Source organism: Geodermatophilus sp. SYSU D00742 (assembly GCF_054049935.1).
Map to the genome: position 1 here is coordinate 1 of NZ_JBJGYJ010000003.1, position 114593 is coordinate 114593.

General features: G+C 75.0%; 102 protein-coding genes, 5 tRNA genes, 1 other RNA gene and 1 pseudogene (1 of these 109 running past the window's edge). 67 read left to right on the top strand and 42 right to left on the bottom strand.

What is annotated here, in order from left to right; all coding sequences use genetic code 11:
* Positions 1 to 539: hypothetical protein (locus tag ACI78V_RS02600; RefSeq protein WP_456848633.1), on the bottom strand; the 539-nt coding region annotated here is incomplete at its 3' end.
* Positions 540 to 996: 457 nt separating this feature from the next.
* Here ACI78V_RS02600 and ACI78V_RS02605 point away from each other — a divergent pair.
* The 13 genes from ACI78V_RS02605 (at position 997) to ACI78V_RS02665 (ending at position 20383) form a co-directional block, all read left to right on the top strand.
* Positions 997 to 1815 (top strand): hypothetical protein, encoded by an 819-nt coding sequence (locus ACI78V_RS02605; RefSeq protein WP_456848635.1) that lies wholly within the window; start codon positions 997 to 999, stop codon positions 1813 to 1815.
* Positions 1816 to 2868: 1053 nt separating this feature from the next.
* A complete protein-coding gene (locus ACI78V_RS02610; protein ID WP_456848637.1) occupies positions 2869 to 3600 on the top strand; it encodes a hypothetical protein in 732 nt (243 codons plus the stop codon).
* A 170-nt stretch (positions 3601 to 3770) separates the two neighbouring features.
* Positions 3771 to 6083: a bifunctional polysaccharide deacetylase/glycosyltransferase family 2 protein gene (locus tag ACI78V_RS02615; RefSeq protein WP_456848639.1), complete on the top strand. Its 2313-nt coding sequence runs from the start codon at positions 3771 to 3773 to the stop codon at positions 6081 to 6083.
* Positions 6080 to 7150 (top strand): glycosyl hydrolase family 18 protein, encoded by a 1071-nt coding sequence (locus ACI78V_RS02620; RefSeq protein WP_456848641.1) that lies wholly within the window; start codon positions 6080 to 6082, stop codon positions 7148 to 7150. Before ACI78V_RS02615 ends, ACI78V_RS02620 begins: the two co-directional genes overlap by 4 nt.
* Positions 7147 to 8490 (top strand): acyltransferase family protein, encoded by a 1344-nt coding sequence (locus ACI78V_RS02625; RefSeq protein WP_456848643.1) that lies wholly within the window; start codon positions 7147 to 7149, stop codon positions 8488 to 8490. Before ACI78V_RS02620 ends, ACI78V_RS02625 begins: the two co-directional genes overlap by 4 nt.
* 225 nt (positions 8491 to 8715) lie before the next feature.
* Positions 8716 to 9702, top strand: a complete 987-nt coding sequence (gene galE, locus ACI78V_RS02630) for a UDP-glucose 4-epimerase GalE (protein ID WP_456848645.1) — start codon at positions 8716 to 8718, stop codon at positions 9700 to 9702.
* Between the two features lie 1804 nt (positions 9703 to 11506).
* A complete protein-coding gene (locus tag ACI78V_RS02635) occupies positions 11507 to 12421 on the top strand; it encodes a glycosyltransferase family 2 protein (protein WP_456848647.1) in 915 nt (304 codons plus the stop codon).
* A gap of 26 nt (positions 12422 to 12447) precedes the next feature.
* Entirely contained in the window at positions 12448 to 12861 is a 414-nt protein-coding gene (locus tag ACI78V_RS02640; RefSeq protein ID WP_456848648.1) for a hypothetical protein, read from the top strand.
* On the top strand, positions 12858 to 13961 hold the full coding sequence (locus ACI78V_RS02645; RefSeq protein ID WP_456848650.1) for a GNAT family N-acetyltransferase: 1104 nt from the start codon (positions 12858 to 12860) through the stop codon (positions 13959 to 13961). Before ACI78V_RS02640 ends, ACI78V_RS02645 begins: the two co-directional genes overlap by 4 nt.
* A gap of 21 nt (positions 13962 to 13982) precedes the next feature.
* A complete protein-coding gene (locus ACI78V_RS02650; protein ID WP_456848652.1) occupies positions 13983 to 15107 on the top strand; it encodes a GNAT family N-acetyltransferase in 1125 nt (374 codons plus the stop codon).
* Positions 15104 to 16060 carry a glycosyltransferase family 2 protein gene (locus ACI78V_RS02655; protein ID WP_456848654.1) on the top strand — a complete coding sequence of 319 codons (957 nt, stop codon included), beginning with the start codon at positions 15104 to 15106 and terminating at the stop codon, positions 16058 to 16060. The genes ACI78V_RS02650 and ACI78V_RS02655 overlap by 4 nt, the downstream gene beginning before the upstream one ends.
* Positions 16057 to 16857, top strand: coding sequence for a polysaccharide deacetylase family protein (locus tag ACI78V_RS02660; RefSeq protein ID WP_456848656.1), 801 nt, complete (start codon positions 16057 to 16059; stop codon positions 16855 to 16857). Before ACI78V_RS02655 ends, ACI78V_RS02660 begins: the two co-directional genes overlap by 4 nt.
* Positions 16850 to 20383 (top strand): lipopolysaccharide biosynthesis protein, encoded by a 3534-nt coding sequence (locus ACI78V_RS02665; protein WP_456848658.1) that lies wholly within the window; start codon positions 16850 to 16852, stop codon positions 20381 to 20383. Before ACI78V_RS02660 ends, ACI78V_RS02665 begins: the two co-directional genes overlap by 8 nt.
* Before the next feature lie 16 nt (positions 20384 to 20399).
* Here ACI78V_RS02665 and ACI78V_RS02670 read toward each other — a convergent pair whose 3' ends face one another.
* From ACI78V_RS02670 to ACI78V_RS02690, 5 genes are all read right to left on the bottom strand, one after another.
* Positions 20400 to 21701: a hypothetical protein gene (locus ACI78V_RS02670; RefSeq protein WP_456848660.1), complete on the bottom strand. Its 1302-nt coding sequence runs from the start codon at positions 21699 to 21701 to the stop codon at positions 20400 to 20402.
* Positions 21702 to 21794: 93 nt separating this feature from the next.
* Positions 21795 to 22850 (bottom strand): PHP domain-containing protein, encoded by a 1056-nt coding sequence (locus ACI78V_RS02675; RefSeq protein ID WP_456849059.1) that lies wholly within the window; start codon positions 22848 to 22850, stop codon positions 21795 to 21797.
* Positions 22847 to 23413 carry a DoxX family protein gene (locus tag ACI78V_RS02680; protein ID WP_456848662.1) on the bottom strand — a complete coding sequence of 189 codons (567 nt, stop codon included), beginning with the start codon at positions 23411 to 23413 and terminating at the stop codon, positions 22847 to 22849. The genes ACI78V_RS02675 and ACI78V_RS02680 overlap by 4 nt, the downstream gene beginning before the upstream one ends.
* 150 nt (positions 23414 to 23563) lie before the next feature.
* Positions 23564 to 25000 carry a phosphatase PAP2 family protein gene (locus ACI78V_RS02685; protein WP_456848664.1) on the bottom strand — a complete coding sequence of 479 codons (1437 nt, stop codon included), beginning with the start codon at positions 24998 to 25000 and terminating at the stop codon, positions 23564 to 23566.
* A gap of 81 nt (positions 25001 to 25081) precedes the next feature.
* Positions 25082 to 25609: a CGNR zinc finger domain-containing protein gene (locus ACI78V_RS02690; protein ID WP_456848666.1), complete on the bottom strand. Its 528-nt coding sequence runs from the start codon at positions 25607 to 25609 to the stop codon at positions 25082 to 25084.
* A gap of 144 nt (positions 25610 to 25753) precedes the next feature.
* Between ACI78V_RS02690 and ACI78V_RS02695 the strand changes: the two genes are divergently transcribed.
* From ACI78V_RS02695 to ACI78V_RS02710, 4 genes are all read left to right on the top strand, one after another.
* Complete coding sequence (locus ACI78V_RS02695) at positions 25754 to 26950, top strand: MFS transporter (RefSeq protein WP_456848668.1); 1197 nt, start codon at positions 25754 to 25756, stop codon at positions 26948 to 26950.
* Positions 26951 to 27096: 146 nt separating this feature from the next.
* Positions 27097 to 27185 (top strand) — tRNA-Ser (locus ACI78V_RS02700).
* A gap of 21 nt (positions 27186 to 27206) precedes the next feature.
* Positions 27207 to 27279: transfer RNA gene (locus ACI78V_RS02705), tRNA-Arg, on the top strand.
* 169 nt (positions 27280 to 27448) lie between these two features.
* Complete coding sequence (locus ACI78V_RS02710; protein ID WP_456848669.1) at positions 27449 to 28687, top strand: benzoate/H(+) symporter BenE family transporter; 1239 nt, start codon at positions 27449 to 27451, stop codon at positions 28685 to 28687.
* Between the two features lie 209 nt (positions 28688 to 28896).
* On the opposite strand, the pseudogene ACI78V_RS02715 reads toward ACI78V_RS02710, so the two are convergent.
* A pseudogene (locus ACI78V_RS02715) lies at positions 28897 to 29079 on the bottom strand (alpha-hydroxy-acid oxidizing protein); the annotation flags it as partial.
* A gap of 185 nt (positions 29080 to 29264) precedes the next feature.
* On the opposite strand from ACI78V_RS02715, the gene ACI78V_RS02720 reads away from it, so the two are divergent.
* The 9 genes from ACI78V_RS02720 to ACI78V_RS02760 all read left to right on the top strand — a co-directional run bounded on the left by ACI78V_RS02720 (position 29265) and on the right by ACI78V_RS02760 (position 38825).
* The gene (locus tag ACI78V_RS02720; protein ID WP_456848670.1) at positions 29265 to 30236 is read left to right on the top strand and encodes a hypothetical protein; all 972 of its coding nucleotides are present in this window, start codon (positions 29265 to 29267) and stop codon (positions 30234 to 30236) included.
* Positions 30237 to 30261: 25 nt separating this feature from the next.
* Positions 30262 to 30765, top strand: coding sequence for a MarR family winged helix-turn-helix transcriptional regulator (locus ACI78V_RS02725; RefSeq protein ID WP_456848672.1), 504 nt, complete (start codon positions 30262 to 30264; stop codon positions 30763 to 30765).
* Between the two features lie 126 nt (positions 30766 to 30891).
* On the top strand, positions 30892 to 32391 hold the full coding sequence (locus ACI78V_RS02730) for an HAD-IIIA family hydrolase (RefSeq protein ID WP_456848674.1): 1500 nt from the start codon (positions 30892 to 30894) through the stop codon (positions 32389 to 32391).
* Positions 32388 to 33461 (top strand): glycosyltransferase family 9 protein, encoded by a 1074-nt coding sequence (locus ACI78V_RS02735; protein WP_456848676.1) that lies wholly within the window; start codon positions 32388 to 32390, stop codon positions 33459 to 33461. The genes ACI78V_RS02730 and ACI78V_RS02735 overlap by 4 nt, the downstream gene beginning before the upstream one ends.
* On the top strand, positions 33458 to 34438 hold the full coding sequence (locus ACI78V_RS02740) for a glycosyltransferase (protein WP_456848678.1): 981 nt from the start codon (positions 33458 to 33460) through the stop codon (positions 34436 to 34438). The genes ACI78V_RS02735 and ACI78V_RS02740 overlap by 4 nt, the downstream gene beginning before the upstream one ends.
* Positions 34439 to 34496: 58 nt before the next feature.
* Entirely contained in the window at positions 34497 to 35750 is a 1254-nt protein-coding gene (locus ACI78V_RS02745; protein ID WP_456848680.1) for a glycosyltransferase, read from the top strand.
* Positions 35747 to 36427, top strand: coding sequence for a D-sedoheptulose-7-phosphate isomerase (locus ACI78V_RS02750; protein ID WP_456848681.1), 681 nt, complete (start codon positions 35747 to 35749; stop codon positions 36425 to 36427). Before ACI78V_RS02745 ends, ACI78V_RS02750 begins: the two co-directional genes overlap by 4 nt.
* Positions 36424 to 37815, top strand: a complete 1392-nt coding sequence (rfaE2, locus tag ACI78V_RS02755) for a D-glycero-beta-D-manno-heptose 1-phosphate adenylyltransferase (RefSeq protein ID WP_456848683.1) — start codon at positions 36424 to 36426, stop codon at positions 37813 to 37815. The genes ACI78V_RS02750 and rfaE2 overlap by 4 nt, the downstream gene beginning before the upstream one ends.
* 77 nt (positions 37816 to 37892) lie before the next feature.
* Complete coding sequence (locus tag ACI78V_RS02760) at positions 37893 to 38825, top strand: glycosyltransferase family 9 protein (protein WP_456848685.1); 933 nt, start codon at positions 37893 to 37895, stop codon at positions 38823 to 38825.
* A 10-nt stretch (positions 38826 to 38835) separates the two neighbouring features.
* Here the strand turns inward: ACI78V_RS02760 and ACI78V_RS02765 are convergent, their stop codons facing one another.
* The 4 genes from ACI78V_RS02765 to ACI78V_RS02780 all read right to left on the bottom strand — a co-directional run bounded on the left by ACI78V_RS02765 (position 38836) and on the right by ACI78V_RS02780 (position 42235).
* Positions 38836 to 40410, bottom strand: coding sequence for a VWA domain-containing protein (locus ACI78V_RS02765; RefSeq protein ID WP_456848687.1), 1575 nt, complete (start codon positions 40408 to 40410; stop codon positions 38836 to 38838).
* Positions 40411 to 40609: 199 nt separating this feature from the next.
* Positions 40610 to 40843, bottom strand: coding sequence for a DUF2630 family protein (locus ACI78V_RS02770; RefSeq protein ID WP_456848689.1), 234 nt, complete (start codon positions 40841 to 40843; stop codon positions 40610 to 40612).
* A 37-nt stretch (positions 40844 to 40880) separates the two neighbouring features.
* Positions 40881 to 41798: a prephenate dehydrogenase/arogenate dehydrogenase family protein gene (locus ACI78V_RS02775; RefSeq protein WP_456848691.1), complete on the bottom strand. Its 918-nt coding sequence runs from the start codon at positions 41796 to 41798 to the stop codon at positions 40881 to 40883.
* The gene (locus ACI78V_RS02780) at positions 41795 to 42235 is read right to left on the bottom strand and encodes a PaaI family thioesterase (protein ID WP_456848693.1); all 441 of its coding nucleotides are present in this window, start codon (positions 42233 to 42235) and stop codon (positions 41795 to 41797) included. Before ACI78V_RS02780 ends, ACI78V_RS02775 begins: the two co-directional genes overlap by 4 nt.
* Positions 42236 to 42278: 43 nt before the next feature.
* Here ACI78V_RS02780 and ACI78V_RS02785 point away from each other — a divergent pair, with 43 nt between their 5' ends.
* The 5 genes from ACI78V_RS02785 to ACI78V_RS02805 all read left to right on the top strand — a co-directional run bounded on the left by ACI78V_RS02785 (position 42279) and on the right by ACI78V_RS02805 (position 44757).
* Positions 42279 to 42941: an O-methyltransferase gene (locus ACI78V_RS02785; RefSeq protein ID WP_456848695.1), complete on the top strand. Its 663-nt coding sequence runs from the start codon at positions 42279 to 42281 to the stop codon at positions 42939 to 42941.
* Positions 42938 to 43435 (top strand): tRNA adenosine deaminase-associated protein, encoded by a 498-nt coding sequence (locus ACI78V_RS02790; RefSeq protein ID WP_456848697.1) that lies wholly within the window; start codon positions 42938 to 42940, stop codon positions 43433 to 43435. The genes ACI78V_RS02785 and ACI78V_RS02790 overlap by 4 nt, the downstream gene beginning before the upstream one ends.
* The gene (locus ACI78V_RS02795) at positions 43432 to 44091 is read left to right on the top strand and encodes an HAD-IA family hydrolase (RefSeq protein ID WP_456848699.1); all 660 of its coding nucleotides are present in this window, start codon (positions 43432 to 43434) and stop codon (positions 44089 to 44091) included. Before ACI78V_RS02790 ends, ACI78V_RS02795 begins: the two co-directional genes overlap by 4 nt.
* A gap of 103 nt (positions 44092 to 44194) precedes the next feature.
* A complete protein-coding gene (locus tag ACI78V_RS02800; RefSeq protein ID WP_456848700.1) occupies positions 44195 to 44659 on the top strand; it encodes a nucleoside deaminase in 465 nt (154 codons plus the stop codon).
* A gap of 10 nt (positions 44660 to 44669) precedes the next feature.
* Positions 44670 to 44757, top strand: a tRNA-Ser gene (locus tag ACI78V_RS02805).
* A gap of 309 nt (positions 44758 to 45066) precedes the next feature.
* Here the strand turns inward: ACI78V_RS02805 and ACI78V_RS02810 are convergent.
* On the bottom strand, positions 45067 to 46875 hold the full coding sequence (locus ACI78V_RS02810) for a flavin-containing monooxygenase (protein ID WP_456848702.1): 1809 nt from the start codon (positions 46873 to 46875) through the stop codon (positions 45067 to 45069).
* Positions 46872 to 47678, bottom strand: a complete 807-nt coding sequence (locus tag ACI78V_RS02815; RefSeq protein ID WP_456848704.1) for an SDR family NAD(P)-dependent oxidoreductase — start codon at positions 47676 to 47678, stop codon at positions 46872 to 46874. Before ACI78V_RS02815 ends, ACI78V_RS02810 begins: the two co-directional genes overlap by 4 nt.
* Positions 47679 to 47907: 229 nt before the next feature.
* Between ACI78V_RS02815 and ACI78V_RS02820 the strand changes: the two genes are divergently transcribed.
* On the top strand, positions 47908 to 48525 hold the full coding sequence (locus ACI78V_RS02820) for a hypothetical protein (protein WP_456848706.1): 618 nt from the start codon (positions 47908 to 47910) through the stop codon (positions 48523 to 48525).
* A gap of 149 nt (positions 48526 to 48674) precedes the next feature.
* On the opposite strand, the gene ACI78V_RS02825 is transcribed toward ACI78V_RS02820, so the two are convergent.
* Complete coding sequence (locus tag ACI78V_RS02825; RefSeq protein ID WP_456848708.1) at positions 48675 to 50348, bottom strand: protein kinase domain-containing protein; 1674 nt, start codon at positions 50346 to 50348, stop codon at positions 48675 to 48677.
* Between the two features lie 41 nt (positions 50349 to 50389).
* The gene (locus ACI78V_RS02830; RefSeq protein WP_456848710.1) at positions 50390 to 50737 is read right to left on the bottom strand and encodes a hypothetical protein; all 348 of its coding nucleotides are present in this window, start codon (positions 50735 to 50737) and stop codon (positions 50390 to 50392) included.
* A gap of 162 nt (positions 50738 to 50899) precedes the next feature.
* Here ACI78V_RS02830 and ACI78V_RS02835 point away from each other — a divergent pair.
* Positions 50900 to 50984: transfer RNA gene (locus ACI78V_RS02835), tRNA-Ser, on the top strand.
* A 48-nt stretch (positions 50985 to 51032) separates the two neighbouring features.
* Here the strand turns inward: ACI78V_RS02835 and ACI78V_RS02840 are convergent.
* Positions 51033 to 51995: a DMT family transporter gene (locus ACI78V_RS02840; RefSeq protein ID WP_456848711.1), complete on the bottom strand. Its 963-nt coding sequence runs from the start codon at positions 51993 to 51995 to the stop codon at positions 51033 to 51035.
* Between the two features lie 206 nt (positions 51996 to 52201).
* Here ACI78V_RS02840 and ffs point away from each other — a divergent pair.
* Positions 52202 to 52297: signal recognition particle sRNA small type (gene ffs, locus ACI78V_RS02845), an RNA gene on the top strand.
* 159 nt (positions 52298 to 52456) lie between these two features.
* Positions 52457 to 54820 carry a DNA polymerase III subunit gamma and tau gene (locus ACI78V_RS02850; RefSeq protein ID WP_456848713.1) on the top strand — a complete coding sequence of 788 codons (2364 nt, stop codon included), beginning with the start codon at positions 52457 to 52459 and terminating at the stop codon, positions 54818 to 54820.
* A gap of 85 nt (positions 54821 to 54905) precedes the next feature.
* Here the strand turns inward: ACI78V_RS02850 and ACI78V_RS02855 are convergent, their stop codons facing one another.
* A complete protein-coding gene (locus ACI78V_RS02855) occupies positions 54906 to 55391 on the bottom strand; it encodes an SRPBCC family protein (RefSeq protein WP_456848715.1) in 486 nt (161 codons plus the stop codon).
* Entirely contained in the window at positions 55388 to 55750 is a 363-nt protein-coding gene (locus tag ACI78V_RS02860) for an ArsR/SmtB family transcription factor (RefSeq protein ID WP_456848717.1), read from the bottom strand. Before ACI78V_RS02860 ends, ACI78V_RS02855 begins: the two co-directional genes overlap by 4 nt.
* A 141-nt stretch (positions 55751 to 55891) precedes the next feature.
* On the opposite strand from ACI78V_RS02860, the gene ACI78V_RS02865 reads away from it, so the two are divergent.
* From ACI78V_RS02865 to ACI78V_RS02890, 6 genes are all read left to right on the top strand, one after another.
* Entirely contained in the window at positions 55892 to 56227 is a 336-nt protein-coding gene (locus tag ACI78V_RS02865; protein WP_456848719.1) for a YbaB/EbfC family nucleoid-associated protein, read from the top strand.
* A gap of 34 nt (positions 56228 to 56261) precedes the next feature.
* Complete coding sequence (gene recR / locus ACI78V_RS02870; RefSeq protein WP_456848721.1) at positions 56262 to 56861, top strand: recombination mediator RecR; 600 nt, start codon at positions 56262 to 56264, stop codon at positions 56859 to 56861.
* 174 nt (positions 56862 to 57035) lie between these two features.
* Entirely contained in the window at positions 57036 to 58679 is a 1644-nt protein-coding gene (locus ACI78V_RS02875; RefSeq protein ID WP_456848723.1) for an ABC transporter substrate-binding protein, read from the top strand.
* A 104-nt stretch (positions 58680 to 58783) separates the two neighbouring features.
* The gene (locus ACI78V_RS02880) at positions 58784 to 59881 is read left to right on the top strand and encodes an ABC transporter permease (protein ID WP_456848725.1); all 1098 of its coding nucleotides are present in this window, start codon (positions 58784 to 58786) and stop codon (positions 59879 to 59881) included.
* The gene (locus ACI78V_RS02885) at positions 59881 to 60933 is read left to right on the top strand and encodes an ABC transporter permease (RefSeq protein WP_456848727.1); all 1053 of its coding nucleotides are present in this window, start codon (positions 59881 to 59883) and stop codon (positions 60931 to 60933) included. Before ACI78V_RS02880 ends, ACI78V_RS02885 begins: the two co-directional genes overlap by 1 nt.
* A complete protein-coding gene (locus ACI78V_RS02890; RefSeq protein WP_456848729.1) occupies positions 60933 to 62630 on the top strand; it encodes a dipeptide ABC transporter ATP-binding protein in 1698 nt (565 codons plus the stop codon). The genes ACI78V_RS02885 and ACI78V_RS02890 overlap by 1 nt, the downstream gene beginning before the upstream one ends.
* A gap of 41 nt (positions 62631 to 62671) precedes the next feature.
* Here ACI78V_RS02890 and ACI78V_RS02895 read toward each other — a convergent pair whose 3' ends face one another.
* Positions 62672 to 63028 (bottom strand): Rieske (2Fe-2S) protein, encoded by a 357-nt coding sequence (locus tag ACI78V_RS02895; protein WP_456848731.1) that lies wholly within the window; start codon positions 63026 to 63028, stop codon positions 62672 to 62674.
* Positions 63029 to 63141: 113 nt separating this feature from the next.
* Between ACI78V_RS02895 and ACI78V_RS02900 the strand changes: the two genes are divergently transcribed.
* The 3 genes from ACI78V_RS02900 to ACI78V_RS02910 all read left to right on the top strand — a co-directional run bounded on the left by ACI78V_RS02900 (position 63142) and on the right by ACI78V_RS02910 (position 68152).
* Complete coding sequence (locus ACI78V_RS02900) at positions 63142 to 65139, top strand: TPM domain-containing protein (protein ID WP_456848733.1); 1998 nt, start codon at positions 63142 to 63144, stop codon at positions 65137 to 65139.
* Between the two features lie 106 nt (positions 65140 to 65245).
* Entirely contained in the window at positions 65246 to 67297 is a 2052-nt protein-coding gene (locus ACI78V_RS02905; protein ID WP_456848735.1) for a TPM domain-containing protein, read from the top strand.
* A gap of 87 nt (positions 67298 to 67384) precedes the next feature.
* On the top strand, positions 67385 to 68152 hold the full coding sequence (locus ACI78V_RS02910; RefSeq protein WP_456848737.1) for a VOC family protein: 768 nt from the start codon (positions 67385 to 67387) through the stop codon (positions 68150 to 68152).
* Positions 68153 to 68204: 52 nt separating this feature from the next.
* Here ACI78V_RS02910 and ACI78V_RS02915 read toward each other — a convergent pair whose 3' ends face one another.
* The 3 genes from ACI78V_RS02915 to ACI78V_RS02925 all read right to left on the bottom strand — a co-directional run bounded on the left by ACI78V_RS02915 (position 68205) and on the right by ACI78V_RS02925 (position 70708).
* A complete protein-coding gene (locus ACI78V_RS02915) occupies positions 68205 to 68639 on the bottom strand; it encodes a PPOX class F420-dependent oxidoreductase (protein ID WP_456848739.1) in 435 nt (144 codons plus the stop codon).
* 67 nt (positions 68640 to 68706) lie between these two features.
* Positions 68707 to 69675, bottom strand: a complete 969-nt coding sequence (locus tag ACI78V_RS02920; RefSeq protein WP_456848741.1) for a pirin family protein — start codon at positions 69673 to 69675, stop codon at positions 68707 to 68709.
* Positions 69676 to 69712: 37 nt separating this feature from the next.
* Complete coding sequence (locus tag ACI78V_RS02925) at positions 69713 to 70708, bottom strand: pirin family protein (protein WP_456848743.1); 996 nt, start codon at positions 70706 to 70708, stop codon at positions 69713 to 69715.
* Between the two features lie 209 nt (positions 70709 to 70917).
* On the opposite strand from ACI78V_RS02925, the gene ACI78V_RS02930 reads away from it, so the two are divergent.
* The gene (locus tag ACI78V_RS02930; RefSeq protein WP_456848745.1) at positions 70918 to 71940 is read left to right on the top strand and encodes a methylenetetrahydrofolate reductase C-terminal domain-containing protein; all 1023 of its coding nucleotides are present in this window, start codon (positions 70918 to 70920) and stop codon (positions 71938 to 71940) included.
* Positions 71937 to 72713 (top strand): class I SAM-dependent methyltransferase, encoded by a 777-nt coding sequence (locus ACI78V_RS02935; RefSeq protein WP_456848747.1) that lies wholly within the window; start codon positions 71937 to 71939, stop codon positions 72711 to 72713. The genes ACI78V_RS02930 and ACI78V_RS02935 overlap by 4 nt, the downstream gene beginning before the upstream one ends.
* Here the strand turns inward: ACI78V_RS02935 and ACI78V_RS02940 are convergent.
* Positions 72697 to 73530 (bottom strand): hypothetical protein, encoded by an 834-nt coding sequence (locus tag ACI78V_RS02940; RefSeq protein WP_456848749.1) that lies wholly within the window; start codon positions 73528 to 73530, stop codon positions 72697 to 72699. The two genes, ACI78V_RS02935 and ACI78V_RS02940, sit on opposite strands and share 17 nt — an antisense overlap.
* On the opposite strand from ACI78V_RS02940, the gene ACI78V_RS02945 reads away from it, so the two are divergent.
* The gene (locus tag ACI78V_RS02945; protein WP_456848751.1) at positions 73521 to 75353 is read left to right on the top strand and encodes an ABC-F family ATP-binding cassette domain-containing protein; all 1833 of its coding nucleotides are present in this window, start codon (positions 73521 to 73523) and stop codon (positions 75351 to 75353) included. The genes ACI78V_RS02940 and ACI78V_RS02945 overlap by 10 nt on opposite strands.
* Positions 75354 to 75470: 117 nt before the next feature.
* Here the strand turns inward: ACI78V_RS02945 and ACI78V_RS02950 are convergent, their stop codons facing one another.
* Positions 75471 to 76172 carry a hypothetical protein gene (locus tag ACI78V_RS02950; protein WP_456848752.1) on the bottom strand — a complete coding sequence of 234 codons (702 nt, stop codon included), beginning with the start codon at positions 76170 to 76172 and terminating at the stop codon, positions 75471 to 75473.
* 185 nt (positions 76173 to 76357) lie between these two features.
* Here ACI78V_RS02950 and ACI78V_RS02955 point away from each other — a divergent pair, with 185 nt between their 5' ends.
* The 8 genes from ACI78V_RS02955 to mnhG all read left to right on the top strand — a co-directional run bounded on the left by ACI78V_RS02955 (position 76358) and on the right by mnhG (position 84667).
* Positions 76358 to 77524 carry a sensor histidine kinase gene (locus ACI78V_RS02955; RefSeq protein WP_456848754.1) on the top strand — a complete coding sequence of 389 codons (1167 nt, stop codon included), beginning with the start codon at positions 76358 to 76360 and terminating at the stop codon, positions 77522 to 77524.
* A complete protein-coding gene (locus ACI78V_RS02960) occupies positions 77521 to 78180 on the top strand; it encodes a response regulator (RefSeq protein ID WP_456848756.1) in 660 nt (219 codons plus the stop codon). Before ACI78V_RS02955 ends, ACI78V_RS02960 begins: the two co-directional genes overlap by 4 nt.
* Positions 78181 to 78336: 156 nt before the next feature.
* On the top strand, positions 78337 to 81213 hold the full coding sequence (locus tag ACI78V_RS02965) for a Na+/H+ antiporter subunit A (RefSeq protein ID WP_456848758.1): 2877 nt from the start codon (positions 78337 to 78339) through the stop codon (positions 81211 to 81213).
* Complete coding sequence (locus ACI78V_RS02970) at positions 81210 to 81707, top strand: Na(+)/H(+) antiporter subunit C (protein WP_456848759.1); 498 nt, start codon at positions 81210 to 81212, stop codon at positions 81705 to 81707. Before ACI78V_RS02965 ends, ACI78V_RS02970 begins: the two co-directional genes overlap by 4 nt.
* On the top strand, positions 81704 to 83392 hold the full coding sequence (locus tag ACI78V_RS02975) for a Na+/H+ antiporter subunit D (RefSeq protein WP_456848761.1): 1689 nt from the start codon (positions 81704 to 81706) through the stop codon (positions 83390 to 83392). Before ACI78V_RS02970 ends, ACI78V_RS02975 begins: the two co-directional genes overlap by 4 nt.
* Complete coding sequence (locus tag ACI78V_RS02980) at positions 83389 to 83934, top strand: Na+/H+ antiporter subunit E (protein WP_456848763.1); 546 nt, start codon at positions 83389 to 83391, stop codon at positions 83932 to 83934. Before ACI78V_RS02975 ends, ACI78V_RS02980 begins: the two co-directional genes overlap by 4 nt.
* Positions 83931 to 84260, top strand: a complete 330-nt coding sequence (locus ACI78V_RS02985; protein ID WP_456848765.1) for a monovalent cation/H+ antiporter complex subunit F — start codon at positions 83931 to 83933, stop codon at positions 84258 to 84260. Before ACI78V_RS02980 ends, ACI78V_RS02985 begins: the two co-directional genes overlap by 4 nt.
* Entirely contained in the window at positions 84257 to 84667 is a 411-nt protein-coding gene (mnhG, locus tag ACI78V_RS02990) for a monovalent cation/H(+) antiporter subunit G (RefSeq protein ID WP_456848767.1), read from the top strand. The genes ACI78V_RS02985 and mnhG overlap by 4 nt, the downstream gene beginning before the upstream one ends.
* Before the next feature lies 1 nt (position 84668).
* On the opposite strand, the gene ACI78V_RS02995 is transcribed toward mnhG, so the two are convergent.
* The 4 genes from ACI78V_RS02995 to ACI78V_RS03010 form a co-directional block, all read right to left on the bottom strand.
* A complete protein-coding gene (locus tag ACI78V_RS02995) occupies positions 84669 to 85409 on the bottom strand; it encodes a VOC family protein (RefSeq protein ID WP_456848769.1) in 741 nt (246 codons plus the stop codon).
* Positions 85410 to 85456: 47 nt separating this feature from the next.
* Positions 85457 to 87202, bottom strand: coding sequence for a 2-isopropylmalate synthase (gene leuA, locus ACI78V_RS03000; protein ID WP_456848771.1), 1746 nt, complete (start codon positions 87200 to 87202; stop codon positions 85457 to 85459).
* Between the two features lie 162 nt (positions 87203 to 87364).
* Positions 87365 to 88000 carry a helix-turn-helix domain-containing protein gene (locus ACI78V_RS03005; RefSeq protein WP_456848773.1) on the bottom strand — a complete coding sequence of 212 codons (636 nt, stop codon included), beginning with the start codon at positions 87998 to 88000 and terminating at the stop codon, positions 87365 to 87367.
* Between the two features lie 258 nt (positions 88001 to 88258).
* Positions 88259 to 89851 (bottom strand): phospholipase D family protein, encoded by a 1593-nt coding sequence (locus ACI78V_RS03010; protein WP_456848775.1) that lies wholly within the window; start codon positions 89849 to 89851, stop codon positions 88259 to 88261.
* Between the two features lie 71 nt (positions 89852 to 89922).
* On the opposite strand from ACI78V_RS03010, the gene ACI78V_RS03015 reads away from it, so the two are divergent.
* Both ACI78V_RS03015 and ACI78V_RS03020 read left to right on the top strand, forming a co-directional pair.
* Positions 89923 to 91191: an aspartate kinase gene (locus tag ACI78V_RS03015; protein WP_456848777.1), complete on the top strand. Its 1269-nt coding sequence runs from the start codon at positions 89923 to 89925 to the stop codon at positions 91189 to 91191.
* A complete protein-coding gene (locus ACI78V_RS03020) occupies positions 91188 to 92240 on the top strand; it encodes an aspartate-semialdehyde dehydrogenase (RefSeq protein WP_456848779.1) in 1053 nt (350 codons plus the stop codon). Before ACI78V_RS03015 ends, ACI78V_RS03020 begins: the two co-directional genes overlap by 4 nt.
* Before the next feature lie 67 nt (positions 92241 to 92307).
* On the opposite strand, the gene ACI78V_RS03025 is transcribed toward ACI78V_RS03020, so the two are convergent.
* The 5 genes from ACI78V_RS03025 to ACI78V_RS03045 all read right to left on the bottom strand — a co-directional run bounded on the left by ACI78V_RS03025 (position 92308) and on the right by ACI78V_RS03045 (position 97658).
* Positions 92308 to 94143, bottom strand: coding sequence for a prolyl oligopeptidase family serine peptidase (locus ACI78V_RS03025; RefSeq protein ID WP_456848781.1), 1836 nt, complete (start codon positions 94141 to 94143; stop codon positions 92308 to 92310).
* A gap of 4 nt (positions 94144 to 94147) precedes the next feature.
* The gene (locus ACI78V_RS03030; RefSeq protein WP_456848783.1) at positions 94148 to 95227 is read right to left on the bottom strand and encodes a hemolysin family protein; all 1080 of its coding nucleotides are present in this window, start codon (positions 95225 to 95227) and stop codon (positions 94148 to 94150) included.
* Complete coding sequence (locus ACI78V_RS03035) at positions 95224 to 96540, bottom strand: hemolysin family protein (protein ID WP_456848785.1); 1317 nt, start codon at positions 96538 to 96540, stop codon at positions 95224 to 95226. The genes ACI78V_RS03030 and ACI78V_RS03035 overlap by 4 nt, the downstream gene beginning before the upstream one ends.
* Before the next feature lie 98 nt (positions 96541 to 96638).
* Positions 96639 to 96715: transfer RNA gene (locus ACI78V_RS03040), tRNA-Pro, on the bottom strand.
* Positions 96716 to 96746: 31 nt separating this feature from the next.
* On the bottom strand, positions 96747 to 97658 hold the full coding sequence (locus ACI78V_RS03045) for a metallophosphoesterase (RefSeq protein ID WP_456848787.1): 912 nt from the start codon (positions 97656 to 97658) through the stop codon (positions 96747 to 96749).
* A 53-nt stretch (positions 97659 to 97711) separates the two neighbouring features.
* Here ACI78V_RS03045 and ACI78V_RS03050 point away from each other — a divergent pair, with 53 nt between their 5' ends.
* Entirely contained in the window at positions 97712 to 98164 is a 453-nt protein-coding gene (locus ACI78V_RS03050; protein ID WP_456848789.1) for a GatB/YqeY domain-containing protein, read from the top strand.
* Positions 98165 to 98170: 6 nt separating this feature from the next.
* Here ACI78V_RS03050 and ACI78V_RS03055 read toward each other — a convergent pair whose 3' ends face one another.
* From ACI78V_RS03055 to ACI78V_RS03065, 3 genes are read right to left on the bottom strand one after another with little or no spacing between them, the layout of a single operon-like run.
* Entirely contained in the window at positions 98171 to 100507 is a 2337-nt protein-coding gene (locus ACI78V_RS03055) for a penicillin-binding protein (protein WP_456848791.1), read from the bottom strand.
* A 41-nt stretch (positions 100508 to 100548) separates the two neighbouring features.
* Positions 100549 to 101838, bottom strand: a complete 1290-nt coding sequence (locus tag ACI78V_RS03060; RefSeq protein WP_456848792.1) for an ArsA family ATPase — start codon at positions 101836 to 101838, stop codon at positions 100549 to 100551.
* Positions 101835 to 102827 (bottom strand): ArsA-related P-loop ATPase, encoded by a 993-nt coding sequence (locus ACI78V_RS03065; protein WP_456848794.1) that lies wholly within the window; start codon positions 102825 to 102827, stop codon positions 101835 to 101837. Before ACI78V_RS03065 ends, ACI78V_RS03060 begins: the two co-directional genes overlap by 4 nt.
* Positions 102828 to 103085: 258 nt before the next feature.
* Between ACI78V_RS03065 and ACI78V_RS03070 the strand changes: the two genes are divergently transcribed.
* Genes ACI78V_RS03070 through ACI78V_RS03080 form a run of 3 tightly spaced genes read left to right on the top strand, consistent with a single transcriptional unit; the run spans position 103086 to position 104540 of the window.
* Positions 103086 to 103259 (top strand): hypothetical protein, encoded by a 174-nt coding sequence (locus ACI78V_RS03070; RefSeq protein ID WP_456848796.1) that lies wholly within the window; start codon positions 103086 to 103088, stop codon positions 103257 to 103259.
* Between the two features lie 7 nt (positions 103260 to 103266).
* The gene (locus tag ACI78V_RS03075) at positions 103267 to 103740 is read left to right on the top strand and encodes a RidA family protein (protein WP_456848797.1); all 474 of its coding nucleotides are present in this window, start codon (positions 103267 to 103269) and stop codon (positions 103738 to 103740) included.
* Positions 103737 to 104540 carry an NUDIX hydrolase gene (locus ACI78V_RS03080; RefSeq protein ID WP_456848799.1) on the top strand — a complete coding sequence of 268 codons (804 nt, stop codon included), beginning with the start codon at positions 103737 to 103739 and terminating at the stop codon, positions 104538 to 104540. Before ACI78V_RS03075 ends, ACI78V_RS03080 begins: the two co-directional genes overlap by 4 nt.
* 214 nt (positions 104541 to 104754) lie before the next feature.
* On the opposite strand, the gene ACI78V_RS03085 is transcribed toward ACI78V_RS03080, so the two are convergent.
* Positions 104755 to 105429 (bottom strand): Crp/Fnr family transcriptional regulator, encoded by a 675-nt coding sequence (locus tag ACI78V_RS03085; RefSeq protein WP_456848801.1) that lies wholly within the window; start codon positions 105427 to 105429, stop codon positions 104755 to 104757.
* A 182-nt stretch (positions 105430 to 105611) separates the two neighbouring features.
* Positions 105612 to 105854, bottom strand: coding sequence for a hypothetical protein (locus ACI78V_RS03090; protein WP_456848803.1), 243 nt, complete (start codon positions 105852 to 105854; stop codon positions 105612 to 105614).
* A 161-nt stretch (positions 105855 to 106015) separates the two neighbouring features.
* On the opposite strand from ACI78V_RS03090, the gene nth reads away from it, so the two are divergent.
* The 5 genes from nth to ACI78V_RS03115 all read left to right on the top strand — a co-directional run bounded on the left by nth (position 106016) and on the right by ACI78V_RS03115 (position 109866).
* A complete protein-coding gene (nth, locus tag ACI78V_RS03095; protein WP_456848805.1) occupies positions 106016 to 106801 on the top strand; it encodes an endonuclease III in 786 nt (261 codons plus the stop codon).
* Positions 106798 to 107376, top strand: coding sequence for a TlpA family protein disulfide reductase (locus ACI78V_RS03100; protein WP_456848807.1), 579 nt, complete (start codon positions 106798 to 106800; stop codon positions 107374 to 107376). The genes nth and ACI78V_RS03100 overlap by 4 nt, the downstream gene beginning before the upstream one ends.
* Positions 107373 to 108146 (top strand): NUDIX hydrolase, encoded by a 774-nt coding sequence (locus tag ACI78V_RS03105; protein WP_456848809.1) that lies wholly within the window; start codon positions 107373 to 107375, stop codon positions 108144 to 108146. The genes ACI78V_RS03100 and ACI78V_RS03105 overlap by 4 nt, the downstream gene beginning before the upstream one ends.
* A 125-nt stretch (positions 108147 to 108271) precedes the next feature.
* On the top strand, positions 108272 to 108679 hold the full coding sequence (locus tag ACI78V_RS03110) for a cupredoxin domain-containing protein (RefSeq protein ID WP_456848811.1): 408 nt from the start codon (positions 108272 to 108274) through the stop codon (positions 108677 to 108679).
* Positions 108680 to 108684: 5 nt separating this feature from the next.
* Positions 108685 to 109866, top strand: a complete 1182-nt coding sequence (locus ACI78V_RS03115) for a MarP family serine protease (protein WP_456848813.1) — start codon at positions 108685 to 108687, stop codon at positions 109864 to 109866.
* A 106-nt stretch (positions 109867 to 109972) separates the two neighbouring features.
* Here ACI78V_RS03115 and ACI78V_RS03120 read toward each other — a convergent pair whose 3' ends face one another.
* The 3 genes from ACI78V_RS03120 to acs all read right to left on the bottom strand — a co-directional run bounded on the left by ACI78V_RS03120 (position 109973) and on the right by acs (position 113569).
* Positions 109973 to 110902, bottom strand: a complete 930-nt coding sequence (locus ACI78V_RS03120; protein WP_456848815.1) for an alpha/beta fold hydrolase — start codon at positions 110900 to 110902, stop codon at positions 109973 to 109975.
* 28 nt (positions 110903 to 110930) lie between these two features.
* Positions 110931 to 111434 carry a phage holin family protein gene (locus ACI78V_RS03125; RefSeq protein ID WP_456848817.1) on the bottom strand — a complete coding sequence of 168 codons (504 nt, stop codon included), beginning with the start codon at positions 111432 to 111434 and terminating at the stop codon, positions 110931 to 110933.
* A gap of 182 nt (positions 111435 to 111616) precedes the next feature.
* Positions 111617 to 113569 (bottom strand): acetate--CoA ligase, encoded by a 1953-nt coding sequence (gene acs, locus ACI78V_RS03130; protein WP_456848819.1) that lies wholly within the window; start codon positions 113567 to 113569, stop codon positions 111617 to 111619.
* 123 nt (positions 113570 to 113692) lie between these two features.
* On the opposite strand from acs, the gene ACI78V_RS03135 reads away from it, so the two are divergent.
* Positions 113693 to 114409, top strand: coding sequence for a (2Fe-2S)-binding protein (locus ACI78V_RS03135; RefSeq protein WP_456848821.1), 717 nt, complete (start codon positions 113693 to 113695; stop codon positions 114407 to 114409).
* 3 nt (positions 114410 to 114412) lie between these two features.
* Here ACI78V_RS03135 and hflX read toward each other — a convergent pair whose 3' ends face one another.
* On the bottom strand, positions 114413 to 114593 hold the final stretch of the coding sequence (gene hflX / locus ACI78V_RS03140; RefSeq protein WP_456848823.1) for a GTPase HflX. The gene runs 968 nt beyond the window's last position; 181 of the gene's 1149 nt are visible here — the last part of the coding sequence; its start codon lies beyond the right edge, outside the window; its stop codon occupies positions 114413 to 114415.

A 114593-nucleotide genomic window follows, 5' to 3' on the forward strand; every position in this document is an offset into this window, starting at 1 on the left:
GGGGCGGGGTCTGTGTTGCGCGACTGCCCGCGGTCGCCGCTGTCGCCGCGGTCGCGGGTGTCGTCCTCGGCGGGGGCGGGGTCTGTGTTGCGCGACTGCCCGCGGTCGCCGCTGTCGCCGCGGTCGCCGCTGTCGCCGCGGTCGCCGCCGTCACCGCGGTCGCGGGTGTCGTCCTCGGCGGGGGCGGGGTCTGTGTTGCGCGACTGCCCGCGGTCGCCGCTGTCGCCGCGGTCGCGGGTGTCGTCCTCGGCGGGGGCGGGGTCTGTGTTACGCGACTGCCCGCGGTCGCCGCTGTCGCCGCGGTCGCCGCCGTCACCGCGGTCGCCGGTGTCGTCCTCGGCGGGAGCGGACTCCGTGTTCCGCGACTGTCCGCGCGGGGCGTCGGCACTGAGGTCGGCCGACGCCCGGTCCTCGGACGGATCCGATGACGACGTGCTCGTCCTGGACGAACCGTCGCCCGGCGAGGGCGGTGCCGCCTGAGCCGAACCGGACAGGAGGGTCAACAGCTGCCATGCGCAGACCAGGAGGAAGACGGTCACCAAGAGACGGCGGCGCCACGACCGGACAGGCGTGACTCCGACAGACGTGCTCGTACGGCGCCTGTCGTGAGCGGTCGTGCCCGGCGGTCTGCTGCCGGGCGACCGCATGAGGCTGCCGTCGATCGACACGACGTCTCCTCAGTGCCAGACCAGCCGTATGGATCCCACGTCCCCGTGGACGCGCTCCGTCCTGTTGCTGGAACTTCCTGTCGCGGGACCCTGCGACGTGACCACAGACACTGACAACCCCCGCGGGTGCGCAACCCGACACGCCACGGCGATGTCTCACACAGGGTGCACGGGTCGCGCCCCGCGGGTATCGGAACTATGCCGACCCTTACTTCGAACCGCTGGGCCGTGGCGCCCGCGGCGGCGCACCTCGCGTCGCAGACACCGGCATCACCCGATGGGGTGACCGGCGGTCCCGAACCGACGTCGACCTGCCGATGACCGGAGTGTGTGGCTCTGGGTCGTCGGGGGACTGGTCGTCTGGGTGTTGGTCGCGCTCGTTGTGGCCGTGGTCGTCGGCCGCGGCATCCGGGTGGCCGACGTCCGCGCCGGGAACGCACTCCCGGCCGTGCGCACCCCGCGCCGGCGCGTCCCCCTCCCGCCCGTCGGCGTCGCCCTGGCCGCCACCGCCGTCGTCCTCGAGACGATCGGCTACGTCGGCCGGCTCACCGACGCCAGCGGCCCCACCGCTCGGGCGCTGTCGATGGACGCGCCCTACTCCGTGCCGCGGATGTTCGTCGCCGCCCTGTTCGCGGCCGCCGCGATCGCGGCCGTCGCCGGCGCCGCCAGCACGCCGGGACGGCGCGCCTGGTGGTCCGCCGTCGGCGCCGTCTGCGCGTTCATCGCCGTCGTCAAGGCCGGCAGCACCGTCCACGCCGAGGGCATGGTCGCGCTCCAGGACGCCATCGGGGAACCGGGCGCCGTCACCGTCAGCGTGCTCGTGGCCGCCGGCGTGATCGCCGTGCTGGCTTTCGTCAGCCGCGCCGAGCGTCGCGACCGGCGTCGGGTGCTCAGCTGCCTCGCCGGTTACGCGGTCGCGGCCGTGGGCCTGTCCGCCGTCTCCACCGCCGTCACCGGCCGGATGGCCATCACCGCCACGTTCCTCGAGGAGTCGGGGGAGGCGCTGGCCGGCGTCGCCGTCCTCGTGGCCGTACTGGTCGGCGTGGCTCCGCGCCTGGTCCTGCCCGCCGAGTGGGTGCTGCACCGCGAGGCCGACGCCACCACCCTCGATGCCGCGCAGACACGACCGGGCACGGTGCGTAGCTGAACCACCGGGAGGCCGGGTACCCCGTCAGTACAGGACCAGGCCACCGGGTTCTTGTGGACGCGCTCGTGATGCTGTAGGCGGACTACCGAGTTCCGACGCGCTGGCGTCCCGCCCGATGACGCTGAGTGACACAGCGCCGGTGCCGACGTGAGTCACACCCTGCGCATTTGACCCCCACCCCGCGTCGCCGAACAGTCGCCTACGGGCGACCGCAGGCCAGATGCGGGTCGCCAGCCACGTCGCCGCCCGAGCGGACGTGGCCTCGGGGGGACGTACGTGCTGAGCGCAGGCAGCGACGCGGACGTGGGCGGTCACTCCGCATCACCGTCCTCCGTCGCCTCCTCCGCCGGCCGCCGTCCCACCGGGGCCACGCGCCTGCTCCTCGCCGGCCTCTTCCTGGTCGGCCTGTGGGCGCTGACGGCCGGCACCGCCGCCGCCGGCCCCGCCGACGGTCGGTCGTGGGCCGACGAGGGGTACGGCCTCGCCGACGTCCCCGCGCAGGAGGCTGCTCCCGTCGTCCCCGCTCCGCCCGGCGAACAGCCGGACGCTCCGGCCCCGGCGCCGCAGGACCCGCCGAGTACCGGCAGCCCGGTCACCACCCCCCGCTCGGTGCCCGGCCCCGCCGGACCCACTCCCGTCGACCCGCCCCCGGCCCAGCCCGCCCGGCCGGCCGGCGACGTCCCCGCCCCGGCGCACGGGCGTCCGGCTCCCGCGCCGCAGCCCGACGGCGACGTCCTGCCGTCCGGTGGTGGCGTCGCGGAGCCTGGGTGCGACGTCGCCGACGGGGGCCTCCCGCAGCCGCCCCGGGACCTGGCCGGGCTCTGCCCGGTCGACGCGGCCTCGCCGCCGGATCCCGGCGGCAGTGGCCCGGAGCCGCTGGGCAGCACCGGCACGACGCCCCCGGCGGCGGGGACCGGCACACCCCCGCCCCCGGTGAGTGGCGCGCAGCAGCCCTCGGCACCTGGTCGACCGCCGGCGTCCGAGCCCGCTCCGCCGGCGGCCCCCGCTCCGTCCTGCCCCGTCCCCGCGACACCGGACGCCACGGGCACGACGGTGGCCGGCACCGCGGCCCCCCTCCTCGTCGGCGCCGGCACCGACGTCCCGGCTCCCCGGCCGAGCACGGCCCCGGCCGTCCTCCCGGCCACCGTGCCCGTCGCGGACCGGCTGTGCGCCGGCCCGGCGGCACCGGTCCCCGGCCCGGCGAGCGCTGATCCCGCGGCGGACGACCCCGCGCCCGCCGGGTCGGGCAGGACCACCGGCGCGGCGATCGCCGAGCCGCCGGTCGACGACGTCGTGGTCCCCCTGGCCGACGAGGCCACCGCGGGCTCCCCCACGGGCACGGCCCTGGTCGGGCCGCCGCTGCTGGAGGCGTCCCCGACACCGCTGCTCTCGCCCCTCGCCTCCTCCGAGGCGCGCGACCTGCGCGTCAAGGGCAGCGCCGCGGTCGGTACCGGTGCCGGTTCGGTCGCCCGTGCCCGCGGCCCGGCCCCGCCCGCGACCGTCTCCGACGCCGCGGACGTCCCCCTCCCGCATCAGGCTCCGGCGCCCGTGCCGATGCCTCCGGCTGTTCCCGTCCCGCACGCACCCGGCGCGCCGTCGGCGGGCACGCACGCCTGCTCGTCGTCGGTCGGACCCGGAGGACAGCACGATGCGGTCGGCCTGCCGGCGGCGGTGCTCCCGGTCACGTGGTCGGCACCGCCCACGGGGTGCGTGGCACCGCTCGCCCCCGGCATCGCCGGGCCCGTCGTCGGTGGTGCCGACGGCCCGGGCTGCAGCCCCGACTGACCCGGCTCCGGACCCGCTGGTCCCCCCGCCCCCCTGAGCGCCGCGACTCACGGCGGCGGTGATGCGGCGCGCCCCTCGATGCGTGGCGCCCCGACGCGCTCGACCGACCCAGCGGTCCCGCCCGAACCCCCCTCACGCCCGCACGCACACTGCACCCAAGGACTCGAACCATGAGGCGATCCACGCCCGGCCTCGGCCGCGGCACGGCCACGATCCCTGTCTTCGCCAGCCCGTCCGGGCGGCGTTGGCGACGGCTGCGCGCCGTCGGGCTGACGCTGCTCGTCCTCGCCGTCGGCTCCGCCGTCGTCGCCGTCCCGAAGGTCCTGGCCGCGCCGGCCCTCGCCGGTGCGCCGGTCCCCGACGGGCCCGTGCCCGAGGACGTCGGTGACGACGCCCCGGTCATCGGTGCCGGGCCGCTCGTGCGCGTGGTCGAGGTGCTGCGGGCCGACGGCGAGAGCTACGCCCAGGAGCCGTTCACCGGCGAGGTGGTCGGGCAGCTGTCCCCCGACGAGAACCGGGTCGTCGGCGACTCCGAGTACGCGCTGCAGTTCTACGGTTACGGCCCCCAGGTCCACCGCACGATCACGCTGACCTTCGACGACGGCCCCGATCCGCACTGGACCCCGCAGCTGCTGGACCTGCTCAGCGAGTACGGCGTCCCCGCGACGTTCTTCGTGACCGGCGAGCAGGTGGCCAAGAACCCGGAGGTCATGCAGCGGATCGTGCGGGAGGGGCACGCGCTCGGGAACCACTCGCTGACCCACGTCGACGTCAGCGACTCGACGGCCTTCCGGGAGAAGCTCGAGCTCGCCGTGGCCGACCGCATCCTGCGGGCGCAGACCGGTCAGGCCGCGTCGTTCTTCCGGCTGCCGTACGAGAGCAACGACGAGGAGACCGTCCGCGACGACACCGCGGGCATCCTGCGGGCCCAGCAGCTCGGCTACACGATCGCCTCGCACGACTTCGACACCCTCGACTGGGCGCACGCCGACGGCCAGATCCCGGGCGACATCGAGATGCCGCCGCTGGGCGAGCAGGACAACGTCACGATGCTGCTGCACGACTCCGGCGGGGACCGGTCGATGACCCTCGCCTACGTCGAGGACCTCATCGCCGAGGCGCGCGCCGCCGGCTACACGTTCACCACGATGCCGCAGGCGCAGCCGTCGATCGACACGGCCGGCGCGGTGCCGGTCACCCTCTGGGACCGGCTGGCGCTGTGGAGCGCGACGGCGCTGTTCGTCTTCCCGCCGAACCTGCTCTACGTCCTCTTCGTCGTCGCGCTGGTCACCATGCTCGGCTTCGGCCTGTTCAACGCCGTGCTCGCCGTCGCCCGGGCCAAGCGGCGGACCAGGCCGATCAGCACGGGGCGGCCGCCGGTCACCGTGCTGATCGCCGCGTACAACGAGGAACGCGTCATCGTCCGCACGCTGGACTACCTGCTGGCCTCGCGCTACCCGCTCGGCGAGATCATCGTGGTGGACGACGGCAGCACCGACGGCACCTCCGCCGCGGTCCGCTCGGTCGCCGACCGTGACGCGCGGGTGCGGCTCATCCGGCAGGACAACGCCGGCAAGTGGGCCGCCCTCAACAACGGCTTCGCCCAGGCCCGGCACGAGTTCGTGGTCACGCTGGATGCCGACACCCTGTTCACCCCGACGACCATCGCCCGGCTCATGGAGCAGTTCCACTCCCCGCGGGTGGGCGCCGTCGCCGGCGTCATCAAGGTCGGCAACTACTCGACCAACGTCATCACCCGGTGGCAGGCCCTGGAGTACGTCACCCAGATCGGGCTCGAGCGGGCCGCCGGTGCGCTGCTCAACGCCGTCATGGTGGTGCCCGGAGCGTGCGCGGCCTGGCGCAAGGCCGCCGTCGTCGAGGCCGGCGGGTACGACGACGCCACCCTCGCCGAGGACTGCGACCTCACGCTCGCCCTGCACCAGTACGGCTGGCAGGTGGAGCAGGCCGACCAGGCGGTCGCCTGGACCGAGGCGCCGGAGGACCTCGACGCCCTGCTCAAGCAGCGGGTGCGCTGGATGTACGGCACCATCCAGGCGGTCTGGCGGCACAGGAACATGCTGCTGCGCCCGCGCTACGGCTGGCTGGGCATGCTGTTCATGCCGATGACGGTGGTCACCATCGTCGTCCCGTTGGTGTTCACCCCGCTGATCCTGCTGGGGATCGTGCAGACCCTGGCCGAGCAGGGCCCGCTGGTGCTGGCGCTCTACTTCGGCGTCTTCGCCGTGGTCTACGGGGTGCTCGCGGTCATCGCGGTCAAGCTGCTCGACGAGCGCGCCGAGCACCTGCTGATGGTGCCGGTGTACCGGCTCATCTACGAGCCGCTGCGGGTGTACCTGCTGTACGCCTCGTTGGGGACGGCGGTCCGCGGCGTGCGGCTGGGCTGGGGCAAGCTGGCCAGGACCGCCCGCATGGACGAGGTCGCCACCGCCGGCACGAAGCAGCCCGTGGCGGTGGGCACGTGAGCCGCCACCGTCGCGACCCGGTGCTGTGGCTCGGGGTCGCCGCCGCGGTCGTCGTCCTCGTCGTCGGCGCCGTCGTGCTGAAGCCGCGGCTGTTCCCCGGCGCGCACCCCCTGGTGACCGCCGCCTGGCTGCCGGTGTGGGACGAGCGCGCCCCGGGGTCGCTCCAGACCGCCCTGGACGACGGCGGGCTGACCGAGGTGAGCCCCACCTGGGCGGCCCTCGCCCCCGACGGGACGCTGGCACTGACCCCGCCCCCGGCCGAGGTCCTCGACCGGCTGGCCGGCGAGGACGACGTCGCGCTCATCCCGACCGTGCAGAACTTCAGCGGCGGGCAGTGGCAGGGGCAGGCGACCGCCGACCTGCTCGCCGACCCGGCGCGGGCCGACGAGCACCGCGCCCAGCTGGTCGAGCTGGCGCTGGCCAACGACTGGGACGGGATCGACGTCGACTACGAGTCGCTGCCGGCCACGGCCGGCCCGCAGTTCACCGAGTTCCTCTCGGCCCTGCGGGACGACCTGGACGAGCACGACCTGCAGCTGACCGTCGCCGTGCCCGCGCGCACCAGCGACGACGACCCCACCGGGCTGGCCTACAGCTACCGGGTCATCGGGGGCATCGTCGACCAGCTGCGGGTCATGACCTACGACCACCACTGGAGCACCAGTGAGGCCGGGCCCATCGCCCCGGTCGACTGGGTGCGGGACGTCGTCGACCACGCCGTCGACCGGGTCCCGAGGGAGAAGCTGATGCTCGGGCTGCCCACCTACGGCTACGACTGGGTGGGCGAGGCCGGCACGAACCTCGCCGCCACCGACGCCGAGGCGCTGGCTGCGCGGGTCGGCGCCGAGCCCGCGTGGGACGACGACGCCGCCGCGTGGACCTTCCGCTACGAGCAGGACGGTCAGCAGCACACGGTCTGGTACGAGGACGCGCGCTCGCTGGAGCGCAAGCAGGAGATCGCCGTCGAGGCGCGGATGCGGGGCGTGGCGATCTGGAGTCTCGGCGGGGAGGACCCGCAGGTGTGGACGACCGTCGCGACCGCGACGAGCAAGGGGCTGGAGCAGTGAGGCAGCGGGACCGGTACATCGACCTCCTCCGGACGTTCGCGCTGATCCGTGTGGTGACCTACCACACGTTCGGCTGGGCCTGGCTGCCCATGGCGTTCCCGGCGATGGGCATCATGTTCGCCCTCGGCGGCGGGCTGGTCGCCGCGTCGCTGGACCGCAGCGGCTCCGCCCGCGTCTTCTGGCGCCGGCGCGTGCGCCGGCTGCTGCCGCCGTTCTGGGTGTTCGGCGCGGTCGTGCTGGTGGCCATGGCAGCCCTCGGCTGGAAGGTCGAGAGCAGCTACCACTCCTTCGACTGGAGCACCGCCTGGCTGTGGCTGCTCCCGCTGTCGGACCCGCCGTACTCCGCCGACGCCCTCGACTGGGTCGTGCCGCTCTGGTACATCCGCGTCTACCTGTGGTTCGTCCTGCTCAGCCCGGCGATGCTGTGGCTGTTCCGCCGCTGGCCGGTCCGGATGATGGCGATCCCGCCGGTGGTGCTGGTCGTCACCGTCCTCGGCCTGGTCGAGCTCGGCGGGCGCACCTACGACAACGTCGTCGAGCTGTCGATCTACGCCTGCTGCTGGATGGTCGGCTTCGCCCACCACGACGGGAAGCTGCGCGCGCTCCCGCTCAAGCGCACGCTGCTCGCCGGCGTCGCGCTGATGGGCATCGGCCTCTGGTACGCGTTCACGCGCCAGGAGCAGTACGGCACGTACAACATCGACGACATCCCGCTGGCGAACATGCCCTACTGCCTGGGTGCGGTCCTGGTCCTGCTGCGGATCTACCCGAGCTCCACCTGGCTGGACCGGCTGCCCACGCTCGGCGCGATCGTCTCGCTGTTCACCAGCCGGGCGATGACGATCTACCTGTGGGGCAACGTCGCGATCGCGATGGCCCCCGTCGTCCTCGCCCACACCCCGATCGCCGGGTGGGACACCGACGACGCCAGCGGCATGGTCGTCGAGTACATGACCGCGTGGGCTCTGATCCTCGTCGCCGTCCTGGCCGTCGGCTGGGTCGAGGACGTCGCGGCGGCGCGGCGGCCCCGGTTGTTCCCGTGGGACCGCGTCCGCCCGGCCGCCCCGGTGCCGGGCCCCCGTCCGGTGCCGGCCGCGGCGGGTCCGGTCACCTTCGCCGACAACGTGGCGCAGGAGGTGCCGGCCGGGCCCCGCGTGGCGTTCTCGGACAACGTGGCCCGGGAGGTGCCGGCCGTCGAGCTGCCGGTTCCGGCGCAGCCGGCCGAGCCGCCGGTGCGCCGTCCGGTGGGGGAGGTGCCCCTGCCGCGGCTCGTGCGCGACTACGGCCGCCGCGTGAGCCTGCCGGAGGTGCCGGTGCCCGGGTCCCGGCCCGGCGGCTGACCGGTCCAGTCGGCCGGCCGTCCGGCGCACCGGCCGGGCGTCCGGCCCGTGCGCCGGACGGGCACAACGGACCGCACGCGGTCCCGCAGGCGGTCGTGCGGGCGTCGCCGCGCACCCGCTGCGGCACGTCCCGGCCTGCCCGAGCGAGCTGCCGGGCACGGGATGTTCCTCACCGTCCCGCTGCCGGGACCGCCGACGGAGCTCCCCACCGCTACCATGCGCCGGATGTCATGGCTGATCACCGGGGGCGCGGGCTACATCGGCGGGCACGTCGTCGCCGCGATGCGGGGGCTGGGGGAGCCGATCGTCGTCCTCGACGACCTCTCCACGGGTGACCCGGCCCGGATCCCAGGGGTCGACCTGGTCGTGGGCTCGGTGCTGGACGGGGCCCTGGTCTCGCGTGTGCTGCGCGAGCACCAGGTGGACGGGGTGATCCACATCGCGGCCAAGAAGCAGGTCGAGGAGTCGGTGCGCCTGCCGCTCCACTACTACCGGGAGAACGTCGAGGGACTCCGGGTCCTGCTCGAGGCGGCCGCCGGGGTGGGTGTGCGCTCCTTCGTCTTCTCGTCGAGCGCGGCCGTCTACGGCATGCCGGACCTCGATGTCGTCCATGAGGAGACCGACTGCCGGCCGGTCAACCCGTACGGGCGCACCAAGCTCGTCGGCGAGTGGTTGGTCGAGGACGCCGCCGCCGTGGCCGGGATGCGCTACGTGAACCTCCGGTACTTCAACGTCGCCGGGGCGGCCGACGCCGCGCTCGCCGACCGCGGCGTGTCCAACCTCGTGCCGATGGTCTTCCGCCGTCTCGACCAGGGCCTGCCACCGGTGATCTTCGGCGGCGACTACGACACCCCGGACGGGACCTGTGTCCGGGACTTCATCCACGTGGCGGACGTCGCATCCGCCCACGTGGCCGCCGCAGCGGCCCTGTCGGAGGGCCGGGTGGGGGCCCTGACGGCGAACATCGGCCGCGGGGTGGGCGTCTCCGTCCGCGAGATGGTCTCGACCATACGGAGCGTCACGGGCCTGGCGGACGAGGCCTGGACCGAGCCCGTGGTCTCCCCCCGGCGGCCCGGTGACCCCGCACGCGTGGTGGCCTCCTCACGACTCATCGAGGACGTGCTCGGTTGGCGCGCGCAGTACGGGTTGACGGAGATGGTCTCCTCCGCCTGGGCCGGGTGGCGGGCCGCCATCCCGGCCCGGCCCGCCTGACCCACCGCGGCGATCCCCAGGTCGGGGGATTGACCGGTGAGGCGCCCCAGCAGTACGACGTCGGCCCAGTTCCGATGCTGTGTCGTTCCGAGCCGTCACGCAGCGTCAGACACGCCGGAGAAACGCCTTGTGGAGGCGCGGACCCGTTGACGCAGCGTCACGGTCCTCGACATGGTCGCCCCCAGGTGTGACGGGCCGGACGCCCGCTGCGCTACCACGTCGCCGCCCGTGCGGATGTGGTCGGGGGGCACATCGTGGTGGGCAGTGGCGCCATCGGGGACGTGACCGGCTCGACGCCGGCGCTGCCCCGTGCCGCCGCTCCTCGCGGGCGGGGTCCCGCCCCCGCCTGGTTCCGCCGGCTCGTCGTGACCGGGCTCCTCCTGGTCGTCACGTGGCTCCTGGCGGTCGCGCTGGCCGACACGGCCGAGGCCACGCCTCCCCAGGAGACCGGGGTGGCGGCACAGGGCGCGGTCCACACGATCGACCCGACCGTGACCGGTGCACCGATGGAGGTGGCCGACCCGGCCCCCGGGCCCATCGGCGGGCAGGACGGCGCACCATCGGCGCCCCCGGTCGCGACGCTGCCCATGAGCGTGCCCGTCGGCTCCGGCGCCCCTCACGGCGGGCACAGCCAGGACGGTCCTGCCGCCGACGCTCCGCCCGGGGGTGGCGACCGCCCGGCCGCAGGACAGCCGTCCGGGGGCGGGGAGGGCGGCACGCCGCCGGATCCCGAGCCGGCTCCTCCGCCACCTCCCGCGCCGGTCGACCCGGCGCCACCCCAGCCCCAGCCGGTCCCGGCCGAGCCGGTCCCCGCCCCGGCCGAGCCCGGTCCTGCGCCGGCACCGGTCGAGCCCCTCGCGCCCGGGCCCGCTCCGGTCGAGCCCCTCCCGTCCGGGACCGTCCCGGCCGAGTCCGTCCCGGCCCCGGGTCCGGCTCCGGCGCCGGTCGTGCCCGTCCCAGCCGCGCCGGCGCCCCTCGAGGCCGTTCCGGCTGCTCCCGCACCCGCCGAGCCCGCCGCTGCACCGGCACAGCCGGCTCCGGTGCCCGAGGCGGTCCTGCTCGATCTCGCCGCGACGTCCTTCGGCGTCCCGGGGTCCGGGTCGAGCGCTGCTCCGCCGTCGCCGGCCACTTCGGTGACCTCCGCGCTGCGCGGGGACGTGACGACTCCCGGTGGGGCGCCCCTCCCGCGAGCCGACCGGGCCGTGATCGCGACCGGTACGGCCGCCATCGGTGCCCCGACCGGCGCGCCGGCGGCGGCCGCCGCGCCCGCGCCGGCTGCCGTCGACGACACGGAGAGCGCGCCGGTGGCCCCGGCACCCCCGCCGCCACCCGCGCCCGCGGCCCCACCGGCACCCCATGCGGGCAGCGGTGGATCCTGCTCGTCGTCCGCCGGCGGCGGGGGCAGCAGCGAGTGGAAGACCCTCGCCGTCCCCCTGGCTGCGTCCTGCTCGGCGCCGCCCCCCGGGCAGTCGGTCCTGCTCGACTCCGGCCCGGCCGCTCACACCGTCGGCCGCGCCGACGAGACGGGCGCTCGCCCCGACTGAGCCGGGCCCTCCGGTCGACCGACCGCGCTCGCACGGGGGGAGCGCGGACCGGGGAGCCGGAGCCGAGTTCGAGCCCTGGCCGATGACCACGGCGATCCGCCTGACCTCGACGCCCGTCCGACGGTGACCGACCGGTCCCGCTGCAGGCGCCGCGCCGGCTGACCTGCCGCATCGGCCCGCTGATCCCGCACGCCGACATGACACGCACAGCAGTGCCTGTGCGCGAGCTGGAATCCCCCCTTCGGACCTCGGAGGTCCTGATGAGCACGCTGCCCACCCCCGTCAACGGAGACGGTCAGACCCGGCCACGGGTCACGATGGACAACAACTTCGTGGTGCCACCACTGGCGCTCCCGACGGGCCCGCCCGTCCTCGGTGTCGCGTCCCCGACGGACGTCCCCGACCTCGCACCCGCGCGGATCGGGGTGAGCCTGGTCATCCCCACGAAGAACGAGGCCGCCAACATCGCCTGGGTCCTGGAGCAGGTCCCCGAGTGCGTCGACGAGATCATCCTCGTCGACGGTCGGTCCACCGACGCCACCCTCGTGACCGCGCTCTCCACCCGCCCGGACATCCAGGTCGTGATGCAGGAGGGCGTCGGCAAGGGCGACGCGCTGCTCGCCGGGTTCACCGCCGCTCGCGGCGACGTCATCGTCATGATCGACGCCGACGGGAGCATGTCTCCCGGGGAGATCCCGCACTACCTGCACTTCCTCGAGAACGGCTACGACTTCGTCAAGGGGTCGCGGTTCATGGGAGGCGGCGGTTCGCGCGACATCAGCCTCCTGCGCCGGTTCGGCAACAAGTCGTTGATGCACCTGGTCAACGGGCTCTTCGACGCCCAGCTCACCGACCTCTGCTACGGCTTCTGCGCGTTCCACCGCCGCTACCTGGACTACCTGGACCTGACGACCCCCGGCTTCGAGGTCGAGACCAAGATGATCATCTCGGCGCTGAAGTCCGGACTGCGCCTGGCGGAGGTCCCGAGCCTGGAGATGCCCCGGCGCTTCGGGCGCTCCAACCTGCGGACCTTCCGCGACGGCACCCGCGTGCTGCGGACGGTGCTGCGCGAGCACCGGACCGGCGTCAGCGGCTCTGCGCTCCAGCACGTCCGGAACTGGGTCCACCGCTCGTCGGACGGGGCCGGACCGGCGAACTCGCCGGCCCGGTCCTGAACGCGCCCGACCGAGGGACGACACGGATGCGATCGATCCGCGGCCGGACGGCGCGCCGGCGCAGTGGCACACCGGTCGCCGTCGGGCTGCTGGCGGCGACCGGCGTGCTCGCGGTGGCCCAGCCGGCCGGCCCGGCGGTCACCGCGCTCACCGCTGCCTTCCTCCTGCTCGCGCCCGCCGTGGCCGTGGTGCTGCCGCTGTCCGGACTCGACCCGCTGGCCCGGGCGGTGATCGCCGTGGCGTCGGTCCTCACCCTCGACACGGTGGTCGCGCAGACGATGCTCGCGGTCGACGCGTGGTCACTCCGCACCGGCGTGCTGGCGGTCGGGGGGATCAGCGCAGCGCTGCTGATCTGCCTCTCCGCCTGGCTGCCCGGCACGCGCGGCGGCAGCCGGGGGACGGGAGTGGCTGCCGAGCGGGGGCCGGAGGTGGCAGCGTGACCGTCACCGTCGTGCACCCGTCGGAGCTGGGTCCCGGCGAGCTGGAGCGGTGGCGCGCGCTGCAACGCCTGGCTCCGGGTGCGGCCAACCCCTTCCTCGCCCCGGAGTTCACGGTCGCGGTGGGGCGCCTGCTGCCCCGTGCCCGCGTGGCCGTGATCTCCGAGGGCACCCGGATCGTCGGGTTCTTCCCCTTCGAGCGGCGCGCGCTCGGGCACGGCCTGCCCATCGCCGCAGGCCTCACCGATGCGCAGGGTCTCGTGCACGAACCGGGCCTGGACTGGGACGCCCGCGAGCTGCTGCGCGCCTGCGGGCTGGTGACGTGGGAGTTCGACCACCTCGTCGGCCAGTCGCCGTTCGCCCCCTTCTCGGCCTTCCGGGTCGCATCGCCCGTCATGGACCTGCGCAACGGGTACGGGGGCTACCTGGAGGGCCTGGGTGCTCGCGGGACCGGCCTGGTCAGGGACGTGCGGCGGAAGCAGCGCCGTCTCGAACGGGACGCCGGGGAGGTGCAGTTCGACCTCGACTCCCGCGCCTCGGACGCACTCCCGGCCGTGATGGCCTGGAAGCGGGCCCAGTACCGACGGACCGGGCGGGCCGACCGGTTCGCCCACCCGTGGATCGTGCAGCTGGTCGAGGAGCTGCTCGACACCCGCACGGGGAGCTTCTCCGGGGTACTGGCCGTGCTGCGCGCCGACGGCAAGCCGGTGGCGGGGCACGTCCTCCTCCGTCTGGACGACGTCCTGGCGGGGTGGTTCCCCGCGTTCGACACGGCGTTCTACCGGTGCTCGCCGGGCACCATCACCCGGCTGCGCACGGCGGAGGCCGCGGCCGGACAGGGCGTCACCCGCATCGAGATGGGCCGCGGCGCCAAGGACTACAAGGAGCTGTTCAAGAGCTACGACGACTTCGTGGCCGAGGGCCGGGTCACCCGTGCTTCGCCGGCCGCGGCCCTGCACTGGGTGCAGCGGGTGCCGGTCCGCCGGCTGCGCCAGGCCGTCATGGACAACCCGGAGCTCTACCGCGCTGCCGACCGGGTGCTGAGGGGCTACGCGCGGATCCGGTCCGCCCGCCCCCGGCGCGCCGTCGAGCAGACCAGCTGAGAAGAAGGCGAGGACACCGAGGTGCACATCACCGTCGTACGACCCGGGGAGCTCGGCGAGGCCGAGATCGATCTGTGGCGGGAGTTCCAGCGCGCGACGCCGGCGCTGCAGAACGCCTTCCTGTCGCCCGAGTTCAGCGTCGTGGTGGGCCGCCACCGCCCGCAGGCGCGGGTCGCCGTCCTCAGCGACGGGCCGCGGATCGTGGGCTTCTTCCCCTTCGAGCGGGGCCGGCTCGGCCGCGGCAGCCCGATCGCCACCAACCTGACCGGCTGCCAGGGGCTGGTACACGCCCCGGGTGCGGAGTGGGACACCGACCAGCTGCTCCGCGGGTGCGGACTCGCCGTGTACGAGTTCGACAGCCTCGTCGACGGACAGGAGCCCTTCCGGCCCTACGAGGCCATCCGTGTCCCGTCCCCGATCATGGACCTCAGCCGGGGGTGGGCCGCGTACCTGGCCGAGCAGCGGCAGCGGTCGCAGGCCACGTTCAAGAAGCTCCCGCAGCGGGCCCGCAAGCTCGGCCGCGAGGTCGGCGAGGTCCGGTTCCTGCACGACACCGCCGACCGGGCCACCCTGCGCACGTTGATGTCCTGGAAGTCCGAGCAGTACCGGAGGACCGGCCGTAGCGACCGGTTCACCTGGCCGGGCGTTCCCGAGATCCTCGACGAGCTGCTCGACACGCGGACGGTGACCTTCTCCGCCGTCCTGTCGGAGTTCCGCGCCGGCGAGACGCTGGCCGGCGTGACGCTCGTGCTGCGCAGCCACTCGTCGGCATCGGGGTGGTTCGCGGGCTACAACGTGGAGCTCGCCAGGTACTCGGTCGGGATGCAGGCCCAGCTCGGCGTCGCCGAGGCGCTCGCCGGCGAGGGAGTGCACGAGCTGCACATGGGCCGGGGCACCCGGGACGCCTACAAGCAGACGCTGAAGAGCCGCGACCTCGTCGTGGCCGAGGGCCGGTTGCTGCGCCGCACCCCGGCCGGTGCCCTGCACTGGGCCAAGGCGGCTCCCGCGCGCCGGATCCGGTACCTGGTGACCGAGTCACCACGGTTGCTCAGGGCTGCGGACCGGACGCTGTACCGCTACGGGGAGCTGCGCACGTCGCTCGGCCGGCGCACGGACCGGTCCCGGACCACGGCAGCCGCGAGGTGAGCGCCGCACCGACCGTCTCGGTCGTCATCTGCGCCTACACCGAGGACAGGTGGGACGACGTCCTCGCCGCCGTGGAGTCGGTCCGCCGGCAGTCGCGACCGGCGGACGAGATCCTCCTGGTCGTCGACCACAACCCCCGGCTCCACGCGCGGCTGACGGCGGAGCTGCCGGACGTCCTGGTGGTGGAGAACCGCGACCGCCGCGGCCTGTCCGGGGGCAAGAACACCGGCGTCGCGGTGAGCACCGGCGACCTGATCGCGTTCCTGGACGACGACGCGGTCGCCGAGCCTGAGTGGCTGGAGTACCTCGTGGCCGGCTTCTCCGACGACGACGTCGCCGGGGTGGGGGGGACCACGCTGCCCCTGTGGGCCACCGCGAGGCCGCGGTGGTTCCCGACGGAGTTCGACTGGGTCGTCGGCTGCACCTTCACCGGCCGCGAGCCGGGCCGCGTGCGGAACCTGCTGGGCGGCAACGCCTGCTTCCGCCGCCGGGTCTTCGACGTCGCCGGGGGCTTCCCGACCGACATCGGCCGCACCTCCCGGGACAGCCGGCCCCTGGGCTGCGAGGAGACCGAGTTCTGCATCCGGGTCAGCCACCGCCTCCCGTCCGCGGTGTTCCTCTTCGAGCCCCGCGCGGTGATCGGGCACCGCGTGCCGGTACCCCGGGAGCGGTTCGCGTACTTCCGGTCCCGGTGCTACGCGGAGGGCCTGTCCAAGGCGGCGGTGGCCCGCAGCGTCGGCGCGGCCGACGGCCTGTCGGTCGAGCGCAGCTACACCACCGTCACCCTGCGCCGCGGCGTGGTGCGGGGGCTGGTCGACGCCGCGCACGGCGACCTCTCCGGCCTGGGCCGGTCGGGCGCCATCTCCACCGGCCTGCTCGCCGCGGCAGCCGGTTACGTCCGGGGGTCGATCGACGGCCGGCGCAGTGCCGCCGTCGCAGGGAGTGCCTCATGACCGTCACCGTCCCGGTGCTCATGTACCACGCCGTCGCCGCCGACCCGAACCGCGCGACCCGCCGGCTCTCGGTGCACCCGCGGATGTTCGAGGCACAGCTGGACTGCCTCGGCGAGCGCGGGTTCACCCCGATGACGTTCTCCGCGCTCGGGGTCGCGCTGCGGGACGGCGACGAGCTCCCCGAGCGGCCGGTCGTGCTCACCTTCGACGACGGCTACGCGGACTTCCACCGCGAAGCCCTGCCGCGGCTGGTGGCCCGCGGCTGGCCGGCCACCGTGTTCGTCACCACCGGCTGGCTCGCCGACGCCGAGGACCGGGCGGGACGCCCGCTGGACGACATGCTCTCGTGGGGGCAGCTCGCGGAGCTGGCCGCGGCCGGGATCGAGATCGGTGCCCACAGCCACAGCCATCCACAACTCGACCAGCTCCCGGCCGCCGCGCTGGCGACCGAGCTCCGGGACAGCAGAGCCCACCTGGAGGACCGCCTGGGGCGCCGGGTGGCGACCCTGGCGTATCCGTTCGGGTACTCCAGCCGGCGCGTGCGGCGGGACGTCGCGGCGGCCGGGTACGACTTCGCCGCCGCAGTGGGGAACGCCCGGGTGCGGCCGTCGTCGACCGACCTGCTCGCCGTGCCGCGGCTGACCGTCCGGCGGGCCACGACCCTCGACGTCTTCGCCCGCATCCTGGTGCAGGACGACGTCACCTCGACCTTCCTGCCCGACCGGGCCCTCACCGCTGGGTACGCGGCGGTGCGGCGCACCCGGTACGTCGTCGCGAAGGTGCGCGGCCGTGGCTGAGCCGAAGGGCGCGTTGGCCCTCGAGGAGCCGCCGGAGCAGCCGGTCGTCGGGACCGGCGTCGAGCTCGCGCCGCGGTGGACGTCGCGCGCCCGTGCCCACCTCGCCCAGCCCTTCTACCGGAACGCCTACGCCCTGGTGCTCAACACGGGCGTCACCGGGATCCTGGGCCTCGTCTACTGGTTCCTGGCCGCCCAGCGCTACAGCCCGGACGACGTGGGCCGGGGCTCGACGGCCATCTCGGTGATGGGTCTGCTCTCCGGGATCGTCGCGCTCAACGTCAGCGGCACCCTGAACCGCTTCCTGCCCGAGAGCGGCCGGTCGGTCCGGCGGCTGGTGACCTGGTCCTACCTGCTGACCTCCGCCGCGGTGGTCGCGCTGACGCTCGGCTTCTACGCCACCCTCGACCTCTGGGGACCGTCGTTCGACCTGTTCCGTGATGCCACGTTCCGCACGTGGTTCCTGGCCGCGGTGGTCGCCGCGGGGGTGTTCACCGCGCAGGACGGCGTGCTCACCGGGCTGCGCGGTGCCGTCTGGATCCCCGTGGAGAACGCCGTCTTCGGCGTGGCGAAGATCGTCCTCCTCGTCGTGCTCGCCGAGAGCTTCCCGTCGGAGGGCGTCTTCCTCTCCTGGGTCGTCCCGATGATCGTCGTGCTGCTGCCGACGAACGCGCTCATCTACGGCCGGCTCCTGCCCCGTCGCCTGCGGGCGGAGGGGGACCGCCTCCCCGCCTACCCGTCCGGTGCGGTGTGGCGTTTCCTCGCCGCGGACTACGTCGGCGCGCTGTTCGTCTTCGCGATCGTCAACCTGGTGCCGGTCATGGTGGCCGACCGGGTGCCGCCCGCCACCTATGCCTATTTCTTCATCGCGTGGGTGATCGGGAGCCTGCTCAGCCTGGTGGCGGTCAACCTGGCGACCTCGCTGAGCGTGGAGGGCGTCTACGACCGGGCGACGCTGGTCGCCAACTGCCGCGCGGCGCTCGTGCGGGGGTTGATCCTGCTGGTCCTCGCGGCCGTCGTGGTGTGCCTGGCCGCGCCCCACGTCTTCGGGCTCTTCGGCGACGACTACCTGCCGGCTGCCCCGCTGTTGCAGTTGATGGCGCTCGCCGCGCTACCCCGGGCGGTGACCGACATCCACATCGGGGCCCTCCGTGCGCTGGGGCGCGGACGGCAGATCGTGCGCGTGCAGGTCCTGCGCGGGGTGCTCGTCCTCGGCTCGGTGTTCGTCTGCCTCTACCACGACGGGGTGGCCGCGGCTCTCGGCATCTCGACGATCACCGCCGTCGGCCTCGCCCTGCTGCTGAGCCAGCTGCTCGTCGCGCTGCTCGTGCTGCCGCCCCTGCTGCGGTTCCTGCATCCGGTCCGGGGCGGTGACACGATCGCCGAACGGGCCGGAGCCTCCCCGGCAGCTGGGCGGGTCCCCGCTCCGGCGCGGCACCGGGTGGAGACCGAGGCGCCGGAGGTCGACGGCACCGGGCCGGCCAGCTCCCGGACCCGGTGGGCGGCGGTGGCCCTGGCGCTGGTCACCGCGGCCGCCGTGCCGGCCTACTTCCTCCCGCTCCGTGACGTCGACCTCGACGAGATGAACGGCCTCGGGCTGGTGTCGGTGCTGCCGCCGGTGACCATGGCGGCGGTCGTCGTGCTCGTCGTGGCCTTCGGCTGCGCCCTGTCGCTGCGCCGGCCGCACCCGCTGCTCCTGGGTGGACAGCTCGTCGTCCTCACCGTCCTGCTGCACGGCGTCACGGTCTTCGTCGAGGCCATGGCGCGCTTCCCCATCTCCTGGGTGCACGCCGGCTTCGTCGAGTACATCTCGCGGACCGGGACGGTCGTCCCCGGGCTGGACGCCCGGTTCAGCTGGCCGGGCTTCTTCGGGTTCGCGAGCTTCCTGGCCGGGCCGGAGCACCAGCAGGTGCTCCCCACGGTCCTCCAGATCACCCCTGTGCTCAGCAACCTGCTGTACCTGCTGCCGCTGTGGCTGCTGCTGCGCAACGTGCGCGCCACCTGGCAGGCCCGGTGGCTGGCGGCGGGGCTGTTCGTCGTCCTGAACTGGGTGGGGCAGGACTACTTCTCCCCCCAGGGCTTCACGTACCTGCTCTACCTCCTGTTCGTGGCGGTCCTCGTCACGTGGTTCCGGCCGCGGTGCCGGACGTCGGTCGTCGCCCGGGGATCGGAGCGCTTCGTGGCGATCCGGCGCGGCTGGCGGCGGGTGTTCCCCCCGGCGGTACCGGGCGAGACGCCCCCGGGGGAGACCAGCGAGCGCCTGCGGACCGTCCTGCTCGCGCTGCTGATCGGCCTGTTCGTCGCCGCGACGGTGAGCCACCAGCTCACGCCCTTCCTGATGCTGTTCGCCGCGGCCGGTCTGATCGCGGTGCGGCGCTCGACCGTGAAGGGCCTGCCGGTGCTGCTGGGCGTCCTGCTGGTGGCCTGGCTCAGCTACATGACCGTGGCCTACTGGTCCGGGCACCTCGGCGGGCTGCTGGCCGGGATCGGCGACCTGACGGGGAACCTGTCCTCCAGCGTCGCCGGGCGGGCCCAGGGTGGGGACGCGCAGCACCAGCTCGTGGTGCTCAGCCGCATCGCCATCACGCTCGTCGTCTTCGCCCTGGCCGGGCTGGGCCTGCTGCGCCGACGCCTGCGGGGTCTGGAGGACCGCGTCCTGTTCGTCCTGTTCGCGATGCCGCTGGCTGCCGTGCTGCTTCAGTCCTACGGCGGTGAGATCACCCTGCGGGTCTACTTCTTCGCCCTGCCGGCGGCCTGCTGCCTGGTGGCGTTCGCCTTCTTCCCACGCACCGGCGGGCGGCCCTCCCTGCTCAGCCGGCTGTGTGCGGTCGCCTGTGTGCTCCTCCTCGCCGGAGGCTTCTTCGTCGCCCGGTACGGCAACGAGAGTTTCGAACGGATCCGGCCCGGTGAGGTGGCTGCCGTCGAGGCCATCCACGACGCCAGTGGCGCCGGTGGGGTGGTCGTCTTCCTCAACGGCACCGGCAGTCCGGGGTCGACCCCCTTCATGCCCCTGGGCTACCGGGACGTCGAGAAGGTCCGCTGGACCGGCGTCCTGGCCCCGCGGGACCCGGCCGACGTCTCCACCGTGGTGGACGCGCTCGAGGACCGCGGCCCCGGCACGTTCCTGATCACCACCCGCGGTCAGGAGGCCCACCTCGAGATCGGCAGCGGGTACCCAGCCGGGTGGGGCGAGGACTTCCGCGCCGGCATGGCAGAGGCGCCGGGGATCCGGGTGGTCGCCGAGAACCCCGACGCGGTGGTCTACACCCTCGAGGGTCCGCCGGCGACCGGCTCGCCGTCCGCGGCGGCCGGGGCGACGGGATACCGGATCGGCGCCACGCCGTGGACGCCGGTCGGCCTGGTCTTCCTCGTCCTGCTGGTGGTGGTGCTCGTCTGGCGGGAGGTCTGGCGGCTGCGACTGCCCGCCGGCGAGGGCCGGCGCCTCCGCCCGCTGACGGTCGCCGCCGTTCCCCTGCTGGTGGGGCTGGCCCTGGTGGTGCTGGAACGCCTGGTCCTGCTCGCGGGATGACCCCGCGCCCGCGGGCTCAGAGCGCCGGGATCCAGCGGGTCTCGTACGGGGCGAGTGTGACGCGCGTGTCCCGGAGCGTGGCCGTGACGGGCCGGTCGGTGGTGTTCACGATCACCATGACCTCGGCCTGGGCCAGCACGCGCAGCCCGTCCGGAGCGTCGACCTCCTGCAGCGCTGTCCCGGGCGGGAACCAGCGCGTGAAGCCCTGCAGCACGTCGGTGAGGAAGGGCAGGGCCTCCCCGCCGTCGTCGCCCGTCGTGTCGGTCCACAGGCACGTGGCGCAGGAGCTGCCGCCCGGGGACGGGTTCCAGTACAGGGCCGTCTGCGTGCCGCTGCGGGCGAACTCCATCATCGCGGCGGTGTAGACGGCGACCTGCTGGTCGGCCGGCCACTCCCGGACCACCGGGTCGAGGTACCACTCGGCCCACCAGATGGGCAGGTCGGTGCGCTGCTGGATCCAGTCGTTCACCGCCGAGAACTTCGCCAGCGCGTCGAAGGGATCCCCGCCGTCCTGGGCGACGGCGTGCCCGTCGACCACCACGAAGTCAGCTCCCTCGTTGTTGGCCAGCCAGTGGTCGAAGGCGTCCAGCACGCGTGGGTCGACGGCTCCCCAGTCGCCCGACAGCTCAGCGCTCACGTCACCCTCGGCGGTGACCATCGGCAGGTAGGGGCCACCGACCAGAGCGTCGGGGTTGGCGGCTTTGACCGCCGCACGGACCTGGTTGTAGAAGTCGGTGTACCCCTGGGCGTCCCAGGTGTTGTCGTCCCGGTCCCAGAAGCCCTTGAACTCGTTCCAGACCAGGAAGTGCCGGACGTCGGGGTACCGCTCGGCCACGACCGCGGCGAGTTCGGCGAAGTCGGCGTAGTGCTCGGGCAGCGGGGCGTCCTCCAGGTGGCTCCAGTCGGTGGTGCCCTCCGGGCCGCCCTTCATCCAGTCCGGGGCGCAGCACAGCGTGATGACCGGGATGCCGTTCGACTGGCGGATGAACTCGATGCGCTGGTCGAGGTTGCCGAAGTCGTACTCGCCGGGACGGGGCTCCGGGTTCTCGGCGCCCCAGCCCATGATCGCCTGCGCCTGCACGAGCGGCTGGTCACGCAGGGCTTGTTGGACCGACCGGACCGCCACGGGGACACCGGCGTCCGCACTGAACTGCGTGTGCGTGAACCCCCACCCGGGCCACGCCTCCTCGGGGGTCCCGGTGGACGGCGCCGCCGGTCGAGCGGAGGACGAGGTCGCGGACCGCGTCGAGATGAGGGCGGTCGCCACCACCGCCACCACGGCGACGAGAACGGCCGCGAGGACGTACGGACGCTTCACACGGTCCTCCGGTTGGTCGCCAGCTCCCCCTGGACGCCCGAGGATATGGCCTGGCGAGCGGCGCGGTCGGTTGTCGGCCGTGCCGCCGGACGGTCAGCCCCCGTGGGTCCAGCCCAGCAGGTCCTCGGCGGGCCGCGCGTTGACCACCCGCTCCACCGGCACCCCGACCTCCACCGCGCGCTCGCAGCCGTTGCCCAGCCAGTCCAGCTGACCGGGGGCGTGCGCGTCGGTGTCGACGGCGAACTCGCAGCCGAGCTCGACGGCGAGGGCGAGGAGCCGCAGCGGCGGGTCCAGCCGCTCCGGCCGGGAGTTGATCTCCACCGCGGTGCCGTGCTCCACGCAGGCGTCGAACACCGCCTCCGCGTCGAACTGGCTCTCCGGGCGCGGTCGCTGCCGGCGTCCCTCCCGCTGCTCGCGCGGGATCAGCAGCCGACCGGTGCAGTGCCCGAGGACGTCGGTGTGCGGGTGGGCCACGGCCTTGAGCATCCGCTCGGTCATCGCCGCCCGGTCCGCGCGCAGGTCGGAGTGCACGCTGGCGACGACGACGTCCAGCCGCCCCAGCAGCTCGTCGGTCTGGTCCAGCTCGCCGTCGACGGTGATGTCGCACTCGATGCCGGTCAGGATCCGGAAGGGCGCCAGCTCCTCGTTGAGTTCCGCGACGACGTCCAGCTGCCGCTCCAGCCGTTCCGGGGACAGGCCGTTGGCGACCGTCAGCCGGGGCGAGTGGTCGGTGAGCGCCATGTACTCGTGACCGAGCGCCATCGCCGCCTCGGCCATCTCCCGGATCGGGCTGCCGCCGTCGGACCAGTCCGAGTGCACGTGGAGGTCCCCGCGCAGCGCGGCACGGAACTCGGCGACGTCGTCGGCCAGCGGCACGAGCTCGCCGTGGGCCTCCTCGAGCCGGGCCAGGTACTCGGGGACCTCACCGGCGTGCGCCTGGACGATCGCCGCCCCGGTCTTGGGGCCGATCCCGCGCAGGTCGGTGAGGGTCCTCGTGCGGATCCGCCGGTCGAGCTCCTCGGGCCCGAGCGTGTCGACGACGGCGGCGGCGGTGCGGAACGCCGACACGCGGTGCGTGGGCTCGCGGGCGCGCTCCAGGAGGAAGGCGATCCTCCGGAGCGCGGCCGCGGGCGTGAGCGGTTCGCTCAGCGGGACGCCTTCCGGGCCAGGCGCTGCCTCTTGGCCTTGCGCTCGGCCTTCCGGTGCGCCTTCACGGCCCGCTTCTGGGCCCGGTCGTAGCTCTTCTCGGTCGACTCCGCCGCCCGCTTCGCCGCCCGGCGGGCCCGGTAGCCGACCGACGGCCTGCCCTCGGTGTCGACGGCGGCGATCAGCAGCCCGCCCAGCAGGCCGAGGTTCTTGAGGAAGTGGGAGATCTGGCCGAAGCGCTCCTTGGGGTCGTCGTGCTCCCAGAAGCGGTGTCCGGCCAGCGTGGTCGGCACGATGCTGGCCGAGAGGGCCAGCGCGGAGAGTCGGGGCAGCTTGCCCAGCGCGAGCAGCGAGCCGGCGACCACCTTCACGCCGGCGTCGATCTTGACCCACTGCTCGACGTCGCGCGGCACCTGCACCGGCAGCTGCTTGTCCGCCTGCTCGGTGATCTGGTCGACGACGGGCTTCGCGCCCGGCACCCGGGTCTGCGGGTTGCGCAGCGTGTCGATCCCGCCGTAGACGAACGACGAGGCGAGCAGCGGCCGGGCGATCCGGCGGACCAACATGGAGGACCTCTTTCCGTCGGGGATCTGCGTGTGCACCGGTGCCCCGGACCTCGCCGGGACACCCCTGATCGGACCGTAGTGACGTCGCCGCCACTCCGCCCACCGAGTCCGGCGGCTCCGCGGCGGGGAGACGCCGGTGCGGGGTGGCCGTCAGTCGGCGCGGGCGCAGTAGACGGTGAGCATCCCGCGCTTGCGGAACAGGAACTCCGTGGCCGGCTCGCCGGTCTCGCCGTCGTAGGCCACCTCCTGGGGGCCCGACCGGGAGACCACCCGTACCTGGCGGGCCTGGGTGTCGGCGTACCCGGAGCTGCGGTCGCTGATGCCCAGCAGCGAGCCGAGGACGGCGCGGGTGCGGCTGAACCGGACGTCGGCGCGCAGGTACTGGACGTCGAGCAGCCCGTCCTCCAGCCGCGGCCGCCAGGCGGGGGCCAGCCCGCGCGGGGTGTAGCGGCAGTTGCCGACGAAGAGGATCCACACCAGCGCCGGCCGGCCGTCGAGCAGCAGCGACACCGGCGTCCCGCTGCGCAGCGTGCGCGCGACGGCCACGGTCATGGCCGCCCACTTCCCCATCCGCCCGGCCAGCGCGTCGCGGCGGCGCACCATCTCGGGGTAGCTGCCGATGCTCGCGGTGTTGAGGAACGGCGTCCCGTTCACCTCGGCGACGTCCACCTCGACCGCCTCCCCGGCGGCCACCGCCTCGGCGGCGTGCTCGAGGGTGTGCACGCCGACGTCCCGCGCGAAGTGGTTGAGGGTGCCCGCGGGCAGCACCGCCAGCGGCAGACCGTGCTCGACGGCGACCGCGGCGGCGGCCGCCACGCTGCCGTCACCACCCGCGACGCCCAGCGCCCGGGCGCGGCCCGACCGGGCGGCCTCCTCGAGCAGGTCGGCGATGCCCACCCCCGGCCCCGACTCGCGCACGTCCGCGCGGGGCAGCAGCCGCCGGATGTCCTCGGCCGGGTCGTACCCGTCCGGGCCCGACCGCGGGTTCACCGCGACCACGAGCCCCTCGCCCTCGGGCAGCGCCGGAGCCGACCGCGCCGGCCGCACCCGCGCCGGGGTCCTCGGCCGCACCCGCCACCACGCCTGGCCGGCGACCGCCACGGCCGTGCCCACCGCCAGCCCGGCGACGACGTCCCCCGGGTAGTGCACGCCCACGTGCACCCGGGAGTACCCGACGGTGAGTGCCACCGGTGCGAGGGCCACACCGGCCGCGGGGCACTCCAGCGCAACGCCGGTGGTGAAGGCCGCCGCCGAGGAGGCGTGCCCGCTGGGGAAGGAGTGGGTGGTCAGCGACCGGCGCAGCAGCCGGTCGACGTGGTGGCCGCCGAGGTCGGGACGCCGGCGGCCGAACACCCGCTTGAGGACGGCGTTCACCACCGCGCTCGACACCGCCATCGAGCCCAGCCCGCGGACGGCGGCCCGGCGCAGCGGCCCGCGACGGGCGGCCAGCACCGCGCCGGCGAGCATCCAGAGCTTCCCGTGGTCGGCGGCGGTGGTGAGCCGGCGCAGCCAGCGGTCGGCCGGTGAGGTGGGCAGACCCCCGACGAAGGAGTGCAGGCGGGCGTCCCAGTGCCGGGCGCTGCGCATGCCGCCGGACGCTAGCGCCGATGGAGGGCGGACGTGGGCCTCGCGGCGACGGGGCCGCTCCATCGGGCGCGTGGCCCGGGTTCAGGCCTTGCGGCGGGCGCGGTACGCGGCGACTGTCGAGCGGCTGGCGCAGGTGTTGGAGCAGTAGCGGCGGCTGGCGTTGCGTGAGGTGTCGACGTAGACGTTGTCGCAGCCTTCGGCGGTGCACACGCCCAGCCGCTGCCAGCCGTGCTGGACTACGACCTGCGACAGGCCCATCGCCACCGTGGTCGTCAGCTGCTCGAGGGCCGGCGCCTCCCGGCGGGCGTAGTGCAGGTGCAGATCACCGTCGTGGTCGGTCGCGTACGGCTGTGGTGAGGCGAGCGCGAGCAGCGCGTTGAGCCGCTCGATCACCTCTGGCTGCGACCCCGCGACGGCGACCGCGCGTACCAGGTCGGCGGTCTCGGCGGCCTGCGCCGCCTCGGTGGGGGAGAGGGTCAGCGCGGTGCCGGGCTCGAACCACTCGTCGTGGGCGCGCAGGAACGCGGCCAGCCAGTCGTCGTCCCGGCCGGCGTTGGCGAGGTCGATCGCCAGCTCGACGGCGCTGGACCCGTAGGTGTCGTAGTCCATCAGGCTCCCTCGTCCCGCCGGGTCCCCCGCGACTCGTAGGTGGCGTATCTCATTTGACTCCCTACCGCCGCGTCCCTAGCCTGTAGGTGGTCAACGCAGTTTGGCCACCTACTCTTCCGCTGCTCTTCCTAAGTGGGTCTCGTCGTGCGTTCGTACCTCAGCGTCTGGCGGTTGCCGTCCGCCCCGGTGCTGCTCGTGGCCGGTTTCGCCGGTCGGCTGCCCTCGGCGATGGTCCCCCTCGGGCTGCTGCTCATGGTGCAGCAGCAGACCGGCTCCTACGCGGTTGCCGGCGTCGCGGCGGCGGCGTACGGCCTCGCGATGGCGGTCATGGCCCCGGTGCTCGGCCGGCTGGCCGACCGGCGGACGCCGCGCCCGGTCCTCCTGACCCAGGCCGCGGCCTATCCGCTGCTGCTGGCGCTGCTGGTCGCCGTCGTCCTCGGCAGCGCCCCCACGGCCGTGCTCGTCGGGGCCGCCGCGCTGGCCGGGGCCGCCACTCCGCTGGTGTCGGGCACCGTCCGTGCGCTGTGGTCCCGGGTCGACCCGCGGGTGCGCACCACCGCCTTCGCGCTCGACGCCACCGCCACCGAGCTGGTCTTCGTCGCCGGCCCGACCCTGGTCGCCGCGCTCGCCGTCCTCGCCGCCCCGGCGTGGTCGCTGGCTGTCGCCGGGGTGCTGGCCGTCGCAGGCGCGCTGGGCATCGCGACGTCCCGGGCGATGCGCGGCTGGGTGCCCGTCCCGGCCGTCGAGCGCGCACACCCGCTGGCCACCGTGCTCAGCCCCGGCATGCCCCGCGTGCTGGGCAGCGGCGCCGCGCTGATGCTGGGCTTCGGCGCCCTCGAGGTCGCCGTCCCCGCCTTCGCCGACGCCGCGGGCACGCCCGGCATGTCCGGGGTCCTGCTGGCCCTGTGGTCGCTGGGTTCGGTCGCCGGTGGACTGTGGTTCGGCGCCCGGGTGGTCAGCGTCTCGCTGCCGCGGCAGTACCGCTGGCTGCTGCTCGGCGTCACCATCGGCCTGGCCCCGCTGACCGCGGCGTCGGGTCCGTGGGTGCTCGGTGCCCTGCTCTTCCTCGGCGGGACGGCGATCGCCCCGACCCTCACCGTGCAGAGCTCGCTGGTCGGCACGCTGGCCCCCGCGCACGCCACCACGGAGGCGTTCACCTGGCTGTCGACGATGGCCACCGGCGCTTCCGCGATCGGTGCCGCGCTGGGTGGGGCGCTCATCGACGGTCCGGCCGGGGTCACCGGCAGCCTGCTGTTGGCCGTCGCGGGGGCGGCGCTGGCGGTGGTCGTCACCCTGGTGCCGGGCCGGCGCCGGGTGGTGGCCGAGCCGGTCGCCGCCTGAGGCCGTGCGGTCGCGCGGCGACCGGCTCGTCCGACGTCGCGCGGGGTCGGCCCGCGCGCACCCGCCCCGGGTGGGACCCCCGTGAAGCACCGTCGGGGGCGCTGGTAGTCTCTCTCCTCGGTGGTTCCGGGGGGACTCGGACCCCGGGAGGCTTCGCCTAGTCCGGTCTATGGCGCCGCACTGCTAATGCGGTTTGGGTTAATCCCCATCCCGGGTTCAAATCCCGGAGCCTCCGCGCAGGACAACTGAACACCAGGCACCCGTAGCTCAACGGATAGAGCATCTGACTACGGATCAGAAGGTTAGGGGTTCGAATCCCTTCGGGTGCACGTCTGGTTGAGACAGCACCGCGGCCCCGCTCTCACTGAGAGCGGGGCCGCGATGTGTCGGGGGGCCACGACCCTGACCCCGGGCCGGGTGCCGGCACGGGTCCTCGGCGGCGCAGGCCATGATGCCGGGGCCGGACGCGCGGGCGCCGGCCCGACGACGGGGGTGGGCATGGCCGGACCCGACCACCTGCTCGAGCGCCCCGCCCGGCCGCTGCCCGGCCTGCGGCAGGTGGCCCGTGACCTGGGCACCGTCTACGCGGCCAACGGCCTCATCGGCTTCGTCTTCGCCGCCACCGGGCCGGTCGCGGTCATCCTCGCGGTCGGGGGCGCGGGTGGGCTCACCCGCGAGCAGCTGGCGTCCTGGCTGTTCGGGTGCTTCCTCCTCAACGGCGTCCTGACCGTGCTGGCCTGCGTGCTCTACCGGCAGCCGCTGTCGTTCTTCTGGACGATCCCCGGCACCGTCCTGGTCGGCCCGGCGCTGACGCACCTCCCCTGGCCGGAGGTGGTGGGCGCCTTCGTCGCCACCGGGCTGCTGATCGTCGTCCTGGGCCTGACCGGGTGGGTGCGGCGGCTGATGGCGGTCATCCCGATGCCGATCGTGATGGCGATGGTCGCGGGGGTGTTCCTGCGCTTCGGTCTGGACCTGGTGCACGCGCTGCGGGACGACCTCGCCCTGGCCGGGCCCATGGTGCTCACCTTCCTGCTGGTCAGTGCCCTGCCCGGGCTCGCGCGGGTGGTGCCGCCGCTGATCGCCGTCCTCGTCGTCGGGGCGGTCGCCGTGGCCTTCTCCGGCCGGTTCGACGCCGGCGCGCAGACGGCGTCGTGGGTCGCCGCCCCGGTGTTCCAGGCCCCGGCGTGGTCGGTCCAGGCGCTGCTGGAGCTGGTGGTCCCCCTCGCGATCACCGTCATCGTCGTCCAGAACGGGCAGGGCATCGCCGTCCTGCGCGCGGCCGGGCACACGCCGCCGGTCACCGTCATCACGGTCGCCTGCGGCGTCTGGTCCCTGCTGGCCGCCGCCGTCGGCAGCGTCTCCACCTGCCTGACCGGCCCGACCAACGCGCTGCTGTCGGCCTCCGGCGAGCGGTCACGCCACTACACCGCCGGGGTGGTCTGCGGGCTGCTGGCCGTGGTCTTCGGCGTCCTCGCGCCGCTGTTCACCGACCTGCTGCTCGGCACGCCGGCGGCCTTCATCGCTACCCTCGCCGGGCTGGCGATGCTCCGGGTGCTGCAGGCCTCCTTCGTCACCGCGTTCGCCGGCCGCCTGACGCTGGGCGCGCTGGTCACCTTCCTCGTCACCGTCGCCGACGTGACCCTGCTGAACATCGGCTCGGCCTTCTGGGGGCTGGTGGCGGGCGGTCTCGTGGCGTGGCTGCTCGAGCGGGGCGACCTGCGGGCGGCCACGACCTGACGGGAGGACCCGGGGGACCGGCGCCGGCGGGCACGAGGGGTCATCCGGTCGACGGCGGGACGTTGAGGGGCGGGGGGCCGGTCCTGACGGTCTGGCCGCGTTGGTCGGTCCACCCAGCAGTGGGTGGCCACTCGTTCCCGGCTGCCCCCGCCCATCGCCACTGTGACTCAGCCCACTCGGCGGGGTCAAGGGCGGCCGGGCGTGTCGCCTCAGCCGACCCGGCGCAGCGTCTCGGCGCCCAGCCGGCCGACGGCGGTGTGCCCGGTGAGCCCCAGCGCGAGGTCGAACTCGCCGAGGACGTCGGACACCACCTGCCGCACGCCCTCCTCGCCGGCCAGCCCCAGCCCCCACGCGAACGGCCGCCCGAGCAGCACCGCGCGGGCCCCCAGCGCGACCGCGGTGAGGGCCCCGTCACAGCATCCGGAACGGTGCCGGACTGTCTATTTGTCGACACGCCGCAGCGACACGCGCGACCGGCCGGTAACCCAGGGTCGGCAGGGCCCCGTGACCGTCATGATGGGACCGCACCGGCGCATCACGGATGACGCGGGTCAGCACGATCCAGGGGGAAGTACACGTGCCGGTCCTCACCAGGGCCGCGACCATCGCGGGCCTGTTCGCACTCCTCGCCTGTGCCGGCGTCGCCGGCGCCGCGTCCGCGCTCGCCGTCGACGACCCGACCCGCCCCGACGCGCGGGTCACCCACGGCCCCAGCTGCCGTCCCGGCGGCGTCGTCCTCGAGGTCACCGGCGGCGCCGTCGCCTACGCCGTCCTGCTCACCACCACCCGCCGGCCGTCGGGGGAGGACGCCGCGGAGGTGCAGCCCGGCCAGGTCGTGGTGCTCGCCACCGGCGACGTCGACTGGGGCGAGACGATCGACCCGGGCCTGGAGTACACCGCGCTCGACGGGTCCGGGACGCACTACGTCGACGACCTCGAGGGCTACAGCTTCACCCGCCCCGCAGCCGAGGACTGTGCCGCGATCACCCCGCCGACCGCCGCCGCCACCGTGCCGTCCCCCGCCGCGGAGGCCGGCACGGCGTCGGAGCCGGTCATCGAGCTGCCCGACGTCGAGGTGGCGCCCATGCCGGTGCCGGACACGGGCAGCGCCACCCCGGCGGACGCCCTCGACGTGCTGCCGGCGGTCACCGCCTCGGCCCTGGAGGTCGTGGCCGGGCAGGAGATCACCCTCTCCGGGCAGGGCTTCGCCCCCGGCGAGCGGGTCGCGGTGCGGGTGGCCGACGGCGACGTCCTCGCCGCGGTCACCGCCGGGCCCGACGGCTCCCTGGACGCCCACGTGCGCATCCCCGCCGCCACCGCCGCCGGTGCCGCCGTCCTCGAGCTGGTCGGTCGCGACTCGTCGTCCACCGTCACGGTCGGGCTCCGGGTCGCCGCCGCGCCGACCGCCCTCCCGAGGCCGGACGACGGGGTGGCCACGCCGGTGCTCGTCGCGGGGGTCGCCCTGCTCGGCGTGGGTGCCGGGCTGGCCGCCGTCACCGGTCGCCGGGCGCGGCGGGTGCCGGGCTCCTCGTCCACCGGGAGCGCGTGAGCCGGTCGTCGGCGACGATGGGGGGGTGCCCCGCCCCGAGGACGCCGTCACGCAGGACCTCCCCACCGGTGACGTCGCCCGGGTGCCCGGGGCCGGGCCGCTCCCGGCCGAGACCTGGTTGCGCATCGTGCAGGTGCACGACCGGATCACCCACCGCGTCGACTCCGCCCTGCACCGCCAGCACGGCATCTCCCTCACCGGCTTCGAGGCGCTGCGCCGGATCGCCGAGGCCCCGGGGGAGCGCGCGACGATGGGCGAGGTGGCCGAGGCGCTCGGGCTCTCCCGCGCCGGGGTGACCAGCACCGTCAGCCGGCTGGTGGCCGAGGGCCTGGTCGTCCGGGAGCGTGCGGCGGGGGACCGGCGCCTGCTGCACGCCCGGCTGACCCCGGCGGGGCGGAGCCGCGTGGCGGAGGCCACGCCCACGCACGACGGCCTCGTCGCCCACCTGCTCACCCTCCTGGGTGACGACGCCGCCGTGGTGACCGATGCACTCGCGCGGGTGTCCGCGGCGGCCCGCATCCGCCGCTGAGCTGCGCTGATCCTGCTCGACGGGTACTCCCGAGGTCCCTCGGCGGCCCGGACGACGCCGCGCGCCCGGAGAACACTTCGGGCTCGTAGTGTTTCCCACCTCGGGTACCCGGGCAGGAGGGCGATCATGCAGGTGGGGATCGAGCAGTGCTCCGTGGTCGTGCCGACCGTCGGCCGGCCGTCGCTCGACGTGCTGCTCGACGCCCTGGCGGCCGCGCCGGGCCCCCGCCCCGCCGAACTCGTCCTCGTCGACGACCGCCCGACCGGAACGCCCCTGCGGCCGGAGCGGCCCGGGCTGCCGCCGGTCCGCGTGGTCCGCACCGGGGGTGGCGGGCCCGCCCGCGCGCGCAACCTGGGCTGGCGCACGGCCCGCACCGAGTGGATCGCCTTCCTCGACGACGACGTCGTCCCCGACCCCGACTGGTACCAGCGGCTGGCGGCCGACCTGTCGGTGCTCCCCTCCGACGTGGCGGGCAGCCAGGGTCGGGTGCGCGTCCCCCTCCCCGGCGACCGCCGTCCCACCGACTGGGAGCGCGGCACCGCCGGCCTGGCCACCAGCTCGTGGATCACCGCCGACCTCGCCTACCGCCGCGCCGCCCTCGCCTCCGTCGGCGGGTTCGACGAGCGCTTCCCCCGCGCCTTCCGGGAGGACTCCGACCTCGCCCTGCGGATCATGGACACCGGCGCCCGGCTCACCCGCGGGAGCCGGTGGATCACCCACCCGGTGCGGCCGGTCGACCGATGGGTGAGCCTGCGCGTGCAGGCCGGCAACGCCGACGACGTCCTCATGCGCCGGTTGCACGGTCCCGACTGGCGGGAGCGCGCCGACGCCCCGCTGGGCCGCCGTCCCCAGCACCTCGCCGTCACCGCCGCCGGCCTGACCGCCGTCGGGCTGGCCGCCGGGCGCCGGCCGCGGGCCGCCGCCGTCGCGGCGCTGGCCTGGGCCGCCGGCACCGCCGAGTTCGCCTGGGCCCGCATCGCGCCCGGCCCGCGGGACCGCGCCGAGGTCGGCACCATGCTCGCCACCAGTGCGGCCATCCCCCCGCTGGCCACCTGGCACTTCCTGCGGGGCCTCGTGCGGCACCGCCGGGTGCGGCCCTGGCGCGGGCTGCCCGACCTCGTGCTCTTCGACCGCGACGGCACCCTCGTCCGCGACTACCCGTACAACGGTGATCCCGCGCTGGTGACCCCCGTGCCCGGTGCGAAGGAGGCCGTCGACGCGCTGCGTGCCCGCGGCGTGCGGGTCGGCGTGGTGAGCAACCAGTCCGGCGTGGCCCGTGGCCTGATCACCCGCGAGCAGGTCGACGCCTGCATGGCGCGGCTGGAGGAGCTGCTGGGGCCGTTCGAGACGGTCCAGGTCTGCCCGCACGGCCCCGACGACGGCTGCTCCTGCCGCAAGCCCGCGCCCGGCATGGTCGAGGCCGCCTGCGCCGAGCTCGACGTCGCCCCCGAGCGGTGCGTGGTGATCGGCGACATCGCCGCGGACGTCGACGCCGCGGCCGCCGCCGGCGCGTCGGCGGTGCTCGTCCCCACCCCGGTCACCCGGAGGTCCGAGGTGGCCGCCGCGCCGCGCCGCGCCGACACCCTGACCGCGGCGGTCGACGCCGTGCTGGCGGGGCACTGGTGAGCGGGGTCGCGAGCTCGACCGTCCCCGGGAGCGCGGCCGAGGAGTCGCGGCGGGGGCGCCGCGCGGGCCGCACCGTGCTCGTGGCCCGGCTGGACTCGGCCGGCGACGTGCTCGTGCAGGGCCCGATGGTCCGGGCGGTGGCCGCCGGTGCCGACCGCGTCGTCTTCCTCGCCGGGCCCGCCGGTGCCGAGGCCGCCGGCCTGCTGCCCGGCGTGGACGAGGTCTGGACCTGGTCGTGCCCGTGGATCCTGGGCGACCCGCCACCCGTCGACCCCGGCGACCTCGCCGCGCTCACCTCGCGGATCCGGGCCCTGGCGCCCGACGAGGCCGTCGTCTCCACCTCCTTCCACCAGTCGCCCCTGCCCCTGGCGCTGGTGCTCCGCACAGCCGGTGTCCCGCGGATCTCCGCGACGAGCGTCGACTACCCCGGCTCGCTGCTCGACGTCCGCCACCGCGTGGACGACGACGTGCCGGAGCCGGAGCGGGCACTCTCCCTCGCCCGCGCGGCCGGGTTCGAGCTGCCGCCGGGTGACGACGGCCGGCTGGAGGTGCGCCGGCCCCTGCCTCCGGCCGCGCACGGAGCCGGGGGCCGCTACGTCGTGCTGCACCCGGGGGCCTCGGTGCCGGCCCGCGCCTGGCCGGCGCACCGCTGCGCCGAGGCGGTCGAGGCGCTGTCGGCCGCCGGGTACCGCGTGCTGGTCACCGGTGGCCCGGGGGAGCGGGAGCTGACCGCGTTCGTCGCCGGCGCCCGCGGCGTCGACCTCGGTGGCGGCACGAGCCTGGCCGAGATGGCGGCGCTGCTCGACGGCGCGGCGGCGGTGGTCGTCGGCAACACCGGCCCGGCGCACCTGGCCGCCGCCGTCGGCACGCCGGTCGTCTCGCTGTTCTCCCCCGTCGTGCCCTCCGTCCGGTGGGCGCCCTACGGCGTGCCGACCGTGCTGCTCGGTGACCAGCACGCCCCCTGCCGCGACACCCGCGCCCGCGAGTGCCCCGTGCCGGGGCACCCGTGCCTCACGTCCGTGACCGCGGCCGACGTCGTCGCGGCTGTCGAGAAGGTGGTGGCCGCGTGAGGGTCCTGCTGTGGCACGTGCACGGGTCGTGGACGACGGCGTTCGTCCAGGGCCGCCACGAGTACCTGCTGCCGGTGACGCCGGGCCGCGACGCGGACGGGCTGGGCCGGGCGCGCACCTGGGACTGGCCCACGTCGGCCCGTGAGGTCACCCCCGAGCAGCTGCGGGAGGAGGACGTCGACGTCGTCGTCCTGCAGCGGGTGCGCGACCTGGAGCTGGTCCGGGAGTGGCTCGGCCGCGAACCCGGCCGCGACCTGCCCGCGGTCTTCCTCGAGCACAACGCCCCGGGGCTGGAGCCCGACGACGGGCCGGTCCCGCACACCCGGCACCCGCTGGCCGACCGCACCGACATCCCGATCGCGCACGTCACCCACTTCAACCGGCTCTTCTACGACAACGGCCGCGCCCCGACCACCGTCATCGAGCACGGCATCGTCGACCCGGGGGAGCGCTGGACCGGGGAGCTGGCCCGCGCCGCCGTCGTCACCAACGAGCCGGTCCGGCGCGGGCGGACCGTGGGCGCCGACCTGCTGCCGGGGCTGGCGCAGGCCGCGCCCGTCGACGTCTTCGGGATGGGGCTGACCGGCCTGCACGAGCGGTACGGCCTCGACCCCGCGCGGGTGGGCCTGTTCGACGACCCGCCTCAGGCGGCGATGCACGCGGAGCTGGCCCGCCGCCGGGTCTACGTGCACCCTGTGCGCTGGACGTCGCTGGGCCTGTCGCTGCTGGAGGCGATGCACCTCGGGATGCCCGTCGTCGGGCTGGCCACCACCGAGGCGGTGGAGGCGGTGCCGCGTGAGGCCGGCGTGCTCTCGACCGACCCGGAGCGTCTCTGGGGTGCGGTCCGCACCTTCCTGCACGACGAGGACGCCGCCCGGCTGGCCGGCAAGGCGGCCCGGGCGGCGGCACTGGAGCGCTACGGCCTGGAGCGCTTCCTGACCGACTGGGACCGCCTGCTCGGGGAGGTCGTCCGATGACGGGTCGCGTAACCGGCTCCCCCGGCACCGTGTGCCGGTTCCCTGGTGAGGTGACGTGGTGAGGACCGACCGGCTGAGCCCGTGGCGCATGAAGGTCGACCTGGTCAGCGAGCACGCCAGCCCGCTGGCCGCGATCGGTGGCGTGGACGCGGGCGGTCAGAACGTGCACGTCGCCGCCCTGGCCGCGGGGCTCGCGCGGCGCGGGCACGAGGTCACCGTGCACACCCGCCGCGAGGACCCCGACCAGCCCGACCGCGTCCCGACCGCCGACGGGTACGACGTCGCGCACGTGACCGCCGGGCCGCAGACGGTGCTGCCCAAGGACGACCTGCTGCGCCACATGCCCGAGTTCGCCGCGCGGCTGCGGCGCGCCTGGGCCGCCGCGCCGCCGGACCTCGTGCACGCGCACTTCTGGATGAGCGGCCTGGCCTCGGTCGCCGCCGCCGGGGCCGGGCCGGGGGCGGGGGGCATCCCGGTCGTGCAGACCTTCCACGCCCTCGGCTCCGTCAAGCGCCGCCACCAGGGCGCCGCCGACACCTCGCCCCCGCAACGGGTCGAGCTGGAGCGGTCGCTGTGCCGCACCGTGTCCCACGTCGTGGCCACGTGCTCCGACGAGGTCTTCGAGCTGCGCCGCCTCGGGCTGGACAGCGACCGCGTCTCGATCGTGCCCTGCGGCGTCGACACCGCCGTCTTCACGCCGAGGGGCCCGGTCGCGCCGCGGACCCCCGGCCGGCAGCGGCTGCTCGTGCTGGGCCGGCTGGTCGAGCGCAAGGGGCAGGAGGACGCCGTCCGCGCGCTGGCCGCGGTCCACGGCGCGGAGCTCGTCGTCGTCGGCGGCCCGCCCGCCGACCGGCTGGACGCCGACCCGGAGGTGCAGCGGCTGCGCGCGGTCGCCGCGTCCGTGGGCGTGGCCGACCGGCTGGTGTTCACCGGGGCGGTGGCGCGGGCCGACGTACCGGCGTGGGTCCGCTCGGCCGACGTCGTCCTCGCCGTGCCCTGGTACGAGCCGTTCGGCATCACCCCGCTGGAGGCCATGGCCTGCGGGCGGCCGGTGGTCGCCACCGCCGTCGGCGGGCTGCAGGACTCCGTCGCCGACGGCGTCACCGGCGACCTCGTCCCACCGCGGGACCCCGACCGGCTCGGGGCCGTGCTCGCCGGGCTGCTGGCCGACGGCACCCGCATGGCCGCCTACGGCGCGGCGGGGGTCCGCCGAGCCCGCTCCCGCTACCGGTGGGCCCGCGTGGTCGCCGACACCGAAACCGTCTACCGGCAGGTCCTCGCCAGCCGCCGTCCCGTGGAGGTCGCCCGATGAGCCCTGCCCCGCTGTCCTCGGCCCCGGACTCGGCCAGCGAGGTCGTGTCGCCCGACGCCTGCACCCACCTCACCGGCGCCGACCACGTCGCGTCGCTGACCACCGCGCTGGGGTCGCTGAACGGGCACCTGGACGCGCTGGACCGGTGGGGCCGGCTGATCGCCGACGTCCTGTGCGGGGAGTCGCGCGGCCGGCTGCTGGCGGCGGGCAACGGCGGCAGCGCCGCGCAGGCCCAGCACCTGACCGCCGAGCTCGTCGGCCGCTACCGCGCCGACCGACCGCCGTTCTCGGCGATCTGCCTGACCGCGGAGACCTCGTCCCTGACCGCGATCGCCAACGACTACCCGGCTGACGAGCTGTTCGCCCGCCAGGTGGAGGCGCACGGCCGGGCCGGCGACGTGCTGGTCCTGCTGTCGACGTCCGGGCGCTCGCCCAACGCCGTCGCCGCCGCCCGGCGCGCCCGCGAGTGCGGCATCACGGTGCTGGCCATGACCGGTCCGGCACCCAACCCGCTGGCCGCCGCCGCCGACGACGCGGTCTGCATCGACTCCCCGTGGACGGCGACCGTGCAGGAGTGCCACCTGGTCGCCCTGCACCTGGTCTGCGCCGCGTTCGACGCCGCGGTGCTCGCGGAGCCCGCGCGGGTGCCGGCCGGCCGGATCGGGGTGGTCCGGTGACCGGGCCGCTCGTCGTCGTCGGCGACGCGCTGCTCGACGTCGACCTGGTCGGGACGGCGTCCCGGCTCACCCCCGACGCACCCGTGCCCGTGGTGGAGGACGTCGACACCCGTGAGCGCCCCGGCGGCGCGGCGCTGGCCGCGGTGGTCGCCGCGGGACTGACCGGGCGGGAGGTCGTGCTCGTCGCCCCGATGGCCGACGACGAGGGCGCGGCCCGGCTGCGCGCCCTGCTCGACGGTCGCGTCCGGCTGGTGGCGATCCCGGCCGCCGGCGGCACCGCGGTCAAGCAGCGGGTGCGCGTCGGGGACCACTCGGTGGTGCGCCTGGACAGCGGTGCACCCGTGGCCACGCTGGGCGCGCTGCCGGACGACGCGGTCCAGGTGCTCCGGGACGCCGCGGCGGTGCTGGTGGCCGACTACGGCCGGGGGACGACGGCGGCCGCCGACGTCCGTGCCGCGCTGGCGCAGGCAAGGGGGCCGATCGTCTGGGACCCCCACCCCCGCGGCGCCGACCCGGTCCCGCAGACCCGGCTGGTCACCCCCAACGGGGCCGAGGCGGCCCGGGTCGCCGCGGTGGCCGGCCTGCCCGCCGACGGCGAGGGGCTCGCCGCGGTCGGGGCGCGGGCCGAGACGCTGATCCGCCACTGGGGCGTGGGCGCGGTCGCGGTGACCCTCGGGGCCCGCGGTGCGCTGCTCTCCTACGGCGAGGGCGCCCCGATGGTGGTGCCCGCCGTGCCGGTGTCCGGTGGGGACCCGTGCGGCGCCGGGGACTCCTTCGCCGCCGCGGCGGCGCTCGCGCTGGCCGACGGCGCCGTGACCGGTGAGGCGGTCGCCGCGGCGGTGGCGGCGGCGTCGGCGTTCGTCGGCCGCGGCGGCGCGTCGTCCTGGGACCGCCCCCGGCCGGGCGCGCCCACCCCGCCGTCGCCGGACGGGGCAGCCGGCCCCGACGTGGAGGTCCTGCTGGCCGGGGTGCGCGCCGCCGGCGGCACCGTCGTGGCCACGGGCGGCTGCTTCGACCTGCTGCACGCCGGGCACGTCGCGACCCTGCGGGCGGCACGCGGCCTGGGCGACTGCCTGGTGGTGTGCATCAACTCCGACGAGTCGGTGCGCCGGCTGAAGGGGCCCTCGCGGCCGCTGGTCACCGCTGCGGACCGGGCGCGGGTGCTGGAGGCGCTGGAGTTCGTCGACGCCGTGGTGGTCTTCGAGGAGGACACCCCGGCGCAGGTGCTCGACCGCCTCCGCCCGGACGTGTGGGCCAAGGGCGGGGACTACGCGGGCGCCGACCTCCCCGAGGCCGCGGTGCTGCGGCGCTGGGGCGGTCAGGCCGTGGTGCTGCCGTACCTGGACGGTCACTCCACGACCGCCCTGGTCGAGCGCTCCCGGGTGTGAAGGGACCCTCTCGCCCCCCGCTGCCGGCGGGCTCGCAGCGGGCCCCTGAGAGCGGGCCGAGCCGGGAGCCGGTGGCGGTGGTGCTGCGGCCGCTCGGGCTGGGTGACCTGCTGACCGGCGTCCCGGCGATCCGGGCGGTGCGCGCCGCGGTGCCCGGCCACCGGCTGGTGCTGGCCACGACGACCGCGCTGGGACCACTCGCCGGGCTGATCGACGCCGTCGACGAGGTGCTCCCCGCCCGCGAGCTGGAGCCGCTGGACTGGGCTGGACCGCCGCCCGAGCTCGCGGTCGACCTGCACGGCAAGGGCCCCGCGTCGCACGTGGTCGTCGCCGACCTGCACCCGTGCCGGCTGCTCACGTTCGACAGCCCCGGCTACCCCGGCCCGACCTGGTACCCCGACGAGCACGAGGTGCGCCGCTGGTGCCGGCTGGTCGGCGAGGGGCTCGGGGTGGACGCCGACCCCGACGCCCTCGACCTCGCCGTCCCGTCCGTGCCCGCCCCGGCGCCGCCCGGCGTGGCGCTGGTCCACCCCGGCGCCGCCTTCCCCGCACGCCGCTGGCCCGCGGACCGGTTCGCGGCGGTGGCCCGGCACCTGGCGGGCCACGGCCTGGACGTGCGGGTCACCGGAGGCCCGGCCGAGGTGCCGCTGGCCCGGCAGGTGGCCGCGGCCGCCGGCCTGGGGGAGGGGTCCGTGCTCGCCGGACGGACGTCGACGCCGGAGCTGGCCGCGGTGGTCGCCGGCGCCCGCGTCGTGGTCAGCGGCGACACCGGGATGGCGCACCTGGCGACCGCCTACCGCCGTCCGTCGGTGGTGCTCTTCGGACCCGTGGCGCCGGCGCTGTGGGGTCCGCCGCCGCGAGCCGCCCGGGGCGGCGGGTCGCTGCACGTCGTCCTGTGGCACGGCGACGGCACCGGTGACCCGTGGGGGACCGAGCTCGACCCGGCGCTGGCGACGATCACCGTCGGCGAGGTCACCGCCGCCCTCGACGGGTTGCTGGCCCGCACCTGACCGGGGGCGCTCAGCCCTCGCGCTGGCGGAGGGCGTCGAAGAGGACGGTCTGCAGCGCGGTCGGGTCGACGGCGGAGTAGGCCGCGCCGTCGGTCGCCGCGGCGATCTGCTCCAGCGCGCCGAGGTCGGCGTCCGGGCCCAGCGCGACGCCGATGACCTTGACCGGCCGCTCCGGATCGGCCTCGTCGGCGATCGTCCGCAGCAGCTCCGCGAGCGGGATGCCGTCGTCCTCGTCGGTGCCGTCGGTGACCATCAGGACGCTGTTGACGGCGGTCGGCTCGTAGTCGGCCCGCGCCGCCCGGACGGCGGCCAGCGTCGTGTCGTACAGGCCCGTGCCGCCGGGGGTGAGCCGGCCGGGGATGGTGTCGAGCTGCTCGTCGAGGAGGTCCCGCTGCTCGCGCCCGTCGACCTGCGCCTCCAGGGCGCGGGTGGGCACCAGCTCGGTCCAGTCCTCCTGGCCCTCGAGCTCGCTGGCGAACACCCACAGGCCGAGCGCGAAGGTGCCCGGCACCAGCGACAGCGCGCTCTTGGCGGCGTCCCGGGCCAGGGTGGCGCGGGTGCCGCCGCCGGCCGGGGCCTCCATCGACGTCGAGACGTCGAAGACGGTGAGGATGCGCGACGGCGCGGCGAGCTCGGAGAGCTGACCGAGCAGCGACTGCACCTGCGCGGGGTCGAGCTGCAGTGCCTCGGGGGCGGCCTCCCGGATGCCGGTCGCGGGCCCCGCGCCGGTGGGCGGGGCGCCGTCGGCGTCGCGGAACCCGGCCTCCAGGACGGCGGTGCGCGCCGCGTCGGAGGTGAGCGCCCGCACCGCGGCGTCGACCGCGGCGGCGTCGGCACCGGAGGCCGACCCGACCCGCACGACCGGGTAGTCCAGCGACGGGCTGCCCTCCCGCGGGTAGACGGCGACCAGGGAGGGATCCTCGGTCCCGGCGTTGGCCGCGACGACCTCCTGCTCGCTCACCGGCACCAGCGGCGCGTCCCCGGCGTCCGCGCTGCCGGCCTCCAGGGCCTCGGCAGGGGACATCGACGGCCCGCGCTCGGCGACCAGCACCGCCTGGACGACGGCGTTGTCGGCGGCCTCGTCGCCGCCCAGCGCGGTCCGGACGGCGCCCAGCGCGGCCAGCCCCTCGGCGCTGGTGGCGAGGTCGGGAACGGCCAGGGCCCGCTCCCCGGTCAGCGCCTCGCCCCAGCCGGGCGGCTCGTCGGCCCAGCCGAGGGCGTCGACCGCGGCGCGGCTGGTCGCCAGCACGACCGGGGAGGTCGCCACCGACCCGGCGGTCTCCAGCGGCACCTCGCCGGCCCGGGCCGGCCACAGCGAGGAGTCGGGCACCCACAGGTGCGGCAGGTCGGGAGCCTCGAGCGCGCCCAGGTCACCCACGGTCTGCAGCGGCTCCTGCGCGGTCACCTCGGCGGCGGCGCAGTCCTCCTCGCGCAGGCCCTCGGCCCCGGACAGCACCTGCTCGGCGACCGGGGCCAGCTCGGGGGCCACGGCCACCCGGACCACGTCGGTGCGCTCGCAGTCGCCGGCACCCGAGCCGACCGCCCACCAGGTGACGCCGGCGGCGACCAGCACGACGGCGGCCACCGCCGCCGCGATGAGGACCTGTGGCGTCAGACCCGCTGACCCCCGCCGGCCAGATGTGTCGGCGTGGCGGCCCATGCGCGCAGCTCCCCCGTCGGTCGGTCGGCCCGGGTGTCCTCGGCGACCCCACGACCGCCCTTCACAGGGTAGATGCGTCTGCTGACTCTGTGGTCACACCGCCGGGGCGGCGGTGACCGGCGGACTACTGCAGGTAGCCCTCGACCTGCTGCTCCGGGCGGGGTGAGGCCTCGTCCGGGTCCTGGCCGTACTGCCGCTTGGCGTCCCGTTGGCGGAGCAGGTCCCAGAGCTGGTCGCGGTCCTCCTCGATCTGCCGGAGTCGGGCCCGCTGCTCGTCGGTGTGCTCGCCGCCGTCCCGCAGTCGGTGCTCCTCCTCCACCAGTGCCTCGATGCGGCTGCGGATCTCGCTGTCGTCCATGACCGCTCCCTGCCCGCCGCGCCGCAACCGAAACCGGTCAGCGCTCCGGCACGTACCCCTCGACGAACGCCGCCAGCCGCCGGGTGACCGCCCCGCCCGCCCGGCCCAGGGCCAGCAGCGCCGCGCGCTCCAGCGGCACGCGCACGCTGCGCCGCCCCGACGGGGCACCGGCCCGCACCGCGTGCCCGGCGGCGACCAGCTCCGGCCAGGGCCGGCCCAGCTGCGCCTGCACGCGGGCCAGCGCCGCCGCGGTCGGCCCGGCGTTGCCCGCCACCATCGCGGTGACGAACGCGGGGTCGCTGGCGATGACACGGGTGCCGTCGCGGAAGCTGCCCGCCGCCAGGGCCAGCGCCAGGGGGCCGGCCTCCCCGGCGGCCGCCGCCAGCGCCGCGGCGAGCAGGTGCGGCACGTGGCTGATGGCGGCCACCGCGTCGTCGTGCTCGGTGGCGGTCGCCGGCACCACGTCCGCGCCGGCCGAGAGCGCCACCTCGGCCACCCGCAGCCAGCGCGGCAGCTCGGTGCCCGGCTCCAGGCACACCGCCCACCGCGCGCCGGTGAACAACCCCGGATCGGTCGCCTCGTGGCCGGACCGCTCGGTCCCGCACATCGGGTGCCCGCCGACGTACCGGCCGCCGTACGCCGCACCCAGCTCCGCGAGCACCGGCAGCTTCACCGAGCCCAGGTCGGTGATCGTCGCGTCCGGGTCGACGGTCAGCCCGTCGAGCGCGCGGGCCATCACCGGCAGGGGGACGGCGAGGACGACCACGCCGGCCATCTCCCGCCCGATCCGCACCCCGCGCGCGGCGGCGGCGTCGCGGGCCGCGGGGTCGACGTCCCAGCCGGTGACCGCGCGCCCGGCGGCGACGAGGGCGGCCGCCAGCGACCCGCCGAGCTGGCCCAGGCCGACGACGCCGACCGGCGGGGCGGGCAGGGTGGGCACGGGGAACGACGTCACGCGGTCCCCCAGGGGCGCTCGGTGCGGAACACGCGGGCCAGCGCGGTGGCGACCAGCCGGCCGTCCTGCGCACGGGCGTCGATGCGGTAGACCGCGGTGCGGCTGCTGCGGTGCACCTCGGTGCCCTCCGCGACCAGCCGGTCGCCGGGGCGGCCGGGGGCGAGGAACTCGGTGTGCACGTCCTGGGCGACGGCGACCGTGCCGTGGCTGTTGCTCACCGCGGCGTGGACGACGTCGAGCAGCGCCATGGTCGCGCCCCCGTGCGCGGTGCCGACGGCGTTGAGCAGCTCGGGCCCGACCGTCATCGCGGCGCGGGCGTACCCGGGACGCACCTGTTCGAGGACGATCCCCAGGTGCCCGGCCAGCGGGTCGGCCGCCAGCCGGGCGAAGAGCGCGGGGTCGACGTCAGCACCGTCGTCCGGTGCGGGATCGGCCATGATCAGAGGCTATGACCTCTGCGCTCCTCCGCCCCGACGCGGCATGACACCGCGCTCGTTCCTCCTCACCCCGGAGCTGGCCGAGTACGTGCGGGCCTCGTCCGAGCCGCCGGACGACGTGGTCGTCGACCTGCTGGCCGAGACCGCCGCCCTGGCCGACCGCGGTGAGGCGCCACCGACGTTCCAGATCGCACCCGAGCAGGGCACCTTCATGCAGCTGCTCACCGGGGCGCTGGGAGCCCGCCGGGCGATCGAGATCGGCACCTTCACCGGCTACTCCGCCCTCTGCGTCGCCCGCGGCCTGCCCGACGACGGCTCGCTGCTGTGCCTGGACGTCAACGCGGAGTGGACCGCGGTCGCCCGTCGCTACTGGGCCCGCGCCGGGCTGGCCGACCGGATCGAGCTGCGGCTGGGTGATGCGCACGAGTCGCTGCGGGCACTGCCGGCCGAGCCCACGTTCGACCTGGCCTTCGTCGACGCCGACAAGACCGGGTACGCCGGCTACGTCGACGACCTGCACCCGCGGATGACCGCCAACGGCGTGGTGCTGCTCGACAACACGCTGTCCAGCGGCCGGGTGCTCGACCCGCAGGACGACAACCAGCGGGCGATCGTCGCGCTCAACGCCGCGCTGGCCGCCGACCCCCGCTGGGAGACGGTGCTGCTGCCGCTCTCCGACGGGCTGACCATGCTGCGCAAGCGATGACCGACCCCGGGGTGCGCACGAGCTGGGCGGTGCTGGTGAGCCGCCCGGAGGGCCGCTGGCGGGTGGAGCTGCTCGCCGCCGACGCCGGGGACGAGCTGCCGGTGCTCGAGCGGGCGCTGGGCGAGCCGGGCGCCGGGGGCTGGCCCGGGCCGTTCGTCGTCGTCGTCGACTCGCGGCTGTACTTCGTCGTCCTCCGGCACGGCCCCGGCGGGCTGGTGCGGGCGCTGATCTCCGACGCGACCATGCAGGAGTGGATCCTGGCCGCCGAGGTGGTGGAGCGCTACGGCATCGCCGTGGACTCCGACGGCGCCTTCGACGACGACGAGACCGGCTGGCCCGGCGGTGACCTGGACGTCTTCTCCGACGACGGGCTGCCCGCCGAGGAGCTGCGGACCATCGTGACCGCCGACGACCTCTGGGCCGACGAGATGGTCGCCGCGATCGCCGCCCGGCTCGGCTTCGCCGACGAGCTCGCCGCGGCGGTCCGGCCGTGAGCGCCCGGGCGACCGCCGTCGTCTTCGACCTCGGTGGGGTGATCACCGAGAGCCCCATGCCGGTCTTCGCCGCGTACGAGGCCGAGGCCGGTCTGCCGGAGGGGCTGATCCGGCGGCTGAACAGCATCGAGCCGGACACCAACGCCTGGGCCCGCTACGAGCGCAACGAGCTCGACGCCGCCGGGTTCATCGACGCCTTCGAGGCCGAGGCGCTGGCCGCCGGTCACCGGCTCGACGCCCGGCGGGTGCTCGCCGCCCTCGCCGGGGAGGTGCGGCCGGAGATGGTGCGGGCGGTGCGGCGGTTGCGGGACGCCGGGCTGCCGCTGGTGCTGCTGTCGAACAACGTCGCGCCCATGGAGCGCACCGGCGCGCTCGGCGAGCTGCTCGAGCTGTTCGACGCGGTGGTGGAGTCCTCCCTGGAGGGGGTCCGCAAGCCGGAGCCGGAGATCTACCGGCGGGCGCTGACCCGGCTCTCCGACGCAGTCGGCCGCCCCGTCGAGGCGGTCGACTGCGCCTACCTCGACGACCTGGGCATCAACCTCAAACCGGCTCGGGCCATGGGGATGCACACGATCAAGGTCGTCGACCCGGCGGCGGCGCTGGCGGAGCTGTCGGACCTGGTCGGCATCGACCTGCTCGACGTGGCGGGGACGTGACCGCACCCCTGGCGCACCAGGTCCGCGCGTACTGCGACTCCGGGTGCACGTGCACTCGGAGTCGTAGCAGCGCGGGAAGCCGTCGGACGTGGCGGGCGACCCGGTGACCCTCGACCTGGACACCGCGATGGGCCGGGCGCTGGAGCTCGCCGCCGCCGCCGTGGAGTGGGGTGACACGCCGATCGGGGCCGTCGTCCTGGGCCCGGACGGTGCCGTCCTCGCGGAGGCGGCCAACGAGCGGGAGAAGCGGGGCGACCCCACCGCCCACGCCGAGGTGCTCGCGCTCCGCGCCGCCGCCCCGGTGCACGGCGACGGCTGGCGGCTGACCGGGACGACGCTCGTGGTCACCCTCGAGCCCTGCACCATGTGCGCCGGCGCGAGCGTGCTGGCCCGCGTCGACCGGATCGTCTACGGCGCCGACGACCCCAAGGCCGGGGCCGCCGGGTCGCTGTGGGACGTCGTCCGCGACCGCCGGCTCAACCACCGTCCGCAGGTCACGGGCGGGATCCGGGCCGAGGAGTCCGCCACGCTGCTACGCGCGTTCTTCCGCCGCCAGCGGGGCCTGTAGTCTCTTCGGCGGTGGCGTGTCCGAGCGGCCGAAGGAGCACGCCTCGAAAGCGTGTGAGGTGCAAGCCTCCGTGGGTTCAAATCCCACCGCCACCGCCAGTGATGTCGCAGGACATCCCGGACGCCCGGACCCACGGAACGTGGGTCCGGGCGTCTGTCCTCTCCGGGATCGCGGCTGGGACGCGGCGTCTTCCTCGGCCCGGTGGCCAGCCGGCAGCTCATACAGCCAGGACCGCGGGGACGCCGGTAGGCGGCGATGGCCTCGGCCGGGCTCCGGCCCTCGACCCCGATCGCGGTGATGACCGACCGGGCTCTGGACATGGCCGGACACCACCGCCAGCCAGCCGGCAGCAACGAGGGTCACCGGCGGAGGCCGCCGGTGACCCTCGTCGGCGGTCGATCACCGGACTACGACACGCTCTGACCGCTGCAACCGTTCCGAGGGGTGAGGGTCAGCCCGGCGAAGTCGCCCGCGTCGCGCCAGTCCCGCAGCATCTCGAAGAAGGTGTTCCCGGCCGGGAGGAACCGGCCGGCCGCCAACGTGTTCGGGTCGGCGGCGTTCCCCTCGTTGTTGCCCGCGGCGGGGGTGCAGGCGTTCAGCGCCGCGATCACCTCCGGGCTCATGCTCCGGCTGCGGACGTAGTGCACGTACTCGTCCTCCGCCTCCTTCGTCGCCTCGATCACCGCACCGCGCCGCTCGGCCTCGGCGATGACGTGCGCGGCGTGCTTGGTCTGCTCCAGCGCCATGTGCGTGTAGCTGACCGAGAACGCCGTCTGGGTGAAGCCGAAGAAGAACGCGTTCGGGTAGTCGTGGGTGTGCATCCCGTGCAGCGTCCGCAGACCCTCTGACCACTTGTCCGACAGCAGCAGCCCGCTGCGGCCGATGATGCGCAGCCCGGTGCCGTAGAGGAAGCCCATGCCCAGGTCGAAGCCGGTGGCGAACACCAGGGCGTCGACCTCGTAGGCCCGGCCGTCCACCACCACGGCGTGCTCGGTGATCTCGTCCGGGCCCCGGCCGTCGGTGTCGACCAGGTGCACGTTCGGCCGGTTGAACGAGGTCAGGAACTCGTCGTGGAAGTTGGGGCGCTTGCAGCCGTAGCTGTAGTACGGCTTGAGCGCCGACGCGACGTAGGGGTCCTCGACCACCTCGTCGACCCGGTTGCGGATCCGCTCCATGACCTCGAGGTCGGCGTGCTGGAGGGGTTTCCCCGCGGCGGTGGCCGAGGCGAGGAACTGGGCGATCTCCGTCCAGCCGTCCTGCACCATGTCCGGCTCGCCGTCCGGGGCGGGGAAACCGGTGGACACCGCGGTGAAGTTCCACATGCGCCGGTACTGCCAGCCCGGCTCGAGGTCCTTGCCGAAGTCCTCGGGCGTGGGGGCGTTGTTGCGCGCCCAGGGCGCGGCCGGCGTCCGCTGGAACACGAACACCTCCTTCGCGGCCTCGGCGAGCCGCGGCACGACCTGGATGCCGGTGGCGCCGGTGCCGATGACGCCCACCCGCTTGTCGGCCAGGTTCTCCAGGTTCTCCCCGGTGAAGGCGTGGTCCCACCGGCTGGTGTGCCAACTGCGGCCCCGGAACGACTCGATGCCCTTGATCCCGGGGAGTTTCGGGTTCTGCAGGCGTCCGGGGGCGACGAGGAAGTACCGGCTGCGGATGGTGTCGCCGCGGTTGGTGCTGATCACCCAGCGCGAGTCGGTGTCGTCCCAGCGGGCCTCCTGGACCTCGGTCTGGAAGACGGCGTCGCGGTACAGGTCGAAGTGCCGCGCGATCCGCCGGCAGTGCTCCAGGATCTCCGGCTGCCGTGCGTACTTCTCGGTCGGGATGTACCCGGTCTCCTCGAGCAGCGGCAGGTAGACGTGCGACTCGGTGTCGCACTGCGCGCCCGGGTAGCGGTTCCAGTACCAGGTGCCGCCCACGTCGGCGGCCTTGTCGATCATCATGATCCGCTCGAGGCCCACCTCGCGCAGCCACACGGCCATCTGCAGGTTGGCCAGGCCGGCGCCCAGCAGCACCGCGTCGACGGTGGCCTCGATCGGGTCGCGCGATCCGTCGGTCCCCGCCCACGGGTCCTCGGCGAAGCGCTCCAGGTCGCCCTCGAGGTGGACGTACTGGTCGAGCCCGTCGGCGCGCAGCCGCTTCGCCCGCTCCTCGGCGTACTTCCGCTGCGCCTCCTCGGGGGTCAACGGCGTCGCGGCCGCCGGCACCGCCGGGGTCACCGGGAGCTCCGGCCGGCGATCAGGGCCGTGTAGATCGACGCCCCGCCGTCGACGACGATGTCCTGGCCGTTGACGAACGACGAGCCGTCGCCGGCCAGCCACAGGGCGACGTCGGCCATGTCCTCCGCGGTACCGGCGCGGCGCGACGGCGTCCCCTGGACGAACTGGTCGCGGATCTCCGCCGAGGCGAGCGCGTCGCCGATCATCTCGGTCTCCACCACGCCCGGCAGGATCGCGTTGCACCGGACGCCCTGCGGCCCGTAGGTGACGGCGATCGCGCGGGTGATCGCCGTCAGCCCGCCCTTGGTCGCCGAATAGGCGTGCGCGCTCGACATGCCGACGATCGCGTGGATGGAGGCGGTGTTGATGATGGCGCCGCCACCCCGCTCGATGAGCATCGGGATGCCGTACTTGCAGGTCAGGAAGGCCCCGGTGAGGTTGATGGCGATGATGCGGTTCCAGTCCTCCAGGGTGCAGGTGACGATGTCGCTCATCCCGATGCCGAACCGCTTGGTCGCCGAGTTGCCGATCCCGGCGTTGTTGTAGAGGACGTCCAGGCCGCCCAACCCCTGGGCCGCACCCAGGATCCGCTGCACGTCGTCGGGATCGGAGACGTCACCGACGACGCCGACCGCCTCGCCCCCCGCGCCACGGATCTCCGCCACGGCCTTGTCCACCGATTCCGGGTCGAGGTCGTTGACCACGACCCGCGCCCCCTCGGCGGCGAACAACAGCGCCGCGGCGAGACCCTGGCCGCGACCTGAGCCGGTGATGACGGCGGTCTTCCCCTCGAGCTGCGCCATTGTCGCCTTCCTCCCCGCGGGAACGAGTGATCGACGTCTCCGACGTCGCAGACCACCGTCGCTGGCGAGGGGAAGAGGGGGACATGTGCGGGGGGCCATTTTCCGCGGCCATCGGGTGTGCGGGCGTCCGTGTCCGGGCCGACGTCGCGCCGTTGGCGTCGGTCGCCGGAACGCGCAGGCCGAACGGCCCCGCCGACCTCTCCGCTCTCGGTGACGGCAGGAAGGTCTCATGAGGAACCCAGCGAGGACGATGCGCGGCCGGCGGGCCAGATGGCTGGTCAGCGCCCTGGTGGTCACCGGTGTGACGGTGACCTCCTGCGGCGGCGCCTCGAACGGCGGGTCAGGGGGTGAGAGGGAGGGCGGCCGGGCCGCAGGCGTCTCGCAGGGCCTCGACACCGTCGGCGCGGACCACGACCAGCGCGATCCGGATGGCACCTCCCGGTACGTCTTCGTGCAGAACCCGACCAACTCCGACCCGGCCCGGTCGTCGGACGCCTTCGACATGATCTTCCTCCGGCTGGTCTACGACCAGTTGATCCGCGAGGAGGTGGACGGCGGCCTCGTTGCCCAGCTGGCCACGGAGTGGGAATTCGTCGACGACGAGACCGCATTCGTCATGAAGTCGCGCGATGATGTCGACTCCATCGACGGCAGGCGCTTCAACGCCGAAGCGCGTCACGGGCTCCCCGGCATCCACAGGATGGTCGAGGAGGAGACGGGGATCCGGAAGATCGTCCCGATCCTGGCGCACTCCCCGCCGAGTGCCTGGACCGACGAGGCCGCTTTCCCCGAGGGCCACCGCCCCGCCTACTCCACCGTCCGGCGGTACGTGGGAGTGACCAGCTGATCGCGAAGAGCGCCCGGGGGCCGAGCCGGTCACCGGGCGCTCGTGCGCGTGGCCGCGCACCGACGCCGGACGAGCCGCACAGCAGGACCCGGCGAACATCGACGCCCCGGCCCCGGTGACCGGCTACCCGTCGTTCGTGGGGGCGGCGGTCAGCCGATGGTCCGGACGTACCGGTCGAGGTCGACCAGCCACCGGCCGTCGTCGTCCTGGGTGAACCGCACCTCGTGCAACTCCACCTCCGAGCTGCCGTCGTCCCGCGTGAAGCGCACCTCCGACGTCGCGGTGATCACGCCGTCGTCCTCCTCGACGTCGCGGAGGCCGGCCAGCTCCACCTCCGACCACGGGCTCCAGAAGTCCCGGTAGTAGTCCCGGCCGGCGGCGCCCCGCAGGGTGGGGCCGGTCATCGCGTAGGCCGCGTCGGGGTCCTCGGGCAGGAACGCGTAGTACTCGTCCAGGGTCTGCTCGGCCACGGCGACCGGATCGTCGTCCGGCGCCTCGTCCGGGGCCTCGTCCGGGGCCTCGTCCGGGGCCTCGTCCGTCGGTGTGTCGGTGGTGGCGGGCGCGTCGTCGGTGGTCGGTGCCGGCTCCGCGGAGCCGTCGGGCGGCGCCGACGCCGGGGAGTCGTCGACCTGCGACGGGGAGGGCGTCGCGCCTGCGTCGGCCGCCGTCCCGGGATCGTCGCCGCGGGTGGTGAGCCAGAGGAGCCCACCGCCGGCCAGCAGCAGCACGAGCACGAGCGCGGCCACGAGCCACGGCCGGCGACGTCGTGGCCGGGCGGTGCTCACCGGCCCCGGCCGCGGCGGCGTCGCCGGGGACGGGGCGGCCGGCGGCGGAGCCGGGGTGGCCGGCGGCGGGCCCTGCACGGCGGTGTCACCGGCGCCGGCGGCGACGGCCGGCGCCGCGCCGGTGGCCCACTCCGTGGTGCGCTGCCTGTTGGTCGAGGACCGCAGGTTGGTCCGGGCGAGCAGCACCGTGGTCGGGTCGCCGTCCCGGCCGGCCGCCAGCCGGGCCAGCTCGTCGCGGACCTCCGCCATCGTCGGCCGCTGCGTCGGGTCGTCGGCAAGCATCCTGGTCAGCGGCCCGGTGAGGGAGCCGGCGCGGCGCGGGGGCAGGGGGCCGCCCGCGGCCACGCGGTGCAGCAGCCGCAGGGCGTTGTCGTCCATGCCGAACGGGGGCTGACCCTCCAGGCAGGTGTACAGCGTGGCGCCGAGGGAGAACACGTCGCTCTGGGGCGTCATCTCCGCGCCCCGCGCCACCTCGGGCGCCAGGAACGCGGGGGTGCCCGTGATCTGACCGGTCTGGGTCAGCGTCACATCGCCGGCGGCGTGGGAGATGCCGAAGTCGGTGATCTTGACCAGGCCCTCCACGTGCGGACCCCGCCCGATGAGCACGTTGGCCGGCTTCACGTCGCGGTGCACGATGCCCGCGGCGTGCGTGGCGGCCAGCGCGTCGGCCACCTGGGCGCCCACCTGCGCCACCTGGTCCACCCGCAGCACGCCGTCCTCCTGCAGCACCTCCGCCAGGCTGCGGGAGGGCAGGTACTCCATGACCAGCCACGGCGCGCCGTCCTCCAGCGCGACGTCGTAGACGGAGATGGCGTGCGGGTGGCTCAGCCGCGCCGCGATCCGGCCCTCGCGCAGCGCCCGCTGGCGCTGCTGCTCCACGGCCCTGGGGTCGGCGCCGGTCGGCGGCAGCACCTGCTTGACCGCCACCCGGCGGCCCAGCACCTCGTCCCGGCTCAGCCAGACCGCACCCATGCCCCCACCGCCGATGCGGGAGACCAGCCGGTAGCGCCCGGCGACCAGGTGGTCGGGTGCGGTCATGGGGGAAGCGTCTCGCCCGGCGGACCCGCCGTCGGTGCCGGTCAGACGCCGCTGGGGACGCCGAACCGGCGGGCGTACTCCTCCTGGGCCCCGGCCGGCAGTGCGTCGTAGAGCTCACCGAGCTCACCGGCGGCGTCGGGGGGGAGGTCGTCGAACAGCCGCTGCCAGGTCGGCGGCTCGTCGTAGCTGCGGGTGAGCAGCAGCTCCCACGCCCTCGTCTGGCGGTCGCGCTTGCTGCGCTCGGCGACGAACTCCGACAGGTAGCGGTCCTTCGCGGCGTCCTTCTCCTCCTTGGTCGCGGTCGGTGGCAGGCCGGAGGGGTCGGCGCCGTGGAGCACCGCGACGATGGCCTCCACGACGTCGGGCCGGACCTGGTCGGTCTCGCTCATGGGGGCGTCCTCTCCTGTCGCACGGGCCGTTGATCCCGTTCCGGACCACCCTGCCCCAGCCGACCGCCGGGAAACACCGCCCTGTGTCCGACCGCGTTATGCGCTCCCCGGGTACCGCGGCTGACCGCCGCGACGGCGCCCGGTATCCTGGCCCGCGCAGGTGGAGGATTCGCCTAGTGGCCTATGGCGCTCGCTTGGAAAGCGGGTTGGGGGCAACCCCTCGGGAGTTCGAATCTCCCATCCTCCGCACCCGAGGCCGGGTCCCGCTCCGAGCGGGGCCCGGCCTCCGTGCGTCTCAGGCGGTGGGCTCGGGGACGACGTCCCCGACGGCCGGCGGGCCCAGCCGGCGCAGGTAGAGACCGGCGACCGCGGCGAGCACCAGCACCCCGCCGGCGAGCGCGCCCAGCGGCAGGCGCTCCCCGAGGAACGCCGTCGCCAGGACCGTCGCCGTCACCGGCTCCAGCAACGTCACGATGGCGGCGACCGCGCCGGGCACCGTCCGCAGCCCGCGGAAGAACAGGGCGTAGGCCAGGGCGCTGGGCACCGCCCCCAGGTAGAGCAGCGTGAGCAGGGCCACCGGCTCCGAGGTGAACCGCAGGCCGGTGGCGAGCGCGGCCGGCGTGAGCAGGACCGCTCCGCCGACGAAGCCGGCCAGCGTCACCGGGACACCGGCCGGCACGTCCCCGCTGGCCAGGGTGACGACGGCGTAGCCGAGCGCCGAGCCGACCGCGAGCAGGGCGCCGAGCAGCACCGCCGTCCCCGCGGAGGCGCCGGCGGTCAGGCCCACCAGCAGCCCGAGGCCGGTCAGCGCGACCGCCAGCGCGAGCACCGTCGTCCGGTCCGGGCGGCCGTGGCCGAGCAGCGCCGCGCCGACCGCGATGAGCAGCGGGGCCAGGCCGAGCGCGACGAGGGTGGCCACGCTCACCCCGGCCGTCGCCACGGCGGCGAAGTAGGCGAGCTGGTAGGCCGCCAGGCCGGCGGCCACGAGGGCCAGTCGCACGGCGACCCGGCCGGTGACCGGGACAGCGGTGCCGGCGCGGCGGCGCCGGGTGAGCAGGTGGGCGGCGAGGAGGACGGCCGCGCCGATCGCCATGCGGTGCCAGGCGATGTCGAGGGGGCCGAGGTCGGTGCGGTCGGCGACGACGCGGCCGCTGACGCCGGCGGTGCCCCAGCAGAGGGCGGCGAGGACGACGGACACGAAACCGCCGGTCGCGGCGGTCGAGGAGCCGCTGCTGGCGGCTCGGGTGCGGGTGGACATGACGCTCCTGGTCGCAGATCCGGATCGGGGGATGCGGTCCGGAGCACGGCGCAGCGTCCCGGCACCGGGTGCCGGGCGGGGTCGGCCTGTGGTGCTCCGGGTCAGGAGCGGGGCGGGGGGAGGACGCAGGCGTGCGGAGGCGTCATGTCGTCGGAGCGTAGCGGGGGGTCCTGCCGGCGGCCGCCGGGTTGTGACCTACAGTGGACGACGACCCCTCGCGTGGCGTCATCCTGTGAACCTCCCCAGGGCCGGAAGGCAGCAAGGATAAGCGGGCTCTGGCGGGTGCGCGGGGGGTCCTCTGCTCTGTCCCGGTCGTCCGACCGGGCGACACCGCGGCCACGTGCCGTTCCCCACTCCTGTGGCGCCGCTGCCGCGTGTCCCGGCCGGGGACCCTCCGGCCCGCCACCGGTCCACACCGGCGGTGCGCCGATCCGTCGCTCGTCCCACGTAACCTCGCCTGCGTGGCACTGGCGCTCTACCGGAAGTACCGCCCGGCGACCTTCGCCGAGGTGGTCGGCCAGGAGCACGTGACCGCCCCGCTGGTCAACGCCGTCGACGGCGGGCGGATCAACCACGCCTACCTGTTCAGCGGCCCCCGCGGCTGCGGCAAGACGTCGTCCGCGCGCATCCTGGCCCGATCGCTGAACTGCGAGCAGGGGCCGACGTCCACCCCGTGCGGCGTGTGCGGCTCGTGCGTCGCGCTGGCCCCCGACGGCCCCGGCTCGCTCGACGTCATCGAGATCGACGCGGCCAGCCACGGTGGTGTCGACGACGCCCGCGACCTGCGCGAGCGCGCGTTCTTCGCGCCGGTGAACAGCCGCTACAAGGTCTACATCGTCGACGAGGCACACATGGTGACCACGCAGGGCTTCAACGCCCTGCTCAAGGTCGTCGAGGAGCCGCCGGAGTTCCTCGTCTTCGTCTTCGCCACGACCGAGCCGGACAAGGTGCTCCCCACCATCCGCTCGCGCACCCACCACTACCCGTTCCGGCTGGTGCCGCCGACGACGCTGCGGGGCCTGCTCGAGAAGACCTGTGCCGCCGAGGGCGTGGCCGTCGAGCCGACCGTCTTCCCGCTGGTGGTGCGTGCCGGGGGCGGCTCGGTCCGCGACTCCCTGTCGATCCTCGACCAGCTGCTGGCCGGGGCCGGGCCCGAGGGCGTCACCTACAAGAGCGCCGTCGGGCTGCTGGGCGTCACCGACGACGCCCTGCTCGACGAGACCATCGACGCCCTCGCCGCGCACGACGCCCCCGGCGTCTTCCGCGCCGTCGACCGGGTGGTGGAGGCCGGGCACGACCCGCGCCGCTTCGCCACCGACCTGCTCGACCGGCTGCGCGACCTGATCGTCCTGGACGCCGTCCCCGACGCCGGCGGCAACGGGTTGCTCGACTGCCCGCCCGACCGGCTGGACCTCATGAGCTCCCAGGCCCGCGCCCTGGGCTCGGCGACGCTGTCGCGGATGGCCGACACGGTCCACGAGGGCCTGACCGAGATGCGGGGGACGACGGCGCCGCGGCTGCTGCTCGAGCTGGTGTGCGCGCGCATGCTGCTTCCCGGCACCGACGACTCAGCGGTGGCCACCCTCCAGCGCCTGGAGCGCCTGGAGCGGCGGCTGTCGATCGCCGGCGAGCACGCCGGACGCCCCGTGGAGGCACCGGCCGCCCCGGTGGCCGCGCCCCGCCGCGAGCCGGTGGACGACGTCCCGCCCGCGCCCGCGCCGCCGGCCGGTCCGCGACGGGAGTTCGTGCGCAGGTCTCAGGTCGCGGAGGCGCCGGCTGCGCCCGCGTCCACCCCCGCCGGGCCCGCGCCGACCGTGTCCGCACCGGCCGCACCGGCCGCACCGGCGGAGCGGCCCGTGACGCCCGCGCCCGCCGAGCACCCCGTGACCCCGCCGGCCGGGCCCGGCGCCGAGCCGCAGCCGGCCGCGCCCACGGACGCCCGCCCGGCCGGCGACGGGTGGCCGGCCACCACACCGCCGGGGTCCGGCGCCCCGGCGGCGCGGCCGGCTCCGGTGGCCGACGACGGCTGGCCCGCGACGACCCCGCCCGGCTCCGGCGCTCCCGGCCGGCGGCCGGCGGCCGGCGCGCCCGCGGCCGCGGACCCCGCGCCCGCCGAGGAGCGTCGGCGGCCCCGGGTGGCCGAGGGGGAACCGGACGTCCCCCTGCCGCCGGAGCCGACCGACGACGAGGACTGGCCGCACCAGCCCCGTCCCGCCGCGGCGGCCGCGGCGGCCGCCCGGCTCGAGCAGCCCCGGCCCGCCGCCGACCCCGCCCCCCGGGCCGCGGCGGAGTCCTCGCCGGCACCGCGCGGGGGCGAGCCGACCCCGGTGGTCTCGGCCCAGCCCGAGCAGCCGGCCGGCGACGGCGCGCTGACCACCGCCGACGTCCGCCGGGTGTGGCCGGAGCTGCTGAAGGTCGTCCGCGGCCACAAGCGCACCACCGAGGCGCTGCTCAAGAGCGCCCAGGTGCACGACCTGGGCAACGGGACGCTCACCCTGGCGGCGACCTCGCCGGCACTGGCGAAGATGCTCGGCGACGACCTCAACAAGGACGTCGTCCGGCAGTCGCTGCAGGAGCTGCTCGGCGTGCGCTGGAAGGTGCAGGTCGTGGTGGAGGGTGCCGCCCGCGGCGGGGGGCCGGCGGTCGCGCCGGAGGCCGCCCGCGAGGCGGCCCGGGCCGCGGAGGTCGCCGAGGCCCGCGAGCTCATGGCCGAGCGGGCCGCGGAGGGCGCGGGGGAGCGCGAACCCGACCCGGTGGTCGACCCGGAGCAGGCGGCGCTGTCGCTGCTGCGGGCCCAGCTCGGCGCCCGCCCCATCGACGGCTGAGCGGAGGCAGTGCCCCTTCCGGGCCCGGGCGGACGGGAACGCCCCGGGAGGCGCCCCGGCGCCCGCGGACACGCCCGGCCGGGGGTCAGCCCCGCGCGAGGACCTCGTCGAGGCGCTCGTACCCCTCGCGGACGCCGACCTCCATGCCGCTGGCCACGAAGGCGTCGCGGTCGGCGAACGAGTCCACCAGGGACGTCGCGGTCAGCCGGGTGCGGCCGTTCCCCAGGTCCTCGAGCACGAGCTTCTCCAGGGCGACGCCGTCGGGCATGCCCTCGAAGGTGAACGTCTGCACGATCAGCTCGTCGGGCCGCACCTCGTGGAAGCAGCCGCGGAAGCCGTACTCCTCCCCGTCCTGCCGGTGCACGTACCGGTAGGAGCCGCCGGTGCGGCAGTCGTGGTGGTCGATCGACATCTCCGTGCCGCGCGGACCGAGCCACTGGACGAGGAGGTCGGGGTCGGTGTGTGCGCGGAACACCTTGGCCGGCGGCGCGTCGAACTCGCGGGTGATCCGGACCAGCGGCACCTCGGGGTCGAGGGCGATCTCGGTCTCGTGGTGCTGGGTGGTGGTCATGACGGGTTCCCTCCTGGGGGAGTGGGTGGGGTGGCGTCGTCCGGCATGGACCGCAGGACGTCGTCCAGACGGCGGTAGCGCTCCTCCGCCTGGCGGCGGTAGCGCTCGATCCACCCGGTCATGAGGTCGAGGACCTCCGCTTCCAGGTGCACCGGACGGCGTTGCGCGTCGCGGCTGCGGCTGACCAGGCCGGCGTCCTCCAGCACCCGCAGGTGCTTGGACACGGCCTGGACGCTCACCGCGTAGGGCTCGGCGAGCTCGCCGACCGTGGCGTCGGCCGTCGCCAGCCGGGCGACCATGTCGCGCCGGGTCGGGTCGGCCAGGGCCGCGAAGACCCGGGAGAGCGGATCAGCGGCCATCGGGGTGGACCTCCCTCCTGTTCAACCGGTCGGTTGACAAAGAGGGTGGCGCGCGGGTCCGGCGTTGTCAACCGCTTGGTTGATGAAGGTGGTCGGCCCGTCGTCCCGCCGTGCGTCGTACCCGCGGCCTACCCTCGGGTCATGTTCCCCGGTGGTCAGCCCGACATGGCCCGCCTGCTCGAGCAGGCCCAGCAGATGCAGCAGCAGCTGGCTGCCGCGCAGGAGCAACTGGCGCAGGAGACCGTGACCGGCACGGCCGGTGGCGGCCTGGTCACCGCGACGATGACCGGCCAGGGCGAGCTGTCCGCGGTCACCATCGCGCCCGAGGCCGTCGACCCGTCCGACGTCGAGACGCTGCAGGACCTCGTCGTCGCCGCCGTTCGCGATGCCGCGCGCCAGGTCGACCAACTCACCGCCAGCCGGATGGGGCCGCTCGCCGGCGGCCTCGGCGGCGGCCTGGGGCTGCCCGGCCTCTGAGCCGTGCCGTCCCCTCCGCGACGAGAGGAACACCGTGTACGAGGGGGCCGTCCAGGACCTCATCGACGAGCTCGGCCGGCTGCCCGGCGTCGGGCCGAAGAGCGCCCAGCGCATCGCCTTCCACCTGCTGGCGTCGGAGTCCGCCGACGTCGGCCGTCTCGTGGCGGCGCTGCAGCGGGTGCAGGCGGAGGTCCGGTTCTGCGTGACCTGCTACAACGTCGCCGAGGGCGAGCAGTGCCGCATCTGCCGTGACCCGCGGCGCAGCGACGACGTCATCTGCGTCGTCGAGGAGCCCAAGGACGTCGTCGCGATCGAGCGCACCCGCGAGTTCCGCGGCCGCTACCACGTGCTCGGGGGCGCGATCAGCCCGATCGAGGGCGTCGGCCCCGACGACCTGCGCGTCAAGGAGCTGATGACGCGGCTGATGAACGGCACCGTGACCGAGCTGATCATCGCCACCGACCCGAACCTCGAGGGAGAGGCGACCGCCGCCTACCTCGCCCGGCTGGTGGGGCCGATGGGGCTGGCCGTCTCGCGGCTGGCCAGCGGTCTGCCGGTCGGCGGTGACCTGGAGTACGCCGACGAGGTCACGCTCGGCCGGGCGTTCGAGGGTCGCCGCCGCATCGACGCGTGAGCGCAGGTCGGTCGCGCGCCCCCGGGCCAGTCACGAGGCGATAACAGTCCCCCGGGGGATTCCTGGGAGCCCGGCGCCCTGTGCTACGCATGGGTAACCAACACCCACACCCCGCTGCGGCGCGGAAGATGTCCGGTGCCCGCGGGGGATCTCAGGAAGAACGAAGGTAGGCGGATGAGTTCCGTTCTGACCGGCCGGCGCCTGCGCGCGGCCACGGCGGGCCTCGCGGTCACCGCGCTGGCGCTGACCGCGTGCGGCGGCGGCGACGAGGGCGACGGCAGCGGCTCGGGCGGCGGCAGCGGCGACGCGCTGACGATCGGCACCAGCGACAAGATCACCACGATCGACCCGGCGGGTTCGTACGACAACGGCTCCTTCGCCGTCATGAACCAGGTCTTCCCGTTCCTGATGAACACCGACTACGGCAGCCCCGACGTCGAGCCCGACATCGCCGAGTCGGCGGAGTTCACCTCGCCCACCCAGTACACGGTCACCCTGAAGCCGGGTCTGACCTGGGCCAACGGCAACGGGCTGACTTCCTCGGACGTCAAGTTCAGCTTCGATCGGATGGTCGCGATCAACGACCCGAACGGTCCGGCCGCGCTGCTGGCCAACCTCGACAGCGTCGAGACCCCCGACGAGACGACCGTCGTGTTCAACCTGAAGTCGGGCAACGACCAGACGTTCCCGCAGATCCTGTCCAGCCCGGCCGGCCCGATCGTCGACGAGGACGTCCTGTCGGCGACCGAGCTGACCCCGGACCAGGAGATCGTCGACGGCAACGCCTTCCACGGCCCGTACACGATCACCAACTACGACCAGAACAACCTGATCTCCTACGAGGCCTACCCCGACTACCAGGGTCTGCTGGGCGCTCCGAAGACCGACCGGGTCAACGTCCGCTACTACGCCGACGCCTCGAACCTCAAGCTGGACATCGAGGAGGGCAACATCGACGTGGCCTTCCGCAGCCTGAGCGCGACCGACATCGACGACCTGCGCGGCAACGACGAGGTCGAGGTCGTGGACGGTCCCGGCGGCGAGATCCGCTACATCGTCTTCAACTTCAACACCCAGCCGTTCGGGGCCACGACGCCGGAGGCGGACCCGGCCAAGGCGACCGCCGTCCGCCAGGCGGTGGCGCACCTGATCGACCGCGAGGAGCTGGCCGAGCAGGTCTACCGGGGCACCTACACCCCCCTGTACTCCTTCGTCCCCGAGGGCCTGACCGGCGCCGCCACCCCGCTGCGGGAGCTCTACGGCGACGGCAACGGTGGCGCGGACCCGGCCAAGGCCGCCCAGGTCCTCGAGGCAGCGGGCGTGCCGACCCCGGTCCAGCTGAGCCTGCAGTACTCCAACGACCACTACGGGCCGTCCTCCGGTGACGAGTACGCCCTGATCAAGGACCAGCTGGAGTCCACCGGCCTGTTCCAGGTCGACCTGCAGACCACCGAGTGGGTGCAGTACTCCGAGGACCGCGTGGCCGACGTCTACCCGGCCTACCAGCTGGGCTGGTTCCCGGACTACTCCGACGCCGACAACTACCTGTCGCCGTTCTTCATCACGGACAACTTCCTGGCCAACCACTACGACAACAAGCAGGTCAACGACATGATCCTGCAGCAGGCGACGACCCCGGACCCGGCCCAGCGCACCGCCCTGATCGAGCAGATCCAGCAGCTGGTGGCGCAGGACCTGTCCACCCTGCCGTACCTGCAGGGCGCCCAGGTCGCCGTCGTCCGGACGGGCGTGGAGGGCGCGAGCGACACGCTCGACGCGTCCTTCAAGTTCCGCTACGGCGCCCTGAGCCGGGGCTGACGCCCGGCTGAGAAGGTGGCGACACCGGCCCCGGGTGACCCCGCCGCACGGCGGAGTCACCCGGGGCCACCCATGTGCGGACCACGCACGCACGGAGGAAGGCCATGACCACAGCGACCGAGCTCGCGGCCGGCGAGCCGGCCCAGGAGGACGCGCCGACGCGCCGACGTCGCAGCGGCGGAGGCGGCCTGGGCACCTACATCCTGATCCGCTTCCTGCTGATCATCCCGACCGTCTTCATCCTGGTGACGACGGTCTTCTTCCTGATGCGCTCGACCGGCGACCCGATCACCGCCGCCCTCGGCGGCCGGCTGACCGCGGAGGAGCTGGCGCAGCGCGTCCGGGAGGCCGGCTACGACCGGCCCATCCTCGTGCAGTACCTCGAGTACCTCGGCAACGTGTCCACCGGCGACTTCGGGACGACGCTGTCGGACCGCCGCCCGGTCACCGAGGTGCTCACCACCTTCGGGACGGCGACCCTGGAACTGGCCTTCTACGCCTTGATCGTCGCCTTCGTCGTCGGCATCCCCCTGGGCCGGCTGGCCGCCTACTCCCGCGACAAGTGGCCCGACGCCGTGCTGCGGGTCTTCGCGATCCTCTGCTACGCGACCCCGGTCTTCTTCGCCGGCCTGGTGCTCAAGCTGGTCTTCGCCAGCGGCCTGGGCTGGCTGCCCGTCGCCGGGCGGGCCTCGACCCGGGCCGAGATCGAGCTGCAGTTCCTCGACGACCCGACCGGCATCTACCTGATCGACGCGATCCGGCTGGGCAACGGCGAGGTCGTCTCCGACGTGCTCGAGCACGCCGTCCTGCCCGCGGTCGCGCTCGGCCTGCTGACCGCGGGGGTCTTCCTGCGGCTGGTGCGCACCAACGTCATCGGCACCCTCGGCACGGGCTACGTGGAGGCCGCCCGCTCCCGCGGCGTCGCCGAGCGGCGGCTGCTGCGCAAGCACGCCTACCGGCCCGCGCTCATCCCGATCATCACCGTCATCGGCCTGCAGGTCGCCCTCCTCATGGGCGGCGCGGTGCTGACCGAGACGACCTTCGAGTGGAAGGGCCTGGGCTTCCAGCTGGCCGAGTACCTGCAGGCCCGCGACTTCGTCGCGGTGCAGGGGATCGTCGCCATGCTCGCCGTCATCGTCGCCGTCACCAACTTCGTCGTCGACGTCATCGCCGCGCTCATCGACCCCCGGGTGAGGTACTGATGGCCACCGTCGCCCCTCCGGTCGAGCAGACCCCCCGCACCGACCCCGCCCGCCGAGGCTGGCGCCGGCTGCCCGTCGTCCACCAGCTGCGGCAGAGCGTCGGCCTGCAGCGCGGGATGCTCGTCGTCGGGCTGGTCCTGACCGGTGTCTTCCTGCTCACCGCGCTGCTGGCCCCGCTGCTCGCCCCCTACGGCTACAACCAGCTCCGGGACGCCGACGGCGCCTTCGGCGCCCAGCAGCCCCCCTCGGCCGAGCACTGGCTCGGCACCACCGTCGGCGGGTACGACGTGCTCAGCCGCGTCGTCTACGGGTCGCGCACCGCGCTCATGGTGATCGTGGTCGCGATCGTGCTCTCGCTGTTCGCCGGCGTGCTGCTCGGCCTGGTCTCCGGCTACTTCGGCGGCTGGCTCGACCGCGTGCTGGTCGTCGTCTGCGACGCGGTCTACGCCTTCCCGTCGCTGCTGCTGGCGATCGTCATGGCGATCGTGATCAGCGGCGGGCAGTCCAGCCTCTACGGCGGCATCCTCGCCGCGGCCATCTCGATCACCGTCGTGTTCATCCCGCAGTACTTCCGCGTGGTGCGTGCCGAGACGGTGCGGATCAAGGGCGAGGCCTACGTCGAGTCCGCCCGGGTCGTCGGCGCGGGGCACTGGCGGATCATGAGCCGGCACGTGCTGCGCAACGCCACGCGCACGCTGCCGCTGATCCTCACGCTCAACGCCTCGGAGGCGATCCTCACCCTCGCCGGGCTCGGGTTCCTCGGTTTCGGCATCGAGCCGACCGCGGCCGCCGAGTGGGGCTTCGACCTCAACAAGTCGCTGTCGGACGTGAGCAGCGGCATCTGGTGGACGGCGGTCTTCCCCGGCTCGGCGATCGTGCTGGTGGTCCTCGGACTGACGCTGGTCGGGGAGAGCCTCAACGACCTGGCCGACCCGCGGCTGCGCAGCCGCCGGTCGGCCGACACCGGTGACGTCGCGGAGACCCCGGTCGTACCGGGCGGCCCGCTGGGTGCCGGTCCGGCAGGACTGTCCGGCCTCGAGGGGAGCGCCTGATGACCACCGCACGCGACGACGTCGTCGACATCGAGAACCTGTCGGTCTCCTTCGCCACCGATGCCGGCACCATCGCCGCCGTCCGGGACGTGAGCCTGTCCGTGGCCGCCGGCGAGGTGCTGGCCGTCGTCGGCGAGAGCGGCAGCGGCAAGACGGTGACCGCGCGCAGCATCCTCGGGCTGCTGCCCGAGACCGCCGCCACCCGCGGCGCGGTGGTGCTGCGCCGCAAGGACGGGACCGGCGAGCACGACGTCGTCACCCTGACCCGGCGGGAGCTGGGGGAGGTGCGCGGCCGCGACGCGGCGATGGTCTTCCAGGAGCCGTCGACCGCGCTCAACCCCGTCTACCCGGTCGGCTGGCAGATCGCCGAGGGGCTGCGCGCGCACGGGCAGTACAGCCGCAAGGAGGCCCGCGCCAGGGCGGTCGACGTCCTGCGCCGGGTCGGCATCCCCGACCCCGAGGAGCGGGTCGACCACTACCCGCACCAGTTCTCCGGCGGCCAGAAGCAGCGCATCGTGATCGCGCAGGCGCTCGTGCTGGACCCCGGCGTGATCATCGCCGACGAGCCGACGACGGCCCTCGACGTCACCGTGCAGGCCGAGATCCTGGACCTGCTGCGCCGCTGCCGCGACGAGTTCGGCGCCGCGATCGTGCTGATCACCCACAACATGGGCGTCGTCGCCGACCTGGCCGACCGCGTGGCCGTGATGTACCAGGGGCGGATCGTCGAGCAGGCCGACGTCCGGACGCTGTTCGCCGCGCCGCGGGACGAGTACACCCGGCAGCTGCTCGGCTCGGTGCCGCGGCTGGGCGAGGGGCGGGCGCGTGCCCGGGAACGGGCGGCCACCCGGGCGCCGGCGTGGGCCGCGTCGACACCGGTGGTGGAGGCGCGCGACCTGCGGATCGTCTACCCGGGGCGACTGCGCACGCCCGACTTCGTCGCCGTGGACGGCGTCAGCTTCGCCATCCGGCCCGGTGAGGTGCTCGGGCTGGTCGGCGAGAGCGGCAGCGGCAAGACCACCATCGGGCGGGCGATCGCCGGGCTGACGCGGGTCACCGACGGCTCGCTGCAGGTGCTCGGCACCGAGATGCGGGGCGTCAGGGAGAAGGCGTTCCGGCCGGTGCGCCGCCGCATCGGGTTCGTCTTCCAGGACCCGGCGTCCAGCTTCAACCCGCTGCTGACCATCGCCGAGGCGGTCGCCGAACCGCTGGTCGTCAACGGCCGGGCCGACGACCCCGGGGCCGCACGGGGCCGGGTCGACGAGCTGCTGGAGGCGGTGCAGCTGCCGAAGGCCTTCGGCGACCGCTTCCCGCACGAGCTCTCCGGCGGGCAACGGCAGCGGGCCAGCCTGGCGCGGGCCCTCGCCCTGGACCCGGAGCTGCTCATCGCCGACGAGCCGACCTCGGCCCTCGACGTCTCGGTGCAGGCCCGGGTGCTGGAGCTGTTCGCCGAGCTGCAGCGGGAGCTGGGCTTCGCGTGCCTGTTCATCAGCCACGACCTCGCCGTCGTCGACCTGCTGGCCGACCGGATCGGGGTGCTCTACCGCGGCCGGCTGGTGGAGGAGGGGACCGGCGCGGAGGTGCTCGGGGCTCCGCAGCACCCGTACACCCAGCGGCTGCTGGCCTCCCTGCCGGTGCCCGACCCCGACGAGCAGGCCCGCCGCCGAGCGGTCTGGCAGCAGCTCCGCGACGCCTGAGTGGGGTGGGACGGCGCGCTCCCCGCCCCGTTCCGATCCACTCACTCCAGGACGACGTCGTCGCCGCGGCGGACGGCCCGCCGGACCCGCAGTCGCAGCACGCGGGCGTAGGCCCGGACGAACTGCGTGTAGCCCGGCGTCGGCCCGTGGTAGCCGAGGAAGCCGCGCGGCCCCTCCACCATCTCCCCGGTGCGCACGTCGTAGCGGCTCTGGTGCCACGGGCAGACCAGGCAGCCGTCGGCGTCGAGGCTGCCCTCGGAGAGGTCGGCCAGCTGGTGGCGGCAGCGGCGGGACACGGCGAAGTACTCCCCGTCGCGGTTGCCCACCGCCCAGTCGCCGACGCGGCGGACCGCCCGGGGCGGCAGGTCGGCGGCGGGGATGCGGTCGGGCTCGGACACGGGACCTCCTGGTGGACGACGTCCGGCGCCCGTACCCCGGGAGGCCCCCGGGGACCCCTCCGGCGTCGGTAGGGTCGACCCGCTGCGATCGTCGTCCCACCTCGGAGGTGCCCGTGCGGCGGCTGGTCGTCGTCCTGGGGATGTTGACGCTGCTGCTGGTCGCGGGTGGGCCGGCGCTGGCCGTGCCCCCCTCCCGGCTCGACGAGCAGGTGGTCGACCGGGTCGGCGCGCTCTCCGGCGAGGAGTCCCGCGTCGAGGAGGCGCTCGACGCGCTGCGCGCCGAGGACGGCACCCAGCTGTGGGTCACCTTCGTGTCCGGCTTCGACGGCGTCCCCGGCCGGCAGTGGGCGCAGGAGGCCGCGGCGGCGTCCCAGCTGGGCCGCACCGACGTGCTCTTCGCCGTCGCCGTCGACGACCGGGCGTACGGCATCTCCGTCGACGAGGGCTTCCGGCTCTCCGACGACGAGGTCGACGCGCTGCTCGCCGAGGACGTCGAGCCGGCGCTCTCCGACGGGGACTGGGCCGGCGCCGTCGTGGCCCTCGCCGACGGGCTGCGCGGCGGATCCGGGGGCGGCGCGTCGACCGCGCTGCTGGTCGTCGGCGGGGTGGCCGTCGTCGGGGGCGGGGCCTGGCTGGTCGCCCGCTCGCGCCGGCGCAGCCGACCCGCGCAGCAGCCCGACGCCGGTCCGGCCGACCCGCACGCCGGCGTCCCCACCCAGGAGCTGCAGAACCGGGCGAGCGCGGCGCTCCTGGAGCTCGACGAGCAGGTGCAGACCTCGCGGATCGACCTCGACTACGCCCGGGCGCAGTACGGCGCCGAGGCGGTGACGGGGTTCGACACGGCCCTCGCCGAGTCCGAGGCCGAGCTCGCACGGGCCTTCGCACTGCGTCAGCAGCTCGACGACGAGGTGCCCGAGGACGACGCGGCGACGCGACGCCTGCTGACCACGCTGCTGGAGCTGGTCGAGACCGCCGACGCCCGGCTCGACGACCAGGCCGAGGCCTTCGCGCGGCTGCGGGACCTGGAGCGCACCGCGCCGCAGGTCCTGGACGCCCTCGAGCCGCGGATCGCCGAGCTGCACGCCCGGGTGCCGGTGGAGGAGCAGCGGCTGCAGGACCTGCGCCGCCGCTACGCGGAGACCGCCCTCGCGCCGGTGGCCGACAACGTGGCCGAGGCGCGGGCGCGCCTGGCCGCCGCGGAGCAGGAGGTCGCCGAGGCCCGGGGCGACCTCGCCGCCGGGCAGCCGGGCGCGGCGGTGACCGACGTCCGGGCTGCCGAGGACGCCGTCGCCCAGACCGTGACCCTGCTCGACGCGATCGGCCGGCTGGCCGCCGACCTGCACGCCGCGGCCGAGCGGGTGGCGGCGGTCCGGACCGAGACGGAGGAGGACCTCGCCGAGGCGCGGGCGCTCGTCGCCGCCGGGGACCGCACCGGCCTGGCGCCGCAGCTGGCCCGGGCGGAGGCGGCGCTGGCCGCGTCCGCCGCCGCGCTCGGCCCCGCGGACGGCCGGCCCGACCCGCTGGCCGCCCTGCGGCAGCTGGAGGAGGCCGACACCGCCCTGGAGCAGGCCCTCGGCGGTGCCCGCGATGACCAGGCCCGGACCCGCCACGCGGCGGCGGCGCTCGACTCGGCGCTGCTCGCCGCGCGGTCGGCGATCACCGCGGCCGGCGACTTCATCAGCACCCGGCGCGGCGCCGTCGGCCCGGAGGCCCGTACCCGGCTCGCGGAGGCGCAGCGCCACCTCGACGTCGCCGTGGCGCAGGGACAGCAGGACCCGGTCGCTGCGCTGCGCGAGGCGCAGCACGCCGACGCCCTGGCCCGGCGCGCGCTCGACGTCGCCCGGGGCGACGTCGGCTCGTGGTCGGCCGGCACGGGCGGCTACGGGTCGGGCGGTCTCGCCGGCGGCTCCCCGGGTCGGGGCGGTGGCCTGGACCTGGGCAGCCTGGTGCTCGGCGGCATCCTCTTCGGGGGCGGCGGAGGAGGACCGCGCGGCCACCGCAGCAGCGGCTTCGGCGGCGGAGGACGCCGGTCCGGGAGCGGGCGGCGCTCCTCCGGTGGCGGGCGGCGCTCCTCCGGCGGGGGACGCCGTGGCGGCGGGGGACGCTTCTGACGGCCGGCCGGCGCCGCACACCCCGCCGGGGAACTGCGTGCGACCGCCGTGCGTGCCTACAGTCCGGGCGACTCAGCGATCGCCCTCGTTCGACGGAGGTCCCACCGTGCGCCGGCTGACGATCGTCCTGGCCTTCCTGACCGCCCTGCTCCTCGTCGCCGCTCCCGCGCAGGCCGTGCCGCCGTCCGGGGTCACCGACCAGGTGAGCGACCAGGCCGACGTCATGGACGCCGGGGAGGAGGCCGAGGTCCGGGAGGCGCTGGACGAGCTGAGCTCCGGGACCGGCACCGAGCTGTACGTCGTCTACGTGGACAGCTTCGACGGGACCGACCGGACCGAGTGGGCCCGGTCCAGCGCCCAGCAGACGGGGCTGGACGACGACGACGTGCTCATGGCCGTCGCCGTCGACGACCGCCTCTACGGCGTCCACTACGGCGACCAGATCGACGCCTCGGACCTGCAGGACGTGCTGGCCGGTGACGTCGAGGCGCAGCTGTCCCAGGGTGACTGGGCCGGGGCGTCGGTCGCGCTGGCCGACGGGCTCTCCGCCGGCGGCGGCGGGTCCTCCGCGGCCGACGGTTCCTCGGCGGGCGGCGGCGGAGGAGCGGTGCTGGCCGTCGTCGTCCTGCTCTTCCTGCTCGTCGGCGGCGGGTACCTCGTCGCCCGGCGTCGCCGGCGGGCCCCGCAGCGCGAGCTGGCCGCCGCCCCCGCCCGGAGCCGGGAGGTCGACCCGCACGCCGGCACGCCCACCGAGCAGCTCAACTACCGGGCCAGCACCGCCCTGCTGGAGCTCGACGAGCAGGTGCGCAGCGCCCAGCTGAACCTGGACTACGCCCGCTCCTACTTCGGCGAGGAGGCGGTCCCCGGGCTGCCCGAGGCGCTGGACCGGTCGCGGGCCGAGCTCGCGCGGGCTTTCACGATCCGGCAGGAGCTCGACGACGAGATCCCCGAGGACGAGCCGACCCAGCGCCGCATGCTCACCGAGCTGCTGGCGCTCACCGACGCCGCGGGGGAGCGGCTGCGGGCCCAGGCCACGGCGCTCGAGGAGCTCCGCGAGCGGGAGCGCACCGCGGGCCAGGCCGCCGACGAGCTGGCACGGCGGATCGAGGAGCTGCAGCGACGGCTGCCCGACGAGGAACGGCGGCTGGCCGACCTGCGGGGCCGGTACGCCGCGGCGGTCGTGGCGCCGGTCGCCGAGAACGTCGCCGAAGCGGGTGTGCGGCTGGCGGCGGCCACACGGGAGATCGAGCTGGCCCGCGAGGACCAGTCGGCCGGTCGGGGCGGCCGCTCGGTGGGCCGGCTGCGGGGCGCGGAGAACGCCGTGGGCCAGAGCGCCACGCTGCTCGACGCCATCGCCCGCCTGGGCGCGGACCTCGCCGCCGCCGAGCAGCGCGTCCCGGCGGCACGGGCCGACATCCAGGAGGACCTCGCCGAGGCCCGTGCGCTGGTGTCGGCGGGCAGCCGCAGCGACCTGCGACCGCAGATCGCCCGCGCGGAGGCCGCCCTCGCCTCCGCGGACGCCGCGTCGGCCGGGGAGGGCGGCAGCCGCCCCGACCCGCTGGCCGCGCTCCGCCGGCTGGAGGAGGCCGACGCCGCGCTCGAGCAGGCCCTGCAGACCGCCCGCGACGAGCGGACCCGCGCCCGCCGGGCCGCCGAGGCGCTGGACCAGGCGCTGCTGACCGCCCGTGCGGCGGTCGCCGCGGGCGGTGACTTCATCAGTACCCGCCGCGGCGCCGTGGGCAGCACGGCACGCACCCGGCTGGCCGAGGCGGAGCGGCACCTGGCGGCCGCCGAGCGGCAGGCGGGCACCGACCCGGCCGCCGCGCTGCGGGCAGCGCAGACCGCCGACCGGCTCGCGCAGCACGCGCTCGCGGAGGCCGAGGGCGACGTCCAGCGGTGGTCGCAGCAGACCGGCTACGGCGGCTACGGGGGCTACGGCGCGAACTGGGGCGGCTACGGGGGGCGTCACGGCGGCTACGGCGCCCCCCGGCGCGGTGGCGGCATCAGCCCGCTCGGCGCCGGTCTGGGCGGCCTGCTCCTCGGCGGACTCATCTTCGGCGACCACGACGGCGGCGACTTCGGCGGTGGTGGCGACTGGGGCGCCTCGGACTTCGGCGGTGGCGACTTCGGCGGGGACTTCGGCGGCGGGGAGTTCTGACCGCTCCCGCTCGGACCGCTCGTCGGGCACTGGGAACTGTCGGAGGCCGATGGCACGGTGACCCTCCCCACACCTCGAGGAGGAGCAATGCCCACTCGGAACACCCCGTGGCCGGCCGGTACCCCGTGCTGGATCGACTACGGCGCCTCGGACGTCGACGGCGCGAAGGAGTTCTACGCCCGGCTGCTCGGCTGGGAGTACACCGGCGGCGACCCGGAGTACGGCGGCTACCTGAACGCGCACCGCAACGGTGAGCCGGCGGCCGGGCTCGGCCCGCTGATGGACCCCGGTGACTCCCCGGCCTGGACGACGTACTTCGCCACCGACGACGTCCAGGCGACCGCCGCCCGTGTCCGCGAGGCCGGTGGCACGGTCGTCGTCGAGCCGATGGAGGTCGGGCCGATGGGCACCATGGCCGTCGCGGCCGACCCGCAGGGCAACGCCTTCGGCCTGTGGCAGTCCGGCACGCACACCGGGGCGCGCGTCTACAACGAGCCGGGGGCGCTGGTGTGGAACGAGGCGGCCGTCGACGACCCCGCAGCGGCGCGGGAGTTCTACGCGTCGGTCTTCGGCTTCACCTTCGAGGCCGTGCCCATGGACGGCGAGATGGAGTACAGCACGTTCACCACCGGCGGGAACCCGCTCGGCGGGATCGGCGGTCACCAGCCGGGGTCGCCCAAGGGGTGGACGGTGTGCTTCGCGGTGGCCTCGACCGATGACGCCGTCGCGATGGTGGAGTCCGGTGGCGGCAAGGTGACCATGGCGGCGACCGACACCGAGTACGGCCGGTTCGCCGTGGTCGAGGACCCGTGGGGCGCACCCTTCTCGGTGATGCAGGTGCCGGCGGAGGGCTGAGCACCCGGGGCCGTCGGTGCGGTGCGTCGAGGGCGCGCCGTCCGGCGGCGGCTCAGCCGCGGAGCTGGCCGTAGGCGTGCTCCGGCCGGAACCGGACCACCAGCCGGCGGTCGGCGACCATCGCCGCGCGGTAGTCGTCCCAGTCCTCGTGCTCGCCGGAGGCGCCGCGGTAGTAGGTGATGAGCTCCTCGACCGTGGCGTCGTGCGGATCGGCCGCCACCGGGGTCAGCTCCGCGGTGCCCTCGACGGCGACCCAGGTCCAGAAGTCCTTCGACGAGACGTGCAGGGTCACCCGCGGGTCCGCCTGCAGGTTGCGGGTCTTGGCGCGGTCGGCGGTCACCGACACCCGGATCAGCTGCGACTCCGGGTCGTAGGCGTAGCCGACGTTGGACAGCTGGGGGCGGCCGTCGCGCTTCACGGTCGCGAGCACCCCCCAGCGGTTCTCGGCGACGAAGGCGAGCATGCGGGGGTCCACGGGAGCAGCCATGTCGGCGAGAACGCCGTCCCGGCGCCGGATGTGCCCGGGCGGGCGCGGAGTGCACCCGCGCCCGCCGTCAGCGCACCCGGCCGCGGGCCTTCAGGGACACCGGCGGCAGCGGCGGCGCCGGGAGCCGCTCGCCGTCGTAGCCGACGACGGTGCCGAAGCGCTCGTCCTCGGCGTTCCAGCGCTCGGCGTACTCGGCGATCTCCTCGCCCGTGCGGCCGACGAAGTTCCACCACATGACGATCCGCTCCTCGAACGGCTCCCCGCCGAGCAGGAGCAGCCGGCCCGCCTCGGCGGCCCGCAGGCGCACCGATCGCCGTCCGGTGCCGAGGTACAGCATCGCGCCCCGCTCCAGCGGGGTGTCCTCGACCGTCGCGGACCCGGAGGACGCGAGGAGGGCGTACTCGAAGTCCGGCTCGAGGGGGATCTCGACGTCGGCGCCGGCGGTGAGGTCGAGGTCGGCGCCGACCAGCGGGGTGTGCGCGGTGCCCGGGGACGTCGCCCCGCCGAGCGAGCCCATGAGCACCGTGGCCGTCACCCCGTCGGAGGAGAACCCGGGCAGCTGGCGGTGGTGGGCGAACGCGGGTGCGGTCTCGCGGGCGGCGTCGGGCAGGGCCACCCACAGCTGGGCGCCGTGCAGGAACCGCGGGTGCACCGCGGGGGACTGCTCGGAGTGCGCGATGCCGTGGCCGGCGGTCATGAGCGCCAGCTCGCCGGGCCGGATGACGGCGTCGCTGCCGAGGGAGTCCCGGTGGTGGACCTCCCCCTCGAGCAGCCACGACACGGTCTGCAACCCGGTGTGCGGGTGCGGCGCGACCTGCATCCCCGCGGAGCCGGCGATGTCGTCGGGCCCGTAGTGGTCGACGAACGCCCAGGCGCCGACCAGCCGGCGGCCCAGCGTCGGCAGCAGCCGGCGCACGCGGGTGCTCTCGCCGAGCACCACCTCCTTGCCGGGCAGCAGGTCCAGCACCGGGCCGGCCGGGGTGCCCTCCAGGCCCCCCAGCTCATGCGCGGGGGGACGGCGGTCGAGGTTGCTCATCGCGTCCCTCCTCGGGCGGTGGTCGACATCCTGGCCCCTACGCGTCCTGGCCGGTCTCGCCCCGGACACCGGCGTGCGGGACGTGCTGCGCCGGGATGCTCCCGAGGCGGCCGGCCTGGAAGTCGGTGAAGGCGTCCACGACCTCCTGCCGGGTGTTCATGACGAACGGCCCGTACATGGCGATCGGCTCGCGGATCGGCGCCCCGCCCAGGACGACGACGTCCAGCGCCGGCGTCCGGGACTCCTGCTGCACCGCACCCGAGACCGTGATCGTGTCGCCGGGGCCGAAGACGGCCAGCTGGCCGGTGCGCACCGGGTGGGCGTCGACGCCGACCGAGCCCGCGCCGGAGAGCACGTAGACCAGCGCGTTGAAGTCCGGCCGCCAGGGCAGGTCGAGGGTGGCACCGGGGGCGATGGTCGCGTGCACCATCGCCATCGGGGTGTAGGTGGAGCCGGGCCCGCGGTGGCCGGCGACGTCCCCGGCGATGACCCGCAGGAAGGCGCCGGCGTCCGGGCTGGCCAGCAGCACCGACTGGTCGGCGCGCAGGTCCTGGTAGCGCGGCTCGACCCACTTCTGCGCCCGGGGCAGGTTCACCCACAGCTGCAGGCCGTGGAACAGGCCGCCGCTGACGACGAGGTGCTCCGGCGGGCGCTCGATGTGCAGGACGCCGCCGCCGGCGGTCATCCACTGGGTGTCGCCGTTGCTGATCGTCCCGCCGCCGCCGTGGGAGTCGGCGTGCTCGAAGGTGCCGTCGATGATGTAGGTGACGGTCTCGAAGCCGCGGTGCGGGTGCCAGGAGGTGCCCTTGGGCTCGCCCGGCGCGTACTCGACCTCCCCCATCTGGTCCATGTGGATGAACGGGTCGAGGTCGCGGAGGTCGACCCCCGCGAACGCGCGGCGGACGGGGAAGCCCTCGCCCTCGAACCCGGACGGCGCGGTGGTCACCGAGCGGACCCGACGGCGCACCGTGCCGGGAGCGGGCACGGGGACGCGCGGCAGGGCGGTGGTGTCCTCGACGGTCACGGCAGGCATGCCGGCCTCCTTGGTTGAGTACTCAACTAGTGGCGACTGTAGCGCCGGCAGCCTCGATTGTCTTCCCTCCTCGCCCGTCCCTCCGCCGTGAGCACGGGGCGTCGAGCCCGGGCGCACCGGCCCCGGCGTGTCGGGCGGCGACGACACCCTCACCGACACGGTGCGGCGGCCGGGTGGCCGACCGCGACCGGCCGGGTCAGGCTGCGACCGTGGACGACGTCGCCCGCCGGCCGGGCTGCCCGAAGCGCATGGTCTTCGGACCCTGCGGCGGGGTGCGGGCCGACGAGCGGTGCGAGGTCGCCGAGCACCGCTGCGTCTTCCTCGACGAGCCGGCGCCGGCCTGGGACGCGCCCGGCCCGGCCCCCGCGCGGCCCGCGCCGGGCAGCCTGCTGGACCTGGCCGGCACCCGGCCGGTGGTGCTCAGCGACCTCACCGTCCCGCCGTTCGACCGGGCCGCGCTGCGCCGCGTCGTCCGCGTGCTCGGGCCGGTCTCCGACGGGCTGCTGGCCGGCGAGCACGCCAACCGCCCCGACCTGCCGCCGAGCCTGCTGGCCGCGGAGGTGCTCGCGGCCGGCGGGCGGCCCTGGACGACGCTGGCCTGCCGCGACCGCAACCGCGTCGTCCTCGAGCAGGAGCTGGCCGGGCTGGCCGCGGTCGGCGTGGACGCGGTGCTGTGCGTGACCGGCGACGCCCGCGGCCCCGACGTCCGCCCCGGGGCCACCCAGGTCTTCGACCTCGACGGCCCGCGGCTGACCGCCCTGGCCGCGGCCGGCGGACTGCCGGTCGCCGTCCCGGAGTCGCCGGCCGCGCCGCCGGCGCACCTGCGCCCGGCGCGGGTCGCCGACAAGCAGCGCGCCGGGGCGCAGGTGTGCGTGCTCAACCACGTCCGGACGCCGGCGCAGGTGGCCGCGTTCGTCGCCGCCGCCCGGGCCGCCGGGGCCACGCTGCCGTTCGTCGCCGCGGTCGCGGTCTACACCGACGAGCGCTCGGCGCGGGTGCTGCAGCGCTTCCCCGGCCTGCAGGTGGACGACGACGCGCTGGAGCGGGTGCTGGCCGCAGCCGACCCGCGGGCGGCGGGGATCGCGACCGCCGTCGAGGAGGCGCGGGCGCTGCTCGCCGTCCCCGGGGTGGTGGGGGTGAACCTCTCCGGCCTGGCGTCGGCGGACGGCGAGGACGCGGGCGCGCGGGTCAAGGCCGAGGTGGCCGCCACGATCAGGGAGGTCGCCGCATGAGCGAGCTGGAGAGCGAGGCGATGGAGGCCGAGTTCGGCACCGTCGCCCGCTGGACCGAGGAGGCGGTCCGCGCGCTCGGGCCCGAGTACGCGATCCCGGCGGGGTGCCGGGGCAGCGGCAGTGAGGGGGCGCTGCGCTGGCTGGCCGACCGCCTGGACCTCACCCCCGGCAGCCGGGTGCTCGACGACGGCGCCGGCGTCGGCGGTCCGGCCGGCTGGCTGGCCGCCGAGCGGGGCGTGCGGGCGGTCTGCGCCGAGCCGATGCACGCCGCCGCGGGCGCGTCCGCCCGGCTCTTCGGCCTGCCGTCGGTGACCGCGCTCGCCCAGCGGCTGCCCTTCGCCGACGGCACGTTCGACGCGGCCTGGTGCCTCGGCGTGCTCTGCACGACGTCGGACAAGGCCGAGGCGCTGGCCGAGCTGCGGCGGGTGCTGCGCGACGGCGGCCGGCTGGGCCTGCTGGTCTTCGTCGCCGACCGCCCGCTGCCGCCACCGCTGCCCGAGGGCAACGAGTTCCCCACCGAGGCCGAGCTGCTCGACCTCCTCGAGGCGGCGGGGCTGCGGCCGGCGGAGACCGCGACCGCCGACCTCGGCGACAGCCCGGACGAGTGGAGCAGGCGCGCCGACGCGGTGGACGACGAGGTGGCCCGCCGCCACGGCGCGGACCCGCGCTGGACGGAGGCGCAGGAGCAGTCCCGCCGCGTCGGCCGGCTGCTCTCCGACGGCGCGCTGCGGGCCTGGCTCGGGGTGGCGGTCGCGGTCACCCCCGTCGGCTGAAGGCCCTCCGTGGCGACCCGCCGGTGGGACCGCCGGCGTCCACCGCGTCGGGGAGCCGCTCGCTGCTGGGCGCCGGCCGCGGCGCCCAGTGCGGCGGGGCCGCGGCCAGCCACGCCGCGCCGGCGTCGGTGAGCCGGCCGTCGCAGCGCAGCGGGGCCCAGCCGCGCAGCACGCGCAGCGCCTCGGCCACGGTGACCAGCACGCCTCCCACCCCGCGTCGGCGCAGGCCCGGCGCGACGGTCACCGTGTCGACGACGCCGGAGCGCGTCCACCAGCGGACCTCCCCGACGGCGTCGCCCGTCCCCAGCCCCAGCGCGACCACCCGGTGCGGGCCCAGCAGCGAGCCCGGCCGGACGCCGGCGCCGTGGAAGGCCAGCAGGGAGGTCGAGGGGACTCCGCTCGTGACGTGGTGGACCTCGTCGAACCACAGCGGCGGGCACCGGTCGGCGAGGTCCGCGGCGAGCTCCACCCGGACGGCGGCGCCGTCGGCGATCCGGTGACGGAGGTCGACCAGCCAGCCCGCGGGTCGCCGTCCCCGGGACTGCAGGGCGGTCAGGTCGACCGGCGTGCCGTCCGGGAAGCGCTCGGAGTTGACGGCGACCAGCGAGTGCTCGACCGACGCCGGCCCCTGCTCGGCAAGCGGGGCTTGCGGGTTGCTTGCGGGGCACTGGTGGCGGTGCCGGCCGCTCGGCTGGCAGCGTCGTGCGGCGGCCGTCCCGCCGGCCAGGGGCCGGTGTCCCGAGGGGGTCGGGACCAGGGCCCGGCGTGCGCGGATACTGGTGTTCCCATGACCTCCCCCAGAAGCCGATGAGCGCACCCCTCAACCTGGTCAACCTCGAGCGGGTGCAGAAGGCACACGGCACGACGGTGCTGCTCGACGACGTCTCCCTCGGGATCGCCGCCGGTGAGCGCATCGGCGTGGTCGGCCGCAACGGCAGTGGCAAGTCCACGCTGCTCGGCGTCCTCACCGGTCGCGAGGAGCCCGACACCGGCCGGGTCACCCGCCGCGGCGACCTGGCGATGGGCGTGCTGGACCAGTCCGGCACGTTGCCGCCGGGGACCACGGTCCGCGACGTCGTCCTCCCCCCGAGCCTCTTCGCCGCCGAGCACGAGTGGGCCGCCGACCCCGCGGTGCGCAGCGTGCTGACCGGTCTGGAGCTCGACCGGCTGGGCCTGGACTCGCCGGTGGCCCCCATGTCCGGTGGCGAGCGGCGCCGGGTGGCGCTGGCCGCCCAGCTGGTCCGGCCGCTGGACCTGCTCGTGCTCGACGAGCCGACCAACCACCTCGACGTCGAGGGGGTCGCCTGGCTCGCCGACTACGTGAAGCGCCGGGTCGGTGCACTGGTCGTCGTCACCCACGACCGGTGGTTCCTCGACGAGGTGTGCACCACGACGTGGGAGGTGGCCGACGGGGCGGTGCACGCCTACGAGGGCGGGTACGCCGCCTACACCCTGGCCCGCGCCGAGCGCGCCCGGATCGCGGCGGTGACCGAGGAGCGCCGGCTCAACCTGGTCCGCAAGGAGCTGGCCTGGCTGCGCCGCGGACCGCCCGCGCGCACCAGCAAGCCCCGGTTCCGCATCGAGGCGGCGCAGGCGCTCATCGCCGACGAGCCACCGGCGCGGGACTCCATGGCGCTGGCCGGCTTCGCCGCCCGCCGCCTGGGCAGGACCGTGTACGACGTGGAGGACGTCGACTACGCGGTCGGCACCGACGAGGGTCCGCGGACGCTGTTCTCCGACCTCACCTGGCACGTCGGCCCCGGGGACCGGATCGGCATCGTGGGGGTCAACGGCGCGGGCAAGACGTCGCTGCTCCGGCTGCTGGTCGGTGAGACCGAGCCCGACCGCGGCCGGGTGGTGCGCGGCCAGACCGTGGCGCCGGCCTACCTCTCCCAGCACGTGACCGAGCTGCCGCCGAGGGCCCGGGTGCTGGAGGCGGTGCAGGAGATCGCCCGGATCGCGCGGATCGGCAACCAGGAGATCTCGGCGTCCTCGCTCGCCGAGCGGTTCGGCTTCCCGGCGTCCCGGCAGTGGACGCCGGTGGGCGACCTCTCCGGGGGCGAACGGCGGCGGCTGCAGCTGCTGCGGCTGCTCATGGCCGAGCCGAACGTGCTGCTGCTCGACGAGCCGACCAACGACCTCGACATCGACACGCTCACCGCGCTCGAGGACCTGCTCGACGGCTTCCCCGGCACGGTGCTGGTGGTCAGCCACGACCGGTACTTCGTCGACCGGGTGTGCGACTCGGTGGTGGCGCTCATGGGCGACGGCTCGCTGGCCGCCCTGCCCGGCGGGGTCGAGGAGTACCTGGCGCGCCGGGCGGCCGGTGAGGCGCAGCTGCCGTCGGCGTCCGGCGCGACGGCGTCCACCGGTGGGACGGCGGGGCCCGCGTCCGCCGCGGAAGCTGCGCCGGCCCGCTCGGCCGGTGACGTGCGGGCCGCCCGCAAGGAGGCGGCCCGCCTGGAGCGGCGCCTGGAGAAGCTCACCGCCGAGGAGGAGCAGCTGCACGGCCAGCTCGCCGCCGCGGCCACCGACCACACGAGGGTGCTGGAGCTCGACGAGCGGCTGCGGGCGGTCCTCGCGGAGAAGGACCAGGTCGAGAGCGACTGGCTCGAGGCCGCCGAGCTGGCCGAGGGCTGACGCCGGGGGCGCGAGCCGGCCCGGCCGGGGGACGTCCCACGCGCGCCACGGCCCCGGGTGCAGGAGCACCCGGGGCCGTGGTGCGCGTGGAGGAGCGGGCGGGCGCCGGGTGTCGCGTCAGGCGACGGCCCGCTCGGCGCGGCGGCGGGCGATCATCCGCAGTCCGATGACCACCGGCGGGACGGCGCCCAGCAGCGCGAGTCCGGCGTGGGGCAGCGGGGAGAACGGCAGCGCCATCGAGCCCACGAGGGCGGCGACCGCCGGGGCGAGCAGCCACCAGCCGACCACCCCGGCCCGGGCCAGGCCGGCGTAGCCCACGAGCGGCCCCAGCAGGCCGAGCAGGGTCAGGACGCCGACCACGGCCACGCCCGGGTTCGCCGCGACCCCGTCGTAGAGGGCCACGGCCGTGGCCGGGTCGAGCTCCCGGCCGATGGCGGCGGTCCAGTAGTCGTAGAGGACGAAGCCGGCCACGGTGACCAGCCCGACCGCCGACAGGAGGGCGCCGACGACCGTCGGGATCCGGCCGCGCCGACCCCGCACGAGCGCCGGGACCCCCAGCCAGGACAGGGCCAGGGCGGTGTTGCCGTAGTGCAGCAGCATCGCCGAGAGCGTGGTCTGCCCCTCGTCCCGGGCCAGGGAGGCGATGTAGTCGGCGGCCGCCATGGAGTCCGACGGCGGCGACGTCGCCATGCCGGCGACGTAGAGCAGTGATCCGGCGATCAGCGCGCCGCCGGCGATCGGCAGCAGGAGCGAGCCGGCCGAACGGGAGGTCCGCGCGGGGGGCGTGGGGGCGGGGGTGGTGCGGACGTCGGTGGTCATGGTCCCTCGTCGAGTCGGTGCACCGCCTCGGTGCGGTGTCGGGGAGAAACCTAGGAACGGGGCTGTGACCTGCGCGTCCGTCGCCGCGCACCGACCGGGGTCCGCCGTGCGACGGACCCGGACGACACACCGTTCGGCCGCGTGGGGGATCCCCTCGGCCCCGGGCGGCCCCTAGCGTGCCCGCCATGTCCTGGTCCTCGCGCGGCCGTGCCCGTCTCGTCTGGCCGGTCGTCGGCGTGCTCGCCGCGTTGCTCTCGGTCGTGGAGACCGCGATCGACGAGTTCTACGGGTTCCCGCTCGTCACCTCCCTCCCCGGCGTCGCCGTCGGCCTGCTGCTCGGCGTCTGCCGCCGGTGGCCGGAGTCGACCGCGGTGCTCGGCTCGCTGTCGGTGCTCGGCAACGCCGCCCTCGGCACACCGGGGCCCGGGGGCACGCAGCTCATCGGGATGGGCCTGCTCGTGGGGCACGCCGCGGCGGTCCTGCCGGTCCGGCGCGGCGTGCGGGTCGCGGCGGTCACCAGCGCGGTCGTCGTCGCGACGGGGGTGGTGTTCTCGCCGTCCCCGTGGGAGGGCGTCTTCTACCTGCTCGTCACCGCCGCGGCCTACGGCGTCGGCTTCCTGGTCCGCCAGGTGCAGGGGCGCTCGTACGAGCTGCAGGTGCTCGCGCGCCGACTGGCCGAGCAGCAGGAGGCGGTGGCGGGGGCTGCCGTGGTGGCGGAGCGGGCCCGCATCGCCCGCGAGGTGCACGACTCGGTCGCGCACTCCGTCAGCGTCATGGTGCTGCAGATGGGCGGGCTGCGGCGGCTGCTGCCCGACCACCCCGAGGCCCAGGAGGTGCTGCTCGGCCTGGAACGCCTCGGGCGGGACTCGGTCGACGAGATGCGCCGGGTGGTCGGGATCCTCCGCGAGCAGCCCGACGGAGCACCCGCGCCGCAGCCCTCGCTGTCACGCCTGGACGCCGTCCTCGACGAGCTGCGCTCCGCCGGCATGCCCGTCGAGCTCACCGTCACCGGACAGCCGGTCGAGCTGCCGCAGCTGGTCGACGTCTCCGCCGTCCGGGTGGTGCAGGAGGCCCTGTCCAACGTCGTCCGGCACGCCGGTGCCGCCGCGACCCGGGTGACGGTCGCCCACGCCCCGGACGCGGTCACCGTGACCGTCGTCGACGACGGCCGGCCGCGGGTGGGCGCCGAGGTCCCCACCGGCAGCGGCGGGCACGGTCAGCTGCACATGCGGGAGCGGGTGGCGGTCGCCGGCGGACGCCTGGAGGTCGGGCCGGTGCGCGGCGGCGGCTACCGGGTGCGGGCGACCTTCCCCGTGGCGGTGGCGGCCAGCCCCGCGGAGGTGGGGGCATGACGATCCGGGTGGTGCTCGTCGACGACCAGGCGATGGTGCGCACCGGGCTGCGCATGGTGCTCGCCGCCGAGCCCGACATCGAGGTGGTCGGCGAGGCGGCGGACGGCGCGGCCGGCGTCCGCGTGGTGACGGAGACGCGGCCGGACGTCGTCCTGCTCGACGTCCGCATGCCGGGCATGGACGGCCTCGAGGCCGCCCGCCGGCTGTCCGCCGCGGACCTGTCGACCCGCATCATCGTGCTGACCACCTTCGACGAGGACGAGTACGTCGCCGCCGCGCTGCGGGCCGGGGTCAGCGGGTTCCTGCTCAAGGTCGCCCCGCCGGAGGACCTCGTCGCGGCGGTGCGCACCGTGGCGGCGGGGCAGGGCCTGCTCGACCCGGCGGTGACGCTGCGGGTCATCGAGAGCTTCGCCGCCGCGCCGGCACCCGACCCCGGCCGAGCAGCCGCGCTGGCCGAGCTGACCGACCGGGAGACCGACGTGCTGGAACTGGTCGCGGCCGGGCTGACCAACGCCGAGATCGCCGCGCGGCTGTACCTGGGGGAGGCGACGGTCAAGACCCACGTGAGCCGGGTACTGCTCAAGCTGGGCCTCCGCGACCGCGTGCAGGCGGTCGCGTTCGCCTACGAGAGCGGGCTGGTCCGGCCCGGCGGCTAGGGGGAGCCCGCTGCCCCCCCACCACTGGCCGGCTCGCGGCGGGCCCTGCAGCGCGGCCGACCCGGAACGCGCCTCCGGGTAGACTCCCCGGTACCGCCGGCCGTCGTCGACCGACGTCTGTGGTCCCCGAGCCGCCCTCCGACTCCCGGGAGACCCGTGCTAGTTCTGCTGCTCCTCCACCTGCTCGCCGGCGTGCTCGCGCCCGTGTTCGTGCGGTGGTGGGGGCGGCAGGCGTTCCTGGTCCTCGCCCTGGTGCCGGCCGCCGGCTTCGTCTGGACCCTCGCGCAGTTGCGCGCCGTCCTCGCCGGGGACGAGGTCCGCGAGACGGTGCCGTGGATCCCCGTCCTCGACCTCGACGTCGCACTGCGGCTGGACGCCCTCGCGCTCGCCTTCGCCGCGCTGGTCACCGGGGTGGGCGCGCTGGTGTTCGTGTACTGCGCCCGCTACTTCGAGCCGGGCGAGGAGGGCACCGGCCGGTTCGCCGGGTCGCTCACCGCCTTCGCCGGCTCCATGCTCGGCCTGGTCCTCGCCGACGACCTGCTGCTCCTGTACGTCTTCTGGGAACTCACCACCGTCTTCTCCTTCCTGCTCATCGGCGGCTCGGGGCAGCGGCTGGCCGCGCGGCGGGCGGCGTCGCAGGCGCTGATCCTGACCACCGCCGGTGGCCTGGCGATGCTCGTCGGGCTGATCCTGATCGGGCAGGCCAGCGGCTCGTACCTGCTGTCGGAGGTCGTGGCCGACCCGGGCAGCGGGACCGCCATGGTCGCCGGGACGGCGCTGGTGCTCGCCGGTGCGGTGACCAAGTCGGCGATGGTGCCCTTCCACTTCTGGCTCCCCGCCGCGATGGAGGCGCCCACGCCGGTCAGCGCCTACCTGCACGCCGCGGCGATGGTGAAGGCTGGCATCTACCTCGTCGCCCGGCTCGCCCCCGGGTTCGCCGACGTCCCCGGGTGGCGGCCGGTCGTGCTGGGCCTCGGGCTGGCCACCATGCTCGTCGGCGGCTACCGCTCGCTGCGGCAGAACGACCTCAAGCTGCTGCTGGCCTTCGGGACCGTCAGCCAGCTCGGCTTCCTCCTGGTGCTCGTGGGTGCAGGCAGCCGGGAACTGGCGGCGGCCGGGCTGGCGATGACCATCGCGCACGCCCTGTTCAAGTCGACGCTGTTCCTCACCGTCGGGGTCATCGACCACGCCACCGGCACCCGTGACCTGCGGAAGCTGTCCGGGCTGGGCCGGCGGCTCCCCGTGCTCGCCGGCATCGGCCTGCTCGCCGGCGCCTCGATGGCCGGGGTGCCGCCGCTGTTCGGCTTCGTCGGCAAGGAGGCGGCCTTCACCGCGCTGTGGGAGGGCGGCCTGCCCTCGCGCACCGCGGCCGTGGTCGAGCTGACCGGGCTGGTCGTCGGCTCGGTGCTCACCGCCGCCTACACGTTCCGGTTCCTCTGGGGCGCCTTCGCCGCCAAGCGGGGGGTGCCCGACACCGAGCCCGGACACCCGCCGGGTGCGCTGTTCCTCGCCGCACCGGCGGTGCTCGCCCTGGCCGGGCTGGTCGCCGGGCCGGTCAGCCCGCTGCTGGAGCCGCTGGTCGGCGGGTACGCCGAGACGCTGCCCCTGCTCGCCCCCGAGTACGTGGAGCTCGCGCTGTGGCACGGCCTGCAGCCTGCCCTGGCGCTGACCGCGGTCACCCTGCTCGGCGGTGCCGCCCTGTTCGCCGTCCGCGCCCCGCTCAACCGGGTGCAGCGGCGGATCGCGGTGGGGGCCTCGGCCGACGAGGGCTACTGGAACGTCGTCCAGGGCATCGACCGGCTCTCCGTGCTGGTCACCGGTACCACCCAGCGTGGCTCGCTGCCGGCCTACCTGGGCACGATCCTCGTCGTCGTCCTGGCGCTGCCGGGCACGATCCTGCTCACCCGTGCCCCGTGGCCGGGGGAGTGGCGGGCCTGGGACACCCCGGTGCAGGCGATGGTCGGCGTCGTCGTGATCACCGCGGCGCTGCTGGCCCTGCGCATCCGGCAGCGGCTCTCGGCGGTCCTGGTCGTCGGCGTGACCGGCTACGGGTGCGCCGTGCTGTTCGTGGTGCAGGGGGCCCCGGACCTCGCGCTGACCCAGTTCCTCGTCGAGACCCTCACCCTCGTCGTCTTCGTCCTCGTGCTGCGCAAGCTGCCCAAGGACATCACCGAGCGCCACCGGCCCCGGGAGCGCGCCGTCCGGGGGGTCATCGCCGCCGCCGTCGGGGCGTTCATGGCCGCCGTGGGCGCCGTGGCGCTGTCCGCGCGCACCGCGACGCCGGTCTCGGTCGACTACCCCGACGAGGCGTACGCCTTCGGCGGGGGCAAGAACATCGTCAACGTGACGCTGGTCGACATCCGCGCCTGGGACACCCTCGGCGAGATCTCGCTCCTGGTCGTCGCCGCGACCGGCGTGGCCAGCCTGGTCTTCCTCCGCGGGCGCACCGGCGGGGTCGAGCGCATCACCGGCTCCGCCCTCGCGGAGCGTCGCCGCCGCAGCAGGCGGGCGCCGCGCGACCGCTGGCTGGCCGCCACCGCGATCCTCGACCCCGCCCGCCGTTCGGTGGTGCTCGAGGTGATCACCCGGATCCTGTTCCACACGATCATGGTGTTCTCCCTCTACCTGCTGTTCTCGGGGCACAACGAGCCCGGCGGCGGCTTCGCCGGGGGCCTGGTCGCGGGCCTGGCCCTGGTGCTGCGCTACCTCGCCGGTGGCCGCTACGAGCTGGGCGAGGCCGCGCCGGTCGCCCCCGGCGTGCTGCTGGGGGCGGGGCTGCTGTTCGCCGGCGGCACCGGCGTGGGCGGCCTGCTGCTGGGCGCCGAGGTGCTGCAGACGGCCATCCTCGAGACCGACCTGCCGGTGCTGGGCCACATCAAGCTCGTGACCTCGCTGTTCTTCGACATCGGCGTCTACCTCATCGTCGTCGGCCTGGTCCTCGACGTGCTCCGCAGCCTCGGCGCGGAGCTGGACCGCCAGGAGGACGAGGAGGACCCGATCGAACTCACCCCCGGGGAGGTGGTGGTCCGATGACCCCGACCGTCGTGCTGCCCGTGATCATCGGCGGGCTCTACGCGGCGGGGGTGTACCTGCTGCTCGACCGCAGCCTCACCCGCGTGCTGCTGGGCTTCCTGCTGCTGGGCAACGCCACCAACCTGCTGCTGCTGTCCAGCGGTGGGGTGGCCGGGCTGGCGCCGATCCTGGGCTACTCCGAGCCGGAGGAGATGAACGACCCGCTGCCGCAGGCGCTGATCCTGACCGCGATCGTCATCACCTTCGGCGTCTCGGCGTTCGTGCTCGCGATGATCCACCGTTCCTGGCGGCTGGTGCACCAGGAGGTGGTCGGCACCGACGAGGAGGACCGCCGCGTCGCCGCCCGCTCGGGCACCGACGTCGACGAGCTCGACCCCGACGACCTCGCCCCGGAGGACCGCGCGGCCGGCCACGCCGACAGCCTGCACGTCCCCGACGTGGAGGACGTGCCCGCCGACGACGTCGACCTGCCCGCCGGGACGGGGGCCCGGTGACCGGCGTCCTCACGCCGCTGCCGGTCCTCCTGCCGCTGCTGGGCGCGGCCTGCGCGCTGCTGGCCTCCGGCTACCCGCGCACCCAGCGGAGCCTCAGCATCGCCGTGCTCACCGCGGTGCTGGCGGTCTCGGTGACCCTGCTGCTGACCGCGGACGCCGACGGCGCCACCGCGGTCTCCGTCGGCGGTTGGCCGGTCCCGCTGGGCATCGTCCTGGTCGTCGACCGGCTGTCGGCGCTCATGCTGGTGGTCGCCTCCACCGTGGCCCTCGGCGTCCTCGTGTTCGCCGTCGGCCAGGGCGCGGCCGACGGGCAGGAGGAGACGCCGCTGTCGATCTTCCACCCGACGTTCCTGGTGCTGGTGGCCGGGGTGAGCAACGCCTTCCTCGCCGGCGACCTGTTCAACCTCTACGTCGGCTTCGAGATCCTGCTGATGGCCTCCTACGTGCTGCTGACCCTCGGCGGCACGGCGCCACGCATCCGGGGCGGCATCACCTACGTCATCGTCAGCCTGACCAGCTCGCTGCTCTTCCTCGCCGCGATCGGGCTGGTCTACGCCGCGACCGGCACGGTCAACATGGCCGACCTCGCGGTGCGGCTGGGCGAGCTGCCCGAGGGCACACAGGTGCTGCTGCAGTCGATGCTGCTCATCGCCTTCGGCATCAAGGCCGCGGTGTTCCCGCTGTCGGCCTGGCTCCCCGACAGCTACCCGACCGCGCCGGCGCCGGTCACCGCGGTCTTCGCCGGCCTGCTCACCAAGGTCGGCGTCTACGCGATCATCCGCACCCAGACCCTGCTGTTCCCCGACGGCGCCCTCGACGACCTGCTGATGTGGGCGGCCTTGGCCACGATGGTGATCGGCATCCTCGGTGCGGTCGCGCAGACCGACCTCCGTCGGCTGCTGTCGTTCACCCTGGTCAGCCACATCGGCTACATGGTGTTCGGCATCGCCCTGGGAACGGCCGCGGGGCTGGCCGGCGCCGTCTTCTACGTCGCCCACCACATCGCCATCCAGACCACGCTGTTCCTCGTCGCCGGCCTGGTGGAACGCCAGGGCGGGACGACGTCGGTCAACAAGCTGGGCGGGCTGGCCCGGCGCTCGCCCCTGCTGGCCGTGCTCTTCTTCGTGCCGGCGATGAACCTGGCCGGCATCCCGCCGCTGTCGGGCTTCATCGGCAAACTCGGCCTGCTGCAGGCCGGGGTCGCGGAGGGCAGCTCGCTGGCGATGGTCCTGGTCGCAGGCGGGGTCGTGACCAGCCTGCTCACCCTCCTGGCCATCGCCCGCGTGTGGACCCGCGCCTTCTGGCGGCCGCCGACGCAGGCTCCGGCCGACGACACCGCGGCCGCCGCCGCGGCCGACGCCGGATCCGGGAACGGGCAGACCGCGGACGGCGGCCCGGCAGCGGACGGCGACGCCTCCCGCACCGCGTTCCAGGTCGCGTGGCGCCGGCACACGCGGGTGGCGACCGCGGCCGAGCCGGACCTGCCCCCAGCGGCGGCCAGCGTCCGTGCCCTGCGCCCGCTGCCGGTGACGATGGTGGCGGCCACCGCCGCGCTGGCCACGGTCACCGTCGCGCTCACCGGGCTGGCCGGCCCGCTGTACGGCATCGCCGACCGCGCCGCCGAGGACCTCCTGGACCGGACCCCGTACGTCTCCGCGGTGTTCGGCGGGGAGCAGACCCCGTGAGCGTGGAACCGGTCGCCACCCGGCTGCGCCACCAGGTGCCGCTGGTCGCCTGGCTCGTCCTGGTCTGGATGCTGCTGTGGGGCACCTGGTCCTGGGCCAACGTCATCAGCGGGGTGGTGGTGGCGCTGGCCGTCCTCGTGCTCCTGCCGCTGCCGCACGTCGTCGGCGGGGTCCGGGTGCGCCTGGTGCCGTTGCTGGTCTTCCTCGGCCACTTCGCCGTCGACCTGCTCGTCTCCGCCGCGCAGGTGGCCTGGCTGGCCCTGCGCCCGGGCGGCGCGCAGCGGTCGGCGATCGTGCGGGTCCAGCTGCGCGCCGACTCCGACCTGCTGCTGACGATGGTGGCCGAGGCGACCTCGCTGGTCCCCGGCTCGCTGGTGCTCGACCTGGACCGGGAGGAGCGGCTGATCACCGTGCACCTGCTGCACGCGCGCGACCATGAGGCCGTGGCGCGCGAGAAGGAGGACGTGCTGCGCACCGAGACCCGGCTGGTCCGGGCGTTCGGCTCGGCCGCCGACGTCGAGGCCCTGGAGTCGGGCCGGTGACCGTCGTGACGTACGTGCTGTACGCCCTCATCGGCGGGGGAGCGCTGCTGGCGCTGGTCCGGCTCGTGCTGGGCCCGTCGCTGCTGGACCGGGTGGTCGCCACCGACACGCTGCTGGTCATCATCTCCGCCGGCCTCGCGGTGTACGCCGCGCTCGAGCGGAACCCCACGGTGGTGCCGGTGCTCGTCGTCGTCTCGCTGCTGGCCTTCGTCGGCTCGGTGTCGATCGCCCGCTACGTCGGCGGGATGCTGGTGCGCGCCCGCACCGGCGACGGGCGGGACCTCGGCCTGCCGGTCGCCGCCGAGGTGCAGGAGGGACGCCGGTGACCGGCGTGGCCGACGTCCTGGCGATCGGCTGCCTGCTGGCCGGCGCCTTCCTCTGCCTCACCGCCGGGCTGGGCCTGGTCCGCTTCCCCGACGTCCTGACCCGGATGCACGCCGGCACCAAGCCGCAGGTGCTCGGGGTCCTGCTGATCATGGTCGGCGGGGCGATCCGGCTCAACGGCTGGTCGGCGACCTGGATGCTGCTGCTCGTGGCCGCCTTCCAGCTGCTCACCGCCCCGGTCAGCGCGCACATGATCAGCCGGGTGGCCTACCGGCGCCGGCACGTCCGCCGCGACCTGCTGCTGGTCGACGAGCTCGCCGACGGCAGCCACCAGGACCGCGTCTACCGCGGGGACGAGCCCGGCGACGCGCCGCCGGAGGACCCTCCGCGGTCGGTTCCCGGCGGGTGACTCAGCTCAGCTGGCCCAGCCAGAACGGCAGGCCCTGGTCGTCCCGGCAGTACGCGGACAGCCCGTAGGGGTGCCGCTCGACCTCCCCGGCCCGGCCGCCGGCGGTGCGCACCGCGGCGACGGCGACCTCGATGTCGTCGACGGCGTACACCGGCACCGCGCCGAGGTCGTGGGTCGCGCCGCCGGCGATGCCCACCACGGGGGTGACGGCCTGGTCCTCCCAGTCGTCGTCCACGCGCCCGGGGCTCATCGACCAGCCGAGCACGGCCTCGTAGAAGTCGCGGGCGCGGGCACCGTCGGGCACGCGCAGGGTCAGGTACACCGTGTCGCCGGGGCGCATCGGGGGTCGGGCGGCGGCGGGGGACCCGGCCGGGGTCTGCAGCATCCAGCGGTGTCCGAACGGGTCGACGACGACGCCGGTGCGCCCGTGGGGGGCGTCGGCCGGCTCGCGTTCGACGGTCGCCCCGGCGGCGGCCGCGCGGGCCACGGCGCCGTCCACGTCCGGTACCGACAGGTGCAGGGTGACGCTGACCCGGCCCCCGTCGGGGGCAGCCAGGCCGAGCTCGGCGTACTCGTCGGCGAGGTAGAGGGTGGCTCCTCCGACGTCGAGTTCGGCGTGGCCGATGCGGTCGTCGTCGGAGACGTGGGGGTCGCCCACCACGCGGGCGCCGAGCGCGTCGGCGTACCAGGCCATCGCCGCGCGGGCGTCGCGCACCACGAGGTAGGGGGCCAGCTGCGACATCCCCGGATGATGCCCCGTCGGGGTCCGACGCGCCGCCCCGGACCACCTCACCGCTGGGCCCGGTTCACCGCCGAGACGACCGCGCGCAGCGACGCGCTGACGATGTTCGGGTCGATCCCCACGCCCCACAGCACCCGGTCGCCCACGGCGCACTCGACGTAGGCCGCGGCCCGGGCGTCGCCGCCGGCGGACATGGCGTGCTCGGCGTAGTCGAGCACGCGGACGTCGACGTCGACGGTCTTCAGCGCGTCGACGAACGCGGCGATCGGCCCGTTACCGCGGCCCTGGATCGTCGTCGGGACGCCGTTGTCGACCAGCTCGACCACCATCTCGTCCAGCTGGTCACCGTGCGCGGTGTGCCGGTGGCCGGACAGCGCGAACCGGCCCCAGGGGGAGTCCGGGTCGGGCAGGTACTCGCTGGAGAAGGCCGTCCACATCTGCTGGGCGGTGACCTCGCCGCCCTCGTCGTCGGTGTGCCGCTGGATGACGGCGCTGAACTCGATCTGCAGGCGGCGCGGCAGGTCCAGCTGGTTCTCGGTCTTCATGATGTAGGCGACGCCGCCCTTGCCGGACTGGCTGTTCACCCGGATCACGGCCTCGTAGCTGCGGCCGACGTCCTTGGGGTCGATCGGCAGGTACGGCACGGCCCAGGGCATCTGGTCCACCGGCTTCTCGGCCGCCCGCGCGTCGGCCTCCAGCGCCTTGAAGCCCTTGTTGATCGCGTCCTGGTGCGAGCCGGAGAAGGCCGTGTAGACCAGGTCGCCGCCGTAGGGGTGCCGCTCGTGGACGCCCAGCTGGTTGCAGTACTCCACGGTGCGGCGGATCTCGTCGATGTCGCTGAAGTCGATCTGCGGGTCGATGCCCTGGCTGAACAGGTTCAGGCCCAGGGTGACCAGGTCGACGTTGCCGGTGCGCTCGCCGTTGCCGAACAGGCAGCCCTCGATGCGGTCGGCGCCGGCGCGGTACCCCAGCTCGGCGGCGGCGACGGCGGTGCCGCGGTCGTTGTGCGGGTGCAGGCTCAGCACGACGGCGTCGCGACGACCCAGGTTGCGGTGCATCCACTCGATCTGGTCGGCGTACACCGTCGGCTCGGCCATCTCCACCGTCGCCGGCAGGTTGATGATCGTCGGCCGGTCGGGGGTGGGCTCCCAGACGTCGGTGACGGCGTTGCAGACCTCGACGGCGAAGTCCAGCTCGGTGCCGGTGAAGGACTCCGGCGAGTACTCGAAGGAGATCTCGGTGCCGGTCATCTGCTCGGCCAGCTTGCGGACCACCTGCGCGCCGTGGACGGCGATGTCGACGATGCCGGCGCGGTCGGAGCCGAAGACGACGCGGCGCTGCAGCGTGGAGGTCGAGTTGTACAGGTGGACGATCGCCTGCCTGGCGCCGCGCAGCGACTCGTAGGTGCGCTCGATCAGCTCGTCGCGGGCCTGCGTCAGCACCTGGATGGTGACGTCGTCGGGTACCAGGTCGTCCTCGATGAGCTGGCGGACGAAGTCGAAGTCGGTCTGGCTGGCCGCCGGGAAGCCGACCTCGATCTCCTTGTAGCCCATGCGGACCAGCAGCTCGAACATCCGCCGCTTGCGGTCGGGCGTCATGGGGTCGATCAGGGCCTGGTTGCCGTCACGCAGGTCGACGGCGCACCAGCGGGGGGCCACGGTGGTGACCGTGTCGGGCCAGGTGCGGTCGGGCAGCACGACCGGGGTGAACGGTGCGTAGCGGTGGACCGGCATGCCCGAGGGCTGCTGGGGGTGCCGGACGTGCGGGTGGTTCTCGCTCATGTTCCTGCTCACGGGGGTTCGCTCCTCTGGCGCGGGCTGGACTCAGCTCCGTGGGTGCGGTCAGCAGGCGCCGGGGACGCGCGGACTCCGCGGCGAGGGGGCCGACCTAGGAGAGGGCCTCGCCGCGGCGGGTAAGCAGGAGGCTGCCGCGCACGCCCCCACGGTAGCAGCGCGTCAGGCCAGGTCGCAGCCACACGCGCAGTCGGGCGCGTGCACGGGCGGGCCGTTGCCGTCGTCGGCCTCGTCGCACCGCGGCGGGCAGGTGCAGTCGAAGCCCACGCCGATGCCGCTCAGCTCGCCGGAGAGGAACCTCCGCTGCCGTTCTGCTCTCCACTTCTGCCACCGCGCCAGGCGGCGGGCCTCGGCGCGCTGCCACGGCGCGTCGCCGGCCCGGGGGAGCTGGTGGTCGTCGGGCGTGCCGGTGCGGTCACGGCGGGCATCGCGCCGGAGCCGGTCGCGGTCGAACGTGTACCAGACATGATCGCGGCTGTAGCGGTGCTCGTCGTGCCACCAGCCCTCGTCGGAGTACCGGGTGTCGAGGTGCGCCGGGTACAGCCGGCCGGCCGCGTCCCGCACGGCGTCGGGGTCCATGCCGGGCACCTGCCGGCCCTGCGCGTCGACGAGGACGAGCCGCAACCCCGCCACCTCGGCCGCGCGCGCCACGGCGCGCGCATCGAGGCCGGAGCGGCCGCTCTCCACCGCGGCCACCGCGGACTTCGAGACGCCGATCCGGGCCGCCAGCTCACGTTGCGAGAGGTCGGCCACTCGGCGGATCCGGCGCAGCCAACCGCCGAGGTCGATCCCGCCCACCCCGACGAGGCTCGCGGTGCAGCGCGTCGGAGGGGAGCGGACACCTCGGTCTGTGGAAGCTCGTGCTCTGCCCACAGTCGTGGGCAGAGCACGAGGCTCCGGAGGGGTGTACTACCGGGTCGCCCATCGTGCTCCGCCCCTCAGGGCGGGCAGAGCACGAGCTTCCGCAGGGAGAGTGGTCGGCTCCGGGGAACGGTCGGCTCCGGGGACGGGCCCGCGGTGGCCGGGAGGGCCGGGGGCCGGGCCGCGGGAGACGGGTCAGAAGCGCTTGGCCAGCCGCATCCGCCAGGGCCGGCCGTCGGGGTCGTCGACGAACCGGTAGACCGGGGTCGCCCACAGGCGGGTGGGCAGTGACAGCCGCTCGGTCCGGTGCGGGCGCAGCCGGCCGGGCGGGCGCGGGCCGCGCCGGCCGCCGGCGTGCCAGGCCTCCAGTGCCCCGGCGCTGTCCTCCAAGGCGCGGACGAACGCGTCCGGGTCGAGCAGGTCGGCGTCCTCGCTGCCGTCCGGAGCCCGGTCGAGGTGCTCGCGGGCCAGTTCCAGCCGCAGGTCCCGGGCGAACACGCGGGCGCCGTCGCCGGTGCCGGCCGGGTCGCGGGGCTCACGGGGGTCGCGGGTGGTGTCCAGGACGGCGGAGGACAGCTCGCTGTCGTGGGTCCAGGACCGGCGGTTGAAGTTGTCGCTGCCCACGCTGGCCCACACGTCGTCGACCACGCAGACCTTGGCGTGCACGTAGACCGGCGTCCCCTCGTGGTTCTCCGCGTCGAAGACGTGCACCCGGTTGCGGCCGGCCCGCCGGCACATCTCCAGCGCCTGCCAGCGACCGACGTACTGCGAGCGCTCGGCGACCGCGCCGTCCTGGTCGGGCACCCGGGGGACCACGACCACCAGGTGCAGGTCGGGCCGGTCGGCGAGGGCCTGCGCGAACAGCCGGGCCACGTCGGCCGACCACATGTACTGGTCCTCCAGGTAGACCAGCCGCCGGGCCCGCTCGATCGCCTTCGAGTACCCGCGGGCCACCGACCGCTCGCCGGCCGGCGCGAAGTCGTACGGCGGCCGGATCGCCGGGTACGTGCGCAGGTTCTGCACGACCATCGGACCGCACGGCGGGGGCGGCGGCAGCTGCGGCGGCAGCGGGTCGGCCCGCAGCCGCGCGTGGTGCAGCTTGTCCCGCACCCAGGCGATCGGGTGGTCGGCGTCGGGGCTGGTCGGGTCGTCCCACCGTTCCCGGAACACGGTGTCCAGGACGCCGACCGTCGGCCCGCGCAGCATCAGCTGGACGTCGTGCCACGGCGGCCGCGGCCCGTAGGCGTCGGCCATGGGCAGCGACTGCGGGTCGCCGGCGTGCGCGGCGTCGTCCCGGCGGCCGTGGCACAGGTCGATGCCCCCGACGAACGCGGTGTCCCGCGTCGGGTCCTGGTCGTGCCGGCAGACGACGAACTTCTGGTGGTGGCTGCCGAAGCGGCGCACCCGCTGGTCGAGGATCACCTCGCCGCCGCCGTGCTCGACCTCGGCGTCGAGCGCGCGGTTCTCCTCCTTGCTGAACGACAGCCGGTCCATGTGGGAGCGCCACACGAGCCCGCGCACGCAGACCCCGCGGCGCACGGCCTCGGTGAACAGCTGGGCGACCGTGGGCCCGCCGGGGCGCAGCTGCTCGTCCGGGTCGCCCCGCCAGTCGGTGAAGAAGAGGTGGTCGCCCTCGTCGAGGGCCTCCACGCAGTCGACGAGCCGGTCGAAGTAGGTGGCGCCGTGCACCAGCGGCTCTGCCAGGTTGCCCTCGGTCCACGCCGGCAGGCTGGTGGCCGGGTTCCCGCGCTCCTCGGCGGTCAGCAGCCAGCGCGCGGGATCGTCCACCCGGTGATCACATCCCGCCGTCCCGGGGCACGCAAGCACGCCGTGCGCGGACGTCGGTAGCCTGTGGACCCGTGGCCCTCGTCGTCCAGAAGTACGGCGGATCATCCGTCGCCTCCGCCGCGCACATCAAGCGCGTCGCCGAGCGCATCGTGTCGGCCAAGAAGGACGGCAACGACGTCGTCGTGGTGGTCTCCGCCATGGGGGACACGACCGACGAGCTGCTGGACCTGGCGGCCCAGATCACCGACGACCCGGCCGGCCGCGAGCTGGACATGCTGCTCACCGCGGGTGAGCGCATCTCCATGGCCCTGCTGGCCATCGCGATCAACACCCACGGGTACGAGGCGCGGTCGTTCACCGGCTCGCAGGCCGGGGTGCTCACCACCTCCAGCCACGGCAAGGCCCGGATCATCGACGTCACGCCGGGCCGGTTGCGCGACGCCCTCGACGACGGCGCGATCGTCATCGTCGCCGGGTTCCAGGGCGTCAGCCAGGACACCAAGGACGTGACGACGCTCGGCCGCGGCGGGTCGGACACCACCGCGGTGGCCGTCGCCGCCGCGCTGCAGGCCGACGTCTGCGAGATCTACACCGACGTCGACGGCGTCTTCACCGCCGACCCGCGGATCGTCCCGAACGCCCGGCGGCTGGACACCGTGACGTACGAGGAGATGCTCGAGCTCGCCGCGTCCGGTGCGAAGGTGCTCATGCTTCGCTGCGTCGAGTACGCCCGCCGCTACGGCATCCCGGTGCACGTCCGCAGCTCCTACTCCCAGCTCCCCGGCACGATCGTGACCGGCTCGATGGAGGACCTCACGGTGGAACAGGCCATCATCACCGGCGTCGCGCACGACCGCTCCGAGGGGAAGATCACCGTCTACGGGGTGCCCGACCGGCCGGGTGAGGCCGCGCAGATCTTCCGCGTGCTCGCCGACGCCGAGATCAACATCGACATGATCGTGCAGAACGTGTCGGCCGAGGCGAGCAAGCTCGCCGACATCTCCTTCACGCTGCCCAAGAGCGACGGACCGGCCGCGCTGGCCGCGCTGGAGCGGGTCAAGCACACCGTCGGCTACACCGACACCCGCTTCGACCAGCACATCGGCAAGGTGTCGCTGGTCGGCGCGGGCATGCGCTCGCACCCGGGCGTCTCGGCGCGCTTCTTCGGCGCGCTCGCCGACGCGGGGGTCAACCTCGAGCTGATCAGCACCTCGGAGATCCGCATCTCCGTGGTGTGCCGCGACACCGACGTGGACCTCGCCGTCCGCGCGGTCCACGACGCCTTCGACCTCGGCACGGACGAGGCCGAGGCCGTCGTCTACGGAGGGACCGGACGATGAGCCTGTTCAGCAAGGACGGCCTGCGCGTCGGCGTCGTCGGCGCCACCGGCCAGGTCGGCGCCGTCATGCGCACGATCCTCGCCGAGCGCCGGTTCCCGGTCGGCGAGCTGCGCTTCTTCGCCTCCGCCCGCTCCGCCGGCAGCACCCTGCCGTGGGGGGACGGCGAGATCACCGTCGAGGACGCCGCGACCGCCGACCCCTCCGGCCTGGACGTCGCGCTCTTCTCCGCCGGGGCGAGCACCTCGCGGGTGCAGGCGCCGCGGTTCGCCGAGGCCGGCGTCACCGTGATCGACAACAGCTCGGCGTGGCGGCGCGACCCCGACGTCCCGCTGATCGTCGCCGAGGTCAACCCGCACGCGCTCGGCGAGATGCGCAAGGGCATCATCGCCAACCCCAACTGCACCACCATGGCCGCGATGCCGGTGCTGGCCCCGCTGCACGCGGAGGCGCAGCTGGTGCGCATCGTCGCCAGCACCTACCAGGCGGTCTCCGGCAGCGGGCTGGCCGGCGTCGAGGAGCTCGACACCCAGGTCAAGGCCGTGGTGGACAAGGCCGCCGAGCTCACCCACGACGGCGCGGCGGTGACCTTCCCCGAGCCGGTCAAGTACGTGCGGCCCATCGCGTTCAACGTGCTGCCGATGGCCGGCTCGCTGGTCGACGACGGGACGTTCGAGACCGACGAGGAGCAGAAGCTCCGCAACGAGAGCCGCAAGATCCTCGGCATCCCGGACCTGCGGGTGTCGGGCACCTGCGTGCGGGTCCCGGTGTTCACCGGTCACTCGCTGTCGCTGAACGTCGAGTTCGCCCGGCCGCTGTCGGTCGAGCGCGCCACCGAGCTGCTGACCGGTGCGCCCGGCGTGGAGCTCACCACCGTCCCGACGCCGCAGCAGGCCGCCGGCAACGACCCGAGCTACGTCGGCCGCATCCGGCAGGACCAGGGCGTCGACGACGGCCGGGGCCTGGCGCTGTTCGTCAGCAACGACAACCTGCGCAAGGGTGCCGCCCTCAACACCGTCCAGATCGCGGAACTGATCGCGCAGTCCCGCTGAGGGACGGCCTCGTCCCTCCCCGTCCTGCGCCGGCTCGGGGCGGGGAGGGGCGAGGCCGGTCCGGCCGTTACGGCTGGACGTTCCGCAGTGCGAAGGAGAGCGCGACCTCGACCTGGCGGATGGTCTCCTCGATGACCAGCGACCCGTGCCCGGCGTCGAACCGGTACACCTCGTGCGGCTTGCCCAGCCGCTCCAGCTCGCCGAGGTAGTTGTCGATCTGCCGGATGGGGCAGCGCGGGTCGTTCGCCCCGGCCACCACCAGCACCGGCGCGCGGACGGCGTCGACGTAGGTGATCGGCGAGGAGCGGACGTAGACCTCACGCACCTCCTCCGGTGATCCGCCGAACAGTGCCCGGTCGTAGGCCCGCAGGCCCTCCATCTCGTCCTCGTAGGCGGCCAGGTAGTCCGCGACCGGTACCTCGGCGATCCCCGCGGCCCAGCGGTCCGGCTGCGTGCCCAGCCCCAGCAGGGTGAGGAAGCCGCCCCACGACCCGCCGGACAGCAGCGCACGCGACGGGTCCACGAGCCCCTCGGCGACCAGGGCGTCGTAGACGGCGGCGACGTCCTCCAGCTCGGTGAGCCCGGGGCGGCCGGTGAGGGCGTCCCGCCAGGCGCTGCCGTAGCCGGTGGAGCCCCGGTAGTTGACGTGCACGACCGCGTAGCCGGCGTCCACGTAGGCGGCGCGGCGGGCGCGGTAGGAGTCGTCGTCGGCGGCCTCCGGGCCGCCGTGCACCAGGAACGCCGTCGCGTACGGCGCCGGCCCCGCCGGCCGGACGACCAGCGCGTGGATGTCCCCACCGGGCCCGGGCACCCAGCGGTCCTCGACCGGGTAGGCGGCCGGCGGCTCCTCGCCGGGCGCGGCCAGCACGACCGGCCCGTCGGCCCGGCGGATCACCGGGGGCAGCTCGGCGTTGGACCAGGCCAGCTCCACCGTGCCGTCGGGGCGGGCGGTGGCGCCCCGGACGACGCCGCGCGGGGTGTCCAGCCGCTCCAGCGACCCGGTGGCCAGGTCGTAGCGGTACAGCTCGCTGCGGGCCGCGTGGTCGTGGCCGACCAGCAGCGCGGAGCCGTCGGGGTACCAGCCGGCGGTCACGTCGCCGGGCAGGTCGAGCACCACCTCGGTCTCGGTGTCGGTGCCGACGTCCCAGACGAGCACCTCCTCGCGGCCGCGGCGCTCGTGGCCGACCAGGAGCCGCCGGTCGCCGGGCAGCGGGGCGAACTCCAGCGCGTGCAGCCCGCGCCCCTCGCCGTCCCACTTCTCCGCGACCACCGACTCGTCGTCGGTGCGCAGCACCCGCAGGGCGGGGTAGCGCGGGTCGCCGTGCTCGGAGTGCGAGATGACCAGCAGGTCCTCGTCGTGGGCCAGGGCGTCGACCGAGGCGGGGTCCTCGTGCCGGTAGACCACCCGCGGCGTCCCGCCGGCCGGGGCCAGCCACAGCTCCGAGCCCTCGTCGGTGGACCGGCCGACGGCGACCACCCGCGTGCCGATCTCCAGCCCCGCCGGGTAGGCCGGCCCGACCTCGGGGACGGCGACGCGGTCGTCGCCGCCGGCGAAGGGCTGCACCATCCAGACGCCGAACTCGTCGCCGTCGGTGTCGGCGAACCACCAGATCGTCTCGCCGTCGGGGCTCAGGGTGCCGATCAGCGTGCCGTTGGCCCGGTCGGTGGCCTGCCGGTGGGCGTCGGTCGTGCGGTCCCAGGCGTACTGCTCGACGACGCCGCTGACGTCGGAGGAGTACAGGCAGCGGTGCGGTGCGTCGCGCGCCCAGTCGGGCAGGCTGACCCGCGGCGCGCGGAACCGGGCCTGCCACCGGGCGGTGACCTCCGGCGGGAGGGCGGCCGCGTAGGGCGTCGGCGTCGCGGGGGTGATCACGCCGGACTCGGCGGCGGGCTCGGCTCTCACCTGCTCATCTTCCCCCGGCTCCCGCCCCGACCCGTGCGTCGGCCCCGGCGTGGTCCACCGCGGCGTCCCGCACGTCACCGATCAGCTGCTCCAGCACGTCCTCCAGGGCGACGACGCCGACCGTGGCACCGTCCCGCACCACGTGGCCGAGGTGGGCGCCCTGGGTGCGCATCTCGGCGAGCACGTCGGGCAGCCCCGACCGCGGGGCCAGCGGGACCAGCGGGGTGAGGTGCTCCTCGGCGATCGGCCGGTCGCGCGCCTCGCCCTCGACGGCCAGCACGTCCTTCACGTGCACGAACCCGGTCAGCGCGTCGTCCGCACCGCGCACCGGGTAGCGGCTGAAGCCGTGCTCGGCGACCACGGCCTCCAGCTGCCGCGGCGTCGTGGTCCGGGGCACGGTGACCACCCGGTCCAGCGGCAGCAGCACCGACTCCACGGCGTGCTGCTCGAACATCAGCGCTCCGGCGGCGAGCTCGCTGACCTCGGTGCCCAGCCGGCCCTGCTTGCGCGACTGGGTGATCATCGAGCGGATCTCGGCCTCGTCGAAGCTGGCGGTCACCTCGTCGGTGGGCTGGACGCCGAAGAGCCGGACGAAGGCGTTGGCCACGGTGTTGAAGGACCAGATGAACGGCTTGAGCACGCGCACGAGTGCCGCCAGCGGCGGGCCCAGCACCAGCGCGGCGCGGTCCGGGCCGGCGATGGTGATGTTCTTGGGCACCATCTCGCCGAGCACCATGTGCAGCACGGTCACGATGGACAGCGCGATCACCAGCGCGATCGGGTGCAGCAGCCCCTCGGGGACGCCGAGGGCCGCCATGGGCCGCTCGATGAGGTGGGCCACCGCCGGCTCGCCGACGGCCCCCAGCCCCAGCGAGCACAGCGTGATGCCCAGCTGCGCCCCGGCCATCATCTGCGAGACGTTCCGCATCGCGGCGAGGGTCTTGCCCGCCCTCGCCGAGCCGGCCTCGGCGCGCGGCTCGATCTGGTCGACACGGGCGGAGACCAGGGCGAACTCGGCGGCCACGAAGAACGCGTTGCCCAGCAGCAGCGCGACGAGGACCAGCAGGCTGACGACGTCGCTCATGCCGCCACCCCGTCGACGGGCACCTCGACCCGGTCGGCGCGCACCCGAGCCACCCGCCGTCCGTCCAGGGTCTCCACGGTGAGCCGGGCGCCCTCCAGGTCCACGGTGTCGCCCACCTCCGGCAGCCGTTGCAGCCGCTCGGCGAGGAACCCGGCCAGCGTCTCGTAGCGGCCCTCCGGCACCGGCACCCCCGTGCGGTCGCGGACCTCGTCGGGGCGCAGCAGCCCCGACAGCAGCCAGGTCTCGTCGTCGGCCCGGCGCAGCGTGCGCAGCGGCCGGTCGGTCTCGTCGGCGATCTCGCCGACCAGCTCCTCCACGATGTCCTCCAGGGTCACCACGCCGTGGGTGGCGCCCCACTCGTCGACCACCAGGGCGATCTGCAGGCCCTGCTCGCGCAGCAGGTCCAGCAGCCGCTCCAGCTGCAGCGACGACGGGACGGCGAGCACCGGGGCGGCCAGCTCACCGGCGGTGCGGGTGGCGCGTTCGCCCTCCGGGACGGCGACGGCGTGCTTGACGTGCACCACCCCGGTGACCTCGTCCAGGTCGGCGCCGAAGACCGGGAAGCGGGAGTTGCCCGACTCCACCGACGCGGCGATCACGTCGGCCGCGGTGGCACCGGCCCGCAGCGTCCACAGGCGGGTGCGCGGGGTCATGACGTCGGTGGCGAGCTTCTGCCGCAGCCCCAGCGAGCGCTGCAGCAGGCGGGCGGCCACGGGGGAGAGGTCGCCCTCCTCGGCGGAGCGGCGCGCCACGGCGGCCAGCTCGTCGGCGCCGCGGGCGGAGTCCAGCTCCTCGCGGGGCTCGATCCCGAGCCGGCGGACGATGCCGTTGGCCACCGCCTGCAGCCCGTTGACCACGACGGCGGAGACGCGCGTGAACGCCCGCATGCCGGGCGCCACCGCGGCGGCGACGGCGAGCGGCTTGGCGATCGCCAGGTTCTTGGGACCGAGTTCGCCGAGCAGCATCTGCAGCACGGTGGCCAGGGCCAGGGCCACGCCGTAGGAGACGCCGGTGACCGCGCCGGCCGGCAGGCCGAGCGCCTCCAGCGGGCCGTGCAGCAGGTGGCCCAGCGCCGGCTCGGCGAGGTACCCCACGACCAGCGTGGTCAGGGTGATGCCGAGCTGGGCGGCCGACAGCTGGGTGGACAGCGACCGCAGGGCGGTGACCACCCCACGGGCGCGGCGGTCACCGGCTGCCGCGGCCTCCTCCGCCCGGCCACGGTCGACCGTGGTCAGGGAGAACTCGGCGGCCACGAAGAAGCCGGTGAGCGCGGTCAGCGCGACGGCGGCGAGGAGGAGCAACCACTCGGTCATCGCCCCACCGGTGCCCCGGTGCGGACGGGACGAACCGCCGCGCGGGCAGACACCGGCGAGAACGACTCAGGGGCCGCCTCACGGCGGCCCCTGAGCACTGGTCGGGGTGACAGGATTTGAACCTGCGACCTCGTCGTCCCGAACGACGCGCGCTACCAAGCTGCGCCACACCCCGAGGTACGCGACGAGTCTAGCCGACGCCCTCCTCAGCTCTGACGGGCGGTCAGGGTGAGGAGCGTCGCCTCCGGCGGGCAGGCGAACCGGGCCGGCGCGTAGGGGCTGGTGCCCAGTCCCGCGGAGACGTGCAGCCAGGTACCGGCCGGGTGCTCCCGCGTCGGCTCGGACCAGCGGTGCAGCCAGCGGACCCGGTCGCGGTCGATGCCGCAGTTGGTGACCAGCGCGCCGTAGAAGGGGATGCGCAGCTGCCCGCCGTGGGTGTGGCCGCACAGCAGCAGGTCGTAGCCGTCGGAGGCGAAGCGGTCGAGCACCCGCGGCTCGGGGGAGTGCGCCAACCCGATCCGCAGGTCGGCGCCGGCGTCGGCGGGGCCGGCGATCCGGTCGTAGCGGTCCCGGCGGATGTGCGAGTCGTCCACGCCCCCGAACACGATTCGGGTCCCTCGCACGACCAGCTCACCGGTGGCGTTGGTGAGGTCCAGCCAGCCGCCGCGGGTCAGGCCGTCGCGCAGGTCCCGCCACGGCAGGGGGTCGCCGTGCACCCGCTTGTGGTTGCGCTTGAAGTACTTGAGCGGGTTCTTCGGCCTCGGGGCGTAGTAGTCGTTGCTGCCCAGGACGAAGGCGCCGGGCAGCTCCAGCAGCGGCTCCAGCGCCCACAGCGTGCCCGGGACCGCGTCGTGCCCGGCCAGGTTGTCCCCGGTGTCCACCACGAGGTCCGGCTCGAGGCCGGCGAGCGAGGCCACCCACGCCTGCTTGGACCGCTGCGCCGCGGTCATGTGCAGGTCCGACAGGTGCAGCACCCGCAGCGGCTCGGCACCCGGCGGGAGCACGGGGACCTCGAAGCGGCGCAGCGTCCAGCGGTTGCGCTCGTAGAGGGAGGCGTAGGCGATCCCCGCGGTGGCCGAGGCGAGGACGGCGGAGGGGACGGCGGTGGTCGCGCGCACGGTGACCCAGGGTACGGACGTGCCCGCGGGACCCGTCATGCCAGGCTGGGGACGTGACCGAGCTCAAGGACCAGCTGCGCGCCGACCTGACCACCGCGATGAAGTCCCGCGACGAGCTCCGCACCGCGACCCTCCGCATGGTGCTGGCCGCCGTCACCGCGGAGGAGGTGGCCGGCAAGGAGGCCCGCGAGCTGACCGACGACGAGGTCCAGGCCGTGTTGCGCCGGGAGGCCAAGAAGCGGCGGGAGGCCGCCGAGGCGTTCGCCGCCGCCGGCCGCACCGAGCAGGCCGAGCGCGAGCGCGCCGAGGGCGACGTCGTCGGCGCCTACCTGCCCGCCCAGCTCCAGGACGCCGACCTCGCCGCTCTCGTCGCCGACGTCATCACCCGCACCGGGGCCACCGGCATGAAGGACATGGGCCGGGTCATGGGCGCGGTGCAGGGGGAGGTGGCCGGTCGGGCCGAGGGCGGCCGGGTGGCCGCGGAGGTCCGCCGCCAGCTCGGCTGACCCGGGTCAGCCGCCGGTGGGGGCCCCGCCGGCCGGAGGCGCACCCGCGGGCGGGACGACGCCGCCGGGGACCGGTCCCGGGACGGCGCCGCCGTCGGCGGGCACCTGGCCGGTGCCGGGGTCCGGAGCGGGGGCGACGTAGCGCGCACCGTTGCTCACCTGGATGGTGACGACCTGCTCGGGCGTGGCCCGGCCGCCGGCCCCGGGGTCGGTGCCCAGCAGCGTGCCGGGCGCCTGGTCGCTGTCCACGGCCACGGTGGTGGAGTCCAGTCCGGCGGCCTGCAGCGCGGCCCGGCACTCGTCCTCCGACGAGCAGGCGGGCACCTGGCGGGTGTTGCCGTTCTGGGTGGTGGGGTCGGCCGCCGGGAAGGGCACCATGGGCTGGCCCCCGAGGACCGGCCGCATCGCGTCGTGCCAGATCGTGGCGCCCTTGCCGCCACCGAAGCCGCCGACGTTCTGGTTCTCCTTGGGGTTGAGCACCATCACGCTGGCCGCGTACTGCGGCGTGTAGCCGACGAAGGCGACCGAGAAGTTGTTCTGGCTCGTCCCGGTCTTGCCGGCGATCTGGTGGCCGTCCACGTAGGCGCGCGCGCCGGTCTGACCGGGGTGCCCGGGCTCGACGTCCTTGCGCAGCATCTGGTTGAGCGTGCTGGCCACGCCCCGCGGGATCGCCTCCGCGGTGCAGTTGTCGTCGCGGACGACCGGCTGCCCGTCCTCGCCGGTGAGCGGCTCGCCCTCGTGGTCGAGCACGGCGGTCACCGGGGTCGGGTCGCACTGCGTGCCGTTGGCGGCCAGGGTCGCGTACGCCTCGGCGAGGTCCAGCGGGCTGGTCGGCTCGGCGCCGAAGGTGAACGACCCGCGGTTCTCCTCGATGATCTGGTCGGCCGGGGTCGACCGGAAGTCCATGCCCATGGCCTCGGCCATGCGCACCGGCTTCTCGACACTGCCCAGGGCGTCCTCGAGCGCGAGGAAGTAGGTGTTGGAGGACATGTAGAGGGCGCGCTCCATGTCCAGGGTCGCCGGGTAGTTGCCGGCGTTCTCCACGTCGTAGCGGGCGCGGCCGTCCCGGTAGACCCGGGAGACGTAGGGGTCCCCGGTGGTGAGCGTGTAGTACTGCGAGTACCCCTCGGCCAGCGCGGCGGCGGCGACGAAGGTCTTGTAGGTCGACCCCGCGCCCTGGCTGTAGGCGGTGTTGAGGACGACGGACTCGCACTCGGGCCCGTCGCAGCCGTAGCGGCGGTTGACGCTCATCGCCAGCAGGTGCCCGGTGCCCGGCTCGACGGCGGTGTACATGCCGGCCAGTCGGTCGCCCATCGGGAGGGTGTTGAGCACCGCCTGGTCGCCGGCGGCCTGCATGTCGGGCCGCAGCGTGGTCTGGATGGTCAGACCGCCGTTCTGCAGCGTGTCGTCGGAGATGTCGAGCGTCTGCACGAGGTACTGGTGCAGGTAGGCGCAGAAGAAGCCGCCGATCGAGGCGTCGATGCAGCCGTTGGCCGGCTGCGCGCCCGGCGTCACCTGCACCGGGGAGGCGGAGATCTCGGTCAGCTCCTGCTCGCTGATGTGCCCGAGGTCGAACATCCGCTGCAGCACCTGGTTGCGCCGGACCTGGGCGTTCTCCGGGTTGGCGATCGGGTCGTCGTTTGCCGGGCTCTGCACCAGCCCGGCCAGCATCGCCGCCTGCGGCAGCGTGAGGTCGGCGGCGTTCACGCTGAAGTACTTCTGCGCCGCGGCCTGGATGCCGTACGCGCCCTGCCCGAAGTAGGCGATGTTCAGGTACCGGGTGAGGATCTCGTCCTTGGAGTACTTCTCCTCCAGGGCGAGGGCCAGCCGGGCCTCCTTGAGCTTGCGACCCAGGCTCTCCTCGGTGGCCGCCTGCCGCTCCTCGGGCGTCGCCGCCGTCTCGGCGAGGGTCTGCTTGACCAGCTGCTGGGTCAGCGTCGAGCCGCCCTCCCGCACCGACCCGGCCGCCACGTTGGTCACCAGCGCTCGCAGCGTGCCCTGCACGTCCAGGCCGTTGTGCTGGTAGAAGCGCGAGTCCTCGATGTCGACCAGGGCCTGCTTCATCACCTCGGAGACCTGGTCGGGCTCCACCGGCGTCCGGTTGTTCCGGTAGAAGTGCGTGATCAGGGACCCGTCGGCGGCGAGCACCCGGGTGTTGCCGGCGGGTGCCTCGTCCGTGAGCTCGACCGGGAGGGCGTCGAGCAGGGAGGCGGAGTTGCGGGCGACCATGCCCGTGCCCCCCACGAAGGGCAGCAGCATGCCGGCGAGCAGGGCTCCGGCGAGGACGATCGTCGCGGCGAGCTTCGCGAGGACCCGGGCGCGAGCGGGGGCGGCGGGAGACATCGCGAGCAAATGTACGTGGCGACGTGCCCCCGACGTCGCCGTCAGCGACGGCGCGCGGGGAGCACTCTGGTGCGTGGGACTCCTGTCGGCGTGTCGTCATCCGGACCGGTCAGCGCGGCGCCCATGACCCGCAGTCCGTCGAGGTCGTGCACGTCGCCCGCGGCGGCCGGGACGGTGCGGACGGGGACCTGCGGGTGCGCGCTGGTGAACCGGTCGGCCAGGCGCTGCTCGCGGGCCGCGGCGGCCATCCGGTCGGCGTGCACGCGCAGTGCGCCGGCGGCCAGCTCGGCACCCTCGCCGCCGGCCTCGAGGACCTCCTCGGCGGCCGCGTCGGCGCGGGTGGCGGTCAGCCCCGTGGTGGCCGGCGGGTGCGTGCGGTTGAGCACCAGCCCGGCCAGCGGCATCTGCTCGGCCGACAGCCGGTCGACGAAGTAGGAGGCCTCCCGCAGCGCGTCGGGCTCGGGTGTCGCGACGACGACGAACCAGGTGCCGGGCCGGCGCAGCAGCTCGTAGGTGGCGGTGGCCCGCTCCCGGAACCCGCCGAACATCGTGTCCAGCGCGGAGACGAAGGCGGAGATGTCGCGCAGCAGCTGGCCACCGAGGACCTTGCTGATGATCCGGCTGAACACCAGGAACCCGGCCCCCACCAGGCGCATGCCGGCGCGCCCCCCGGCCCGGGCCGGGGCGGTCAGCAGCCGGATCATCGTGCCGTCGAGGAACCGGCTCATCCGGTTGGGGGCGTCGAGGAAGTCCAGGGCCGACCGTGACGGCGGGGTGTCGACGATGATGAGGTCCCACTGCTCGCCGGCCCGCAGCTGGCCCAGCTTCTCCATCGCCATGTACTCCTGCGTGCCGGCGAAGGAGGAGGACAGCGCCTGGTAGAAGGGGTTGGCCAGGATCTGCTCGGCCCGCTCGGGCGTCGAGTGTGCGCACACGACGTCGTCGAACGTGCGCTTCATGTCCAGCATCATCGCGTGCAGCTCGCCCTCGGCCCCCGGGACGTCGACCCGCCGCGGCTCGTTGTCCAGCTCCACCAGACCCAGGGACTGCGCCAGCCGCCGGGCCGGGTCGATGGTCAGGACGACGACGCTGCGGCCGGCCTCGGCGGCGGCCAGGGCCAGTGCCGCCGACGTCGTCGTCTTGCCCACGCCACCGGCGCCGCAGCAGACCACGATCCGGGTCTCGGGGTCGGTGATCAGCGCGGCCAGGTCGAGGGGGAGCGCCTCGGGGGGAGGGGGTGCGGCGGGGCGCGGATGCCGGTGGTGCCGCTCGCCCGCCGTCGGCTCGGCCGCCTGCTGCGCGGTCGCCGTCTGCCCGGCGGCCTCGCTCACGCGGCCACCTCGGTCCGCAGGTGGTCCTCCAGCCGGCCGGCCAGCTCGAACAGTGCCCCGACGTCGATGGGACCGGGGAGCAGGGGCAGCTCGACGGTGGGCCGACCCAGCGCCTCCACCTCGTCGCGCAGCTCGTCCTGGGCGGCCCAGCGCTGCGCGTGCTCGACCGCCTGGGCGGCCAGCGCGTCGGCCAGCGCCGTGCCGTCGTGCACGTGCGCGGCGGTGAGGGCGGGGGCGAGGTCGGCGCCGGTGAGGCCCGCCGTGGCCGCCCGATCCAGCTGCTCCTCGGGCAGGAGGGGCTCGGCGGCCATGTTCACGATGACCGAGCCGACCGGCAGGCCCGCCTCGGTGAGCTCGGCGATGGCGTCGGCGGTCTCCTGCACCGGCATGTCCTCCAGGAGGGTCACCAGGTGCACCGCGGTCTGCGGCGACTTGAGCACGGCCATCACCCCGTCGCTCTGGGTCTTGATCGGGCCCGAGCGGGCGAGCCCGGCCACCTCCCCGGTGACGCCGAGGAAACGGGTGATGCGGCCGGTCGGCGGGGCGTCGACGACGACGGCGTCGTAGACCAAGCGGCCGTCGCGGCGGCGGGTGACCGCCTCCTTGATCTTGCCGGTGAGCAGTACGTCGCGCAGACCCGGCGCGATCGTGGTGGCGAAGTCGATGGCGCCCATCTTGCGCAGCGCCCGGCCTGCCCGCTTGAGGTTGTAGAACATCTCGAGGTACTCCAGGAGTGCCTCCTCGATGTCGATCGCCAGCGCCTTGACCTCGCCGCCGCCGCGGGTGACCGCCACCCGGCGCTCCTCGTAGGGCAGGGGCGGGGTGTCGAACAGCTGGGCGATGCCCTGCCGGCCCTCGGTCTCGACGAGCAGCACGTGCCGGCCGTCGGCGGCCAGGGCGAGCGCCAGGGCGGCGGCCACCGTCGTCTTGCCGGTCCCGCCCTTGCCGGTCACGACGTGACAGCGCACGGGAGGGGGTTCGGGTGCCACGCTGATCAGCCTAGAAGGACCCCGTCCTCCCCACCCCTCGCGAGCTCGGAGCGGGACCCGGGACGGGGCCGAGGGGCTCAGGGGGACCCCGTGCTCCCCACCCTTCGCGAGCTCGGAGCGGGACCCGGGACGGGGCCGAGGGGCTCAGGGGGACCCCGTGCTCCCCACCCCTCGCGAGCTCGGAGCGGGACCCGGCCTCCCACGGATCCGGCGGGAGGGCGAGGGACGGGGTCGACGGGCTGCGCTAGCGTCGCGCCCATGAGCGAACCGGCCCGCGTCCGGTGGGAGTACGCCACCATCCCGCTGTTGATCCACAACACCAAGGCGATCCTCGACTCCTGGGGGGTCGACGGCTGGGAGCTGGTGACGGTGCTGCCCGGCCCGGCCGGCGCCGAGCAGCCGGTCGCGTACCTCAAGCGCCCGGTCGGCTGATCCCGCCATGACGACGCCCCAGACCCAGAGCTGGCACGCCCGGCTGGTCGAGCTGGGCATCCGGCTGCCCGCGGTGGCCGCACCGGTGGCCGCGTACGTGCCGGCGGTGCGCAGCGGCCAGCTGGTCTACACCTCGGGGCAGCTGCCGTTCGTGGACGGCGGGCTGCGCCGCACCGGCAAGGTCGGCGGTTCCGTGGACCCCGAGGACGCCGCGCACGACGCGAAGCTGTGCGCGCTCAACGCCCTGGCCGCCGTGGACGACCTGGTCGGGCTGGACTCGGTGGCCCGCGTCGTCCGCGTGGTCGGGTACGTGGCCAGCGCCGAGGGGTTCACCGGTCAGCCGCGCGTGGTCAACGGGGCCAGCGAGCTGCTCGGCCGCATCTTCGGCGACGCCGGCCGGCACGCCCGCAGCGCCGTCGGTGTCGCGGAGCTCCCGCTGGGCGCGCCGGTCGAGGTCGAGCTCACCGTCGAACTGAGGTGACCGAGCCCCGGCAGGCGGCGACCGTCCTGCTGCTGCGGGACGGCACCCCGGGCCTCGAGGTCTACCTGCTGCGGCGCACCCGAGGGATGCCCTTCGCCGGCGGCATGACCGCCTACCCCGGTGGCGGCGTCGACCCGCGGGACGCCGACGTGGAGACCGCCTGGGTCGGCCCGCCACCGGCGCAGTGGGCCGAGGCGTTCGGCTGCGACGAGCCCACCGCCCGCGAGCTGGTGTGCGCCGCCGTCCGGGAGACGTTCGAGGAGGCCGGCGTCCTGCTCGCCGGCTCGGCCGACGGCGCGGACGGGGTGGGCGGGGTGGTCCCGTCGGTGTCCGGTGACGACTGGGAGGCGCAGCGGCAGGCCCTGTTGACCCGGGAGCTCTCCCTCTCCGAACTGCTCGCCGACCGCGGCCTGGCCCTGCGGTCGGACCTGTTGCGCCCGTTCGCGCACTGGGTCACCCCGCCGGTCGAGCCGCGCCGGTACGACACCAAGTTCTTCGCCGCGGCGCTGCCGGTCGGACAGGAGGCGCGGCACGTCACCGGCGAGGCCGACGAGGCGAGCTGGCTGACGCCGGCCGCCGCGCTGGCGGAGATGCGTGCGGGCACGCGGCCGATGCTGCCGCCGACGATCCACACCCTCGGCCAGCTGGAGCCCTTCGCCGACGTGGCCGCCGTGCTGGCCGGCTCCCCGCCGGAACCGCTGCAGCCGATCAGCCCCACGTTCGAGGACGAACCCGACGGACGCTGGGCGGTCCTGCCCGACGGCACGCGGATCCGGCTGGTCGTGCCGTTGCCCTCGTGAGCCTCCGGCTCACCCCGCGATGACACCGTCGTCCTACCGGACGACACCGCGGCCCGGTGCCGTCCCGGCCCGGGCCGAGCCGTTGCGTCGTGCCTGCGCGGACCCTCCGGGACCTACTCGGCACGACGCCCGGGGCGCGGTCGCGTGCTGCGACCCCACGGGTCGACGCGAGAGGCCCGGGACCACGTGGGTCCCGGGCCTCCGACGTGAGCAGTCAGCGGGCGCGGCGGCGCAGACGCTCCTCGTCCAGGACGACGACCGACTTGCCCTGCAGCTGGATCCAGCCGCGGTGCACGAAGTCGGCCAGCGCCTTGTTCACCGTCTCGCGGGAGGCGCCGACCAGCTGGGCCAGCTCCTCCTGCGTGAGGTCGTGCTTGACCCGCAGGCCCTCGCCCTCACGGCTGCCGAACCGGTCGGCCATCTGCAGCAGCGCCTTGGCCACCCGGCCGGGGACGTCGGTGAAGATGAGGTCGGCCACGGAGTCGTTGGTCCGCCGCAGGCGGCGGGCCAGCACGCGCAGGAGCTGCTCCCCGATCTCCGGGTGCGCCTCGATCCACGGACGGATGACCGACTGCGGCATCCGGGCCAGCTTGACGTCGGTGACCGCGGTCGCCGTCGCGGTGCGCGGCCCGGGGTCGAACACCGAGAGCTCACCGAACTGGTCCGACGGGCCCATGACGGCGAGCACGTTCTCGCGGCCGTCGGGGGAGCGTCGGGACAGCTTGATCTTCCCGGACATGACGATGTAGAGGCTGTCGCCCGGTTCGCCCTCGTTGAACACGACCCGGCCTCGCGGCAGCGTGATCGTCTCGAGGCGGCTGATGACCGTTTCCACCGCCTCTTCCGACTGTCCCTGGAAGAGCCCGGACTGGGCCAGCACCTCGTCCACTACGCGTCCTCTCGCACGACCAGTGGGAACGCCGACAACCGGCGCCTCCCGGAGAGCGCGCGCCTGCGGCGCGGCGCTGTCCGCAGTGAGTCTAGGGGGCTGTGCGCGTGGTCACCCGATCAGTGGGAGGTCGTATAACTCCGACGAGGGGGTGGGCGGCGCGGCCGGGCGCCGGTCGGTCCTCACACGACGGGCGGCTCGGCCTCCTGCAGCACCCGCGACGAGCGCCGCCGCCGCCACCGGGCCATGGCCCGGCGGATGCCGGAGGTGGCCAGCGTGTCGACCTCGCCGGGGCTGGCCGTGGAGAGGAACTCGGCGACCTCGCGCGGACCGGTGGGGCGCCGCAGCGGCTCCTCGACCCGCTCCATGACCAGCAGGAACGCGATGAGCAGCGGTGGGAACAGGATGACGATGAGGGCGACCACCGGGTTCCTCCTCCATCCTCGTCGGGGGCGGCACCGGCCCGGCCGGTGCCCGCGCGCACTCCTGTGTACCCCGTTGCGCGAGCCGGGATCCTCCCGCTCACGGCGGCTGCGATGATGACACGGAGCCGGGGTCGTCAGCTCATCCGCCTACCCTCGACCGCGTGTCCTCGCCCGCCTACGCACGACCCGTCCCCCCGCGCGCGCGGCGCGCCGCCGCCCGTGGCGGAGCGCCGTACGACCCCGAGGAGACGCCGCTCGCGCGCACCCGCCGCGCCCGGCGGATGGCCCGCGAGCTGGCGCTGATCCACCCCGACGCGCACTGCGAGCTGGACTTCACCAACCCCTTCGAGCTGCTGGTCGCCACCGTGCTGTCGGCGCAGACCACCGACAAGACGGTCAACCGGGTGACCCCCACCCTGTTCGCCGAGTACCCCGACGCCGTCGCCCTGGCCGGGGCCGACCGCGCCCGGCTCGAGGAGATCCTCAAGCCCACCGGCTTCTTCCGGGCCAAGGCCGCCTCGGTGCTCGGGCTGGCCCAGGCGCTGGTCGAGCGGTTCGACGGCGAGGTCCCCGCCCGGATGGCCGACCTCGTCACGCTCCCCGGGGTCGGGCGCAAGACGGCCAACGTCGTCCTCGGCAACGCCTTCGGCGTCCCCGGGCTCACCGTCGACACGCACTTCGGCCGGCTGGTGCGGCGCTTCGGCTGGACGGCGGAGGAGGACCCGGTCAAGGTCGAGACCGAGGTCGCCGAGCTGGTGCCGAAGAAGGAGTGGACCGACTTCAGCCACCGGGTGATCTTCCACGGCCGGCGGGTCTGCCACGCCAAGAAGGCGGCCTGCGGCGCGTGTGGCCTGGCCCGCTGGTGCCCGTCCTACGGCATCGGCCCCACCGATCCGGAGGTCGCGCTGAAGCTGGTCAAGACGCCGGCCGCCTCCGACACCGAATGAGCGTCCGCGGGTGGGCCGCCGCCGGGGCGCTGCTGCTCGCCCTGACCGGGTGCGGCGCGGAGGCCACGGACGACGGTGCCACCCCCTCGGCTGCACCGACCGTGGCGGACACCACCGCGGCCTGCCCGGAGCAGCCCGACGAGCCGGCGTCCGGGGGCGAGGTGCTCGCCGACGTGACGGTGGACTGCCTCGGCGGCGGGCAGCTGGCCTTCGGCCGCGCGCAGGGGACGCCCACCGTGGTGAACCTGTGGGCGAGCTGGTGCGGGCCGTGCCGGGAGGAGCTGCCGCTGGTGCAGCAGCTGGCCGACGCGGCCGGCGACCGGCTGCGGGTCGTCGGTCTGGTCAGCCAGGACACGGCGGACAACGGCCGGTCCTTCGCCGCCGACGCGGGCGTCACGATGCCCACCGGCGTGGACGCCGACGGGGATCTCGCCATCGAGCAGGGCCTGCGGGGACTGCCCTACACCTACTTCCTCCGCGCCGACGGCTCCGTCGCCCACCTGCAGCTGCGCCCGGTGACCTCGCTGGAGGAGCTGGAGGGCCTGGTGGCCGAGCACCTGGGGGTGCAGCTGTGAGCGCGCCGGCCGGCGAGCGGGAGCGGCCCGACGGCCTCCCGGCCTACCTGCACCGGCTGCTGGACCACGGCGCCGACCTGCCGCTGCGCCACCGCGCCCCCCGGCCGACCGCGACCGCCCGCCGCTCGGCGGTGCTCATCCTCTTCGGCGAGGGGCCACGCGGCGCCGACGTCCTGCTCATCGAGAAGTCCGCCCACCTGCGCACGCACGCCGGGCAGCCGGCCTTCCCGGGGGGTGGCGCCGACCCCGGTGACGAGTACCCCGTCGGTACCGCCCTGCGGGAGGCTGAGGAGGAGGCCGGCATCGACCCCGACGGGGTCCGGGTGCTCGCCACCCTGCCGGAGCTGTTCCTCGGGCCCTCGGACAACCTCGTCGTCCCGGTGGTCGGGTGGTGGGACGACCCGCGCGAGGTCAGCGTCGGCGACCCCCGGGAGGTGGCCCGCGTGGCGCGGGTGCCGCTCGCCGAGCTCACCGACCCCGCCAACCGGTTCCGGGCCCGCCACCCCTCCGGCTACGTGGGCCCGGCGTTCGGGGTGGCCGGGATGGTCGTGTGGGGGTTCACCGCCGGCCTGCTCGACGCGATCCTCGAGGCGGCCGGCCTGGCCCGCCCGTGGGACCACACCGACGTCCGGGAGCTGCCCGTGCTCGGCGCGCGGCGGCCGCAGCTGCCGGGCACCCTCGACGCCGTCGAGGAGGAGGACGCCGCCGCGCCGACGGTGGCCGACCCCGCACCGGACGGGCCTCCGACGCGTACGGTTCCCCCGCGATGAACGGTAGAAGGACCTGCCTGCCCCCCGTGGAGGCCCCGCCTGCGCCCCACCGGCCGCCGGCTCGCGGCGGGATCCCGCAGGCAGGCAGGTCGAGGCTCGCGGGGGGCCTCCGCGGGAAGGCCGTCGTGGTCGCCGCCGGAGTGGTCCTGCTCGCCGGCTGCGGCGGCGAGGCCGGGCCCCCGGCGGCGTCGACGTCGGCCGGGCCGGACCTCGGCACGGTGACCACCGCCGCCGACGGCGTCCAGGAGGTCACCCTGCAGACGCAGGACGACTACGTCTTCACCCCGGACACCTTCACCGTCGCCCCGGGGCAGGTCCGGCTGACCGTGGTGAACGTCGCCGAGCAGCTGACCCACAACTTCCGGTTCACCCCGGACGCCGGTCCGGAGCCGATCGTCCCGGAGATCCCGCTGCTCACACCGGGGGAGAGCCGCACCATCGAGTTCACCGTGTCGGTCCCCGGTGAGCACCTGTTCGAGTGCAGCTTCCACACCCAGCTCCAGCAGTTCGGCACGATGACGGTGGAGGGCTGACCGGCGTGTCGATCGTCGACGTCGTCCTCATCGTCCTGGCCCTGTCCTTCGGCTTCTCCGGCTTCCGCCAGGGCGTCATCGTCTCCGCGGCGTCCTTCTTCGGCTTCTTCGGCGGCGCGGTCCTCGGCGCCCAGCTGTCGGGGCCGGTCACCGAACGGGTGGACGGCTCGCCGGTCACCCGGGTGTTCGCCGCGCTGGTCGTCGTCCTGGCCGGTGCGCTGCTGGGCCAGGTGCTGGCCGGTGCGGTCGGCCGGGCGGTGCGCCGCCGGGTCACCTGGGAGCCGGCCAAGACGGTCGACGCGGTGGCCGGGGCGGTGCTGTCGGCCGCCGCGGTGCTGCTGGTCGCGTGGATGGTGGCCACCCCGCTGGCCACCGCGCCGTTCCCCCAGGTCGCCGGGCAGGTGCGCCAGTCGGCGCTGGTCCAGGCGGTCGACCGCAGTGTCCCCGACGGCGTCCGGTCGGTGTACGACTCGCTGCGGGAGGCGATCGACCGGCGCGGCCTGCCCGACGTCCTCGACCCGCTCACCCCCACCGACGTCCCCGAGGTCCCCGAACCGGACCAGGCGCTGCTGGCCAGCCCGGTGGTCAACTCCGTGCAGGGCTCGGTCGTGCAGATCCGCGGCGTCGCACCGTCCTGCGCCCGGCAGATCGACGGCTCCGGCTTCGTCTACGCCCGGGAGCGGGTGATGACCAACGCGCACGTGCTCGCCGGGGTCAGCGACCCGGTGGTCAGCGCGGAGGGCGAGGAGTACGAGGCGACGCCGGTGTACGTCGACGAGGAGACCGACGTGGCCGTCCTCGCCGTCCCCGGGCTGCCGCAGGTGCCGCTGACCTTCGCGCCGGCGCCGGTCGACTCCGGCGCCGACGCGATCATCATGGGGTACCCCGGGGGTGGCGGGCTGTTCGTCGGCCCGGCCCGGGTGCGCGACCGCGGCGAGATCAGCGGGCCTGATTTCCGCAACTCCCAGACGGTGGTCCGTGACGTCTACGCCCTGCGCGGCGACGTGCGCGCGGGCAACTCCGGCGGCCCGCTGTTCGACCGGCAGGGTCACGTGCTCGGCGTCGTGTTCGCCTCGGCCATCGACGACCCGCACACCGGCTACGCCCTGACCAACGCCCAGGTCGACCCGGCCCGCCAGGCGGGGCTGTCGGCGACCGCGGAGGTGCCCACGGGCGCCTGCGAGTAGGAGGACCGCCTGCCCGCTGCTCGTCGGAGGCCCCCGTCCGCACCGCTCGCGGGCTCGCGGCGGGGCCCTGGACGGGCCCGACCCGGGACGGGGCCGCCCCCTCGCGTCACTCGGCGGCCCACTCCGCGAGCGTGCGGTTCACCGCCTCCGGGGCCTCCTCGTGCGGGAAGTGGCCGACGTCGGGGAGCGCGCGCCAGTCGTAGGAGCCGGCGACGTAGCGGCCCGACCCGAGCGCGGACGACGGCAGCACACAGGTGTCCAGGTCACCGTGCAGTTGCAGCGTCGGCGCGGTGACCGGGGCGGCCATCCGGCGGGCGTAGCGCCACCCGTCGGGGCGGATCTGCGAGCGGCCGGCCCAGCGGAAGTACTCCATCGAGCCGTAGGCGGCCTGCGGGATGCGGGCCGCCGAGCGGTAGCGCTCCACGGCCTGCGCGAAGTCGGCGGTGGAGGTCCAGGCCGGGCCGGCCCACCGGCGCATCAGCTCGGCCACCGGGTCGTCGTCGGCGCGGGTCAGCCGGCGTTCGGGCAACCGCGGCAGCTGGAAACCCAGGACGTGCCGCAGTGCCCGCCGCTGCGCCCGGTCGGTCAGCGACGCCCGCAGGCGCCGGGGGTGGGCCATCGACAGCACGACCAGCCTGCGGACGCTGCGCGGGTGGAGGGCCGCCACCGACCAGGCCACCAGCCCGCCCCAGTCGTGCCCGACGACGACGGCGTCCCGCTCGCCGAGCGCGCGCACGAGTGCGGCGACGTCCGAGGCGGCCGTGGGCAGGTCGTAGCCCCGCGGTGGCTTGTCGCTGCCGCCGAAGCCGCGCAGGTCGGGGGCGACGGCGTGGAAGCCCGCCGCGGCCAGCGCGGGCAGTTGCGACCGCCAGCTCCACCAGAACTCCGGGAAGCCGTGCAGGAGGAGCACCAGGGGGCCCTCGCCGGCCTCGGCCACGTGCAGCCGGACGCCGTTGGCGGAGACGTCGCGGTGGGTCCAGGGGCCGGGCAGCAGGACGCTGGTGGCGTCGGGCGGCTCCTCCTCGGGGACGCTCACCGACCGGGGCGCTGGGCGCGGGCCCCGGTCAGACGCGGTAGTTGTCGTTGCCGCGCAGGGCCACCCGGCCGTTGCTCACCGTCGGCACCTCACGGCGGCGCTCGCCGGGAGCCTCACGGTGCACGACCTCTGGCAGCTCACGGAGGGTCTCCAGCGTCCGCTCGGGCTTCTCGATCTTCTTCAGCGAGCTGCGGCCGATCAGCGCGGCGATCCCGGCCAGCAGCACGATGAGCGCCCACACGATCAGGTAGGAGATCCACCGCTCCAGGCCGAGCCAGGTGAGGAACTCGGCGATCGCGACGAAGATGAAGATGCCGGAGAAGGCGAGCAGGACGCCCGCGGCACCGAAGGCGCCGACGCCGATCCCGGCCTTCTTCGCAGACCTCCCGACCTCTGCCTTCGCCAGCTCGATCTCGCTGCGGATCAGCGTCGAGACGTCGGCCATGGCGCTCTGCACGAGCGCTCCGACCGAGGGCTCCTCCGCGCCGGCGGGCCGGCCCTGGTGCGGGGTCGACGATGCGCTGTGGGCCACGGGGGGCACCTCCTGGACTGGGGCGGTCGGACGTCCCGCCTGCACGCGGGGCTGGGGGAATCGTGCCCCATGATCGCCGGGAGCGCGTCCCCGAGTCCCCCGGACGGGGCCGGGGAGGGCCGCGGCCCTCCCCGGCGTGACCCCCTGCGGGCGCTCCCCACGGTGGAGCCCGGGGCCCTCCCTCAGTCCTCCGAGCCGGACGACGCCGGCAACTTGTCCTTGATCAGGTTCATCACGGAGGAGTCGGTGAGCGTGGTGACGTCACCGAGCTCGCGGTTCTCCGCGACGTCGCGCAGCAGCCGCCGCATGATCTTGCCCGAGCGGGTCTTGGGCAGCTCCTGCACGACCATGATCTGGCGGGGCTTGGCGATCGGGCCGATGTCCTTGGCCACGTGCTGGCGCAGCTGCTGCACCAGGTCGTCGCCGGAGTCCTCGGCGCTGCCCCGCAGGATGACGAAGGCGACGATGCCCTGGCCCGTGGTCGGGTCGCTGGCGCCGACCACCGCCGCCTCGGCCACCGCCGGGTGGGCCACCAGCGAGGACTCGACCTCGGTGGTGGAGATGCGGTGCCCGGAGACGTTCATGACGTCGTCCACCCGGCCCAGCAGCCAGATGTCGCCGTCGGCGTCCTTCTTGGCGCCGTCCCCGGCGAAGTAGACGTCCTTGCCGAACCGGGACCAGTAGGTGTCGACGTAGCGGTCGTCGTCGCCCCAGATCGTGCGCAGCATCGACGGCCACGGCTCGGTGAGCACCAGCAGGCCGGTGGTGTCGTCACCGAGCTCGTTGCCCTCGTCGTCGACGACCTTGGCCGAGATGCCGGGGAACGGCGTCTGGGCCGAGCCGGGCTTGAGGTCCGTGACGCCCGGCAGCGGGTTGATCATGTGCGCGCCGGTCTCGGTCTGCCACCAGGTGTCCACGATCGGGCAGCGCCCGCCGCCGATGTTCTTGTGGTACCAGAGCCAGGCCTCGGGGTTGATCGGCTCACCGACCGACCCCAGGACGCGCAGGCTGGTCAGGTCGAAGCCGGCGGGGATGTCCTCGCCCCACTTCATGAACGTCCGGATCACCGTGGGGGCGGTGTAGAGGATGGAGACCCGGTACTTCTCGATGAGCTCGAACCAGCGGCCGCGGTGCGGGGTCTCCGGCGTCCCCTCGTACATGACGCTGGTCGCCCGGTTGGACAGCGGTCCGTAGACGATGTAGCTGTGGCCGGTCACCCAGCCCACGTCGGCGGCGGTCCAGAAGACGTCGGTGTCGGCCTTGAGGTCGAAGCTCGCCCAGTGCGTGAAGCTGACCTGGGTCAGGTAGCCGCCGCTGGTGTGCAGGATCCCCTTGGGCTTCGCCGTCGTCCCGGACGTGTACATGATGTAGAGCGGGTGCTCGGCGTCGAACGCCTCGGGGGTGTGCTCCGTCGACTGCCGGTCGACCAGGTCGTGCCACCACACGTCGCGGCCCTCGGTCATCTCGACGTCCTGCTCGGTCCGCCGGACGACGACGACGCTGCGCACGCCCTCGGTCCTGGTCAGCGCCTCGTCGACGTTGGGCTTGAGCGCGCTCGGCGCCCCGCGGCGGTAGCCGCCGTCGGCGGTGACGACCACCCGGGCGCCGGCGTCGGTGATCCGGCTGGCCAGGGCGTCGGGGGAGAAGCCGCCGAAGACCACCATGTGGACGGCGCCGATGCGGGCACAGGCGAGCATCGCGACGACCGTCTCCGGGATCATCGGCATGTAGATGGCGACCCGGTCTCCGGTCTGCACACCCAGCTCGGTCAGGGCGTTGGCGGCCTTGCAGACCTCGTCCTTGAGCTGGGCGTAGGTGATCGTGCGGGTGTCGCCCGGCTCGCCCTCCCAGTGGTAGGCGACCTGCTCGCCGTGGCCGGCCTCGACGTGCCGGTCGACGCAGTTGTACGCGACGTTGAGCTTGCCGCCGACGAACCACTTGGCGAACGGCGGGTTGCTCCAGTCGAGGACCTCGTCCCACTCCTGCGCCCAGGTGAGGCGCCCGGCCTGCGTGGCCCAGAAGGCCAGCCGGTCGCGCGACGCCGCCTCGTAGACGTCGGGACCCACGTTGGCCTGGGCGGCCAGCTGCTCGGGCGCCGGGAACCGGCGGCCCTCCACCTCGGTCGACTCGCTCATGCGGGATCCTCCTGGTCTCGGCCGTCGCCCAGGGGACGACGGAACGTGCTCCCCGCCACACCGTATGGTCCCGAGCCGCCCGCGTCTGCCCCGTGTGGCGTGCTCGGGGACGAGACTGCACCGGTGGCCGGAGACGCGCAGGTGGAGGTGGCCGCCCGGGTGCCGGGCGCCGCCGCGCTGGGCCTGCTCGCGCCCCCGTCGGCCCGCCCGTTGCCGGCCGTCCGGCTGGCCGACCCGGCGTGGACCGCCGGCCGCCTGGCGGACCTGGCCGAGCGGTACCGCAGCGACGACCGGCGGGTGCTCGCGACCGTCTGGTGGTACTCGGCGTCCTCGGTGCTGCTGACCCCGCCACTCGCCGGCCTGCTGACCGGGCACCCGCTGTCGGCCCGGCTGCCCGACACGACCCTCGCCGAGCTCTCCGGCGGCGTGCTCGTGGCGGCGACCGCGGCGGGCGCAGCGGCCGGGGGCGGCGACCTCGCGGCGGAGCTGCGGAGTTCGCTGGCGGCGGTGGTGGGCGCGGTGGCCGAGGCCGGCGGGATGCGGCCGCGACCGCTGTGGGCGATCGCCGCCGACTCGCTGGCCGGCCGGCTGCTGGCGGTGGGCCGCGCGCTGGGCGACGTGCCGGGCGCGACCGCGCTCGCCGCGCCGCTGGCAGCCGCCGTCGGGACGCCGCTGCCGGTGCCGGGGTACGTCGACGTCGACGGGATCCGCTTCGTGCGCCGGGTGTCGTGCTGCCTGCTCTACCGGCTGCCCGGCCAGCCGCTGTGCACCTCCTGCCCCCGCCGCCCGGCGGCGCACCGGGAGGTGCTGCTCGCCGACACCGCCGCCCGCATGGGCTGACCCCTACCGGTCCAGTCGCTCCTCCACCGCCCGCCGGAGGTCGTCGATGCCCTCGCCGGTGAGCGCCGACACCGGGACAGCGTCGGGGTAGGCGGCCCGCAGCCCCGCGAGCCACTCGGGTGGCGCGATGTCGACCTTGTTCAGGGCCAGCAGCTCCGGGTGGTCGCGGGCGCCGATCTCGTAG

Coding starts and splice junctions, on each gene's coding strand:
- ACI78V_RS02995 (WP_456848769.1), bottom strand. CDS start 85,409: ATGTCGCAGCTGGCCCCCTACCTCGTGGTGCGCGACGCCCGCGCGGCG.
- ACI78V_RS02945 (WP_456848751.1), top strand. CDS start 73,521: ATGAGCGCACCCCTCAACCTGGTCAACCTCGAGCGGGTGCAGAAGGCA.
- ACI78V_RS02635 (WP_456848647.1), top strand. CDS start 11,507: ATGAGCACGCTGCCCACCCCCGTCAACGGAGACGGTCAGACCCGGCCA.
- ACI78V_RS02910 (WP_456848737.1), top strand. CDS start 67,385: ATGCCCACTCGGAACACCCCGTGGCCGGCCGGTACCCCGTGCTGGATC.
- ACI78V_RS02825 (WP_456848708.1), bottom strand. CDS start 50,348: ATGACCGCACCCGACCACCTGGTCGCCGGGCGCTACCGGCTGGTCTCC.
- ACI78V_RS02685 (WP_456848664.1), bottom strand. CDS start 25,000: ATGCGCAGCGCCCGGCACTGGGACGCCCGCCTGCACTCCTTCGTCGGG.
- ACI78V_RS02960 (WP_456848756.1), top strand. CDS start 77,521: ATGACGATCCGGGTGGTGCTCGTCGACGACCAGGCGATGGTGCGCACC.
- ACI78V_RS02955 (WP_456848754.1), top strand. CDS start 76,358: ATGTCCTGGTCCTCGCGCGGCCGTGCCCGTCTCGTCTGGCCGGTCGTC.
- ACI78V_RS02950 (WP_456848752.1), bottom strand. CDS start 76,172: ATGACCACCGACGTCCGCACCACCCCCGCCCCCACGCCCCCCGCGCGG.
- ACI78V_RS02885 (WP_456848727.1), top strand. CDS start 59,881: ATGGCCACCGTCGCCCCTCCGGTCGAGCAGACCCCCCGCACCGACCCC.
- ACI78V_RS02785 (WP_456848695.1), top strand. CDS start 42,279: ATGACACCGCGCTCGTTCCTCCTCACCCCGGAGCTGGCCGAGTACGTG.
- ACI78V_RS02970 (WP_456848759.1), top strand. CDS start 81,210: ATGACCCCGACCGTCGTGCTGCCCGTGATCATCGGCGGGCTCTACGCG.
- ACI78V_RS02890 (WP_456848729.1), top strand. CDS start 60,933: ATGACCACCGCACGCGACGACGTCGTCGACATCGAGAACCTGTCGGTC.
- ACI78V_RS02865 (WP_456848719.1), top strand. CDS start 55,892: ATGTTCCCCGGTGGTCAGCCCGACATGGCCCGCCTGCTCGAGCAGGCC.
- galE (WP_456848645.1), top strand. CDS start 8,716: ATGTCATGGCTGATCACCGGGGGCGCGGGCTACATCGGCGGGCACGTC.
- ACI78V_RS02640 (WP_456848648.1), top strand. CDS start 12,448: ATGCGATCGATCCGCGGCCGGACGGCGCGCCGGCGCAGTGGCACACCG.
- ACI78V_RS02790 (WP_456848697.1), top strand. CDS start 42,938: ATGACCGACCCCGGGGTGCGCACGAGCTGGGCGGTGCTGGTGAGCCGC.
- ACI78V_RS02915 (WP_456848739.1), bottom strand. CDS start 68,639: ATGGCTGCTCCCGTGGACCCCCGCATGCTCGCCTTCGTCGCCGAGAAC.
- ACI78V_RS02730 (WP_456848674.1), top strand. CDS start 30,892: ATGCAGGTGGGGATCGAGCAGTGCTCCGTGGTCGTGCCGACCGTCGGC.
- ACI78V_RS02770 (WP_456848689.1), bottom strand. CDS start 40,843: ATGGACGACAGCGAGATCCGCAGCCGCATCGAGGCACTGGTGGAGGAG.
- ACI78V_RS02920 (WP_456848741.1), bottom strand. CDS start 69,675: ATGAGCAACCTCGACCGCCGTCCCCCCGCGCATGAGCTGGGGGGCCTG.
- ACI78V_RS02860 (WP_456848717.1), bottom strand. CDS start 55,750: ATGGCCGCTGATCCGCTCTCCCGGGTCTTCGCGGCCCTGGCCGACCCG.
- ACI78V_RS02615 (WP_456848639.1), top strand. CDS start 3,771: ATGAGGCGATCCACGCCCGGCCTCGGCCGCGGCACGGCCACGATCCCT.
- ACI78V_RS02660 (WP_456848656.1), top strand. CDS start 16,057: ATGACCGTCACCGTCCCGGTGCTCATGTACCACGCCGTCGCCGCCGAC.
- ACI78V_RS02680 (WP_456848662.1), bottom strand. CDS start 23,413: ATGTTGGTCCGCCGGATCGCCCGGCCGCTGCTCGCCTCGTCGTTCGTC.
- ACI78V_RS02840 (WP_456848711.1), bottom strand. CDS start 51,995: ATGTCCACCCGCACCCGAGCCGCCAGCAGCGGCTCCTCGACCGCCGCG.
- ACI78V_RS02880 (WP_456848725.1), top strand. CDS start 58,784: ATGACCACAGCGACCGAGCTCGCGGCCGGCGAGCCGGCCCAGGAGGAC.
- ACI78V_RS02855 (WP_456848715.1), bottom strand. CDS start 55,391: ATGACCACCACCCAGCACCACGAGACCGAGATCGCCCTCGACCCCGAG.
- ACI78V_RS03070 (WP_456848796.1), top strand. CDS start 103,086: ATGAGCGAACCGGCCCGCGTCCGGTGGGAGTACGCCACCATCCCGCTG.
- ACI78V_RS02690 (WP_456848666.1), bottom strand. CDS start 25,609: ATGGACTACGACACCTACGGGTCCAGCGCCGTCGAGCTGGCGATCGAC.
- ACI78V_RS03055 (WP_456848791.1), bottom strand. CDS start 100,507: ATGTCTCCCGCCGCCCCCGCTCGCGCCCGGGTCCTCGCGAAGCTCGCC.
- ACI78V_RS02935 (WP_456848747.1), top strand. CDS start 71,937: ATGAGCGAGCTGGAGAGCGAGGCGATGGAGGCCGAGTTCGGCACCGTC.
- ACI78V_RS02820 (WP_456848706.1), top strand. CDS start 47,908: ATGAGGAACCCAGCGAGGACGATGCGCGGCCGGCGGGCCAGATGGCTG.
- ACI78V_RS03030 (WP_456848783.1), bottom strand. CDS start 95,227: ATGAGCGACGTCGTCAGCCTGCTGGTCCTCGTCGCGCTGCTGCTGGGC.
- acs (WP_456848819.1), bottom strand. CDS start 113,569: ATGAGCGAGTCGACCGAGGTGGAGGGCCGCCGGTTCCCGGCGCCCGAG.
- ACI78V_RS02710 (WP_456848669.1), top strand. CDS start 27,449: ATGGCCGGACCCGACCACCTGCTCGAGCGCCCCGCCCGGCCGCTGCCC.
- ACI78V_RS02875 (WP_456848723.1), top strand. CDS start 57,036: ATGAGTTCCGTTCTGACCGGCCGGCGCCTGCGCGCGGCCACGGCGGGC.
- ACI78V_RS02925 (WP_456848743.1), bottom strand. CDS start 70,708: ATGCCTGCCGTGACCGTCGAGGACACCACCGCCCTGCCGCGCGTCCCC.
- ACI78V_RS03035 (WP_456848785.1), bottom strand. CDS start 96,540: ATGACCGAGTGGTTGCTCCTCCTCGCCGCCGTCGCGCTGACCGCGCTC.
- ACI78V_RS02815 (WP_456848704.1), bottom strand. CDS start 47,678: ATGGCGCAGCTCGAGGGGAAGACCGCCGTCATCACCGGCTCAGGTCGC.
- ACI78V_RS02750 (WP_456848681.1), top strand. CDS start 35,747: ATGAGCCCTGCCCCGCTGTCCTCGGCCCCGGACTCGGCCAGCGAGGTC.
- ACI78V_RS03100 (WP_456848807.1), top strand. CDS start 106,798: ATGAGCGTCCGCGGGTGGGCCGCCGCCGGGGCGCTGCTGCTCGCCCTG.
- ACI78V_RS02830 (WP_456848710.1), bottom strand. CDS start 50,737: ATGAGCGAGACCGACCAGGTCCGGCCCGACGTCGTGGAGGCCATCGTC.
- ACI78V_RS03075 (WP_456848797.1), top strand. CDS start 103,267: ATGACGACGCCCCAGACCCAGAGCTGGCACGCCCGGCTGGTCGAGCTG.
- ACI78V_RS02780 (WP_456848693.1), bottom strand. CDS start 42,235: ATGGCCGATCCCGCACCGGACGACGGTGCTGACGTCGACCCCGCGCTC.
- ACI78V_RS03020 (WP_456848779.1), top strand. CDS start 91,188: ATGAGCCTGTTCAGCAAGGACGGCCTGCGCGTCGGCGTCGTCGGCGCC.